Annotated in this window: 70 protein-coding genes; 36 read left to right on the forward strand and 34 right to left on the reverse strand. The window is 61.6% G+C overall.

Annotated elements, in window-relative coordinates:
• From J3361_RS20130 to J3361_RS20180, 11 genes are all read left to right on the forward strand, one after another.
• Positions 1-1,594, forward strand: a 1,594-nt coding sequence (locus J3361_RS20130; RefSeq protein ID WP_207966044.1) for an RHS repeat-associated core domain-containing protein, incomplete at its 5' end; no start/stop codon positions are given.
• Positions 1,595-1,598: 4 nt separating this feature from the next.
• Positions 1,599-1,997 (forward strand): hypothetical protein, encoded by a 399-nt coding sequence (locus tag J3361_RS20135; RefSeq protein WP_053188563.1) that lies wholly within the window; start codon positions 1,599-1,601, stop codon positions 1,995-1,997.
• A 577-nt stretch (positions 1,998-2,574) separates the two neighbouring features.
• Entirely contained in the window at positions 2,575-3,828 is a 1,254-nt protein-coding gene (locus J3361_RS20140; RefSeq protein ID WP_207966045.1) for a cystathionine gamma-synthase family protein, read from the forward strand.
• 134 nt (positions 3,829-3,962) lie between these two features.
• Positions 3,963-5,393: an amino acid permease gene (locus J3361_RS20145; protein WP_207966046.1), complete on the forward strand. Its 1,431-nt coding sequence runs from the start codon at positions 3,963-3,965 to the stop codon at positions 5,391-5,393.
• Between the two features lie 58 nt (positions 5,394-5,451).
• A complete protein-coding gene (locus J3361_RS20150; protein ID WP_207966047.1) occupies positions 5,452-6,336 on the forward strand; it encodes a LysR substrate-binding domain-containing protein in 885 nt (294 codons plus the stop codon).
• Positions 6,337-6,366: 30 nt separating this feature from the next.
• Positions 6,367-7,731, forward strand: a complete 1,365-nt coding sequence (gene thrC, locus J3361_RS20155; protein ID WP_207966048.1) for a threonine synthase — start codon at positions 6,367-6,369, stop codon at positions 7,729-7,731.
• An 11-nt stretch (positions 7,732-7,742) separates the two neighbouring features.
• On the forward strand, positions 7,743-8,180 hold the full coding sequence (locus tag J3361_RS20160) for an Lrp/AsnC family transcriptional regulator (RefSeq protein WP_053188548.1): 438 nt from the start codon (positions 7,743-7,745) through the stop codon (positions 8,178-8,180).
• A gap of 341 nt (positions 8,181-8,521) precedes the next feature.
• The gene (locus J3361_RS20165) at positions 8,522-9,580 is read left to right on the forward strand and encodes a homoserine dehydrogenase (protein WP_207966049.1); all 1,059 of its coding nucleotides are present in this window, start codon (positions 8,522-8,524) and stop codon (positions 9,578-9,580) included.
• The gene (locus J3361_RS20170; protein WP_207966050.1) at positions 9,577-10,989 is read left to right on the forward strand and encodes an aldehyde dehydrogenase family protein; all 1,413 of its coding nucleotides are present in this window, start codon (positions 9,577-9,579) and stop codon (positions 10,987-10,989) included. The genes J3361_RS20165 and J3361_RS20170 overlap by 4 nt, the downstream gene beginning before the upstream one ends.
• Positions 10,990-11,554: 565 nt before the next feature.
• Complete coding sequence (locus J3361_RS20175) at positions 11,555-12,829, forward strand: glycoside hydrolase family 68 protein (protein ID WP_207966051.1); 1,275 nt, start codon at positions 11,555-11,557, stop codon at positions 12,827-12,829.
• Between the two features lie 608 nt (positions 12,830-13,437).
• Entirely contained in the window at positions 13,438-13,797 is a 360-nt protein-coding gene (locus tag J3361_RS20180) for a DUF6124 family protein (protein ID WP_207966052.1), read from the forward strand.
• Positions 13,798-13,964: 167 nt separating this feature from the next.
• Here J3361_RS20180 and J3361_RS20185 read toward each other — a convergent pair whose 3' ends face one another.
• The 15 genes from J3361_RS20185 to J3361_RS20255 form a co-directional block, all read right to left on the reverse strand.
• Positions 13,965-14,876 (reverse strand): restriction endonuclease, encoded by a 912-nt coding sequence (locus J3361_RS20185; protein WP_207966053.1) that lies wholly within the window; start codon positions 14,874-14,876, stop codon positions 13,965-13,967.
• Positions 14,877-15,116: 240 nt separating this feature from the next.
• The gene (locus J3361_RS20190) at positions 15,117-15,818 is read right to left on the reverse strand and encodes a SprT family zinc-dependent metalloprotease (RefSeq protein WP_207966054.1); all 702 of its coding nucleotides are present in this window, start codon (positions 15,816-15,818) and stop codon (positions 15,117-15,119) included.
• Positions 15,815-19,141, reverse strand: a complete 3,327-nt coding sequence (locus J3361_RS20195; RefSeq protein WP_207966055.1) for a type I restriction endonuclease subunit R — start codon at positions 19,139-19,141, stop codon at positions 15,815-15,817. The genes J3361_RS20190 and J3361_RS20195 overlap by 4 nt, the downstream gene beginning before the upstream one ends.
• 256 nt (positions 19,142-19,397) lie before the next feature.
• Complete coding sequence (locus J3361_RS20200; RefSeq protein WP_207966056.1) at positions 19,398-21,059, reverse strand: ATP-binding protein; 1,662 nt, start codon at positions 21,057-21,059, stop codon at positions 19,398-19,400.
• 1 nt (position 21,060) lies between these two features.
• Positions 21,061-22,260, reverse strand: coding sequence for a restriction endonuclease subunit S (locus J3361_RS20205; protein ID WP_207966057.1), 1,200 nt, complete (start codon positions 22,258-22,260; stop codon positions 21,061-21,063).
• A complete protein-coding gene (locus J3361_RS20210) occupies positions 22,253-24,748 on the reverse strand; it encodes a class I SAM-dependent DNA methyltransferase (RefSeq protein WP_207966058.1) in 2,496 nt (831 codons plus the stop codon). The genes J3361_RS20205 and J3361_RS20210 overlap by 8 nt, the downstream gene beginning before the upstream one ends.
• Before the next feature lie 512 nt (positions 24,749-25,260).
• Positions 25,261-25,992 (reverse strand): helix-turn-helix transcriptional regulator, encoded by a 732-nt coding sequence (locus J3361_RS20215; RefSeq protein ID WP_207966059.1) that lies wholly within the window; start codon positions 25,990-25,992, stop codon positions 25,261-25,263.
• A gap of 197 nt (positions 25,993-26,189) precedes the next feature.
• Positions 26,190-26,717, reverse strand: coding sequence for an inorganic diphosphatase (gene ppa, locus J3361_RS20220; RefSeq protein ID WP_003205933.1), 528 nt, complete (start codon positions 26,715-26,717; stop codon positions 26,190-26,192).
• Positions 26,718-26,828: 111 nt separating this feature from the next.
• Positions 26,829-27,641, reverse strand: a complete 813-nt coding sequence (locus J3361_RS20225; RefSeq protein WP_207966060.1) for a M90 family metallopeptidase — start codon at positions 27,639-27,641, stop codon at positions 26,829-26,831.
• 6 nt (positions 27,642-27,647) lie between these two features.
• The gene (locus tag J3361_RS20230) at positions 27,648-28,304 is read right to left on the reverse strand and encodes a DedA family protein (RefSeq protein ID WP_207966061.1); all 657 of its coding nucleotides are present in this window, start codon (positions 28,302-28,304) and stop codon (positions 27,648-27,650) included.
• Positions 28,305-28,599: 295 nt separating this feature from the next.
• A complete protein-coding gene (locus tag J3361_RS20235) occupies positions 28,600-29,064 on the reverse strand; it encodes a GNAT family N-acetyltransferase (protein WP_186706590.1) in 465 nt (154 codons plus the stop codon).
• A gap of 107 nt (positions 29,065-29,171) precedes the next feature.
• Positions 29,172-29,996 (reverse strand): ethanolamine ammonia-lyase subunit EutC, encoded by an 825-nt coding sequence (gene eutC / locus J3361_RS20240; RefSeq protein WP_207966062.1) that lies wholly within the window; start codon positions 29,994-29,996, stop codon positions 29,172-29,174.
• 10 nt (positions 29,997-30,006) lie between these two features.
• Entirely contained in the window at positions 30,007-31,401 is a 1,395-nt protein-coding gene (locus J3361_RS20245) for an ethanolamine ammonia-lyase subunit EutB (RefSeq protein WP_207966063.1), read from the reverse strand.
• A 57-nt stretch (positions 31,402-31,458) separates the two neighbouring features.
• Entirely contained in the window at positions 31,459-32,907 is a 1,449-nt protein-coding gene (eat, locus tag J3361_RS20250; RefSeq protein ID WP_207966064.1) for an ethanolamine permease, read from the reverse strand.
• Positions 32,908-33,173: 266 nt separating this feature from the next.
• On the reverse strand, positions 33,174-34,694 hold the full coding sequence (locus J3361_RS20255; RefSeq protein WP_186706587.1) for an aldehyde dehydrogenase family protein: 1,521 nt from the start codon (positions 34,692-34,694) through the stop codon (positions 33,174-33,176).
• A 496-nt stretch (positions 34,695-35,190) separates the two neighbouring features.
• Between J3361_RS20255 and J3361_RS20260 the strand changes: the two genes are divergently transcribed.
• The 4 genes from J3361_RS20260 (at position 35,191) to J3361_RS20275 (ending at position 39,811) form a co-directional block, all read left to right on the forward strand.
• The gene (locus J3361_RS20260) at positions 35,191-37,095 is read left to right on the forward strand and encodes a sigma-54-dependent Fis family transcriptional regulator (protein WP_207966065.1); all 1,905 of its coding nucleotides are present in this window, start codon (positions 35,191-35,193) and stop codon (positions 37,093-37,095) included.
• Positions 37,096-37,540: 445 nt separating this feature from the next.
• Positions 37,541-38,890 (forward strand): UDP-N-acetylmuramate:L-alanyl-gamma-D-glutamyl-meso-diaminopimelate ligase, encoded by a 1,350-nt coding sequence (mpl, locus tag J3361_RS20265; protein WP_207966066.1) that lies wholly within the window; start codon positions 37,541-37,543, stop codon positions 38,888-38,890.
• A complete protein-coding gene (gene ubiX, locus J3361_RS20270) occupies positions 38,887-39,534 on the forward strand; it encodes a flavin prenyltransferase UbiX (protein WP_207966067.1) in 648 nt (215 codons plus the stop codon). The genes mpl and ubiX overlap by 4 nt, the downstream gene beginning before the upstream one ends.
• Complete coding sequence (locus J3361_RS20275; protein ID WP_207966068.1) at positions 39,527-39,811, forward strand: YceK/YidQ family lipoprotein; 285 nt, start codon at positions 39,527-39,529, stop codon at positions 39,809-39,811. The genes ubiX and J3361_RS20275 overlap by 8 nt, the downstream gene beginning before the upstream one ends.
• Before the next feature lie 284 nt (positions 39,812-40,095).
• Here J3361_RS20275 and J3361_RS20280 read toward each other — a convergent pair whose 3' ends face one another.
• The 3 genes from J3361_RS20280 to J3361_RS20290 all read right to left on the reverse strand — a co-directional run bounded on the left by J3361_RS20280 (position 40,096) and on the right by J3361_RS20290 (position 43,041).
• Positions 40,096-40,737: an oxidoreductase gene (locus J3361_RS20280; RefSeq protein WP_207966069.1), complete on the reverse strand. Its 642-nt coding sequence runs from the start codon at positions 40,735-40,737 to the stop codon at positions 40,096-40,098.
• A gap of 27 nt (positions 40,738-40,764) precedes the next feature.
• Positions 40,765-42,483: a C13 family peptidase gene (locus J3361_RS20285; protein WP_207966070.1), complete on the reverse strand. Its 1,719-nt coding sequence runs from the start codon at positions 42,481-42,483 to the stop codon at positions 40,765-40,767.
• 102 nt (positions 42,484-42,585) lie between these two features.
• Positions 42,586-43,041: a MaoC family dehydratase gene (locus tag J3361_RS20290; protein ID WP_207966071.1), complete on the reverse strand. Its 456-nt coding sequence runs from the start codon at positions 43,039-43,041 to the stop codon at positions 42,586-42,588.
• Positions 43,042-43,405: 364 nt separating this feature from the next.
• Here J3361_RS20290 and J3361_RS20295 point away from each other — a divergent pair, with 364 nt between their 5' ends.
• From J3361_RS20295 to J3361_RS20305, 3 genes are read left to right on the forward strand one after another with little or no spacing between them, the layout of a single operon-like run.
• Positions 43,406-43,771: a CidA/LrgA family protein gene (locus J3361_RS20295; protein ID WP_207966072.1), complete on the forward strand. Its 366-nt coding sequence runs from the start codon at positions 43,406-43,408 to the stop codon at positions 43,769-43,771.
• The gene (locus J3361_RS20300) at positions 43,768-44,484 is read left to right on the forward strand and encodes an LrgB family protein (protein WP_207966073.1); all 717 of its coding nucleotides are present in this window, start codon (positions 43,768-43,770) and stop codon (positions 44,482-44,484) included. The genes J3361_RS20295 and J3361_RS20300 overlap by 4 nt, the downstream gene beginning before the upstream one ends.
• Before the next feature lie 10 nt (positions 44,485-44,494).
• Positions 44,495-45,085 (forward strand): LON peptidase substrate-binding domain-containing protein, encoded by a 591-nt coding sequence (locus J3361_RS20305; protein WP_186706578.1) that lies wholly within the window; start codon positions 44,495-44,497, stop codon positions 45,083-45,085.
• A 152-nt stretch (positions 45,086-45,237) separates the two neighbouring features.
• Here the strand turns inward: J3361_RS20305 and J3361_RS20310 are convergent, their stop codons facing one another.
• Positions 45,238-46,554, reverse strand: a complete 1,317-nt coding sequence (locus tag J3361_RS20310; protein WP_207966074.1) for a bifunctional DedA family/phosphatase PAP2 family protein — start codon at positions 46,552-46,554, stop codon at positions 45,238-45,240.
• Between the two features lie 333 nt (positions 46,555-46,887).
• Positions 46,888-47,565: a DNA-3-methyladenine glycosylase gene (locus J3361_RS20315; RefSeq protein WP_207966075.1), complete on the reverse strand. Its 678-nt coding sequence runs from the start codon at positions 47,563-47,565 to the stop codon at positions 46,888-46,890.
• A 405-nt stretch (positions 47,566-47,970) separates the two neighbouring features.
• Here J3361_RS20315 and J3361_RS20320 point away from each other — a divergent pair, with 405 nt between their 5' ends.
• From J3361_RS20320 to J3361_RS20380, 13 genes are all read left to right on the forward strand, one after another.
• A complete protein-coding gene (locus J3361_RS20320) occupies positions 47,971-49,242 on the forward strand; it encodes a glutamate-5-semialdehyde dehydrogenase (protein WP_207966076.1) in 1,272 nt (423 codons plus the stop codon).
• Between the two features lie 40 nt (positions 49,243-49,282).
• A complete protein-coding gene (gene nadD / locus J3361_RS20325; protein ID WP_207966092.1) occupies positions 49,283-49,927 on the forward strand; it encodes a nicotinate-nucleotide adenylyltransferase in 645 nt (214 codons plus the stop codon).
• A 71-nt stretch (positions 49,928-49,998) separates the two neighbouring features.
• Positions 49,999-50,493, forward strand: coding sequence for a ribosome silencing factor (gene rsfS, locus J3361_RS20330; protein ID WP_053125667.1), 495 nt, complete (start codon positions 49,999-50,001; stop codon positions 50,491-50,493).
• Between the two features lie 9 nt (positions 50,494-50,502).
• Positions 50,503-50,970, forward strand: a complete 468-nt coding sequence (gene rlmH / locus J3361_RS20335) for a 23S rRNA (pseudouridine(1915)-N(3))-methyltransferase RlmH (RefSeq protein ID WP_047229490.1) — start codon at positions 50,503-50,505, stop codon at positions 50,968-50,970.
• 10 nt (positions 50,971-50,980) lie between these two features.
• Positions 50,981-52,876, forward strand: a complete 1,896-nt coding sequence (gene mrdA, locus J3361_RS20340; RefSeq protein ID WP_207966077.1) for a penicillin-binding protein 2 — start codon at positions 50,981-50,983, stop codon at positions 52,874-52,876.
• A 31-nt stretch (positions 52,877-52,907) separates the two neighbouring features.
• Entirely contained in the window at positions 52,908-54,011 is a 1,104-nt protein-coding gene (gene rodA, locus J3361_RS20345) for a rod shape-determining protein RodA (RefSeq protein WP_053125746.1), read from the forward strand.
• Positions 54,012-54,028: 17 nt separating this feature from the next.
• Positions 54,029-55,039, forward strand: coding sequence for a lytic murein transglycosylase B (gene mltB / locus J3361_RS20350; RefSeq protein WP_207966078.1), 1,011 nt, complete (start codon positions 54,029-54,031; stop codon positions 55,037-55,039).
• Positions 55,039-56,049: a septal ring lytic transglycosylase RlpA family protein gene (locus J3361_RS20355; protein WP_207966079.1), complete on the forward strand. Its 1,011-nt coding sequence runs from the start codon at positions 55,039-55,041 to the stop codon at positions 56,047-56,049. Before mltB ends, J3361_RS20355 begins: the two co-directional genes overlap by 1 nt.
• Positions 56,050-56,219: 170 nt before the next feature.
• Positions 56,220-57,377 carry a D-alanyl-D-alanine carboxypeptidase family protein gene (locus tag J3361_RS20360; protein ID WP_122565046.1) on the forward strand — a complete coding sequence of 386 codons (1,158 nt, stop codon included), beginning with the start codon at positions 56,220-56,222 and terminating at the stop codon, positions 57,375-57,377.
• 81 nt (positions 57,378-57,458) lie between these two features.
• Positions 57,459-57,734 (forward strand): DUF493 domain-containing protein, encoded by a 276-nt coding sequence (locus J3361_RS20365; RefSeq protein WP_053125656.1) that lies wholly within the window; start codon positions 57,459-57,461, stop codon positions 57,732-57,734.
• On the forward strand, positions 57,734-58,381 hold the full coding sequence (gene lipB / locus J3361_RS20370) for a lipoyl(octanoyl) transferase LipB (RefSeq protein ID WP_186730295.1): 648 nt from the start codon (positions 57,734-57,736) through the stop codon (positions 58,379-58,381). Before J3361_RS20365 ends, lipB begins: the two co-directional genes overlap by 1 nt.
• Positions 58,382-58,406: 25 nt before the next feature.
• The gene (lipA, locus tag J3361_RS20375) at positions 58,407-59,405 is read left to right on the forward strand and encodes a lipoyl synthase (protein ID WP_170847669.1); all 999 of its coding nucleotides are present in this window, start codon (positions 58,407-58,409) and stop codon (positions 59,403-59,405) included.
• A gap of 1,026 nt (positions 59,406-60,431) precedes the next feature.
• Positions 60,432-61,376 carry an LD-carboxypeptidase gene (locus J3361_RS20380; protein ID WP_207966080.1) on the forward strand — a complete coding sequence of 315 codons (945 nt, stop codon included), beginning with the start codon at positions 60,432-60,434 and terminating at the stop codon, positions 61,374-61,376.
• Positions 61,377-61,505: 129 nt separating this feature from the next.
• On the opposite strand, the gene J3361_RS20385 is transcribed toward J3361_RS20380, so the two are convergent.
• From J3361_RS20385 to leuS, 5 genes are all read right to left on the reverse strand, one after another.
• Positions 61,506-62,828, reverse strand: coding sequence for a lytic murein transglycosylase (locus J3361_RS20385; RefSeq protein WP_207966081.1), 1,323 nt, complete (start codon positions 62,826-62,828; stop codon positions 61,506-61,508).
• Positions 62,829-62,900: 72 nt separating this feature from the next.
• Positions 62,901-63,065 (reverse strand): alternative ribosome rescue factor ArfA, encoded by a 165-nt coding sequence (arfA, locus tag J3361_RS20390; RefSeq protein ID WP_030140368.1) that lies wholly within the window; start codon positions 63,063-63,065, stop codon positions 62,901-62,903.
• A 229-nt stretch (positions 63,066-63,294) separates the two neighbouring features.
• Positions 63,295-64,332, reverse strand: coding sequence for a DNA polymerase III subunit delta (holA, locus tag J3361_RS20395; RefSeq protein ID WP_003205880.1), 1,038 nt, complete (start codon positions 64,330-64,332; stop codon positions 63,295-63,297).
• A gap of 39 nt (positions 64,333-64,371) precedes the next feature.
• Positions 64,372-64,977, reverse strand: coding sequence for an LPS assembly lipoprotein LptE (gene lptE / locus J3361_RS20400; RefSeq protein ID WP_207966082.1), 606 nt, complete (start codon positions 64,975-64,977; stop codon positions 64,372-64,374).
• Between the two features lie 90 nt (positions 64,978-65,067).
• Complete coding sequence (leuS, locus tag J3361_RS20405) at positions 65,068-67,674, reverse strand: leucine--tRNA ligase (RefSeq protein ID WP_207966083.1); 2,607 nt, start codon at positions 67,672-67,674, stop codon at positions 65,068-65,070.
• 293 nt (positions 67,675-67,967) lie between these two features.
• Between leuS and J3361_RS20410 the strand changes: the two genes are divergently transcribed.
• Together J3361_RS20410 and J3361_RS20415 are read left to right on the forward strand one after the other, a co-directional pair.
• Positions 67,968-68,288 carry a hypothetical protein gene (locus J3361_RS20410; protein ID WP_181289424.1) on the forward strand — a complete coding sequence of 107 codons (321 nt, stop codon included), beginning with the start codon at positions 67,968-67,970 and terminating at the stop codon, positions 68,286-68,288.
• A gap of 102 nt (positions 68,289-68,390) precedes the next feature.
• A complete protein-coding gene (locus J3361_RS20415; RefSeq protein ID WP_207966084.1) occupies positions 68,391-69,152 on the forward strand; it encodes a YdcF family protein in 762 nt (253 codons plus the stop codon).
• A 150-nt stretch (positions 69,153-69,302) separates the two neighbouring features.
• Here the strand turns inward: J3361_RS20415 and lnt are convergent, their stop codons facing one another.
• From lnt to miaB, 5 genes are all read right to left on the reverse strand, one after another.
• Positions 69,303-70,826 (reverse strand): apolipoprotein N-acyltransferase, encoded by a 1,524-nt coding sequence (gene lnt, locus J3361_RS20420; RefSeq protein ID WP_207966085.1) that lies wholly within the window; start codon positions 70,824-70,826, stop codon positions 69,303-69,305.
• 27 nt (positions 70,827-70,853) lie between these two features.
• The gene (locus tag J3361_RS20425; RefSeq protein ID WP_003205870.1) at positions 70,854-71,693 is read right to left on the reverse strand and encodes an HlyC/CorC family transporter; all 840 of its coding nucleotides are present in this window, start codon (positions 71,691-71,693) and stop codon (positions 70,854-70,856) included.
• 40 nt (positions 71,694-71,733) lie between these two features.
• Positions 71,734-72,192 (reverse strand): rRNA maturation RNase YbeY, encoded by a 459-nt coding sequence (ybeY, locus tag J3361_RS20430; RefSeq protein ID WP_207966086.1) that lies wholly within the window; start codon positions 72,190-72,192, stop codon positions 71,734-71,736.
• Positions 72,185-73,195: a PhoH family protein gene (locus tag J3361_RS20435; RefSeq protein ID WP_186706558.1), complete on the reverse strand. Its 1,011-nt coding sequence runs from the start codon at positions 73,193-73,195 to the stop codon at positions 72,185-72,187. The genes ybeY and J3361_RS20435 overlap by 8 nt, the downstream gene beginning before the upstream one ends.
• Positions 73,196-73,412: 217 nt before the next feature.
• A complete protein-coding gene (gene miaB, locus J3361_RS20440) occupies positions 73,413-74,741 on the reverse strand; it encodes a tRNA (N6-isopentenyl adenosine(37)-C2)-methylthiotransferase MiaB (RefSeq protein WP_178084284.1) in 1,329 nt (442 codons plus the stop codon).
• 133 nt (positions 74,742-74,874) lie between these two features.
• Between miaB and J3361_RS20445 the strand changes: the two genes are divergently transcribed.
• Positions 74,875-75,204 carry a DUF1820 family protein gene (locus J3361_RS20445; RefSeq protein ID WP_003185742.1) on the forward strand — a complete coding sequence of 110 codons (330 nt, stop codon included), beginning with the start codon at positions 74,875-74,877 and terminating at the stop codon, positions 75,202-75,204.
• A 188-nt stretch (positions 75,205-75,392) separates the two neighbouring features.
• Here the strand turns inward: J3361_RS20445 and J3361_RS20450 are convergent, their stop codons facing one another.
• The 4 genes from J3361_RS20450 to J3361_RS20465 all read right to left on the reverse strand — a co-directional run bounded on the left by J3361_RS20450 (position 75,393) and on the right by J3361_RS20465 (position 78,918).
• Positions 75,393-75,947 carry a tetratricopeptide repeat protein gene (locus J3361_RS20450; RefSeq protein WP_207966087.1) on the reverse strand — a complete coding sequence of 185 codons (555 nt, stop codon included), beginning with the start codon at positions 75,945-75,947 and terminating at the stop codon, positions 75,393-75,395.
• Positions 75,948-76,164: 217 nt separating this feature from the next.
• Positions 76,165-77,448 (reverse strand): glutamate-1-semialdehyde 2,1-aminomutase, encoded by a 1,284-nt coding sequence (hemL, locus tag J3361_RS20455; RefSeq protein ID WP_207966088.1) that lies wholly within the window; start codon positions 77,446-77,448, stop codon positions 76,165-76,167.
• Between the two features lie 28 nt (positions 77,449-77,476).
• On the reverse strand, positions 77,477-78,103 hold the full coding sequence (gene thiE / locus J3361_RS20460; RefSeq protein WP_207966089.1) for a thiamine phosphate synthase: 627 nt from the start codon (positions 78,101-78,103) through the stop codon (positions 77,477-77,479).
• 17 nt (positions 78,104-78,120) lie between these two features.
• Positions 78,121-78,918: a hydroxymethylpyrimidine/phosphomethylpyrimidine kinase gene (locus J3361_RS20465; RefSeq protein WP_024616125.1), complete on the reverse strand. Its 798-nt coding sequence runs from the start codon at positions 78,916-78,918 to the stop codon at positions 78,121-78,123.
• A gap of 420 nt (positions 78,919-79,338) precedes the next feature.
• Between J3361_RS20465 and J3361_RS20470 the strand changes: the two genes are divergently transcribed.
• On the forward strand, positions 79,339-81,723 hold the full coding sequence (locus tag J3361_RS20470; protein WP_207966090.1) for a hybrid sensor histidine kinase/response regulator: 2,385 nt from the start codon (positions 79,339-79,341) through the stop codon (positions 81,721-81,723).
• Between the two features lie 70 nt (positions 81,724-81,793).
• The gene (locus J3361_RS20475; protein ID WP_207966091.1) at positions 81,794-83,443 is read left to right on the forward strand and encodes an acyl-CoA dehydrogenase family protein; all 1,650 of its coding nucleotides are present in this window, start codon (positions 81,794-81,796) and stop codon (positions 83,441-83,443) included.
• Positions 83,444-84,145 lie beyond the last annotated feature (702 nt).

The following is an 84,145-nucleotide window of genomic DNA, read 5'->3' on the forward strand; positions in this document are numbered from 1 at the left end:
CTGCGGACGCCTCAACCACCTGCGCCTGCCGGACGACAGCCAGCTCAACTACCACCACGCCCCGGGCGGCGCACTGACCGCCATCGACCTCAACGGCACGCGCCTGACCGAACACCGCTTTGACGGCAGCCGCGAACGACAGCGCCAGCAAGGCCAGTTGCTCAGTGACTACACCTACGACAAACAGGGCCGCCTCAAGGCCCAGACCGTGTGGCAGAACCCACAGCAGCAACTGCTCTGGCGCGATTATGCCTACAGCCCCAAGGGCAACCTGCAAACCCTTTCCGACCACCGAAGCCGCCGCAGCTACCAGTACGATTCTCTAGATCGCCTGACTCGCATCGACTTTTCCCACAGCGAACCGCCGGAACACTTCAGCCACGACCCGGCCGGCAACCTGCTGATGCAGGACCGTCCCGGCCCGACCACCCTCAAGGGCAACCGCCTGCTGAAGGAGGGCGACCGCCACTACGACTACGACGCCTTCGGCAACCTGATCCGCGAACGCCGCGGCCAAGCCCTGGTCAGCGCCTACCGCTACGACAGCCAACACCGCCTGGTCGGCGTCACCACGGCGGACGGGCGCGAAACGTCCTACCGCTACGACGCCTTCGGCCGACGCATCAGCAAGACCGTGGACGGCCTGACCACGGAATTTTTCTGGCAGGGCGACCAGGTCGTCGCCGAAAACAGCCCGCGCCATCACCGCAGTTACATTTACGAACCGGACACCTTCCGTCCACTGGCGATGCTCAACGGTGAAGGCCTCGACGCGCGCCCGTTCTACTACCACCTCGACCACCTGGGCACGCCCCAGGAACTGACCAACCCCGCCGGCCAGATCGTCTGGTCGGCGCGCTACAACGGCTACGGCAAACTCACTGAACTCCAGCGCGGCGACGGCGAACAACTGGAACAGCCGCTGCGCTTTCAGGGCCAATACTTCGACCCCGAAAGTGGCCTGCACTACAACCGGCACCGCTACTACAATCCCGAGACTGGCCGCTATTTGACGCCTGACCCGAGCAAGTTGGCGGGTGGGCTCAATGGGTATCGGTACACCCTGAACCCGACGGGGTGGGTGGATCCGTTGGGGTTGGTGGATTGTCCGGGGAAGGGTGGGTGTAGGCCGGGGGTTGGGGAGCAGGATTCGGCGGGTAAGGCTGGGGTGGATGAGGGGGAGCCGAAGCTCCCTCAAACCAAGCCAAAAGATATCTATACCTATCGAGGTGACTCACGAGAGCCTTGGGAAATATTTGAGGCAGGATTCGAACCGTTAGGGTTTAGTACCGATCTATTTTTGCATGCTAAAGATAATCGAAGTCCACCTAGTATTTATGTAAGTACAACTACTTCAAAGGCAGAGGCAATAAAATTCGCGACTGGTTTTGGACTTGAGTCAGGATATGTGTACGTGTTGAAAAATGTGCCGGGTATTGATGTGAATAAAAAACTGGGTTTGATGTCACCGCATAAAAAGGAAGTGGAAATAGCTGTGCCTGGAGGGGTTGATAGGAAAGATATAGTAGGGGCAACGCCAGTGAATGAAGATGGATCCTATGTAGGATACTCAATCCCCAATTTTGACAGGTGATGATATGACTTCTAAAGAGGTGGTAATTGAAATTGATGGCGTCCTTAAGAAAGCGATTTTTAAGTGTGATCGAAAAATTATGGCGATGACCGTAACGATGCCAGATGGAATAGAAAGAAGTTACACTGCGGCGGATTTGTATTTGTGCTTAGGGATGGTTAGGAAAGATTTTCCGGATGTGAGTTTTTTATGTAAGGGAGCCAAAATCAATGTGCATCCCTCGCGAATGTCTTCGCAAATGGCTGGTGGTGTAGTTGCTTATGAAGTCCGTTGGGGAGAGACAGCGGATGAAAGTGACACAGTCAATATTTTTGATTATGAAGATAAGGATTTAACCAACGATATTACAGAGCAGGTTGAATACCATCGGCGGTGGTTGCAATCGTTTAATGCTGGTCCTTGATCGTTCCCACGCTCCCGCGTGGGAATGCATCACGTGACGCTCTGCGTCACATCCAGAAGCGGAACGCAGAGCGTCCCTGGCGACATTCCCACGCAGGAGCGTGGGAATGATCGATAATACTGGCCCTGTGGCGAGGGAGCTTGCTCCCGCTGGCCTGCGCAGCAGCCCCAAAGCCATTCAACGCGGTGACCGGGTAGGTTTACGACTGCTGCGCAGCCGAGCGGGAGCAAGCTCCCTCGCCACGATGATTCGTACAGCCTTTAAGTCCGCGGTCGCCTGTAGGATTGTCGTTCACGCATTCCCGAGGTCTCCACAATTTCCAGTGTGGGAGCGAGCCTGCTCGCGATAGCGCTGTGTCAGTCGCCATCAATGTGGCTGACCTGACCCCATCGCGAGCAGGCTCGCTCCCACAGGTTTCATCAGTGACCTTACGTGTCGCGACTTCGCCTCCAGCCATTAAAAAAACCACCCCTTTGGCACCGATAACATCGTTTCTCGCCCGCCCGGCTTTTCCCTATATTGGCCCTCAGATTCGGTGGATGGCTCAACGTCCACCCCCTCAGTGTGAGTAGCCTCGATGAACAATAAACCTGACAGCACAGGGCTTGATAATGCCGGCGCCGGCACCCGGGCGGTTTGGGGTGGGGAGCAAGTCAGGCACCCCTACAACGCCACGCAAACCCCCATCGTGGCCAGTGCCGCGTACGGTTACGACGACATCGACGTCTGGTACGACGTCGCCCTGGGCAAGGCCCCCGGTTTTATCTACAGCCGCATGAGCAACCCGACCGTCGAGACCCTCGAAGCCAAGATTCGCGAGCTGGAAATGGCCGAGTCCGCCGTGGCCTTCAGCAGCGGCATGGCGGCGATCAGCAGCGTGCTCTACACCTTCCTGGCCCATGGCGATCGCGTGGTGTCGACCAAGGACAGTTACGGCGGCACCAACAAGATTTTCGAAGAGTTCCTGCCGCGCACCGGCGTGGCGGTGACCCTGTGCGAGACCTTCGACCACGACGACCTGGAGCGTGAAATCGCCAAGGGTTGCCAGGTGTTGTACCTGGAAACCCCCACCAACCCGACCCTGAAAATCCTCGACATCCCGCGCCTGGTGGCGGCGGCCAAGCGTGTCGGCGCCGTGGTCGTAGCGGACAACACCTTCGCCACGCCGCTGAACCAAAGTCCACTGGCCCTGGGCGTGGACGTGGTGATTCACAGCGCGACCAAATTCCTCAGCGGCCATGGCGACGTGCTCGGTGGCCTGGTGTGTGGCAGCGAAGCCTTGATGGCCAAGGTGCGGCATTACCGTGAAATCAACGGCGCGAGCCTCGACCCGTTCTCGGCCTACCTGATCATCCGTGGCATGAAGACCCTGGCATTGCGCATGCGCCAGCAACAACACAGCGCTCGGGCCCTGGCCGAATTCCTCTGCACCGAACCGTTGGTGGAGACGGTGAATTATCCCGGCCTGCCCAGCCACCCGAACCACGCCATCGCTTGTGCGCAAATGTCCGGCTTCGGCGCCATCGTCAGTTTTGTCCTGGTCGGTGGCATGGACACGGTCAAGCTGCTCCTGCCGCGCCTGCGCTTCGCCCACTGCGCCGGCAACCTGGGCGCGGTGGAAACCATCTACGGACCGGCCCGCACCACCAGCCATGTCGAGAATACCCTGGAAGAACGCTTGGCCCTGGGCATCTCCGAAGGCTTGGTGCGGGTTTCGGTGGGCATCGAAGACACCGACGATCTGCTGGACGATCTGAAACAGGCCTTTGCGTTCGTCAAAAAGACCCTCGATCCGCAACTCAATGAAGTCCACACCGAGACGGCAAGCTGAAGTTTGAAAGTTGATACCCCGCGACAAGGCTGTCAGCGGGGCGTTCATGAATAGGAATAATAATAAAAGCTCAGCGGCGCTTGTCTGACTCGCGTAGACGTCGATGCGCGCCCTGACATTTCATGAGAACAACCATGTCCATAACAGAACAACAAACCAGTACACGGACCGGCTTCAAGCAGGAAATGCAGACGCGCCATATCGTCATGCTGGCCTTGGGCGGCGTGATCGGCACCGGGCTGTTCCTGACCTCCGGCTATACCGTCAACCAGGCCGGCCCCATGGGGGCGGTGATCGCCTACATCATCGGCGCGCTCATGGTTTATATGGTGATGATGTGCCTCGGTGAGCTGGCGGTACAGATGCCGGAAACCGGTTCCTTCAGCACCTACGCCACGCGCTTCCTCGGCCCCGGCACCGGTTACACCGTGGCCTGGTTGTATTGGCTGACGTGGACGGTGGCCATCGGTTCCGAGTTCACCGCCGCCGGCATCCTCATGACCCGATGGTTTCCCGACACCCCGGTGTGGATCTGGAGCGCGCTGTTCGCGGGCGTGGTGTTCCTCACCAACGTGGTGTCGGTGCGTTTGTTCGCCGAGACCGAGTTTTGGTTGTCGTTGATCAAAGTCCTGACCGTGGTGGTGTTCCTGCTGATCGGTGGTGGTGCGATTCTCGGCCTGTTGAACATCGACCAGGCCCACAGCATCGGCTTGAGTAACTTCACTCGCGAAGGACTTTTTCCTACGGGCTTTATGCCGATTGCGATGACGCTGCTGGCGGTGTCCTTCGCGTTTTCCGGCACTGAACTGATCGGCATCGCCGCCGGCGAAACCAAGGACCCGCAACGCAACGTGCCCCGCGCCATCCGCACCACTGTGCTGCGTCTGGCGGTGTTTTTCGTCGGGACCATTTTTGTCCTCGCGACCTTGCTGCCCCGCGAGCAGGCCGGTCTGGTGGAAAGCCCCTTCGTCACGGTGTTCACCTACATCGGCATTCCGTACTCCGCCGACATCATGAACTTCGTGATCATCACCGCGCTGTTGTCGGCGGCCAACTCCGGCTTGTACGCCGCCTCGCGCATGCTTTGGACCCTCAGCGACCAAGGCCACCTGCCCAAGCAGTTCTCGGCCCTGACCCGCATGGGCACGCCGCTCAACGCGATCATCGTCAGCATGGCCGGCGGCGCGGCGTCGTTGCTCAGCAGCGTGTTTGCCGCCGACACCATCTACCTGGCGCTGGTGTCGATTTCCGGCCTGGCCGTGGTGGTGGTGTGGATGAGCATTGCCGCGAGCCAGATCGCTTTCCGCCGTCACTACGTGGCCAACGGCGGCGACATCCGCGACCTCAAGTTCCGCGTCCGCGGTTATCCGTGGGTGCCGCTGGGGGCGCTGGTGTGCTGCAGCCTGGCGTGTATCGGCATCGCGTTCGACCCTGAGCAGCGAGTGGCGCTGTACTTCGGTCTGCCGTTCATCGCCTGGTGTTACTTCGTGTATTACATTACCCGCAAAAGCCGCGAGCGACGCTTGTCGGTTGCCCTCGTGGCACAACCGTCCGACGCGTTCTAAACCGCGTCGACGGGGCGGGCAAACGGGCTCGGTGCGTGGGGGTCAGCGAGGTAAGAGCATGAAGCAAAAAACGTTGCCCCCGTTGAACTGGTTGCGGGCATTCGAAGTGTCGGCCCGTTGCCTGAACTTCACCCACGCCGCCGACGAATTGTTTTTGACCCAGGGCGCGGTCAGCCAGCAGATCCGCCAGTTGGAAAGTCACCTGGGGGTGGCGCTGTTCAAGCGCTTGCCCCGTGGCCTCGGTCTGACGGAAGAGGGCCAGGCCTACCTGCCAGTGGTGCAGGACGCAATCACGCGACTGGCGGTGGGCACCAACGAAATCTTTGGCCAGCACAAACGCCGGCCGATCAAAGTGCGCGGCAGCCTGGCGTTTTTCGTGCACTGGCTGGCGCCGAAGCTGGTGGACTTTCGCCAGGCGCACCCGCACGTCGATATCCGCTACATCAGCAACATCTGGGTCAAGGAACTCGATGGTGAAGACGACATGGAAATCCGCTGGGGCCACGGCCAATGGCCCGGCCTGGTGTCGCAGCGGCTGACCTGGGACACCTTGTTCCCGGTGTGCTCGCCAGCCTTGATGGCGACGCTGAAGGCGCCGGCGGACGTGGCCAGGCATCCGTTGCTGCACGTGCTGGGTTACGAAGAAGGCTGGGGTTACTGGCTGAAAATGGTCGGTGCCGACTCGGTGGATTCCTCGACCGGCATGCAGTTCGACACGCTGGTCTGCACCTTGCGCATGGCTGAGCTGGGGCAGGGCATCGCCCTGGCGCGGTCGTCGATGGTCAGTGACATGCTCGGCGACGGACGCCTGGTCGAACCCTTCGCCCAGCGCATCGAAGCCAGCGAATCGTTCTACCTGGTGCGCAGTTCCGGGGCCGAACAACACCCGGACGCGGCGCGGTTTTCCACCTGGCTGGTGGAGCAGGCGCACCGTTTCAAATGAACTGTTTTATGTGAGTCTGCGGAGTTGACCATGCGCTATGTGAGTACCCGAAATTCCGCCGTGCAGGTCGATTTCGAAAAAGTCGTGCTGTCGGCCATCGCCGAAGATGGCGGGCTGTTTGTCCCTGTCGAACTGCCGCTCTTCGAACCCCAGGACATCGCCAACTGGTCCACATTGCCCTACGACGAACTGGCCTACCGAGTGATGCGCCCGTTTGTGGGCGAGGCGATCCCCGAGGCCGACTTCAAGCGTATTCTCAAGGAAGCTGGCAGCCAGTTCAGCCATCGCTCCCTGGCGCCGCTGCATCAAGTGGATCGCAACGAATGGGTCCTGGAATTGTTCCATGGCCCGACCCGTTCCTCGAAGGATTTTGCCGCGCAGTTGCAGGCGCGGCTGGTGCAGTACTTCCTGCGTAAACGCGGGCGTCGCGCTGTGGTGATAGGTGTCACCAACGGCGACACCGGCCTGGCCGCCATCGAGGCGTTCAAGCATTGCGACGAAACCGACGTGGTGGTGATCTATCCCGAGGCCGGCGTACCGCAAGACCAACTTCAAGACCTGCAAGCGACGGCGCACCCGCGGGTGCATCAAGTCGCCGTGGTGGGCAGTTTCGATGAATGCCAGACCCTCGTCACCCAACTGTTCCGCCAGCATGCGGCGATCAGTTTCAACTCCAGCAACTGGGTCAGCGTCATGGCGCAGTTGGTGTTTTATTTTCACGCGGTGTTGCAACTGGGCGGCGGTCAGCGGCCCATCGGTTTCAGCGTGCCGGCGGCGAGTTTTGCCGAAGTCTATGCCGGCTACATCGCCCAGAAGATGGGCTTGCCGATCACGCAGATGATCGTCGCCACCAACCAGAATGACGCGCTGCATCAGTTCTTTTTGAAGAACCACTACTCGCGGTTGCGTGCCAGCAAGACCCTGTCGCCGGCCATGGACTTGTCGATCTTTTCCAACCTGGAACGGTTTCTATGGGAGCTCTATGGGCATGATGATCAAGCCGTGAGCGCGCTGATGCACACCTTCGAAACCGACGGCGAAATGAGCATTGGCAACGAGTTCTGGTTACAGGCGCGGATGATCATCGACTCGTACGCGGTGAGTGATGAGCAGACGCTGAACGAGATTACGTCGCTGTACCGCGACACCGGTTATGTCATCGACCCACACACCGCCACCGGCGTGCTCGCGGCGCGCCTGTACCGACGCAGCCTGGTGGCGCCGATGGTGACCCTGGGCGAGATCTCACCGATTAAATCGGCGGTGTTGCTCGGTGAGTTGGGGATCCCCGTGGCGGCGCAACAACGTCCGATGGCCGAGCAGGGCCCGGCGCAGATCCATCGCATCCAGCCGGACGACCTCGCTGTCCTCCATCAACTGCTCGGCACCCTATAACCGGAGGCCCCATGAAGCGAATCCTCGATCCCCTCGACGAACGCATCATCGCCGAACTGCGCCTCAACGCCCGCGCCGCCCACGCCGAGCTGGCGGCCAAGGTCAACCTTTCGCGTAACGCCGTACGCCAACGCATCGAACGGCTCGAACGCGACGGCGTGATCCAGGGCTACACGGTGCGTACGGGGGAGGGCGCGCAAGCGTCGTCGAACATCAACGCGGTGATCTTCGTCTACCGCTACGACCGCATGCGCGGGGCCGAGGTGTTGCAAGCGTTGCAGGCGATGCCGGAAGTGCTCCAGTGCGATGTGATGAGTGGCGAGTTTGATTTGATGCTGAGGGTCGGCGCGGCGAACCCGGAGCGGGTGCATAAGGTGTGGAAAGAGATCTCGGCGCTGCCGGGAGTGGAGAACACTGTGACGTCGTTTGTGTTGTCGTCGGTGGTCTGAAGCCTCACCACTGGACCCTAGGCGCAGAACTACCTGTGGCGAGGGGATTTATCCCCGCTGGGCTGCGCAGCAGACCCCACCAGGTTGACCTCAATCAACCTGACCCACCGCGCTGGATGATCTGGGGCCGCTTCGCCGCCCAGCGGGGATAAATCCCCTCGCCACAAATGGACCTCACCAATCTGAGATACAAGTCGGTTTTTTCCCTACCCACCACTTCGCCCATCCCCTGGTCAAAACGCCCAGAAAATAGAGCAAATTGGCATATTTCACTGCCCGCGCCACCTCCCTAACCTAGATCCCAACAACTCCAATCACCCGGATCAAGGGACACAACAAAAATGACTGAATACAAACTGGCTCTGGTCGGCTTCGGCGGTGTGAACCGGGCATTGGCTCAACTGATTGCCGAGCGCAACCAGCAGTGGAAAACCGAACTCGGCTTCACCCTGAAAATCGTCGGCGTGACCGACCTGTTCCTCGGTTCGGTGATGGACCGCCACGGCCTCGACGCCGCATTGCTGGCCAAACTGCCCACCACCAAAGGCGCCATGGCCCAACTGCCCGGCGGCACCGTCGATGCCCTCAATGAAGCGGTGATCAAAGACTGCGGCGCCGACATCATCGCCGAAGCCACCTTCACCAATCCGGTGGACGGCGAGCCTGCCACCTCGTTCTGCCGCTGGGCCCTGGAGCGCGGCAAGCACGTGGTCACCACCAACAAAGGCCCCATCGCCCTGCACGGCGCCGAACTCAAAGCCCTGGCCCAGCGCAACAACGTCGCCTTCGAATACGAAGGCTCGGTCATGAGCGGCACCCCGGTCATTCGCCTGGCCAAACAAGCCCTGGCCGGCAGCGCCATCACAGGCTTCGAAGGCATCCTCAACGGCACCTCCAACTTCGTCCTCACCGCCATGGAAGGCGGCCTAGGGTTCGCCGAAGCCGTCAGCCAGGCCCAAGCCCTGGGCTACGCCGAAGCCGACCCAACCGCCGACGTCGAAGGCCACGACGTCCGTCTCAAAGTCGTCATCCTCGCCAACGAACTGCTCGACGCCAAACTTACCGTCAACGACGTCACCTGCAACGGCATCGCCTCCCTCAGCCTCGACGACATCGAAAAAGCCCGCCGCGACAACGCACGCTGGAAACTCATCGGCGCCGCCACCCGCAATGCCGACGGCTCCATCAGCGCCAGCGTCGAACCGCGCCTGCTCAGCAACAACCACCCGCTGGCGAGCATCAGCGGCGCCACCAACGCTGTGTCGTTCACCAGCGAACTGCTCGGCGCCGTCACCGTCTCCGGTCCGGGCGCAGGCCGCATCGAAACCGCCTTCGCGCTGCTGTCGGACATCATCCACATCCACCAATCGGCAACCCGCAAACAGGAGCACACCCTGTGAACGTATCGCGCCTGGCCCTGGCGGTCGTCGAACCGCACATCGAAGTCCTCAACCCATTTGACGGCAGCATCGTCGGTACCGTCGCCGACCTCAAAGCCTCAGAAGTCCCGCAACTTCTGGAGACCGCACGCAGCGGCGCAAAAACCTGCGCCGCACTCCCACGTCATCGCCGCGCCAGCATCCTCGAACACGCCGCCCTGAACATCGAACGCGACGCCAAAGCCTTCGCCCGACTCATCGTCGACGAAGCCGGCAAGACCCTCAAACAGGCGGAAAAAGAAGTCAAACGCTGCGTCAACACCCTCAAACTCTCCGCCGAAGAAGCCAAGCGCAACGCCGGCGAAATCGTCCCGTTCGACGCCTACGAAGGCGCCGAATCGCGCCAGGGCTGGTTCACCCGCGAACCCCTGGGCCTGATCGTCGCCATCACCCCCTACAACGACCCGCTCAACCTGGTCGCCCACAAACTCGGCCCGGCCATCGCTGGCGGCAACGCGGTCATCCTCAAGCCGTCCGAACTGGCGCCGTTGTCAGCCCTCAAGTTGGTCTCCTACCTGGTCGCCGCCGGCCTGCCTGAAACCGTGGTCACTGTCGCCACCGGTGGCGCGGAGCTGGGTAAAGCCCTGGTGGCCGCCCGCGACGTGCGGATGATCTCCTTCACCGGCGGCTTCGTCACCGGCGAACAAATCGCCCGCACCGCCGGCCTGAAAAAACTCGCCATGGACCTCGGCGGCAACGCCCCCGTCATCGTCATGGGCGACTGCAACCTCGACGCCGCCGTCGACAGCTGCGTCTCCGGCGCCTTCTGGGCCGCCGGGCAAAACTGCATCGGCACCCAACGCCTGCTCATCCACGCACCGATCTACGCAGCCTTCCGCGAACGCTTCGTCAACCAGGCCCAAGCCCTCGTCGTCGGCAACCCACTGCTCGCCAACACCGACATCGGCCCGATGATCACCCAACACGCCGCGCAAAACGCTGAGCAAGTGGTGAACGAAGCGCTGCAACAAGGTGCCACGTTGCTTTGCGGGCATCGGCGTCAGGGCAACTGCTACGCCGCCACCGTCCTGGAAAACGTCGATCATTCCAGCCGGATCTGGCGCAACGAAGCCTTCGCGCCTGTGGTGGTGTTGCAGCCGTTCGACACGTTTGATGAAGCCATCGCGTTGGCTAACGAACCTGAATACGCGCTTCACGCCGGGATCTTCACAAATGATTTATCCACGGCTATGAGCGCTGCACGACGGATCGAAGCAGGGGGCGTGATGATCAATGATTCGTCGGATTTCCGGTTCGATGCGATGCCGTTTGGCGGATCGAAGTACGGGAGCTTGGGCAGGGAAGGGGTGCGGTTTGCATACGAGGAAATGACCCAGCCGAAGGTGGTTTGTTTGAATACGTTGGGGTGAGGGGCGAGTCAGTCCCAAGAAGTCGCTTTATCTGTCATGTCGCTAAAACGCCATTTTGACGACACGTTTTGTTCTCATGTCGCCGGTAGCGACATGAGAATGGAACGTGTCGCAAAAATCAAAAAACAGCGACACGTTGTGTCGGCCCTCTGTGGAAGCAGGCCTGTTCACGAAAAGGCCAGCAAACCCAACCCCGCAACCAAGTCAAACCCTTGTGGGAGCAAGGCTTGCCCGCGATAGCGCAACACCAGCCACATCAAAACAACTGACCCACCGCCATAACAGCCATACCACGCCCAACTGTGGGAGCGAGCCTGCTCGCGATAGCGCCAAGCGCTCAGAACACCAAGCGTGCCGGCAACATCGGCGATCTCCCAAAAAACTAACTTCTTCAATCGCTCAAAGCTGAAACGTATCAGCTACGAGAAAAAACCAAAGTATGCGCAAATGCATTTTTATGCTTGACTGCATAGGCAAGCCTCGATAAGGTGATTTCACTGTATGCACATACAGTATTTTTAAATCACCACTTATTTAAATCCATTCATGGACGAGGCTCTAACTCATGAAAACCACCACTGAAAAATTCGGTGCAACCCCCCATCAACCCAGCCTCTGGACCCGCGCCGACGCGCTGAAAGTCCGGGCCGATGACCCCACCACCACCCAGCCGCTGGTCAGCGCGGATTTCCCGGTCCTGAACAACGACGTGTTCATCTGGGACACCATGCCCCTGCGCGACCTGGACGGTAACGTGACGTCCGTCGATGGCTGGTCGGTGATCTTCACCCTGACCGCCGACCGTCATCCAAACGACCCGCAGTACCTCGACGAGGACGGCAACTACGACATCCTCCGCGATTGGAACGACCGCCACGGTCGGGCAAAGATGTACTACTGGTTTTCTCGTACCGGCAAGAACTGGGAATTCGGTGGCCGCGTGATGGCCGAAGGCGTTTCGCCCACCGCCCGCGAATGGGCCGGCACGCCGATCCTGTTGAACGACCGAGGTGAAGTGGACCTGTATTACACCGCTGTCACCCCAGGCGCGACCATCGTCAAGGTGCGTGGCCGGGTAGTGACCACTGAACACGGTGTCAGCATGGTCGGCTTCGAGAAGGTCAAGCCGCTGTTCGAGGCCGACGGCAACCTGTACCAGACCGAAGCACAAAACGCCTTCTGGGGCTTCCGCGACCCATGGCCTTTCCGCGACCCGAAAGATGGCAAGCTCTACATGCTGTTCGAGGGCAACGTCGCCGGTGAGCGCGGCTCCCACAAAGTAGGAGAAGCAGAAATCGGCGACGTGCCGCCGGGTTATGAAGACGTCGGCAACTCGCGCTTCCAGACCGCCTGTGTCGGCATCGCCGTGGCCCGCGACGCGGACGGTGACGACTGGGAAATGTTGCCGCCACTGCTGACCGCCGTCGGGGTAAACGACCAGACCGAGCGCCCGCACTTCGTGTTCCAGGATGGCAAGTACTACCTGTTCACGATTAGCCATACCTTCACTTATGCCGACGGTGTAACCGGGCCGGACGGGGTGTACGGTTTTGTCGCGGACTCGCTGTTCGGCCCTTACGTGCCGCTGAACGGTTCCGGCCTGGTGCTGGGCAACCCGTCCTCGCAGCCATTCCAGACCTACTCGCACTATGTCATGCCAAACGGCCTGGTGACCTCCTTCATCGACAGCGTACCGACCGACGAAACCGGCACGCAGATTCGTGTCGGCGGCACCGAGGCACCCACGGTGGGCATGAAGATAAAAGGGCAGCAGACGTTCGTGGTGGCCGAGTACGACTACGGTTACATCCCGCCGATGCTTGACGTCACGCTCAAGTAACAGCGACACCGGGGTTTCAGGCAGCGGGTTTGCGGTCGATGGCAAAACCGTCGTGGATAGGATCGAGATATCCCGCCTGATTCACTGCGACGTTGCTCGCAAGCCCCATTGAACAACGTGTCGTAACCCTCTTCGCGACTGGCTGCAAGGATGCAGCCAGTCGCGCATGCATTCCCCCTGCGACATATGCACACATGCTGCTCCTCTGTGGGAGCGAGCCTGCTCGCGATAGCGGTGTGTCAGTCAACATTTCGGCCAGTTGTTTATCGTGATCCCACGAGACCAGCCACGACCGACATCACCTTGCGCCATTGCCTACAACTACGCCAGAATCCGCCGGCTTGTGCGTTTTGGGGGCCGTCGGTAGTTTGAACCTGTCACTGAGCATCAGTGATCGGGTTTCGCAGCCCGGACTCTATAGGCGCACAACGTCACCTTCGAAAGCAGATTACCCATGTCTGTGATTTCGTCAGAGGTGGCTGTGCGTGGGAGACCCCATGGGTCTGCCGGTCCCTAGAGTCCCGGTCTGCGAACCCGCGTACAGCTGCCACCCCAACTTCGTTTCGCAGCGAATGGTGGTAGCTCCAACAGACTCTAGGAGCTTTACCATGGCTAAAATTACACCGAACCCGCCAGCTACAGATGAGCATGTATCTCGCGCTCAGTCTGCTCGTAACAAGAAGCTCGATGAAGCTGCTGAACGGGCTTTGGATTTTTATCTGAAGCCTACGCCGAAGAAAGAAATATCTGACAATCCCAACAGTATCTTTCGTATCGCGCCTGATGTTGATTCGGAATGTCTGCTTGCCAGTCTCAGTGAAAACCTGGCTGCGGCCAATGCCATGATCAATGATCTGGCGTTTGACCTTGAGGGTTCGCGACGGCGTGTTGCGATGGGGATTTTGCAGGTGATTGAGGTGAGTGAGCTGCTGGCGAATCGGGCTCTGGATATTGTTGAGGTGAGGTAACAAGGGGCCGCGCTTACCCCGGGTATGAAGAAAGGTCTTGCTAGGCAAGACCTTTTTGTATCCCGCGAGTCCCGAAGCGACGAGCGCCAAAATTGTCCAACAACCTGTTGGATAATTGTCCACGTCAGCAGACATCAGTGGGTGCGGTGAGTGGCAAGCCCGCTGGGTCAATCTTCCACGAAGTAATCGCTATCCAAGTGCTTCACTTCGTAAACCTGTTTGACGTTGCAGCCGAGATTGTTTTCGACCATCAGCCGTGCCAGCTCCAACCCCTCGATCAAGACCACTTTGATATCCAGGCTCATGGCGGCCTCACGGGCTCCGTTGGAAAAGTCCGAAGTAGTAATGAACACACCCTTACGGGCGCGTTGGCGGGTGAGGGCGCCGATGAACTTGTCGATTTCCGGGCGGTGTACGGTGTTGGTCCAACGCTTGGCTTGCAGGTAGATGACGTCCAGGCCGAGCTTGTCTTCTTTGATGATTCCGTCGATGCCGTCGTCGTTGGTTTGTTGCGTCGCTCGACCTGCTTCCTTACGTGAACCGCCGTAGCCCATGGCGATCATCAGATCGACTACCAGTTGCTCGAAAAAAGTTGGTGAAGCTGCACGCACTAGGGCCAGCAGTTCATCCGCCAATGATTGCGTCAGCGCCTGGTGTGCTGCGGCCAGTTGCTCGTCGGGAGTAGCTTGTTCGACCGGTTCGTTCTGCAAGGCTAACGCTGGGTCATCGGCGGGACTGGTCGTATGGAACGCGGCGAATTCAGGGTATTGCTTGAGCCACCTAACGGTAATACGTGCCGGCCCGCTGTTCAGCGCCTCTCGACCGCGTTCGGTGATTTGCACCAATCCCTTTGCCGGAATGCTCAGCAGCCCCGCCTTATTCAGATAGGTGCGCGCCCAACCGACTCGATTGTTAATGACCGTTTGTTTGCCGGAAGGGAGGCGTTCACTGCGCTCCTCCTCGGTGAGCTGAAACTCGGTGGCAATACGCTCGCGAAGTTCGCTTAGGGCTAGCGGAGTGTTGTCGGCGACGGTGGCCAGGATCGGTCGCATGACGCTCTGAAAGTCCGGAATGGGCATAAGTAACTTCCTGTTCAGTTGGCGGGGCGTATTAAAGCAGGTGCGGATCCTGGTTGTCGTGCGCCTCGACCTTCACCTAAATAGTGACTGATGTGGTTGGGCCGGGGACTTACTGATATCGAGCGTCTGCAGCATCAGTGGATACCTGCCTGATCTGCGCAAGGTATGTTCCCCTGCCGCTTTGTGGTGGCGCGATCGACCTTAAGCCTGAGTTCGAAAGGTCACGAGCAAGAGAATACTTCAGACTCCTTCAACTTCGATCCCATGTTCTGCCAGCCATGTCTTGCGCTGTGCGTAGTCAGGCATGACGCGCTCCAGGCGGAGCCAAAACTCTGGGGTGTGATGTGGCTCTTGCAGATGCACCATCTCATGCACCACCACATATTCCGCAATGGGCTTGGGCAGCAGGATTGTTTTCCAATGGAAATAGAGCTGAGCGCCTTTGCCGCAGGAGCCCCAGCGATAGCCCAGATCCTGCACACGCACACCGCTGGGGACCAGGTCCATTCGGGCTTGGTGGTTCTTGACGCGTAAGGCCAGCCAACTGCGGGCATGTTCGCTGTACCAACGGATGAAATGTTCGCGGGCTCGTGGTAGTTCGCTACGCAGCAGGCGGAAGCGACCGGCAGAAAGTTTCAACGGCACATCCTGCTCATCAACCAGTTTGAGGCGATAACTTCGCCCCAAATACAGAAACCCCTCTCCGTCGACGTATTCCTTGGTGGGGATTGAGCGCTGCAGGCGTTCCTTTTCGGCAAGACGCGAGTAAATCCAGAAGCTTTTTTCCGCTACGAATTGCCGCAGCGCTTGCTCCTCAACCTCTGGCGGGGCAGACAGGATAAGTGCGCCGTCACGCTCGACAGTGATCTGTAGCGTCTTGCGCCGCGCGCTGCGGCGTAGCGTCAGTTGCAGATCGTTTACGGTGAGGGTTTGATTGCTCACAGCTGCATCAACCGTTCATGGCTGGCTCTCGCTTGATCCATAAGGCGGTCAGACAGCACCCCCGCAGTATCGCTATCCACCAAGGGCGGACGCAGTCGCATCAGATAATCGAATAGCTGCCCGGCCAGCTCCTCCTGTGCCGCTCGCTTGCGCGGGCTCCAGATATCGCGGTGGCTTTGGAGTTCGCCCACCAACAGGTCGACCAGTTCCACTGTCACATCTTTCAAACGCAGCAGCTCGGCGGGCTGCGGATTGGCGTCGGCACACACCACATCCAGCAGGGTGCGCAGGAAGGGGGCATAGTGTTCGGGCAAATCCAGGGGGTTGTAGTCATCGCTCATTTGACCGCTGCGCAGCTCGTTGATGATCTTCTGCATCTGCTCAACCAACTGATCCCACTGCTCGCCCAGCGACTTGAGCAGCTCGTTCAGGCGTTCGGACAGCTTGCGATAAAGCACTGGATCTTCATCAGTATGCTTGCGCACATGCGAGCGAATGGCGTGCTCCATCTCTGAGGCCTTGGCACGGTCGTTGACGCTACGCGACAACTGCTTCTCGAAGTCTGCATCGGTGAGTTGGATTGGCGGAATCTTCGGGTCGATGCCCAGCGAAATAACATGATCGTCGATCAGCTTGCGCACCTTGGCGCCGACATCCTTGCCCAGTTGCGGCAGGTCCTTGTAACGCCTGCGCGCACGTGCATGGATATAGGCCAGGCGCTTGGCATCCTTGACGAAGGGCAGGGCCTCGGGGCGTGGCAGTACGGTGTCCAATGAGTTGAGGAACGCTTTGAGTTTTACCGCAAATTCGGCGCGCACCTTTTCCGACTCCAGTGCGGCAATGCAGGCTTCGGCATCTTCCAGCGACTCGACGCCCTGGCGACGCAGCACATCCACCACGCGAAGATGACGATCGCGCAGTACCGGCACCTCGTCCTTGATGCTGCTCAGCGCACCTTCGATATCCTCGTCGGCATAGGCTGCCAGCGCTTCGCGCAGGTGGTTGGCGACCCCGTAGTAGTCGACCACGATGCCGCAGCGCTTGCCGAAACCAGTACGGTTGACACGGGCAATGGCTTGCAGCAGCTCGGCCTCTTTGATTGGCCGGTCAAGGTACATGACCCCTTCGATGGGGGCATCAAAGCCGGTGAGCAACATAGACTTAACGATCAGGAAAGCCAGCGGGTCGGCCTTGCCCGGCTGCTCATGATTCAGGGGCTTCTTGAAGCGCTGGATCAGCAGCTCGTGCTTGCTGCCATCCGTCCAGGTTTTCCACTCGGCCGGATCGTTATTTGAGCCAGAAATAATCGGCGCGAACTCCAGGCAGCGTAGCCTGTCGCGATAGCGCCACGCCTGCACGCGCGCCTGCAGCTTGGGTGGACGCTGGCACAGTGCTTCATCGTCGAGGTCCTTGTCGGCTGCTGGCAACGCTTCGGCCTCGGCCAGCAACTCATCGCGGGCGGCCTGCAGCGCGTGGAAATAGCGGATTGCCGCAATCCGGCTGTAGGCTACAACCTGTGCCTTGTAGCCATTGGGTAGGATATTGGTGACGTAATGTCTGAGGATGTCGCGCGCCTTATCAGCGATCAGCGCGGGGGCATCAAAAATATGGCCCTTGGTGGCGTACTTTCTCTTGATCAGTTCCAGCTCGTCCTGGCTGTGCTCGCGGAATAAATCCTCGAACAGCTCATCCAGGCTCGCCCCATCTTTCAATGCACCCTGGGCAGTGCGTCCTTCGTAAAGCACCGGCACTGTAGCGCCATCTGCCTCGGCTTCCTTGATGGTGTATTTGTCGATGAACGCGCCGAAAATTTCGTGGGTGCGTTTCTTATCGCCCATGATGATCGGTGTACCGGTAAAGCCGATGCGCACGCAGTTGGGCAGGCCCGCCAGCAGGTTCGCCTGCAGATCGCCGGCCTGGGTGCGGTGCGCCTCATCGATCAATACCAGAATGCTTTCGTCGTGGTTGAGCACCTCGAATGGTTTGCTGACCAGATAAGGCGCGCGCTTTTCGGCGGCTTTGAGGGATGTCGCAGCTTGCGCAGGGATCGGCGCCTCCCCATCTTCCTCCTGCTCGGGATTGCGATACTTTTGGATGGTGGCGAATACCAGACCGGGGCCCTGGCGACGTGCCAAGGCTTTAACACCCTCGATATTGGAGGCCACCTCCGGCAGTTCACCGCTCAGGGTGGCGGTGGCGGCGAGCTGGCTTTGAAGGTCTTTACGGTCAGTGACCACGATGACTTTGAAGCGGCGCAGCTGTGTGTCCGTGCGCATCTTGCGCACCAGAAATACCATGGTCAGGCTCTTGCCCGAACCCTGGGTGTGCCAAACGATGCCGCCGCGCTGGTCGCTCTCGCCATGCTCGACGCGTGTCTGGCCGTGTTTCATGCGGATCACCGTGCGGTTCACCGCGCGGTACTGCTGGTAGCGGCAGACCGTCTTGATGGTCTGCCCGCCAACCTGCATAAACAGCATGAAATGCCGGATCAGATCGAGCAGATGGGCCGGCGTCAGCATTCCTGCCACCAGGCGCTCCTGCTCGGACAGTTTGGCTTTGCCTAGCTGCTCGGCTACTGACTGCTCGCTGCCGCTACCTTCCGGGCCAACCACGGTTTTCCATTGGGAGAAATGCCCGAAGCCGGCCCCAATGCAGCCCACCCGTGCTTCGTCGTAGCTACTGGCGACCAACAGCTGCACGCTAGCGAACAGTGTTTCGTTGCCCTCGTTGTCCTCGACTTCGAAGGCTGCCTTGCGCTGGTTGCTGTAGCGGCGCAATTGATCGACAGCTTCGGCCAGCGGTTCTGGGATGGAGGGGCTCTTGCACTCCACCACTACCAGCGGGATGCCGTTCACCAGCAACACCAGATCCGGGACGATAAATTTCTTGCCGCTGCTGTACCCCGGTGGGCAATCCACTCGGAACTGGTTGATCACGCTGAAGTGGTTATTGGCCGGGGTGGCCCAGTCGATGTACTGGATGGTCTGGCCACGCCCGCCTTCCCAGCCCTGGAGGCCGTCGACAGTAATGCCTTTGAGCAGCAGCTCAGTGACTGTCTGGTTGGCTTCCATCAGCTTGCCGGCGCCCACGCGGGTAATGGCCGCCAGTGCTTCGGCAATGCGCTGCTCATCCAGCCAGGGCTGACCGTCGCGCAGGTTGATGGCACGCAAGCACTCGGCCAGTGCGGCCCGCTGAATCACTTCACTGAAACTGCTGCGGCCAGTGATGGCCGGGTCGTCGAGGCTGCCCTCGGTATGCTTCCAGTTCAGCCCCTGTAACTGAGTCACAAAGGGTTTTTCGACGTCATCCAATTCCCAGCCCACGGTTACTCCTTTAATCCAGTTCAGGCGTGTATGGGGTCATACAGGCTCATAGTGGCTCATTCCGGCTCATTCCCACTCATTCCCGCACATTCCCGCACATTCCCGCACATTCCCACGCATTCCCACGCATTCCCACGCATTCCCGCACATTCCCACGCATTCCCGCACATTCCCGCACATTCCCGCACATTCCCGCACATTCCCACGCATTCCCGCACATTCCCACGCATTCCCGCACATTCCCACACATTCCGGCTCACTCCAATGTGCCAAGGGTGTAGGTTGCCCCTCGATTCTTGCCGCTCTGTGCAATGGCGCCTTTATCTTTCAGCTTTTTCAGCAGCTTGGCCGCCTGGTCAGTTGATATGCGACATAGCCCCATGACCTCGGCACGTTTGATTTGCCCATGCTGCTGCACATAGTTCAGCACCATCTGCTCATGCTGAATCGGAGCGAAGCCTGCCTGGCGGGTATAGCCGGCCTTGTCGCCCACAGCCTGATACAGGCTGGCCGACAGGGTATAGCTGCGCCCTCGGGTAGAACCGTGGGCCTCGACCAATCCGGCTTCGGTCAGGGCTTCCAGGGTGCGTTTGGCACTGGCGGTGTCGCGCTGGATCTGTACAGCCAGTTCGTCGGCCTTGACGCGCTTGGTTTCACGCAGGGCGGCCAGGGCGATCAGGCTGTCGATGGGCAGCTCGGCGTGGGTGGCGCGCTCGTGTTCGACTACCAGCCGACGAAAGTCCAGGTCGGCCTCGGCTGTGGGCAGGCGCAGCACAACGCTCTGGGCGGTGGTGTAGCCGTAATCCGGGGCCGGGCGGCCGAACTTGAGCATGCCGCGGAAAATCTTGTCCACGCCTCGGCCGGAGCGTTCGACCACACCGATGCGCTTCATGGCGTCGGCCAGGGCCGGGTTGCGCGGGCGCGGTTCGGTCACCAACAGGTTGGCCAGGGTGACGCCATCGACCAGGCCACCGGGGTTGCTGACCACCAGGGCGTCGTCCTCCAGGCGCACATGCACCGCGCCTCTGCCGTGGTAGTCGCGATGCACCAAGGCATTGGCTACGGCTTCACGGAAGGCACCGAGGTCGACCTTTGGCACTGGCACGCGGAACAGGCCAACCTGCAGTTCTTCCTCTGGGTTGTAGGGGCGGAAGTTGGTTTCCAGCCAGTCCAGTGCCTTGAGCAATGGGAAGCGGCGAAACTCGTTGAAGCGCACTGCCTGCTGGGCCAGCACCTGGAAAGCGAACTCGTGGGTGGGTACTAGTTGGCGAAGGGAGGTTTCCCTACCGATCAGTAGCAGGCCGGTGAGGGTTGGCACGCGCGTACCGTCTGGCTGGCGCGCAGTGAGCAGTAGTGCGCCGTCCAGAGCTTCATCGTCCAGTTCCAACAGCACGCGGTCGCCGCCGTATTGCTGTACTGCCTGGCGCAGACGTTCGCGTTCCAGCGGGTCGAGGTCGGAAAGGGTGGCGCCTGACACCGGCTGGGCAGAGACATCGAGCAGGCCGAAGTTGCTTGCGCGGCTGTTGCGTTCATGGGGCAGCATGGCTACGCATTCGGGAGTGCCGTCGTGCTTCAAGCGGCGGCGCAGGTAGACGCCGCTGGTGGTGGCCACCTCGCCCTGGGCCTTGGGCACATGGATGCGAGCCACGGTCACTCCATTCAGGTCGATCGCCTCGGCCTGTACGTTCAGCGACGGCGAGGTACGCGCTGCGACCATGCCGGCCAGGCCTTCCAGCAGGCGATGCTCGGCATGCAGGCCGGTGGGTGTGCCGTCGTCCTCGACACCCAGCCATAGCTCGCCGCCCTCGGCATTGGCCAGACAGACCAGCGCCTCGATCAGTTCGCGGTCGGGGAGCTTGCTGCGGTCGCTTTTGAACTCGACGGTGAGGGACTCGCGGGACGGTAGGCGCTGGGGCATATCAGACTTCCGTTGGTGCAGCATGCTGAAAAGACTCCAGCAGCAAGGTGACGTGCACGCGGCCGGTCAGCAGATCGTCCATCACGCCGGATTTTTGTCGATTTAATTTTGAAAGTAACGATTCTTCATTTTCTAGTCGCGCTGTCATGCCCGAGATCCGCGATACAATGGCATTCATCTCATTTTCCTCTGGCCAAGGAGTACTCATCCCTGCCAACTTTGAGATGTATAAATGCTTGATCGTAGAGCCACCAGAATCAGCCAGCATTCTCTCTTGACCGATAGGAGACTGGAGATAGGTTGCAAGATAGGACGAGTCAGCGCCGGTTTTGGGCGAAAGAACAGCGACAGATTGATTCACGCAGACGTCATCACGGTCGAGAACGGCAACACGGCCGAGAGTTCCGTCCTTGGTAACAAGCACATCGCCAACGTTCGGCCGGCTCTTTGCTGAGAGCAATCGAAATGCGCGTTCAGTGGTATGACGTGCTTGCTCGTACAAAATTCTGCTTTCCGATACGTCAGTGGCTGTCAGCATCCACGGGCCTTCATCGGTTGTCGGCATTGGGCTTGTAAAACCATAGGTAATCCTTGCCAAACGCTTAGCCAAATCTGTGCATTGCCACTCCCTCGGAATCCAACCCAAGGGTGACTCCTTGTAGAGTTGCGGCGCTTCGCTCTGTGGTGGTCGCAGTTGGCCGTTGGAGTCGATGCCTCGGGTCAATAAGTCGTGCAGCAGGCCCTGCTTGACGGCCTTGAGCTTGTCGATCAACGCCTCGGTTTCGCGTATGGCGGTGTCGAAGGTGTCCAGTATTTGGGCAATCTTACGCCGCTCTCCGAATTCTGGTCGGTAAACCTCCAGCTCATAAACATCCCTCCGGTTCAATCCTGGGATACCGGTAGATGTATCCAGTAGATGAAGGGGCAACCAAGACAATACCCAATACACCCAACGACGCTCTTCTGGCGGACAATTCACCCAATACGTCGTATCAATGGGCCAGAAATTTTCATCAGACCAAGTGACCTTGCCAACGCTGCCCTTACGACCGACAACAATCCCCGGCCCAGCGATCAGTGCCGATCGATGGCGACCAACCTCACCATTTGAGCCAAATACGGGAAAGCCGTGTCCAGTGCGGCGTTCGGCAGGTAGCGGTTCACCATATTCAAGAGAGAGGAGCGCGTCGAGCTTAGACATACTCCAACCCCTTCAGGAACCCATGTAACGCCTTTGCCGCAGCATCGCGCTTCTGCTCGATTTCGTTCAGCGTTACCCGGTACTTGTCCCACCAGTTCTCGAAGGCGGCGACTAACTGCTTGCGCTGGGCGGCGATATAGCGTTCGACGATGGCCTGCATATCGTTGTGCAGGATGGTCAGCAGCAGTTCAGCGGCTTGCTGCTCGTTCAGCCCGTCGACGGCCTGATTCAGGTGGCTGGCGAAGTTTTCTTGCCGATTCTTGAGCTGTTTCTTTACCTTGGTCAACTCGGCTTTCCAGGCTTTGAGCTGGGCTTCGTCGACGGTGTTTTCTTCGTCATCGGTATCCGTTGCGTTGTCGGCCTCGTCAGCCTCTTCCCCCTTGGTTGGGGATGCGGCCTTGAGCTGACTATCCAGTTCGGTCTTTTTTGCTTCCAGCTCGGCCAAATCGGCAACGAAATCGCCGAGCAGGAATTTCACCAGCTTGTGCTCCAGCGGGCTTTGCTTGCTGGTCTTGTCTTCCAGAGCGGTGACTATGCCGGTGCGCCAGGCATCAATCACGCCCCGGCTGCCGCGGGCCATCAGGCCGAGAAAGTCATATTTGCTCTGGTACCAGAAGCCTGCGACGATGCCCCGAATCTGGAAGGGGTCGAGCAGGCCAATGCTTTCCAGCGTCTGGCTAAAACTGGCTAGCAGTTCGCCGCGCAACTCGACCAGGGCAGCGCTGTTATCCAGCTTCCCAGTCAGGGCGGTGATACGCGGGCTGTGTTTGTACCACCAGCTCTCGAAGGCATCACGGAGGGCAGCCTCCTTAGCCAGCAGGCCGGCGTTACCTTCGACGGCCGGCTTGAGGTCGGCGCGACGGTTCAGCTCGCCGCTAAAGTCTAAATACAGCGCATCGCGTGCCACGAACAGGTCTTGCGGGTCGAGACCCTGGGCGGCAAATAGCGGAGCTTTCGCTTCGACTTCGGCCTTGGGCACGCCACCCAGCAGGTGGGCACGCACATCATGCGGCTCGGGCAGCGGTGTGTTATTCACATAGCGGCGGATATTAAGGTTGTAGTCGTTGTCGCGCAGTGTGGTGATATCCACCACGTCGCTAAAACCATCGACCCGGCGAAATTCGTTGAAGGCGGTAGTGATTTTCTCGATATGTTCGGGCAGCAGGTAATTCTGCGCGCGGCCTTCGAAGTATTCGCGGTCGGCGTTGATGAACAGCACCTTGCCTTGGCGCGCTGCAGGTTTACTGCTGATGCGGTTGGCGCCTTCCTGCTTTTGTTGGCGCAGGATGAGGATACAGGCGGGGATGCCGGTGCCATAGAACAGGTTGGCCGGCAGGCCGATTACGGCCTCCAGCAGATCGTTCTCGATAATGCCAGTGCGAATGCTGCGTTCCTCACCGCTCCGGAACAGCACGCCATGGGGCAGTACGGTGGCAACCATGCCCTCGTCGCGGGTCACGGAGAGCATGTGCTGGAGGAACATCAGGTCGGCTTTTTTCGAGCCCAACGGCACTTCGCCGAAGCGGAAACGCTGCTCGCGGAATGTCGGGTTCCAGGCCAGGCTGCCATCCGGACTTTTCTCGGAGTGGCCCCAGTTGATGGAGAACGGCGGGTTGGTGAGGATGCGGTCGAAGCGGCGCAGTTCGCCGCCCTCGATATGCCGAGGGTCGGCCAGGGTGTCTTCGTTCTCCAGCCAGGCGTTGCTGATGCCGTGCAGCAGCATGTTCATCTGCGCGATGGACCAAACGGTGCCGTTGAATTCCTGGCCGAACAGGTTTGCCTTGCGGCCGTCCTCGCCGTGCTCGTCGATATACTCCTTGGCAGCAATCAACATACCGCCCGAACCGCAGCAGGGGTCATAGATATCGTGGGCTAGGGTCGGCTTGAGCAGTTGCACCATCAGTCTCACCACCGGGCGAGGCGTATAGAACTCGCCGCCTTTCTTGCCGGCCGAATCGGCGAACTCTGCTATCAGGTATTCGTAGGCAGCACCCAGCAGGTCGGGAAATTCGAAGTCACTGTTGCGAAGGCGCACGTCACCGAAGTGGGTGATGAGTTGGCGCAGCTTCTGATCGGGAAGCTTGCTCTGGCCGACCTTGCGGGTGAAGTCGATGTGCTCCAGCACCCCTTCCAAGGAGACGTTATTTTCCTCAATGCCACCCAGCGCCTTGTTGAGCAGGTTGCCGACATTGATGTGCGCTTCGTTGAGCAAATACTTGAAGCGCGAATGGCTGGGCACCCAAAAACTACCATCGCGCTTGTACCATCGCGGGTTTTCCGCCGTGACAAAGGCTTCGGCCTTGCTCTTGCCAGCGTTTATCTCATCGACAACGACCTGCTCATAGCGCTCCTCGAATACGTCGGAGCAGCGCTTGAGGAACAGCATGCCAAAAATGTATTCCTTGAATTCCGAGGCATCCATCTTGCCGCGCAGAATATCGGCAGCTTTGAACAGATGGCGTTCCAGTTGTTGCAGCGTGAGGGGCATTGCGGAATCTCTTGTGGGCGCTCAGGGAGCGAATGCCGATCCTGATGGTATTAAATGCCGGGGATTGTATCCCAATCCAAGCCTGGCACTGAGCAGTCTCGGTTGTACGGGGTCAGGTTGTGTGGCGCAAGACAGGATGCCCGGATGCTTACGCTTAAATGCCGTCGCTGCGAAGGTAGGTACAGATTTCAGACATTAAAAAAGCCGGCTTATGGCCGGCTTCTCGTTGACTGATTCAGCTCGTTTTTGACAAACCTTACCAGCCTTCAAAACGTACATCCGGCTCTTGCGGCCGGCTGTGGGACTTGGTCAGAAAGTGATCTGCCTTGTCGGTGCGAGGCGTGGGCTCGCAAATGTGGGGCGGAGGATACGCGGGTTTGCTTTGGAATCCCAGTGGTAAGTGGTGTGGAATCATTGGGTTAGGGTGATTCAGGGGGAAAGCAGGGGGCTGCTGCGCAGCCCAGCGGGAGCAAGCTCCCTCGCCACGAAAAGCGATCCCTGCCGTTGGGGAGTCAATCGAACACCGGCGGTCTCTGTTTGTTGAGGGTTGACCACCAGAACACCCAGCCGATCACGTGGATGTGTTGCGCGTCGATCTGTTCGGCACTGAAGACCTCGTCAGGATACGCAGCACTGTTATGACTACGCAGGCGCAGTCGATTACCGGGGATTCGGTGCAGGTATTTGATGCGGAGCATGCCGTCATGTTCGAGGGCATAAATTTGGCCGTCGACAATTTGCGTCAGGCCGCGGTCGATGGCGAGGGTGGAGCCGTCTTCGATGCGTTCGGCCATGCTGTCGCCGACCATGGTGATGCAAATGGCGTCGCTGGGGTCTATTTCCAGGGATTCGAGGTGGCTGCGGGGTAGGCGGATGGATTGGTCAGGGATTTCGACGATGTGGGTTTTGGTTTCGCCGGGGGCGATGGGGACCTCCTTGTAGAAAGGCAGTTCGATGTCCGTGGGTTCGGCCACGCTGTAGACGCCGTCGTTTTCGGCCGCTTCATAGGTGGTGCCGGGGCCGAGGCCCAATGGGGTTTGCGGGCCTTCGCCGTGGGCGAGCCATTGCGGGCTGACGGTCAGCAGGCTGGCGATGGAATGGATGCGCCCGGGCGGGATGCCACGGTTGAACCAGTTGTTCACGTGTTGGGATTTCACGCCATATAACTTCGCAAAGTCGGCGGAACGGATGTTCGCTTCTTTTAGAAGGGCTCGGAAGCGGTCGCCACTGGACTGTATTTTCATAAACGGGAAGTTTAGGGGCGACGATGTTTTCGGCAATAAACAGCTTGTTCAAATATATAAGATGATCTTTCCGTTTGCAGGAATTGAAAGGCGCGGGCTAAACGGGTTTAAACGATGTTAATACGTGTATGTATTAAGTCCCATTAAGGCATAAAAAAACCCCGGCGCAAACCGGGGTTTTTTATTCAAATACAGTTTCAGCCTTTGTAGGCGGCAACCGACTTGGTGATCGCTTCGCGGGCGGCGTCTGCGCCGGCCCAGCCTTCGATTTTGACCCACTTGCCTTTTTCGAGATCTTTGTAGTTCGCGAAGAAGTGTTCGATCTGTTGGATCAGCAGCGGTGGCAGGTCGGTGTATTCCTTCACGTCGACGTACAGTTGCGACAGTTTGTCGTGTGGCACTGCGATGACTTTGGCATCGCCGCCGCCGTCGTCGGTCATGTTCAGGATGCCGACTGGACGGGCACGGATGACCGAGCCTGGGGCCACTGGGTATGGGGTCACGACCAGCACGTCGAGGGGGTCGCCGTCGTCGGCCAGGGTGTTGGGGATGTAACCGTAGTTGGCCGGGTAGAACATCGGGGTAGCCATGAAACGGTCAACGAACAGGCAGTCGCTGTCTTTGTCGATTTCGTATTTGATCGGGGCGTGGTTGGCCGGGATTTCGATTGCGACGTAGATGTCGTTCGGCAGGTCTTTGCCAGCCGGAATCTTGCTGTAGCTCATTGGGCGGTGCCCCCGTTAGTTGACCAAATGACTGGTCGGATTGACCAAAAAGTGGCGGCGATTATAGGCATATTCGGCCGCTGTTGCCACGTTACCAGGGTCTTAGAGACCTTAGTATGACGCCTGATAGACCGGATCTTCGGCCTGAAGTTGCCGCAGCCGGGCCAACGGATCCTGGCGATAGAACGCTTTGAGCTGTTCATACACCCGTGGATAGGCCTGGTGCAGCAGGTCCGGGGCGCTGAAGAAGTATTCGCTGGTGACGGCGAAGAACTCGGCCGGGTTTTCCGCGGCGTAGGGATCGATGGCGGTTTGTGCGTCGGGGTTGTGGTCGAGTTGGCGGTCGAGGTCGTCGAAGGCTTGCTGCATGGCGTCGGCCCAATCGCTGACGCGCATGTCGGCGTGCAGCGGTGGCAGGCCGTTGGCATCGCCGTTGAGCATGTCGAGTTTGTGCGCCAGTTCGTGGATCACCAGGTTGTAGCCGTCCCAGCCGCCGCTGGCCATCACGCCATCCCAGGCCAGGATGATCGGGCCTTGGGGCCAGGCTTCGCCGCTGTGTTCGCCGTCCCATTCGTGCTCGATGCCGCTGGCGTCGCGGTAGCGCTGGGGGCTGAGGAAGTCGTCGGGGTAGAGGACGATTTCGTGGAAGCCCTGGTACCAGTTCAGCTCGCCGAGGTGCATCAGTGGCAATTGGGCTTGGGCGGCGAGGAGCAGGCGTTGTTCCTGGTGCAGTTCGACGCCGGGCAGGGCGGTGAGGTGTTTGTCGTGGAGGAACAGCACGCAGGCTTCCCGCAGCCATTGGTCCTCGGCGGCGCTGATGCCGTCGAGGAAGCTCAATTGTTGGCGCACCCGCTGCCAGGTGTCCTCGGCCACGGGGTGTTTGGCGAGGGTGCGTCGGCGGCGCCAGTTGCTCAGGGACCACATGGGCGATCAGCGCGGTTGGGCTTTCGAGGCGCGCTGGTTCAGTTTGCTGCGCACCAGGCTGATGATCATCGGCAGCAGCGACAGCAGGATGATGCCCACCACCAGCAGCGACAGGTTCTGCTTGATGAACGGCACGTTGCCGAAGAAGTAGCCGAGGGTCACCAGGCCGCCGACCCACAGGATGGTGCCGAGCACGCTGAAGCCGAAAAAGCGTGGGTAAGGCATTTTGCCGACGCCGGCGACGAAGGGCGCGAAGGTGCGGATGATCGGCAGGAAGCGCGCCAGGGTCACGGTTTTGCCGCCGTGTTTGTCGTAGAAGTCGTGGGTTTGCTGCAGGTAGTCGCGGCGGAAGATTTTCGAGTTGGGGTTGCTGAAGAGTTTTTCGCCGGCGGTGCGGCCGATGAGGTAGTTGGTGCTGTCGCCGAGGATGGCCGCGAGCATCAGCAGGCCGCCCAGCAAGACGGGGTCCATGGCGCCACCGGCGGCGACGGCGCCAGCGATGAACAGCAGGGAGTCGCCGGGCAGGAAGGGCATGACCACCAGGCCGGTTTCACAGAAGATCACCAGGAACAGGATGGCGTAGACCCACGTCCCGTAGTTGGTCACCAGCATGTCGAGGTAGACGTCGAGATGCAGGATGAGGTCGAGGGGGTTGAAATCCATGTATGGCACCTGTGGTGGCGGCCCGACTCGGCAGGCGGGTGGGTCTGGCTTTGAATATGGGCTACAGGGTGTGTAGCTTTTTCTTACAAGCCGGGAAGAGCGGCATTATACGGTGGGGCGGGGGGAGTGCGGGGGGAGTTTGTAGCTGGGGATTTCTGAAGGGTGAAACACCCGTGGGAGCAAAGCTTGCTCGCGATGGCGGCTATTCGGTCACCATTGATGGGCCTGACAGACCGCTATCGCGAGCAAGCTTTGCTCCCACATTAGCTCCTACAGAGTGATCAGTCCGCGGTCATCAGGTCAAATCTTCGCTGATCGGCAACACGTAGTTCTTGAACTCGGTGTCTTCCTTGAACCCAATCGATTCGTAGGTCTTCTGCGCGACTTCATTGTTGCTGCTGGTAGAGACGCGCATGCGGACGGCGTTGGTTTCCTTGGCCATTTTTTTTGCGGTGCGGATCAGGTTGTCGGCCACCAGCTGGCGGCGGGCGTCTTCGGCGACGTAGATGTCGTTGAGGATCCACACGCGCTTGAGCGACAGCGATGAGTAGCTCGGGTAGAGCTGGCAGAACCCCAGCAGCCGGTTGTCATCGTCATCGGGCAGGGCCAGGTAGATCACCGACTCTTTGCGGCGCAGGCGCTTTTCGAGGAAGGCTCGGGACGAATCCGGGTAGGGCAGTGAGCCGTAGAATTCTCGGTATTTGACGAACAATGGGGTCAGCAGGTCCAGGTGTTCCAGGGTTGCTTGGATAATCCGCATGGTAGGTCTCGTCTGCAAAGGTCGACAGATATTCAGACAACACTGTCGCGCTGCCGTGCTTTTGATGCTGCCTGAAAGCGGATCAAAAACGCAATCGGATAAACGGATCAGTCGCGGGGCGGCGCCAGTAGGAAATTACCTTTCATATCGGCAGCGTTTTCCGACTCTAGAGTGTTTAGCTGGGCTTCGTCCTTCAGATTGACCCCCGAGAGCTGTCGGCGGCAGGCCTCGCGCATCAGGTAGATCAGGCGATGGGCCGCCATGCCGTAGCTCAAGCCTTCGAGGCGAACGTTGGAGATGCAGTTGCGATAGGCATCGTTCAGGCCGACCTTGGGGGCGTAGGTGAAATACAGCCCCAGGCTGTCGGGAGAACTGAGGCCGGGGCGTTCGCCGATCAGGATCACCGACATCTTGGCACCGAGCCGTTCGGCGACTTCATCGGCCACGGCGACGCGGCCTTGTTCCACCAAAACGATGGGCGACACCGACCAGCCTTCAGCAGTGATCTGTTCTTCCAGCCGCGCTAGGAACGGCAAGGTATGCCGATGCACGGCCAGCGCCGACAGGCCGTCAGCCACGACGATGGCCAGGTCCACGCCGCCAGGGTGGGCCGCCGCGTACGCGTCCAGGATGTGCGCGGATGCCTCATCGAGCCGTCTGCCCAGGTCCGGGCGCTGTAGATAACTGTTGCGGTCGCTGGCCGCGCTGTGGAGCAGCAGGCTTTCACGGCCGCGTTCATCCAGTTGTGCGCGAATGCCCTGGTGGTCGAACGCCAGATGCACCGCATCGCGGGCCTGGGCGTGGGCGAATTGGAAGTCCAGTTGCGCCGAGGTCGGCAGACTGGTGCCGGTGCGGCCCAGGGCGATGCGCGCCGGGGTGAGGGTGCGCAGGTTCAGCCAAGGGTTTTGTGGATCGACAGGTGATTTATCCATGGCAGGTCTCTTATCCCAAGTGCGCTAAGGCATGACGGAACGCCGGTGGCAGGTTGTCGCCGAACCGCACCCGGCCATCGGCCTGGGTGAAGATGCCCATGTTCGCCAGCCACGTTTCGAATTCCGGCGCCGGCTTGAGGCCCAGGGTCTGGCGGGCGTAGAGGGCGTCGTGGAACGAGGTGGTCTGGTAGTTGAGCATGATGTCGTCGGAGCCGGGGATGCCCATGATGAAGTTGATCCCGGCCACGCCCAGCAGAGTCAGCAGGGTGTCCATGTCGTCCTGGTCGGCTTCGGCGTGGTTGGTGTAGCAGATGTCGCAGCCCATCGGCACGCCGAGCAACTTGCCGCAGAAGTGGTCTTCGAGGCCGGCGCGGATGATCTGTTTGCCGTTGTAGAGGTATTCCGGGCCGATGAAGCCTACAACCGTGTTCACCAAAAACGGGTTGAAATGTCGCGCCACGGCGTAGGCCCGGGTCTCGCAGGTCTGTTGATCGACGCCGTGGTGGGCGTTGGCTGACAGCGCGCTGCCCTGGCCGGTTTCGAAATACATCAGGTTGTTGCCTAAGGTGCCGCGATTCAGGCTGAGCCCGGCGTCGTAGCCTTCCTTCAAGATGTTCAGGTTGATGCCGAAACTGGCGTTGGCCGCTTCGGTGCCGGCGATGGACTGGAACACCAGGTCCAGGGGCACGCCCCGGTTTGCCGCTTCGATGGAGGTGGTGACGTGGGTCAGCACGCAGCCCTGGGTAGGGATGTCGTAGCGCTGGATGATGGCGTCGAGCATTTCCAGCATGGCGCAGATCGAGGCGGTGCTGTCGGTGGCCGGGTTGATGCCGATCATGGCGTCGCCGTTGCCGAAGAGCAGGCCGTCGAGGATGCTCGCGGCGATGCCGGCGGGTTCGTCGGTGGGGTGGTTGGGTTGCAGGCGCGTGGACAGGCGTCCGCGCAGGCCGAGGGTGCCGCGGAACTTGGTGACGACGCGGATTTTCTGCGCCACCAGCACCAGATCCTGCACGCGCATGATCTTCGACACGGCGGCGACCATTTCCGGCGTCAGGCCGGGGGCCAAGGCGCGCAGGCTCTGTTCATCGGCGGCTTCGCTGAGCAGCCAGTCGCGAAAACCGCCGACGGTGAGGTGGCTGACGGCGGCAAAGGCTTGTTTGTCGTGGGTGTCGACGATCAATCGGGTGACTTCGTCGACCTCGTAAGGAATCAGCATTTCTTGCAGGAAATGGCTGAGGGGCAGGTCGGCCAAGGCCATTTGCGCGGCTACGCGCTCGCCATCGTTGAGGGCGGCGATCTCGGCGAGGAAGTCCCCGGAACGGGCTGGGCTGGCCTTGGCCATCAGGTCTTTGAGGCTGTCGAAGCGGTAGGTCTGGGCGCCGACCGTGTGTGCAAAGCTGGCCATACAGGTTCTCCGTGACGGCGCCGCTGGGCGGCGCCGTGGTTTTCGGCACGTTACGGCTTAGTGCAAGGCTTCTTCGGCTTTTTGAATGGCCGCGAATTCCTCTTCGGGCGTGCCTGCGACCAAGTGATGCCGACTGTAGAAAGCAAAGTAAGCAATTAACACTCCATAGATGATCGCGGCGCCGATCACTACCCGAGGATCGACCAGGAAACCCGCCACCACGGCGATGCACGCCAACACCAGGGCCACGCCCGAGGTGAAGATGCCGCCCGGCGTGCGGTATGGCCGGTCCATTTTGGGGCGACGGATGCGCAGGGTGATGTGCGCGGCCATCATCAGCACGTAGGAAATGGTCGCGCCGAACACGGCTACCAGAATCAGCAAGTCGCCCTGGCCGGTCAAGGACAGGCCGAAACCGATGATGCCGGGGATCACCAAGGCCAGGACCGGTGCCTTGCTTTTATTGGTTTCCGAGAGTTTGCGTGGCAGGTAGCCGGCGCGGGACAAGGCAAAGATCTGCCGCGAGTAGGCGTAGATGATCGAGAAGAAACTCGCGATCAAACCGGCCAGGCCGACGAGGTTGACGAAGCTGCCCATCCAGGTCGAGCCACCGTAGGCCTTGGCCAAGGCTTCCACCAGCGGGTTGCCCGAGGTCATCAGCGCGTTGGAGCCGGCGCCGCCCGGGCCGATCACCAGGATCAGCAGGGCGAAGGCCACCAGCACCAACATGGCGCCGATCAGGCCGCGTGGCAGGTCGCGCTTGGGGTTCTTGGTTTCTTCAGCGGCCAGGGGCACGCCTTCCACGGCGAGGAAAAACCAGATGGCATAAGGGATCGCCGCCCAGACGCCGACGTAGCCGAAGGGCAGGAACGGACTGGCGCCCACGGCTTCCTTGACCGGAATGTCCAGCAGGTTGGCGACGTTGAAGTGCGGCACCATCGCCACCAGGAAAACCCCCAGCGCCAGGGCGGCGACGGCGGTGATGATGAACATCAGCTTGAGCGCTTCGCCAACGCCAAATATGTGGATGGCGATGAAGATGATGTAGAACGCCAGGTAGATCATCCACCCGCCAATGCCGAACAGCGACTGGCAATAGGCGCCGATGAACACGGCAATCGCCGCCGGGGCGATGGCGTACTCGATCAAAATCGCCGTGCCCGTGAGAAACCCGCCCCAGGGCCCGAAGGCGCTGCGGGCAAAACCGTAGCCGCCGCCGGCGGTGGGGATCATCGAGGACAGCTCGGCGAGGGAAAAGCACATGCACAGGTACATCGCGGCCATCAGCAGCGTGGCGAGGAACATCCCGCCCCAGCCGCCCTGGGCCAGGCCGAAGTTCCAGCCGGCGTAGTCGCCGGAAATGACATAGGCCACGCCCAGGCCCACCAGCAGGACCCAGCCCGCCGCGCCTTTTTTCAGTTCGCGTTGTTGGAAATATTCGGAGCCGACTTTTTCGAAGTCGACCGAGGACGTTGCCGATTGCGGGTTTGCATGATCGCTTGGCATAAGGGTTTACCTGTTTTTATTGTTGTTTTATCCAACCTGATCGCCGGAGTGGCGCATGACCCCTGTGGGAGCGGGCTTGCTCGCGAAAGCAGTGTGTCAGTCACTTAGATGTTGAAGGTACGGCCGCCTTCGCGAGCAAGCCCGCTCCCACAATGGATCTGTTTCAACCCTGGAAACGAGTTATCCACAGATCCCTGTGGGAGCGAGCCTGCTCGCGAAGGCGATCTAAAGGGCCAGGCAGAATGACCTGCCTGGCCCCAAGGGGCTTAGAAGAACCCCAACGGATTGATGTCGTAGCTCACCAGCAGGTTTTTGGTCTGCTGGTAATGGTCGAGCATCATCTTGTGCGTCTCACGACCCACGCCGGACTTCTTGTAGCCACCGAACGCGGCATGCGCCGGGTACAGGTGGTAGCAGTTGGTCCACACGCGACCAGCCTTGATCGCCCGGCCCATGCGGTAGGCGCGGTTGATGTCGCGGGTCCAGAGGCCGGCGCCGAGGCCGAACTCGGTGTCGTTGGCGATCGCCAGGGCTTCGGCTTCGTCCTTGAAAGTGGTGATGCTCACCACTGGGCCGAAGATTTCTTCCTGGAACACGCGCATCTTGTTGGTGCCCTTGAGCAGGGTCGGTTGGATGTAATACCCGGTCGCCAGGTTGCCCTCGAGTTTTTCCACCTTGCCGCCGGTCAACAGCTCGGCGCCTTCGCCCTTGGCGATTTCCAGGTACGAAAGAATCTTGTCGAATTGCTGCTCGGACGCCTGGGCGCCGACCATGGTGTCGGTGTCCAGCGGGTCGCCGCGTTTGATCTGCAGGACTTTCTTCATCACCACTTGCATGAATTCGTCGTAGATCGACTCCTGCACCAGGGCCCGGGATGGGCAGGTGCAGACTTCGCCCTGGTTGAAGAACGCCAGCACCAGGCCTTCGGCGGCCTTTTCAATGAAGCTCGGCTCGGCTTGCATGATGTCTTCGAAGAAGATGTTCGGCGATTTGCCGCCCAGTTCCACGGTGGACGGGATGATGTTCTCAGCGGCGCATTTCATGATGTGCGAGCCCACCGGAGTGGAACCGGTGAAGGCGATCTTGGCGATGCGCTTGCTGGTGGCGAGGGCTTCGCCGGCTTCTTTGCCGAAACCTTGCACCACGTTCAGCACGCCGGGTGGCAGCAGGTCGCCGATCAGCTCCATGAGCACGCAGATGCCCAGTGGGGTTTGCTCGGCGGGCTTGAGCACCACGCAGTTACCGGCGGCCAGGGCCGGGGCGAGTTTCCAGGCGGCCATCAGCAGCGGGAAGTTCCACGGGATGATCTGCCCGACCACGCCCAGCGGTTCGTGGATGTGGTAGGCCACGGTGTTGCCGTCGATCTCGGCGGCGCTGCCTTCCTGGGCCCGCAGGCAACCGGCGAAGTAGCGGAAGTGATCGGCGGCCAGGGGGATGTCGGCGTTGAGGGTTTCGCGCACGGCCTTGCCGTTGTCCCAGGATTCGGTGATCGCCAGCACTTCAAGGTTGGCTTCGATGCGGTCGGCGATTTTCAGCAGGATCAGCGACCGGGCCTGGACCGAGGTGGCGCCCCAGGCATCCGCGGCGGCGTGGGCGGCGTCCAGGGCTTTGTCGATGTCTTCGGCCGTGGAGCGCGGGAATTCGGCGATGGGCTGGCCATTGACCGGGGATGTGTTGGTGAAGTACTGACCTTTGACAGGCGCGACGAACTCGCCGCCGATGTAGTTACCGTATTTAGCCTTGAACGAAACGATAGCGCCTTCAGTACCGGGGTGAGCGTAACGCATGATGAGTTCTCCTTGGCTTTTGTGCTTATTAGGGAGCCGCGCAAATTCGCGCTGGTACTTAAGCCTAGAGCAAAGGTTGGGCCATTGCCTTGCAGGGCCCGGAAATCAAGACTTTAGGAGGAGTTGGCCGGACAAACGGAGGGGCTGTGTGACGCTTGCGATACAGCGGGTGTGACAGTTTGTGCCAGATGCGAGACAGTCTGTGACCGGCAGGTCGCGCCAGCATTGCAAAGGCGGTTGGGCTGGAGGATGCTGGGCCTCACGAAGTTGGCCTGCCCAGCACATTGTGGCGAGGGGATTTATCCCCGCTGGGCTGCGCAGCAGCCCCCAAAGCAGCCAGCTCGATCAATCTGATCCACCGCATGCTCAGGTTTCAGGGCTGCTGCGCAGCCCAGCGGGGATAAATCCCCTCGCCACAGGTTAAGTGTCGAACACGGGTTAAATGTTAAACAGTTGCTCCAGTGAGGCAGGTCCTTCAGGGGAGAATAATAAGAACATGCACAGCAACCACTTGAGTCGCCATGCCCAGCAAGTCCTGACGGTCACCCAGGGCAAGGCCCATTTGCAGGGCCCTGGCAGCGATCCGTCGATTGCCCGTTCCTGGCTGCGCTGCCTCGAGGACTATCACCTCGATCCGGCCCAGAACCTGGCGCCGACGGTGCTCGAGCATGGCCGGGTGCTGGAGAGCCGTGAGCGCTTGCAGCAGGTGCTGCACATCGCCGGCAATGAAATGACCAGCCTGCACCAGCAACTCTCCGGCGCTGGCCACGCGGTGCTGCTCACCGATGCCCGGGGTGTGATCCTCAACTGCGTCACCGCCCCCAGCGAACGGAAGATTTTCGAACGGGCCGGCCTCTGGCTCGGCGCCGACTGGAGCGAAGCCTGCGAAGGCACCAACGGCATCGGCACCTGCCTGGTGGAACGCCAGGCCCTGACCATTCATCAGGAAGAACACTTTCGTGGCCGCCACACCGGCCTGACCTGCTCGGCCAGCCCGGTGTTCGATCCCCAGGGCGAGTTGCTGGCGGTGCTCGACGTCTCTTCGGCCCGGCCGGACGTGTCGCGCCAGAGCCAGTTCCACACCATGGCCCTGGTCAATCTCTCGGCGAAGATGATCGAGAGCTGCTATTTCCTGCGTTGCTTCGAGAATCAATGGCTGCTGCGCTTCCACTTGCAGGCCGAGTCGGTGGGGTTGTTCAGCGAAGGCTTGATGGCCTTCGACGGCGAAGGGCGGATCTGCGCGGTCAACCAGAGCGCGCTCAATCTCTTGGGACATATTCGCGGTGGCTTGCTCGGTCAGCGGGTCGAGGACTTTTTCGACTGTTCACTGGACGAGTTGCTGGGGCGGGCCAGCGCCCAAGCCAGCGCCAGTTGGCCGTTGCGCACCCGTGACGGCCGGCATTTGTTCGCCGTGTTGCGTGGCCAGCCCCGCAGCGTGCCGGTGCCGGTCGCGCCGTTGCTCAAGGCCATCGAGCCCGCCCGCCTGCCGGGTATCTGCCTGGGGGACGCGGCGTTGCAGGAGCATTTTCGCAAGGCGCTGCGGGTCTACGAGCGCGATGTGCCGCTGCTGATCCAGGGTGAAACCGGCTCCGGCAAGGAGGCCTTCGCCAAGGCTGTGCACCACGCCAGCCAGCGCGCCGGGAAAAACTTCGTCGCCCTCAACTGCGCGGCCATCCCGGAAAGCCTGATCGAGAGCGAGCTGTTCGGTTATCGCGGCGGCAGTTTCACTGGCGCACGCAAGGAAGGCATGCGCGGCAAGTTGCAACAGGCCGACGGCGGCACGCTGTTCCTCGATGAAATCGGCGACATGCCCTTGGCCTTGCAGACGCGCTTGCTGCGGGTGTTGGAAGACCGCCAGGTGGTGCCCATCGGCGGCGAGCCCGAGCCGGTGAACGTGCGCATCATCAGCGCCACCCACCGGCAGTTGCTCGACCGGGTGCGGGACGGCAGTTTCCGCGAGGATTTGTATTACCGCCTCAACGGCCTGGAAATCCCGCTGCCGGCGTTGCGCGAGCGCAGTGACAAGTCGCAGTTGCTGGATTTCCTGTTGGCTGAAGAGAGCGGCGCCGAGCCGGTGTTCATCGACGAACCGGCGCGCCAGGCATTGCTGGGGTTCGACTGGCCGGGCAACGTGCGGCAACTGCGCAATGTGCTGCGTACGCTGGCTGCGTTGTGTGACGGCGGGCGGATTGGGTTGGAAGACTTGCCGGCGATGATCCGCCAGCGTCCGGTTGCGCCGGTTGAAACGCTGGCGGAACGGCCACTGGAAGACGCCGAGCGCCTGGCGCTGCTCGATGCCCTGGAGCGCCAGCGCTGGCACATGACCCACACCGCTGAGCAATTGGGCATCAGCCGCAACACCCTTTACCGCAAGCTGCGTAAACACGCGATTGCCCGCTGAACCACTGATAATTAATCTGCTGACTGCTGACTGCTGACTGCTGACTGCTGACTGCTGACTGCTGACTGCTGACTGCTGACTGCTGACTGCTGACTACTTGGCAACTGACTGCTTTTGTGGCGAGGGAGCTTGCTCCCGCTGGGCTGCGCAGCAGCCCCAAGCTTTTTTTTCACCCTGAAACCGAAGGCGACTGCTGCGCAGTCGAGCGGGAGCAAGCTCCCTCGCCACAAAAGCAGCCGGTAGCAAGCCGGGGTTGTGCGGTCAACTGTGGGAGCGGGCTTGCTCGCGAAAGCGGCGGCATCTTCAACATCTATGCAACTGACCCACCGCTATCGCGGGCAAGCCTTGCTCCCACAGGAGGCCGTCTGTGCACCGGGGGGCTCAAACACAAGGTGCGATTTTCCCCTCCCTACGCTAACCTGCGGCCATGTTTACGAGGTCGACTATGCACATCCATATTCTCGGTATTTGTGGCACTTTCATGGGTTCGATGGCGGTCCTGGCCAAGGAGTTGGGCCATCACGTGACCGGTTCCGACGCTAACGTCTACCCGCCGATGAGCACGCAGCTGGAGGCCCAGGGCATCGAGCTGACCCAAGGTTATGACCCGGCGCAACTGGAGCCGGCGCCAGACCTGGTGGTCATCGGCAACGCCATGTCCCGTGGCAACCCGGCGGTGGAGTACGTGCTCAACAAAGGCCTGCCGTACGTGTCCGGGCCGCAGTGGCTGGCCGATCACGTGTTGCAGGGCCGTTGGGTCCTGGCCGTGGCCGGCACCCATGGCAAGACCACCACCAGCAGCATGCTCGCCTGGGTGTTGGAACACGCGGGCATGAGCCCGGGCTTCCTGATCGGTGGCGTGCCGCAGAATTTCTCGGTGTCGGCGCGCCTGGGTGGCACGCCATTCTTCGTGATCGAAGCCGATGAGTACGACAGCGCGTTTTTCGATAAGCGTTCGAAGTTCGTCCACTACCGTCCACGCACGGCGATCCTCAACAACCTTGAGTTCGATCATGCCGACATCTTCCCCGATCTGCCGGCCATCGAGCGGCAGTTCCATCACTTGGTGCGCATCATCCCCAGCGAAGGCCTGGTGATCCACCCGACCACCGAGCCGGCGTTGCAGCGCGTCATCGAAATGGGCTGCTGGACCCCGGTGCAAACCACCGGCGCGGGCGGGCAGTGGCAGGTGAAATTGCTCAAGGATGACGGTTCGCAGTTCGAAGTCATGTTCGAGGGCCAATCCCAAGGCGTGGTCGAGTGGGACATGACCGGCCAGCACAACGTCGCCAACGCCCTGGCGACCCTGGCGGCGGCCCGGCATGTCGGCGTGGTACCGTCCATGGGCATTGCCGCGTTGAGCGCGTTTAAAAGCGTGAAGCGGCGGATGGAGAAAGTCGCCGAGGTCAACGGCATCACCATTTATGACGACTTCGCTCACCACCCGACGGCCATCGCCACCACCCTCGACGGTTTGCGCAAGCGCATCGGTGACGCGCCGTTGATCGCCATCATCGAGCCGCGTTCCAATTCCATGAAGCTCGGCGCCCACCGCGACGGCCTGCCGGAAAGCGTGGTCGATGCCGACCAGGTGATCTGGTACGCACCGGCCAACCTCGGCTGGGACCTTGGCGCCACCGCCGCGCTGTGCACGGTGCCGTCGATTGTCAGCGATTCCCTGGAAGGCATCATCGAGCGCGTGAAGAGCCAGGCCCAGCCCGGCACCCACGTGGTGATCATGAGCAACGGCGGCTTCGGTGGCCTGCACGGCAAACTCGCCGAGGCGCTGAAATGAACACTCGTTTGGAGGGCTATGGCCCCGAACGCATCACGTTGGCGATGACCGGTGCGTCCGGCGCCCAGTACGGCTTGCGCCTGCTCGATTGCCTGGTGCGCGAGGACCGTGAGGTGCACTTCCTCATCTCCAAGGCCGCGCAACTGGTGATGGCCACCGAGACCGACGTGACCCTGCCGGCCAAGACCCAGATGATGCAGGCCTTCCTCACCGAATACACCGGTGCGGCGGCGGGGCAGATTCGTGTGTATGGCAAGGAAGACTGGATGTCGCCGGTGGCATCGGGTTCCGGCGCGCCAGCAGCGATGGTGGTGGTGCCGTGTTCCACCGGGACGCTGTCGGCGATTGCCACCGGGGCCTGCAACAACCTCATCGAACGGGCGGCGGACGTCACGCTCAAGGAGCGCCGTCAGTTGATCCTGGTGCCGCGGGAAGCGCCGTATTCGAGCATTCACCTGGAGCACATGCTCAAGCTGTCGAACATGGGCGTGACCATCCTGCCGGCCTCGCCGGGTTTTTATCACCAGCCGCAGACCATCGACGATCTGATCGATTTCGTGGTCGCGCGAATCCTCAACCTGCTGAACATTCCCCAGGACATGTTGCCGCGCTGGGGCGAGCATCATTTGAGCTGTGATGAATAAGCTGCTGATCGTGCTGCTGGCGCTGCAACTGACCGGCTGCGCCACCGCCCGCACCCTCGACGCCGCCAAACCGGGTGCGCCAGTGGTGTACGCCGGGACGCGCCTGGATCTGTACGCCCTCAACGGTGGTTGCTGCGCCAAGGATCGCTTTGGGGCCGAGGCGCCGAGCTATCCAGGGCTCGATCTGCCGGGGAGTGCGCTGTTGGATACCTTGTTGTTGCCGTTGTCGTTGTTCACGGCATTAGGCGTAGGGTTCCGGGCGACAGGCGGGTTGTAGCAAACACCACAGTGCTTGATCTGCCTGGAACCTGTGGCGAGGGAGCTTGCTCCCGCTGGGCTGCGAAGCGGCCCCAAGCTTTTTCCCCCTGAAATCCAAGGCGACTGCTGCGCAGTCGAGCGGGAGCAAGCTCCCTCGCCACAATGAGTGCTTGGCTTTGGATTTGGTAGCGAGCCCTTCGCGAGCAGGCTCGCTCCCACATTCGACCTCATTCTTCCTGACGGAACTCGGTCAACTGTGGGAGCGAGCCTGCTCGCGAAAGCGTCCGACTAGGCGCCACATGACTATTTGCCAAGCCTGCGCAACTCATCCGACTCCACCACCCGCACCCCATCCTGTTCTTCCAGCGCCAGACGCCACATGGCCCGGGCCAGTTGGCAGGCTTCGATGCCGTGGTACTTGCCTGGAATCAGCTTCGACAACGGCCCGGCCAGTTGTTCGGCCAGGCGCGGTTCGACGCGGTCGCCCAGCAGCAGGGAAGGGCGGCAAATGGTCAGTTGCGGCCAGTCCTGGGCCTTGAGGGCCGCCTCCATTTCGCCTTTGACGCGGTTGTAGAAGATCGATGACTGGGCGTCGGCCCCCAGGGCGCTGATCACCACCAGGTGCCGTGCACCCAGTTCCCGGGCGCGCTTGGCAAACGCCACGACCAAGTCCAGGTCCACCGCGCGGAAGGCTTGCTCGGAGCCGGCTTTCTTGAGGGTGGTGCCGAGGCAGCAAAAGGCGATGTCGACCTGGCCGCTGAGTTGGGGCAGTACTTGGGCCGGTTCCCCAACCGGGTTTTCCAAGTGTGGATGCTCGGCCAGTGGCCGGCGTGACGGCGCCAATACGCGGGTGATGGTCGGCTCGTTGAGCAGCCGGTCCAGTAGATGTTCCCCGGTCAATCCGGTCGCACCGGCGAGCAAAACATGCTGAGGCGTCAAGTACATAGTGTTTCCCCCTTGATACGGTTCAGCTTAGTTGCTCTTTGTGGCCTCGTCGTTCAATGCCGCACTTTGCAATGCTTTACGTGCCTGCTGTTTGCGCAGCAATTGCCAGTGGGACAGGACCGTCCTCGGCGCCCAGATCTGCGGTTCCGAGGCTTCGAAATTGTCTGCCTGCTCGCGCTCGGCAACGATGCCCTTGGCCCGTTTGAAGGCCTGCTCCAGGTCGTCGGTCTGGTTCAGTGCCTGGGCGAACAGCGCATCGCCGAAATAGGTGAAGTTGGCTTCCTCGGAGCAGCCGAAGGACACCCGGTCGGCCCGGGAGGCGGTCATGATCAGCGTGCGTTCGTCCTTGAGCGCCGGGATGAAACCGCCGGAATAACAGGCCGAGATCACCACGATCTTGTCGCGATTCTTCAGCGGTGCGAGGACCACCGCCAGTTCATCGGCGGGCAGGTCGGCCAGTTCCATGCGCGGCTGGTCGAGCACCAGTTCATGCTCGCTGGTGCCGTGGCTGGTCAGGTAGATGAAAATCAGGTCTTCCGGGCCGCTGCGTTCGGCCAGGGTAGCGGCGGCGCGGCGCAGGCTTTCACGGCTGGCCATGGGCCGGTCGCCGAGGTGGTCGCGGTGGTTCACCAGGCGGATCTGCCCGAACGCGCCGAAGCGGCTGGTGAGCATGTTGGCGACGTAGTCGGATTCGCGCAGGAACACGCTTTGCTTGCCGTCGCCGCCCAGGGTCAGGCTGTACAGCTCCACCGCCGGGGTCGAGGCCGGGATGTTGGCCAGGGCGTCCTCGAGCAGGCGGCCCTGGGCCAGCAGGCCGAGTTCGAGGACATCCGGTAGCAGCCTGCCGTCAGCGTCGCGCACCCGCTGGCCGTTGGCCCAGGTGCCGCTTTGCACCGTGCCATCGGTGAGCACCAGGGTGCCGCGCCCGTGATAGCTGTCGGCCTCGAACTGGCCAATGTAGAAGCTGCCGTCGGGCAGGTTCAGGCGGCCCTCGCCGGTAAAGCGCCAATCATTGAATTGGCCGAGGTAGTGGCTGCCGTCGGCGCCGATCAGTTCGCCCTTGCCGGTCAGTGCGCCGTCCTTGAACTGGCCGATCCAGACATCGCCGTCGGCATTTTCATAGCGACCGCGACCGTTGAGCTGGTTGTTCCTGAATCCGCCGATGTAGACATCGCCCTCGGCGCTGTTGAAGGTGCCCTTGCCCTGCAATTGCCCGTCGACAAAGTGCCCGGTGAACTGGTTGCCGCTGGCGTCGAAGCGCTGGCCTTCACCGTTGGGCTTGCCGTTGACGAAGGGGCCCTGGTACTGGCTGCCGTCGTCGAGCTCCAGGCGACCGAGACCGGAATAACGGTCGGCCTTGAACTCGCCCCGGTAGGTCATGCCGTTTTCCTTGAGCGTCCCTTCACCGTCCCGACGCCCCAGCTTGAAGCCGCCGGTGTAGCTGCTGGTGGGTGTGGTCAGGCTGCCCTGGCCGTGGAACAGGCCTTGGTGGAACTGGCCGCGATAGACCTCGCCGTTGCTGCCATGCCATTCCCCGGTGCCGTGCCATTGGCCTTTGTCGAACTGCCCGGCGTACCAGCTGCCGTTGGGGTAGTCGATGCGCCCCTGGCCTTGCAGCAGCCCGTCCACCAGGTCGCCGCGATAGCGGCCGCCGTCGGGCAGGCGCGCGTCGGGAGGCAGCGGTGATTCGCCGGCGCCACAGGCGGTGAGCAACAGGGTCAGGGTCAGTGGGACGAGTAAGCGCATAACGGGATCCAGGTCATCAGGCCACGAGTATGCCGCAGCTTTGGCTCCTGGATATAGAGAAGCGATGCGAAACTGCCTGGACGGTTTCGCATGTGCGCAGGTTTACACGAAGCAGAGCGACAGCGGTTCGGCGATGTAGGCCGGTTTTTCCGAGCCTTCGATTTCCAGGGTGGCGGTGGCCTTGAGCAGCCATTGGCCGGGTTTTTTCTCGGTGACTTCCACCAGGTCGACCTTGAGTCGGACCTTGGAATCGACCTTCACCGGTTGGATGAAACGCACGCTGTCCAGCCCGTAGTTGACGACCATCTTCACGCCCTCGGGCAGGATCAGGATGTCTTCCATCAACTTGGGGATCAGCGACAGCGACAGGAAACCGTGGGCGATGGTGCTGCCGAACGGGGTCTGCGCGGCCTTGACCGGATCGACGTGGATGAACTGAAAGTCGCCAGTGGCTTCGGCGAACAGGTTGATGCGGTCCTGATCGATGGTAAGCCAATCGGAACGTCCAAGTTCCTTGCCGACATAATCTTTGAGCGCTGCAACGGGGACGTAGGGCATTGAGACTCTCCTTGGGTTCATCGTTTTACTTTTTCTGGAACGGGGATTTTGCGTCCCCGGAGAACCACTGTAGATCAACATGGCGGGGCGGGAAGGTCATCGACCATGCTTTTTACGAATGCCGAACCATAGCGTGGGCATGCTTATAATGCCGGCGCATTCTTTGCAATTCGGTTCATTCAACGTGCGTGTTCGATTGTGGCGAGGGAGCTTGCTCCCGCTTGACCGGGCTGGCGCTCCAGTGCGAAGCGCTCATAAAATGGGGCCGCTGCGCAGCCCAGCGGGAGCAAGCTCCCTCGCCACAGAGTCATGTCGTGAACCGAATTGGCGCGTTCATTGGGGCTGTTGCGGGGGGATAGAGCGGATGTTGCTACGGGGGCTGACCTGGTTGGTGCTGTTTCAATTGCTGGGCACTGCGATCAATCATTTGTTCCTGCCGGTGCTGCCGGGGCCGATCATTGGTCTGCTGTTGCTGCTGGGGTATCTGGTGGTGCGCGGCGAAGTCAGTGAGCCGTTGAACCTGGCCGCGGGCAGTCTGTTGCGTTACCTGCCGTTGCTGCTGGTGCCGCCTGCGGTCGGGGTAATGGTTTATGCCGGGGCGATTGCCGCCGATTTCTGGGCCATCGTTGGCGCGTTGACCTTGTCGCTGGTGCTGTCCGTGGCGCTGACGGGCGTGCTGATGCAGCGCCTGGCTCGCCGTCACGTCGCCGCCCCGGAGGACGGCCAATGATGCTCGACTGGCAAGGCGCCTGGACCTCGGTCATCCACCATCCGCTGTTCGGCATCGGCATTACCCTGGGCGCCTATCAACTGGTGCTGGCGGCGTACGAAAAGACCCGCTGGGTATTCCTGCAACCGGTGCTGATGTCGATGGTGCTGTTGATCGGCGTGCTGGTGGGCTGCGGCATCGGCTATGCCGAGTACCGCAAGAGCACCGAGATCCTCAGCATCCTGCTGGGCCCGGCCACGGTCGCCCTGGCGGTGCCGCTGTATTTGAACCTGCGACGGATCCGGCAGCTGTTCTGGCCGATTTTTACTACGCTGGTGATAGCCGGGGTGTTTGCCACGGGCTCTGCGGTGGTGTTGGGCTGGGCCTTTGGCGCCGAGCACATGATCCTGATGACCATGGCGCCCAAGTCCGTGACTTCGCCGATCGCCATGCTCGTAGCCGAGCAGATCGGCGGCGTGGCGGCCATGGCGGCGGTGTTCGTGTTGATCACCGGGGTGCTTGGGGCGATTCTCGGCCCGAGCATTCTGACCCGGTTGGGTGTCCATACCCCTGAGGCCCGAGGCATGGCCCTGGGCTTGGCGGCCCATGCGGTGGGCACGTCGGTGGCATTGCAGGAAAGCGAGGAGTCGGGTGCCTTTGCGGCGCTGGCAATGAGTCTGATGGGCGTGGCCACGGCGGTGTTGCTGCCGTTGGTGGTGTCGATGACGGTTTAAGGAATTGGTTATGAGCTTGCCGCTTTTCCCGTTGAACACCGTGTTGTTCCCCGGTTGCATCCTCGACTTGCAGATTTTCGAGGCGCGTTACCTCGACATGATCGGGCGCTGCATGAAAAAGGGCGAAGGCTTTGGTGTGGTGTGCATCCTCGATGGCGAGGAGGTCGGCGTCGCGCCTGAAGGCTACGCGCGGGTCGGTTGTGAGGCGCTGATTACCGATTTTTCCCAGCAGGACAATGGCCTGCTGGGGATTCGCGTGCAGGGCGGACGGCGTTTTCTGGTGCACAGCAGCAGCGTCCAGGCCGATCAACTCACGGTGGCCGAAGTCGAGTGGCTGGAAGACGAGCCGGAACAACCGCTGCAAGACGAAGATGCCGACCTGGTGGCGCTGCTCAAGGCCCTGGCCGAGCACCCGATGGTCGAGGCCCTGAACATGGGCACCGAAGCGACCGGCCAGCAATCGCTGGCCAATCAACTGGCCTACCTGTTGCCGTTCAATGAGCTGGACAAGATCGACCTGCTGCAGCTCGATGATCCCCAACAGCGGTTGGATGCGATCCAGGCGTTGCTCGATGAGTTGCAGGGTGAACTCTTCGCCTGATCCCTCATATCCACTGAACAACACCGTCCCCCTGTGGGAGCGAGCCTGCTCGCGAAAGCGGTGGGTCAGCTTGCATCAAGGGTGACTGTGCCGCCGTCATCGCGAGCAGGCTCGCTCCCACAGGGGATCTTCAGTGCCCACAAATAGTGTGTTCAATAGGCATACCGCAACATCGCATGGGGCAAGTGCCGCAGGGCGAAGAAGCTGAACACCGCCACCAGCGCCGGCAGGACCAGCCACCAGACTTTCGGTGGCATCGCCGGCAGTGGGGTCTGGCGCTGGCTCAGCCACAGGGCGGCCGCACAGATGCTGGCGGCGAGCATCGCCCCGGCGACGATGTCGCTCGGCCAATGCGCGCCCAGGTAGACCCGCGACAGGGCGATGGCCAGGGCCGGCAAACAGCCCAGCAATAGCCAGGTCAGGCGCAGGCGTGGCGGTTGGCCGCGGCCGGCCAGGACGGCGAGGGACAGGAACAACGCGAATGCCCCGGAGGAATGGCCGCTGGGCATGCTGTAGCTGGTCAACGGGTCGGTGAGGATTTCCGGGCGCACCCGGGCAAAGAAGTGTTTGCAGCCGGTATTGGCCAGGGCGGTGAACAGCATCGTGCCGCCGGCAAAGATCGCCTGGCGCCATTGCCGTGCCAACAGCAGCAACCCGGTCAGCAGGCTGCAGACAATCAGCATGTAGCGGAATTCGCCGATCAGCGTGAAGGTCACGGCGATTTCATCCAACGTCGCGCTGCGGTGCTCCTGGACCAGGGCCATCAAGCCCTGGTCGAACGCCGTCAGGTAGCGAAAGCCGATAAACAGGCCGATCAGGATCACCAGGCCGATGCCGGCGATCAGCGCCGTGGCATGGCGATGGCGACGCAGGGTGCTGTTGACGCTCAGCCCGATCATCACCGCGATGCTGCCGATGACCACACCGGCCTGCGGCCAAAAACCGTCGGGCAGCGGCAGGCGAAACGCCGCCCCGGTGGCCCAGCCCGGCAGCAGGTACGCCACCGTCCAGCCTGCCGCGGCCAACACGCTGACGGCGGCGAAGCGCGGGAACGGCATGTCGCACATGCCGGCGACCATCGGCAGCATGGGCCGCAGCGGGCCGATAAAGCGGCCCACCAGCAGGCTGGCGATGCCGTAGCGCTGGAAATAGCTTTCCGCCGCGCTCATCCATTCCGGGTGATGCCGCAGCCCCGGCAGGCGCCGGATGTTCTGGTGGAAATGCCGACCGAGGAAATACGACACCAGGTCCCCCAGCAACCCGCCGAGCAAACCCAGCAGCAACGTCTCGCCCAAGGACAGCGCGCCGCTGCCGGCCAGCACGGCAATCGCAAACAACAGCACCGTGCCCGGCACGATCAACCCGGCGATGGCCAGGCATTCCACGCAGGCGACGATAAATACCGCCACCGCCAGCCATTGCGGGTTGACGGTCAGCCAGCCGGTGATGCTATCGAGCCATGGGCCCATAAGAACAACTCCATTGAATAGTGATGGGCATGCATTTTTTACTGTGTGAACGAAAACTCAAGATCACTGAAGCTTCAAACTGTGGGAGCGGGCTTGCTCGCGAATGCGGTGTGTCAGATAGGTCAATATCAATTGACACACCGCATTCGCGAGCAAGCCCGCTCCCACATGGGAATTTCGGGTGTAGCAAATTTCGTATCCACTGAAGATCAACTGTGGGAGCGAGCCTGCTCGCGATAGCGGTGTGTCAGTCGCCATTTAATTCACAGGCCTGGCGCCATCGCGAGCAGGCTCGCTCCCACAAGGGGCCCCAGGGTCATGCAGTGTTTGTGTTCATGAAAGCAAGAAATAATCCCGCCCTTCGACCTGTCCGCGCCGCAGCGGGTTGCGGGTGCACCATGGGGCGTAGGCAGCGTCGACGAAGCGGTAGGGCAAATGCTCGTCCCTGCCCAGGGGAATGCCCAGGCGGGTGGTCTGGATCGCATTGACCGTTGGCACGCCGACGTCTTCCACCAACAAGCGCTCGGGGTCGAAGCGCTTGGCGTCCCAGTCCGGCACTTTCAGCCCCAAAGCTTTGCACAACAGGGTCTGGCCGGCACAGAGTTTTTGCGGGGTGCGTGGCCGGCCTTGGGCGTCGGGGTTGTTCAACAGCATCTGTGCCAGGCTCGCCGGCCCCGAAACGGCATCGACCCACGGGTAGGCCGACTTGATCAACACCGCGTTGCCCGGGCCCTGGGCGCTGAAGTTCAGCGAATCGCCGCCCCGGGCGTAGTACATATAGATGTGCCCGCCATCCAGAAACAAAGCCTTACGTTTTTCCGTGTAGCCCAGGGAGGCGTGGCTGCCTTTTTCGGCGAAGTAATACGCCTCGGTCTCGATGATCCGCGCGCTGAGCCACAGGTCGCCGACCTTGTGGCGGATGACTTTGCCCAGCAGGTCCTTGGCGAGGACCTGGGCGTCGCGATCGAAAAAGGCGTGGGGCAGGGCGTTGGGCGATAGCAAATCGGTCATGGCGATAGACGAAGTGAAGGCCAAAGGAAGGGCGATGATAGCAATGGAAAGCTTAATCACCGCTGAACACTCGTTTCAACCGTAATGCCGTTCACTTAGGAAAAATGATGACCCTGTGGCGAGGGAGCTTGCTCCCGCTCGGCTGCGAAGCAGTCGTAAACCGGCGGGTGCGGTGTGTCTGATACGCCGCAATTGGCAGGTTTTGGGGCCGCTTCGCGGCCCAGCGGGAGCAAGCGCCCTCGCCACGGGTTTGTCGATTGCCTTAAGTGAACAGCATTGCGTTTCAACGGGCTGTTTACGGCTGTTTTGCTTCTCCGCCGGTCACCACTGCGAGTCCATGCTGTTAGTCGAGGGTTACGACAGCTATAATCTGCCGCTTTCCCCATCGCCAAGACCACACAGACCATGACTGAGTCCGTTCTTGACTACATGACCCGCCTGGGTCGCGCCGCTCGTGAAGCGTCGCGCATCATCGGCCGGGCCAGCACCGCGCAGAAAAATCGCGCGTTGCAGGCCGCCGCCAATGCGCTGGACGCTGCGCGCGCCGAGTTGTCCGCTGCCAACGAGCTGGACCTGGCCGCTGGCCGGGCCAACGGTCTGGAGCCGGCCATGCTCGAGCGTCTGGCGCTGACCCCGGCCCGCATCGACGGCATGATCGTCGGTCTGCGCCAGGTCGCGGCCCTGCCGGACCCGGTCGGGGCGATCCGCGACATGAGCTACCGCCCGTCGGGCATCCAGGTCGGCAAGATGCGCGTGCCCCTGGGCGTGGTCGGGATTATCTACGAGTCGCGGCCGAACGTAACCATCGACGCCGCGAGCCTGTGCCTGAAGTCGGGTAACGCGACCATCCTGCGGGGCGGCTCCGAGGCCATCCATTCCAACCGTGCCATTGCCGCCTGCATCCAGCGCGGCCTGGCCGAGGCCGATCTGCCGGCGGCCGTGGTGCAAGTGGTGGAAACCACCGACCGCGCCGCGGTTGGCGCGCTGATCACCATGCCCGAGTTCGTCGACGTCATCGTGCCCCGTGGCGGCAAGGGCCTGATCGAACGGGTCAGCCGTGACGCCCGCGTGCCGGTGATCAAGCACCTGGACGGCATCTGCCACGTCTACGTCAGCGCCCACGCCGAATTGCCGAAGGCCCAGCGCATTGCCTTCAACGCCAAGACCTACCGCTACGGTATCTGCGGCGCGATGGAAACCCTGCTGGTGGACCAGGCCGTTGCCGAGGACTTCCTGCCGTCGATGGCCACCCAGTTCCGCGAAAAAGGCGTCGAACTGCGCGGTTGCGAGCGCACCCGGGGAATCATCGAGGCCGTTGCGGCCACGGCAGAAGACTGGGACACCGAATACCTGGCGCCGATCCTGTCGATCCGCGTGGTCGACGGGCTGGATCAGGCCATCGAGCACATCAATCGCCACGGCTCGCACCACACCGACTCCATAGTCAGTGAAAACCTGGGTGAAACCCGGCGCTTCGTGGCCGAAGTGGATTCGGCGTCGGTGATGATCAACACCCCGACCTGCTTCGCCGATGGCTTTGAATACGGTTTGGGTGCCGAGATCGGCATTTCTACTGATAAGCTGCACGCCCGCGGCCCGGTGGGCCTCGAAGGCTTGACCTGCGAGAAGTACATCGTGGTCGGTGACGGCCAGTTGCGCGGACAGGAGCCGGTCTGACTTGGGCGACCTCGACCCGTCAGCCGCAGTGACGATAACCCTGCCCCGGCGCATCGGTATCCTGGGCGGCACATTCGACCCGGTGCACATCGGCCATTTGCGCGGTGCGCTGGAAGTCGCCGATGCCCTGGCCCTCGATGAGCTACGCCTGACGCCCAGCGCCCGGCCGCCTCACCGGGATACGCCGCAGGTGTCGGCCCGGGACCGCCTGGCGATGGTCGAGTGCGCGGTGGCCGGTGTGGCGCCGCTGGTGGTGGACGCCCGCGAATTGCAGCGGGACAAACCGTCCTACACCATTGATACCCTGGAGCTGATGCGTGCCGAACTGGCCGTTGATGCCCAGGTTTTCCTGCTTCTGGGCTGGGACGCATTTTGCGGCCTGCCCACTTGGCATCGCTGGGAAGAGTTGCTCCAGCATTGCCACATCCTGGTGCTGCAACGCCCGGATGCCGACAGCGAGCCGCCGGATGCCTTGCGCAACCTGCTGGCGGCCCGCTCGGTGAGCGACCCGCTGGCCCTGAAAGGGCCGAGCGGACAGATTGCATTCGTCTGGCAGACGCCGCTCGCGGTATCCGCCACCCAGATCCGTCAACTGCTGGCCAGCGGTAAGTCGGTACGTTTCCTGGTGCCCGACGCGGTCCTGGCCTACATCGATGCGCACGGGCTGTACCGTGCGTCGAACTGAAAAAGGCGCGCTTCAAGGCACGTGAATGCGTGTAGCGAAGCGCCCGAACATACGAGCAAAACGAGTTTTATATGACTGACAAAGACGTAAACAAAGTAAAGCGCAAGGGCACGTTCAAGAGCGCCCCGCTGCCTGTAGAGGCCCACACCGGCGTGGCGCTGGTTGGCGAAGAACTGGTCAAGGTGGCCGTCGCGGCCCTGGAAGACGTCAAGGCCCAGGACATCCAGGTGATCGACGTTCGTGACAAGCAGAGCATCACGGACTACATGATCATCGCCACCGGTACCTCCAACCGCCAGATCGGCGCGATGCTGGACAAGGTCCGCGAAGCGGTCAAGGCCCAAGGCGTCAAGCCATTGGGCGAAGAAGGCAAGGGCGACAGCGACTGGGTCCTGTTGGACATGGACGATGTCATCGTGCACATGATGACCGCCTCGGCGCGCCAGTTCTACGACCTGGAACGCCTGTGGGCCGGTGCCGAGCAGAGCCGTTCGGCCAGCGCCGCGCACCACAGCCCGGAAAACCCCCATGAGCACTTCACCAAGCTCAACAAAGACCAGCAATAAGGGACCGCTGTGCGACTGCGCCTGATCGCCGTCGGTTCTCGCATGCCCAAGTGGGTGGAAGAAGGCTGGCATGAATATGCCAAGCGTCTTCCGTCCGAGCTGGCCCTGGAACTGGTGGAAATTCCGCTCAACACCCGTGGCAAGAACGCCGACGTGGCGCGCTTCATCCGCCAGGAAGGCGAAGCCATGCTGGCCAAGGTCGGGCCGAACGAGCGCATCGTCACCCTCGAAGTCCACGGCAAGCCCTGGAGCACCGAGCAACTGGCGGTGGAGCTCGATCGCTGGCGATTGGATGCGCGCACGGTCAACTTCATGGTCGGTGGCCCGGAAGGGCTGGCGCCGGAAGTCTGCGCCCGGGCCGACCAGCGCTGGTCATTGTCGCCGTTGACGTTGCCGCACCCGCTGGTGCGGATCCTGATCGGCGAACAGCTGTATCGTGCCTGGACAGTCCTGTCCGGGCACCCTTACCACAAGTAATCCTGCCCCCATGCCCCAGCCGATCCGCATCAAGGACCACGAAAAAGACGCCCGCCTGGTGCGCGGTCGCGTCGTGTTCGGCGCCATTGCGGTGGTGACGCTGATCGGCGTGCTGATCGCGCGGTTGTATTTCCTCCAGGTGATCCAGTACGAGTATCACTCGACCTTGTCGGAGAGCAACCGCGTACACGTACAGCCGATTCCGCCGACCCGCGGGCTGATTTTCGACCGCAATGGCGTGGTGGTGGCGGATAACCGGCCCAGCTTCAGCCTGAGCATGACCCGCGAGCGTTCCGGCGATTGGCAAAAAGTCCTCGACGTGATCGTCGAAGTGCTGCAGTTGACGCCCGAGGACCGGGCGATCTTCGAGAAGCGCATGCGCCAGGGCCGGCGTCCCTTCGAGCCGGTGCCGATCATGTTCGAGCTGACCGAAGAGCAGATCGCCCTGATCGCGGTGAACCAGTTCCGCCTGCCGGGCGTCGAGGTGGTGGCGCAACTGGTGCGGCATTACCCCCAGGGGCCGCACTTTGCCCACTCGGTCGGCTACATGGGGCGGATCAACGAGAAAGAGCTCAAGACCCTCGATCCGGTCAACTACAGCGGCACCCACCATATCGGCAAGACCGGCATCGAGCGTTTCTACGAGGCCGAGCTGCACGGGCAGGTGGGTTACGAGGAAGTCGAGACCAATGCCCGCGGCCGCGTATTGCGGGTGCTCAAGCGCACCGACCCGATTCCCGGCAAGGACATCGTCCTGAGCCTGGACATCAAGTTGCAGGAAGCCGCCGAAGCCGCGCTGGGTGGCCGGCGCGGCGCGGTGGTGGCGCTGGACCCGAACACTGGCGAAGTGCTGGCGATGGTCAGCCAGCCAAGTTTCGACCCGAACCTGTTCGTCACCGGCATCAGCTTCAAGGCCTACGCCGAGCTGCGCGATTCCATCGACCGGCCGTTGTTCAACCGTGTGTTGCGCGGCCTTTACCCGCCGGGCTCGACCATCAAGCCAGCCGTGGCGATTGCCGGGTTGGATGCTGGCGTGGTCACCGCGTCGAGCCGGGTCTACGACCCGGGGTATTACCAACTGCCGAACTACGACCACAAGTACCGTAACTGGAACCGCACCGGTGACGGCTACGTGGACTTGGAAACGGCGATCATGCGCTCCAACGACACCTACTTCTACGACCTGGCCCACAAGCTGGGGATCGATCGGTTGTCGTCCTACATGAACAAGTTCGGCCTCGGTCAGAAAGTCTCCCTCGACATGTTCGAGGAGTCGCCGGGCCTGATGCCGTCCCGGGAATGGAAACGGGCGACCCGTCGCCAAGCCTGGTTCCCGGGCGAAACCCTGATCCTGGGGATCGGCCAGGGCTACATGCAGGCAACGCCCTTGCAACTGGCCCAGGCCACCGCGCTGGTGGCGAGCAAGGGCAAGTGGTATCGCCCGCACCTGGCCAAGACCATCGAAGGCCAGAAACCAGTGGACCCGGACCCGATGCCGGACATCATCCTGCGCAATCCGGCGGACTGGCAGAGGGTCAACAACGGTATGCAGGCGGTGATGCACGGCGCCCGAGGCACCGCGCGCAAGGCGGCCCTCGGCGCGCAATACCGCATTGCCGGCAAGAGCGGTACGGCCCAGGTCGTCGCCATCAAGCAGGGCGAGAAGTACGACCGCTCCAAGGTCCAGGAACGCCACCGCGACCACGCCTTGTTCGTCGGTTTTGCGCCGGCCGAGAACCCGAAGATCGTCGTGTCGGTGATGGTCGAGAACGGTGAATCCGGTTCCGGCGTCGCCGCGCCGGTGGTGCGCCAGATCATGGACGCCTGGTTGCTGGATGAGCACGGCCAGCTCAAACCTGAATACGCAAGCCCCATCAGCGCGGAGGCTACGGCCCGTGAAGAATAATTTCGACCGGATCCTGTCCAGCGAAGACGTGATGCGCCGCCGTGCCACCTTGTTGCAGCGCATGCACATCGACGGCCCGCTGCTGATCCTGCTGCTGACCCTGGCCGCCGGCAGCCTGTTCGTGCTGTATTCGGCCAGCGGCAAGAGCTGGGACTTGCTGGCCAAACAGGCGACCTCGTTCGGCATCGGCCTGGTGTCGATGATCGTCATCGCCCAGCTCGAGCCGCGGTTCATGGCGCGCTGGGTGCCGGTGGCCTACATCGTCGGCGTCGGTTTGCTGGTGGTGGTGGACATCATGGGCCACAACGCCATGGGGGCCACCCGCTGGATCAACATTCCCGGGGTGATCCGCTTCCAGCCTTCGGAATTCCTCAAGATCATCATGCCGGCGACCATTGCCTGGTACCTGTCCAAGCGCTCGTTGCCGCCGCAGCTCAAGCATGTGTGCATCAGCCTGTTGCTGATCGGCATCCCGTTCATCCTGATCGTGCGCCAGCCGGACCTCGGCACCTCGCTGCTGATCCTGGCCGGCGGCGCCTTCGTGCTGTTCATGGGCGGGTTGCGCTGGCGCTGGATCCTCAGCGTGATCGCCGCCGCCGTGCCAGTGTCGGTGGCCATGTGGTATTTCGTGATGCACGACTACCAGAAGCAGCGCGTCTTGACCTTCCTCGACCCGGAAAGCGATCCGCTGGGCACCGGTTGGAACATCATCCAGTCCAAGGCCGCCATCGGTTCCGGCGGGGTGTTTGGCAAGGGTTGGCTGATGGGCACCCAGTCGCACCTGGACTTTTTGCCGGAAAGCCACACCGACTTCATCATCGCCGTGATGGGCGAGGAATTCGGCCTGGTGGGCATCTGCGTGCTGCTGCTGATCTACTTGTTGCTGATCGGCCGGGGACTGGTGATCACCGCCCAGGCCCAGACGTTGTTCGGCAAGTTGCTCGCAGGCAGCCTGACCATGACGTTTTTTGTTTATGTTTTCGTCAACATCGGTATGGTCAGTGGCCTGTTGCCGGTCGTGGGGGTGCCGTTGCCTTTCATTAGCTACGGAGGAACTTCGCTGGTGACACTACTGTCAGCGTTTGGGGTTTTGATGTCGATTCATACGCATCGCAAGTGGATCGCGCAGGTTTGAATAAGGTGAAGAGTTCAATGCAAGCAATGCGTGGCTGGTCGACGCGATGTGCGCCGTGGATCGGCCTGGTCGGCCTCCTGGGCAGTGCGCCGCAGGCCTTGGCCGGTGAATACGAAGGCTCGCCACAGGTGGCCGAATTCGTCGGCGAGATGACCCGCGACTACGGTTTCGCTGGTGAACAACTGGTGGGGGTGTTTCGCGAGGCCGAGCGCAAGCAGTCGATCCTCGACGCGATCTCCCGGCCCGCCGAGCGGGTCAAGCAGTGGAGCGAGTACCGGCCGATGTTCATCACCGAGGCGCGTATCGCCCGGGGCGTGGACTTCTGGCGCCAGCACGAGGCGGCCCTGACCCGTGCCGAGCAGGAATACGGCGTGCCGGCCCAGGTCATTGTGTCGATCATTGGCGTCGAGACCTTCTTTGGCCGCAACACCGGGAATTTTCGGGTGATCGACGCGCTGTCGACCCTGGGCTTCGATTACCCGCCGCGTGCCGAGTTCTTCCGCAAGGAGCTGCGCGAGTTCCTGCTGCTGGCCCGTGAAGAGCAGGTCGATCCGCTGACCCTCAAGGGCTCCTACGCCGGGGCCATGGGCCTGCCGCAATTCATGCCTAGCAGTTTCCGCGCCTATGCGGTGGACTTCGACGGCGACGGCCACATCAATATCTGGACCAACCCGACCGATGCCATTGGCAGTGTCGCCAGCTATTTCAAGCGGCACGGCTGGGAACCCGGCCAGCCGGTGGTCAGCCGGGCCGATGTGCGCGGCGAGCAAGTGGACGAGGGCCTGACCGAGGGCATCGAACCGACGAAAACCGTCGGGGAGTTGCGGGCGTTGGGCTGGTCGAGTCATGATGCGCTGCGTGACGATATGCCGGTCACCGCGATGCGCCTGGAAGGCGAACAAGGCCCCGAATACTGGATGGGCCTGAAGAATTTCTACGCGATTACGCGTTATAACCGCAGCGTGATGTACGCCATGGCCGTATATCAACTGTCTGAAGAGCTAGTCAAAGCACGGGGCGTCAAATAATGCGGGCATTGCCTACCTATCTACCCCTGAAGCTCGTGGCGTTGGCCGCGCTGTCGCTGTTGGTCGTCAGTTGTTCGACCAGCCGCGCGCCGGCCCAGAAAAACTCCACCGCCGTGCGCGCGACGCCGGGCCTGGACATCAACCGGGCCCACAAGGACGGCGCGCCGTGGTGGGACGTGGACGTCTCGCGCATTCCGGACGCCACGCCGACCCTGCACACCGGCCCGTACAAGGCCAACCCGTACACGGTGCTGGGCAAGACCTATTTCCCGATGGCCGAGTCCAAGCGCTACGTGGCCTCGGGCACGGCGTCCTGGTACGGCACCAAGTTCCACGGCCAGAACACCGCCAATGGCGAGGTGTATGACCTGTATGGCATGAGCGCGGCCCACAAGACCTTGCCGCTGCCCAGCTATGTGCGGGTGACCAACCTGGACAACAACAAGACCGTGATCCTGCGAGTCAATGACCGTGGGCCGTTCTATTCCGACCGCATCATCGACCTGTCGTATGCAGCGGCAAAAAAACTCGGTTACGCTGAAACCGGCACTGCCCGGGTTAAAGTCGAAGGCATCGACCCGCAGGAATGGTGGGCCCAACGTGGCCGTCCGGCGCCTTTGATGCTCAATGAGCCGAAAGTGGCGCAAAATGCCGCGCCCACCGTGACGGCGTCCACCGGCACGGTCGAGCAGTGGACGCCACCGCCGCAGCAACACGCCGCGGCTGTGCTGCCGGTGCAGATCGAGGCAAAAAAAAACGCTTCTGCAACAGCGTCTGGCCAGTTTCTGCAAGTGGGCGCGTTCGCCAACCCGGACGCTGCCGAGCTGCTGAGGTCGAAGCTCAGCTCGATGGTGAGCGCTCCGGTGTTCATCAGCTCGATCGTGCGCAACCAGCAGACACTGCATCGGGTGCGCCTGGGGCCGATCGGTTCTCCGGGTGAAGTCCAGAAGGTGCAGAACAGTGTGCGCCTGGCCAATCTCGGCTCGCCGAGCCTGGTCACGGCGGAGTGATTTGATTGAGGGCCCGCTTGCGGTTTGGGCGGGTCAGGTTGTTGGCTCCATGAATAACAAAAGCCCGGCAAGGGTTGTGAGTGAGCAACTTAAATACGCGGCAGCTCGTTAGAAAGCTGCCTGTTTAGTTTTTGCCTTCGGGCAGTCCCATTAGCGATTTCGAGAGACGGATGAACATCACCACCTTTGCCAAACGCCTTTGCCTGCTAGTCCCGCTGCTTCTCTCACCGGCCGCGTTCGCGGTCGAGATGATGCCGGCACCCCCTCAATTGGCTGCTAAATCCTTTGTGCTGATGGATGCCAGCAGCGGCGAGGTGCTGGTAGAGAACAACGGTGACCAGCGTCTGCCACCGGCCAGCTTGACCAAGCTGATGACCGCCTACATCGCGACCCTGGAAATCCGTCGTGGCCAGATCGGTGAAAACGATCCGGTGACCGTCAGCGAAAACGCCTGGCGCACCGGCGGTTCGCGGATGTTCATCAAGGTCGGTTCGCAAGTGACCGTCAGCGACCTGCTGCACGGCATCATCATCCAGTCCGGCAACGACGCCAGCGTCGCCCTGGCCGAGCACATCGCCGGCAGCGAAGATGCGTTCGCCGACATGATGAACAAAACCGTGGCCGATCTGGGGATGACCAACAGCCACTTCATGAACCCCACCGGCCTGCCGAACCCTGAGCATTATTCGTCGGCTCACGACATGGCGATCCTGGCCCGGGCAATCATCCATGAAGACCCGGCGCACTACGCCATCTACTCCCAGAAGGAATTCTTCTGGAACGGCATCAAGCAGCCTAACCGCAACCTGCTGCTGTGGCGCGACAAGACTGTCGATGGCTTGAAGACCGGTCACACCGAAGAGGCTGGCTACTGCATGGTGTCTTCGGCCGTGCGTGACGGCATGCGCCTGATCGCGGTCGTCTTCGGCACCAACAGCGAAGTGGCCCGTGCCGCCGAGACCCAGAAACTGCTGACCTACGGCTTCCGTTTCTTCGAAACCCAGACCTTCTACCAGAAGGGCACCGAACTGGCCCAGGCCCAGGTCTGGAAGGGCTCGACCAACCAGGTCAAGGCCGGCCTGGCCCAAGACCTGACCATGACCCTGCCTAAAGGCCAGCTCAAGAAGCTCGCTGCCAGCATGACCATGAACCCGCAACTGACCGCTCCTATCGCCAAGGGCGACGTGATCGGTAAAGTCGAAGTCAAACTGGACGACAAAGTGGTGCACAGCGCTGACCTGATCGCTCTGGACGCGGTCGAGGAAGGTGGTATCTTCCGCCGCATCTGGGATAGCATCCGTCTATTCTTCTACGGCTTGTTCAACTGATTGAAGTGTTGACCTGCATGGCCTCGTTCCCCTCCGGAGCGGGGCCATGTGCGTTACCACGGCTTACGAGGCCGTTACGCCATGACAGATTCTGAAGTAAAGGCGCCAAAAATCGAATTTCCCTGCGCGGATTACCCGATCAAGGTAATCGGCGACACCGGTGTGGGTTTCAAGGACAAGATCATCGCGATCCTTGAAAAACATGCCACCGTTGACCACAAGACCCTGGCCGAGCGCCAGAGTACCAACGGCAAGTACACGACGATCCAGTTGCACATCATTGCCACCGGTCAGGAACAGCTCTACGACATCAACAGCGAGCTGCGCGCCACCGGTTTCGTGCACATGGTGTTGTGATGCCGGGCACGCTGGGCTTTCGCGAGTTGGGCACGATGGCTTACGAGCCGGTCTGGCATGCCATGCAACGCTTCACGAACGAACGCGGCACCAGCGCCGACGATGAGGTCTGGCTGGTGGAACATCCGCCGGTGTTCACCCAGGGCCAGGCCGGCAAGGCCGAGCACCTGTTGCTGCCGGGGGATATCCCGGTGGTGAAGGTCGACCGGGGCGGGCAGGTGACCTACCATGGTCCTGGCCAACTGGTCGCGTACCTGTTGCTGGATGTGCGCAAGCTGGGGTTTGGCGTGCGCGAGCTGGTCACCCGCATGGAGACGTGCCTGATCGAGCTGCTGGCCAGCTACGGAGTGACGGCGGCGGCCAAGCCGGATGCGCCGGGTGTCTACGTCGATGGGGCGAAGATCGCGTCCCTGGGTTTGCGGATCCGCCACGGCTGTTCGTTTCATGGCCTGGCGTTGAACGTGGACATGGACCTGGCGCCATTCCGACGGATTAATCCCTGCGGCTACGCGGGACTGGCGATGACCCAGTTGAGCGAGCACGCAGGATCGATTGAATTTGCCGAGGTAAGTGCCCGGCTGCGCGCGCAGCTCGTCAAACACCTCGACTATGCTGAGCAGACGACCCTCACGGGCGGAATCGACTGATATGACTACTGATGCAGTGCAAACCATGATCCCGACGCTGGACGTCACCGAGCGTCCGGCCCCGCGTGCCAAGGTAGAGGCCGGCGTCAAGCTGCGCGGCGCCGAGAAGGTTGCACGCATCCCGGTCAAGATCATCCCTACCACCGAATTGCCGAAGAAACCCGACTGGATCCGCGTGCGCATCCCGGTTTCCCCGGAAGTCGACCGGATCAAGGCCCTGCTGCGCAAGCACAAGCTGCACAGCGTCTGCGAAGAAGCCTCCTGCCCGAACCTGGGCGAGTGCTTCTCAGGCGGCACCGCCACGTTCATGATCATGGGCGACATCTGCACCCGTCGCTGCCCGTTCTGCGACGTCGGCCACGGCCGTCCGAAGCCCTTGGACACCAACGAGCCGGAAAGCCTGGCCATCGCCATCGCCGACCTGAAGCTCAAGTACGTGGTCATCACCTCGGTGGACCGCGACGATCTGCGTGACGGCGGTGCCCAGCACTTTGCCGACTGCATCCGCGAGATCCGCAAGCTGTCGCCGAACGTGCAGCTGGAAACCCTGGTGCCCGATTACCGTGGTCGCATGGACATCGCCCTGGAAATCACCGCCGCCGAGCCGCCGGATGTGTTCAACCACAACCTGGAAACCGTGCCACGCCTGTACAAGGCTGCGCGTCCGGGTTCGGATTACCAGTGGTCGCTGACCTTGCTGCAGCGCTTCAAGCAGATGATGCCGCACATTCCGACCAAGTCTGGCTTGATGCTGGGCTTGGGTGAGACGGATGAGGAGGTTATCGAGGTCATGAAGCGCATGCGTGAGCATGACATTGACATGCTGACCCTGGGGCAGTATCTGCAGCCGTCCCGTAGTCACTTGCCGGTGCAGCGGTTTGTGCACCCGGATACCTTTGCCTGGTTTGCTGAGGAAGGGTACAAGATGGGGTTCAAGAACGTGGCTTCGGGGCCGTTGGTGCGGTCTTCGTATCATGCGGATGAGCAGGCTAAGTTGGTCAAGGCTGAGCTTTTGGGGGCCTGATTTTTTTGGGGTGGTGTGTATATCCGTTTCTTCGGTAACGGCTACTTATGGTTCCGCCCTTACGGCGGGTCACTTTTGAAAAGCGCAAAAGTAACCAAAACGCTCTTGCCCCACCACTCGGTGCCTCGCCTAGGCTCGGCATGCCCTCACTCCGGCATTGCTCCGTGGGCCCGCCGCGAAGGGCCATCCATGGCCCAGCGCGGCTATCCCGGCATCCATGCCGGGATACCCACTCCACAATGCCTGCGTTCGGCCATCGTGGTTTAACGGGGCGCCCCAGATCAAGATCAAGATCAAAAGCCAAAGCCAAAGCGAGGCGGCCTGATAGCCGACCTGGCTCTGGCAGTCGTACTTCGATCCAATTGTGGGAGCGAGCCTGCTCGCGAAGGCGGTGGGTCAGTTTGCTGCGATGTTGGATGTGCCGGCCTCTTCGCGAGCAGGCTCGCTCCCACAGGTTTTTGCGGTGTATATGGGGTTTGTGTCTGCTGCAGCTCCAATGTGGGAGCAAGCGGTGTATATGAGTTTTGTGTCCGCTGAAGATCTAATGTGGGAGCGAGCTTGCTCGCGATAGCAGTGGTGCAGCCACACAAATGCCAGCCCCGACCGCTTTTGCTTTGCTTTGCTTTGCTTTGCTTTTGATCTTGATCTTGATCTTGATCTTGATCTTGATCTTGATCTTGATCTTGATCTTGATCTTGATCTTGATCTTGATCTTGATCTTGATCTTGATCTGAGACGCCCCGTTAAACCACGCTGGCCGAACGCAGGTATTGCGCAGTGGGCACCTCGGCATGGATGCCGAGGTAGCCGCGCTGGGCCATGGATGGCCCTTCGCGGCGGCCCACGGAGCAATGCCGGAGTGAGGGCACACCGAGCCTAGGCGAGGTGCCGAGTGGTGGGGCAAAGCGTTTTTGGTTACTTTTGGCGCTCTTCCAAAAGTGACCCGCTGTAAGAGCGGAACCCTAAGTGGCCGTTACCGCAGAAACGGATATACACGCAAAAGTACGCCTACAAACCGGGAAACCCATGGAAGCCACCCAGACTCTAACCCCACACCACCCCGTCCCAGCCCTCCCTAAAGAAGGCCTGATCGCCGTAATCGCCCCAGCCGGCCCCGCCCCCCTGGACACCGAAAAAGCCACCCAATGGATGCGCGCAAGGGGCCACGAACTGCGCATCTTCCCAGGCGTCTACGAAAAAGACGGCTACCTCGCCGGTAGCGACGACACACGCCTCAACGACCTGCACGCCGCCTTCGCCGACCCAGAAATCAAAGCCATCATCTGCCTGCGCGGCGGCTACGGCACCCCCCGGCTGCTGGATCGCATCGACTTCGACCTCATACGCCGCAACCCCAAGCCATTCATCGGCTACAGCGACATCACCGCCCTCCACCTGGCCATCAGCCGTTACGCCGGCTTCGTGACCTTTCACGGCCCGATGCTCAACGCCGATCTGCTGGGCGACAAGGAACCCCCAACCGTCACCTCGTTCTTCAGCCTGCTACGTGGGCAGGTGAAAGCCGGCAGCCTGCTGAGCCACCCCGCCGCCTACCCATTGACCACCGTCGAGCCAGGCATCGCCCACGGACGTCTGCTGGGCGGCAACCTCTCGATGATCGCCGCGACCATGGGCACGCCTTATCAAATCGACGCCGAAGGTGTGATCCTGTTCATCGAAGATGTCAACGAACCGCTGTATCGCATCGATCGTCTGCTGACTCAATTGCGACTGGCGGGCACCCTGGCGAAGTTGCGCGGGGTCCTGGTAGGGGATATAGCGGGGGTAGACCTTGAAGCGTTGAACCGGTTGCTCAAGCAGACCTTCGCGCCATTGCGCATCCCGGTGTTGTCCGGCTGGCGCAGCGGGCATTGCGATCCGAACCTGACCTTGCCCATGGGCGCGTTGGTGACGCTGGATGCGGGGGAGAAGCGGTTGGTGTTGGAGCAGGATGTGGTGGTCAGCCGCTAAAATAGTTGTCGCTTGGAAGTCAGCCATCGCGAGCAGGCTCGCTCCCACAGTCGACCGTGTTTCCCTGACGGAACGCGGCCACTGTGGGAGCGAGCCTGCTCGCGAAAGCGGTAGTAGCCATACCGCAATTCAGCGGTTGCGCAACGCCTCAAGCAGTTGCTGCGTCGGATACCCATCCGCCGGCCAGCCGAACGACTGCTGGGCGCTGCGGATGGCTTTGCGGGTGTTGGCGCCGATGATGCCGTCGGGGTTGCCCGCGTCGTAGTTGTGCTTGCCCAGCAGGGTTTGCAGTTCCACGCGTTCGCTGCGGCTCAGGGGCAGGTCTTCCTTTGGCCATTGGCCGTAGACCAACCCTGCACCGGTGAAGCGCTTCGACAACAACCCGACCGCCAAGGCATAGGACGATGAGTTGTTGTATTTGAGGATGGCGCGGAAGTTATCGAAGATCAGGAACGCCGGGCCGCGATGGCCCGCCGGCAGGAGCAGGGACGCCGAGAGCTGCTTGTCCTCTGGGGCGATAGGCAGGCCGCCAGATTCCGAGACGCCTAGGCGCATCCATTCAGAGACGGGCTTGCGGATCGTGCCATCAGCCAGCGTATAGTCGAAGCCCTCGTTGAGCGAGACCTCGAACCCCCACGGCTGGCCGCGCTGCCAGCCGGAGCTTTGCAGGTAGTGCGCGGTCGATGCCAGGGCGTCGGTAGAGCTACCCCAGATGTCGCGGCGTCCGTCACCATCGAAGTCCACCGCATGGGTGTTGTACGTGGTGGGAATGAACTGGGTCTGGCCCATGGCGCCGGCCCAGGAGCCGAGCATTTTTTCCGGAGTGATATCGCCCTGTTGCAGGATTTGCAGTGCGGCGATCAATTGCGCATGGGCAAAGCCCGGGCGCCGTCCTTCGTAGGCCAGGGTCGCCAGGGAGTTGATCACCGACTTGCTGCCCTGGAATTGGCCGAAGTTGCTCTCCATGCCCCATACCGCCACCAGCGCCTCGCGATCGACGCCATAACGCTGCTCGATGCTTTGCAGGATCTGGGCGTTCTGTTGGATCAGGCTCTTGCCCTTGTTGACCCGCAGCGGCGACAGCGCACCGTCGAGGTATTCCCACACGGGGCGGGTGAATTCCGGTTGGCTGCGGTCGGCCTTGATCACGCTCATGTCCGGGCTGACGCCGACAAACGCACGGTCGAACAAATCGGCACGGATCCCGGCGGCCAGTGCTTCCTTGCGAAACCCGGCCTGCCATTCAGCGAAAGTCTGGGTGGGCGCAATGGCCAGGTCGTCGCCGGTGGGTACCACGGGCGGCACAATGGCCGGCGCGGTCACGACGGGAGCTGTCTGGAGCGGTTGGGCGTCGGCGGCAGTAGGTTTTTCGGCGCAGGCGACAAGCAGGACAACGCTTGCGGCAACAATCATTTGGCGCAGTGGCCAACGATGGGAAAGACAGAAGGGCATGCACGGGTCCAGAAATACAAATCAGGTGCTGACCTTATCATGCGAAAGGGGCGTAGGGCTTGTCCGAGTGTTTCAAGCGGCCAGAAAGCAAGAAGCCTCCCAGTTGTCAGACTGGAAGGCTTCGCGGCGGTAGCTGCCCTTGCCCTTGGCAGGTCGTTCCTGGCGGCTGCGGAACAGGGGCTGGGCGACGATGGACTTGGCTTTGTTGGGGCCATGCCTGGATGGCTTTTTGCTCATGGTGGGATCTCTCGTGGGGTGGTTTTGCGGGGCAAATCATGGGACAGAGTTGGGTGGTTGTCCAGTCTTGTGGCGAGGGGATTTATCCCCGCTGGGCTGCGCAGCAGCCCCAAGAGAGCTGGATGCGATTCGCCTGACACACCTAGGTGGCTGGTTTTAGGGCTGCTGCGCAGCCCAGCGGGGATAAATCCCCTCGCCACAGGTATTGCGGTGCGCTTTCAAGGGAGGTTTATTCAGCGGGTAGGGTCAACCGCTGCCCGGCCATCAACAGCGACAACCGACTGAGGCTCATCCACGGCGAACCGGCGGCCTGGCCCTTGATTTGAGCATCGATGCGCTGGGCCTCGAGCAGCAATTGCGCCCAGCGCGAGGCGGAATAGCGTTGCAGGGCCTTGCTCATCAGTGGCTTGCGCTTGTCCCAGACGGGGGGGCGGGCCTGGCTGAAGGCTTTGTCCAGCGGTACGCCCTGGCTGTATTGCAGGGACAGGTTGGCCAGCAGGCGCAATTCCCGAGCCAGGGCCCAGAGGATCACCGGCGGTTCGACGCCTTCGCCCCGCAGGCCTTCGAGCATACGCAAGGCATGGGCGGCTTCACCATTGAGGATCGCGTCGGTCAGCCCGAAGACATCGAAGCGCGCGCTGTCGGCCACGGCGGCCTGCACCGTTTCCACGGTGATCTGCCCGCCCTCGGCCATCAGTTTGAGCTTTTCGATTTCCTGGGCGGCGGCCAGCAGGTTGCCTTCGACCCGGGCGGCAATCAGCTCCACGGCGTCCTGGCTGGCCGAGAGACCCGCCTGGGACAGGCGCTGACGGATCCAACTGGGCAACTGGCTGACGTCCACCGGCCAGATCTGCACGAACTGGGTCTGCGGACCTTCCACCAGGGCCTTGCCCCATTTGGTCTTCTGCGCGCTGCCGTCGAGTTTCGGCAAGCTGATGAGCAGCACCGTGTCCTCGGCCGGGCGTGAGCAATACTCGATCAGCGCGGCGGCGCCCTTGTCACCGGGCTTGCCAGACGGTAAGCGCAGTTCCAGCAGGCGTTTTTCGGCGAACAGGGACATGCTCGCCCCAGCCTGCAGCAAGGTACCCCAGTCGAAACTGGCGTCGGCGGCGAAGACCTGGCGTTCATCGAAGCCTTGCTGGCGTGCAGCAGAGCGGATGGCGTCGGCGGCTTCCTGGCACAGCAGCGGGTCATCGCCACTGATGATGTAGACCGGCGCGAGGGCGCCTTGCAGGTGTTTGCCGAGTTGGGCGGGAGCGAGCTTCATAAGAGAAGGCGAGTGGGGCACCGGAGCGCCCCACAAGGCTTATTCAGCCGGGATCTGCATCGGCGACTGTTGCGGGGTTTCCGCCTCAGCCTTGCGTGCCGCTTCCAGCGCTTCGGCTTCGGCCTTGGCCTTGGCGTCGGCGGTCTGTTGCAGCTCGTCCAGTTGGGCCGGGCTCAGCTGTTGCAGACGCAGCATCATGCGTTGCACGAGGTCACGACGCATTTCGTCGCGCACTTCGCTCGACTCCTGGTCGGAACCGGTAATGTTGTTGCCGTCGTGCAGGTAGACCTTCTGCATCTGCAGTTTGTCGTCCAACAGCAGCAGGCCGTTCTGGCCGCGGATCTCATAGCTCAGCACGTTGTTCAGTTCGTACTCGGCCGAACTGCCGGCACCGGCATAGCTCAGGCTGCGCTGGCTTTGCTGTTCACGGGTCAGCACCAGCTTGTACGGCGCCCCGGCGTAGACTTTCACACCGCTGTTTTCCAGGCTGTCGCGCAGCATCTTGACGGTGTCGCCATAGGCGTCCCGTGCGCTGAGGTCCAGTTCCTTGATCGCCAGCTCGGTGGTGCCGGTGCCGCGCAGTTGGAAGCCGCAGGCGCTCAACAGGACCGCCAGGCCCACTACCAGCAGATTACGTTTGATCATCTTGTTGCTCCCCTTGAACCCTATGGGGGTCGACCAGGCGACCCCGCAGGTTGTATTCGGCGCCAGGCTCGAGCCTGGCGCCCGATCCAATTAGCTTGCGACGATGTTGACCAGCTTGCCGGGCACGACGATCACTTTGCGGATCGTCAGGCCATCGACGAAGCGCAGCACGTTTTCGTTGGCCCGCGCCGCAGCTTCGACTTCTTCGCGCGTGGCGGCGGCCGGCATTTCGATCTGGCCGCGCAGCTTGCCGTTGACCTGGATGACCAGGGTCAGGCTGTCCTGCACCAGCGCGGTTTCGTCCACCAGTGGCCAGCGGGCGTCGATCACCGGGTCGGCGTGACCCAGTTGATTCCACAGCTCGTGGCTGATGTGCGGCGTGATCGGCGCCAGCAGCAGCGTCACGGCTTCCAGGCCTTCGTGAATCAGTGCGCGATCCTGCTCGGTGCCTTGGGCGGCTTTCTCCAGCACGTTCATCAGCGTCATCACCTGGGCGATGGCGGTGTTGAATTTGTGGTTCTGGCCGACGTCATGGCTGGCCTGCTTGATGGCCAGGTGGATCGAGCGGCGAACGGCTTTCTGCTCGTCGTTCAGGCCGGCGACGTCCAGTTTGCCCGGCAGGCCCTGGGTGACATGGGCTTGGGCCAGACGCCAGACGCGCTTGAGGAAGCGGTGCGAGCCTTCGACGCCCGAATCGGACCACTCTGCGCTCATGTCAGGCGGCGAGGCGAACATCATGAACAGGCGGCAGGTGTCCGCGCCGAACTGGTCGATCATCGACTGTGGGTCCACGCCGTTGTTCTTCGACTTGGCCATTTTCTCGGTACCGCCGATTTCCACCGGCAGGCCGTCGGCGATCAGCTTGGCGCTGATGACCTTGGCCTTGCTGTCGCGTTCGAGCTCGACGTCGCTCGGGTTGAACCAGGTGTAGGCACCGTTGGCTTCGCGACGATAGTAAGTCTCGGCGATCACCATGCCTTGGGTCAGCAGGTTCTTGAACGGCTCGTTGGAGCTCACCAGGCCTTCGTCACGCATCAGCTTGTGGAAAAAGCGCGCATAGAGCAGGTGGAGAATGGCGTGTTCGATGCCGCCGATGTACTGGTCCACCGGCAACCAATGGTCAGCCGCGGATTTTTCCACCAGGCCACCTTCATAGTGCGGCGAGGCGTAGCGGGCGTAGTACCAGGAGGACTCGACGAAGGTGTCCATGGTGTCGGTTTCACGCTTGGCCGGTGCGCCGCATTTCGGGCAACTGCACTCATAGAACTCGGGCATGCGTGCCAGGGGCGAACCGGCGCCGTCGGGTACGACGTCTTCCGGCAGGACCACGGGCAGTTGATCTTCCGGCACCGGTACGTCACCGCAGGTGTCGCAATGCACGATCGGGATCGGGCAACCCCAGTAGCGCTGGCGGCTGATGCCCCAGTCGCGCAGGCGGAACTGGGTGCGCGAGGCGCCGAGGTTCTTCTTGATCAGGGCCACTTCGATGGCATCGAACGCGCCGGCGAAATCCAGGCCGTTGAACTCACCGGAGTTGATCAGCTCGCCGTGTTCGCCGTAGGCGTCCTGCCAAGGTGCCGGGGTCTGGTCGCCGGCGCTGGTGCGCACGACCGGTTTGACCGGCAGGTTGTACTTGTGGGCGAATTCGAAATCACGCTCGTCGTGGGCCGGCACGGCCATGACCGCGCCGTCGCCGTAGTGCATCAGCACGTAGTTGGCGACCCACACCGGCAGTTTTTCGCCGGTGAGCGGGTGCTCGACGAACAGCGACGTCGGCAGGCCTTTCTTCTCCTGGGTGGCGACGTCGGCTTCGGCGACGCTGCCGCCCTTGCATTCGGCGATGAACGCCTGCAGCTCAGGGTTGTTGCGGGCGGCCAGGGTCGCCAGCGGATGCTCGGCGGCCACGGCCACATAGGTGGCGCCCATCAGCGTGTCGGGGCGGGTGGTGAAGACTTTCAGGGTGCCGGCTTCACCGATGGAGGCGACGTCGTACGGGAACTGCACTTCCATGCCCCGGGACTTGCCGATCCAGTTGCGCTGCATGGTCTTGACCTGCTCGGGCCAGCCGGTCAGTTCGTCGAGACTCTCCAGGAGTTCATCCGCGTAGGCGGTGATCTTGAAGTAGTACATCGGGATCTCGCGCTTTTCGATCAGCGCGCCGGAGCGCCAGCCTCGGCCGTCGATCACTTGCTCGTTGGCCAGTACGGTCTGGTCCACAGGGTCCCAGTTCACGGTGCCGTTCTTGCGGTAGATCACGCCTTTTTCGAACAGGCGGGTGAACAGCCATTGTTCCCAGCGGTAGTAGTCGGGCTTGCAGGTGGTCACTTCGCGGGACCAGTCCACCGCCAGGCCCAGGCTGCGCAGCTGGGTCTTCATGTAGGCGATGTTTTCGTAGGTCCACTTGGCGGGGGCCACGTTGTTCTTCATCGCGGCGTTTTCCGCCGGCATGCCGAAGGCGTCCCAACCCATGGGTTGCAGGACGTTCTTGCCTTGCATGCGCTGATAGCGGGAGATCACGTCGCCGATGGTGTAATTGCGCACGTGCCCCATGTGTAGCTTGCCGCTGGGGTAAGGGAACATCGACAGGCAGTAGAACGTCTCCTTGCCTGGCTGTTCACTGACTTCAAAGGACTTTTGCTCGTCCCAGAACGACTGGGCGGCGGCTTCGATTTCACGGGGCTGGTAGTGTTCGTGCATGGCTACTTTTGTACTGAATGGGGTGGCCCAATCCTCTTCGTGGCCATGCTGGACGCAGACGACGCCAAATGCGGCGTTTTCGATGCCCAGCCAAGCTGGAAGTGGAGTTACAGGAAGCGCCGTAGCATACATGACCGCACTCTACCGAGGGAAACCTTAGATTGCGTGTCGGCGATCGGCGACCACTGGCAAGGACCCGTGTTCAGGGCCGTTGGTCGCGGCGCCCTGCCGGTTTGCCCAGCGAAGCTAAGCTTCTCAATGGGGAGTGAGTCTTATCTTCAATGAGGTGAGGGATGGTTGAATCACAACGAAAAGTCGCTACACCTGAGTTGTATGAAAAACTGATCGATCGTCTCGGGGTGGCCCTGGACGCTGCAAGAACCGCCGGTCGCTTGCGTGATGAACGCCCGGCAGAGCTGGAGCTGCGAGGCCTGAGCCCCGCAGAGTTCGAACTGGTCAAGGCCTACCTTGAGCAGGTCGGGCACCAGGCCCCTGCAATTGGGGCCCAGGCAAACAAGCGTCTCGATGCGCCCCGTTCGGCCAAAGTTGTGTGGCTCAAGGACCGGACGCCTGACAAGGATGCTGTAAAGGTCCGGTCACTGCAGTTCAAGTAACGCCGGATCACGCGTGTCGCTTTTTTTGATTCAAGGTTTTTTCGAATCTGTTGTCGCTTTGCGTCAACCCACCTAGGCTTCGGGCATCTATGGAGATGCCCGATGCCGTTTCGCTATTTCATCAAACAACTTTTATTGCCCCCCGGCATTCTTTTACTGCTGTTGGCGCTCGCCTGGTGGTGGCGCCATTCACGACCGCGCCTGGCCCGCCTGTGTTTCGTCGTGGGATTGGGCGGCTTCTGGCTGATGAGCCTGCCGGTGGTGGTGCAGTGGAGCGCCAAGGCCCTGGAGCGTGATCCACCGCTGCTGCGCAGTGAATGGGCGACCCTGGCCCAGCGTGCCGACGCCATCGTGGTGCTGGGTTCCGGTCGCGAGCGCGGTGACCCGGCCTGGGGGGCCGACCAGCCCACCGGTGTGGGGCTCGAGCGCCAGCGTTATGCGGCGCGGCTGGCCAAGGCTTCGGGCTTGCCCGTGCTGACAACCGGCGGCTTGCACTACGGCACCCCGCCCAGTGAAGCGAAGCTGATGGCCGACTCGATGCTCGATGATTTCGGCGTGACCGTGCGCTGGCAGGAAGAACGCAGCCGTACGACCTGGGAAAACGCCCAAATGAGCGCCGAGATCCTGCTGCCCGCCGGCATCAAGCGAGTCGTGGTGGTCACCCAGGCCTGGCATATGCCGCGGGCGGTCTGGAGTTTCGAACGCTCGGGTTTTGAAGTGGTGCCGGCGCCTGTCGGGTTCCTCGGTCAGGACAACGCCCGGCCACTGGGTGGCTGGATGCCGGAGTTCAAGGCGATCTGGCAGTCCGGGCAGTTGATGAACGAGGCGGTGGGGTTGGTGGGGTATTGGTTGTTCTATCGCTGAAACACCCCGTGGAGCGAGGTGATCGCTGTTGTGGCGAGGGAGCTTGCTCCCGCTGGGTCGCGAAGCGGCCCCAAAAAAAGGGCCTGCTGCGCAGACCAGCGGGAGCAAGCTCCCTCGCCACAGGGTTTTTCATTCACATGGGGGAACGAGTTAAACCGTCCTGGCCATCCGTCCCGCCATCAACGCCCAGCCCAGCAACAGCACGCACAAAACGATCAGCGGCCACGACCGCCATTGCAGGTACGGGGTCAGGTCGTGCATCGGCACCACTTCGCCATACAGGATGCCGCGCTCGAATTGCGGGATCTGTGCGGTGATCTGGCCGAAGGGGTTGATCAGGCCGGTCACGCCGTTGTTGGTGGCGCGGATCATCCAGCGGCCGGCTTCCAGGGCACGCATCTGGGCCATTTGCAGATGTTGCAGCGGGCCGATCGAGGTGCCGAACCAGGTGTCGTTGCTGATGGTGAGCAACAAGTCGCTGCGCGCTGACAGGCTGGCGGCAAACTCCGGGTAGACCACTTCATAGCAGATGAACGGCGCGATCTGGTAACCCTTGGCTTGCAGCAACGGCTGGTCGGCCGGGCCCCGGGCGAAGTCCGACATCGGCAGGTCGAAGAAGGCGATCAGGCCGCGCAGGATGTCCTGCAGGGGCACGTATTCGCCGAACGGCACGAGCTTTTGCTTCAAATAAGTCCCGTCACCTTCGCCGGTCACGGTGATGCCGTTGTAGTAACGCTTTTCGTGGCGCACCAGTTGCCGGATCGGCACGCCGGTAATCAACGCCGACTGCCGTTCGGCGGCGAAGTTGCCCATCATGTCCAGGTAGCCCTGGGCGGACTCCTTGAGCACCGGCACCGCGGTTTCCGGCCAGATCAGCAGGTCGACGCGTTTGGAGGCGAAGCTCATGTCGCGGTACAGCGCCAACTGGGCGTTGAGCTGTTCGGGGTCCCACTTCATGCTTTGTTCGATGTTGCCCTGGATCGCCGCGACACTCAGCGGGTCGCCCGAGGGGCTGGTCCAGGCGTGGCCCTTGAGCGCCATGCCGGCCACCCATGGGCCGATCAACAGCAACACGCCCGCGGCAATAAAGCCTTTGCGGGCGCCGCGGATCAACCGGGGTGCGTTGTACAGCAGCGCGGCGGTCAGGGCCAGGGTGAAGGAGATCAGCCACATCCCGCCCAATGGCGCGAGGCCGGCCAGGGGGCCGTCGAGCTGGCTGTAGCCGGAGTACAGCCATGGGAAACCAGTGAGGAACCAGCCGCGAAACGCTTCCTGGCCCAACCACAGTGCGGCGAATGCCAGGGCATCGGCCAGTGGTGCTTCGTTGCGGCGCAACCAGCGCGCCCACAGCCAGGCGGGCAGGGCGAAGAACCAGGCGATGGCGGCGATGAACAGCAGCATCAGCAACCCGGCGAGCAGCACCGAGGCGCCGCCGAAGTTATGGATGCTGACGTAGATCCAACTGGTGCCGGCGCCAAACAGACCGAAACCGAAACACCAGCCTCGGCCCAGGGCCTGGCGCGGCGAGAGTTCGCGCAACCCGGCATAGAACAAACCGACCGCCAGCAATGCCAGCGGCCAGATATCGAACGGCGCCAGGGCCAGGGTGGTGATCGCACCGGCCGCCACGGCCAGCAGGTTACCGGGCCAGCCGGGGCGGGTTATCCAGCGCATGTGTGTCCTTAGCGGGTCTCGCAGGGGTTATCGGCCAATGGGTGACAGGCGCAGCAAGTGAATCCGACGGCTGTCGGCATTCAGGATGCGGAAGCGCCAGGAGCCGATTTCCGTGGTTTCGTTGCGCTTGGGCAGGTGCCCGAAAGCGCTCATCACCAGGCCGCCGACGGTGTCGAACTCATCGTCGGAGAATTGGCTGTCGAAAAATTCGTTGAAGTTCTCGATCGGCGTCAGGGCCTTGATCAGGAAGTCGCCGCTGGGCAATGGCTTGATGTAGCTGTCTTCCTCGACGTCGTGCTCGTCCTCGATGTCGCCGACGATCTGCTCGAGCACGTCTTCGATGGTGACCAGGCCAGCCACGCCGCCGTACTCGTCGATGACTATGGCCATGTGGTTGTGGTTGGCGCGGAATTCACGCAGCAGCACGTTCAGGCGCTTGGACTCGGGCACGAAGGTGGCCGGGCGCAACAGGTCCTTGATGTTGAAGCTGTCGCCGTTCTCCTGGAGGATCAGCGGCAGCAGGTCCTTGGCCAGCAGCACGCCCATGACATCGTCATGGCTCTCGCCGACGACCGGGTAGCGCGAGTGAGCGGAGTCGACCACGGCGGGCAGGAATTCACGCGGGGTCTGGGTCGCCTTGATGCTGACCATCTGCGAGCGCGGGACCATGATGTCCCGGACTTGCAGGTCAGCGACCTGGATGGCGCCTTCGACGATGGCCAGCGCTTCGCTGTCCAGCAGTTTGTTCTGGTGTGCATCGCGCAGCAGCTCCAGCAGCTCCTGGCGGTTTTTCGGCTCATGGGCAAAAGCCTGGGTGAGCTTGCCCAGCCATGACTTTTGCCCGTTGCTCGATCGATCTTCGCTCATAGCGATTACTCTGAACCCTTTGTCGTTACAGGTTGATGTATCAGTGTTCGTCGCCGGCGTAGGGGTCGGGATGACCCAGCTCTGCAAGCAACGTTCGTTCCAGTGCTTCCATTTCTTCGGCTTCGTCATCTTCTATATGGTCGTAACCCAGTAGATGCAAGCAGCCGTGAATCACCAGATGGGCCCAGTGGGCCTCAGATGTCTTGTCTTGTTCCGCCGCTTCACGCTCCACCACCGGGACGCAGATCACCAGGTCGCCCAGCAACGGGATGTCGAGCAGTTCGTCGGGAACATCGGCGGGGAACGACAGCACGTTGGTGGCGTAGTCTTTCTGCCGCCAGGTGTGGTTCAGTTCGCGGCCTTCGGGTTCGTCCACCAGGCGGATCGTCAGTTCGGAGTCGGCGCTGCGCTGGCGCAGCGCCAGTTCGCACCATTGGCGGAACTGGGCTTCGCTGGGGGCGGCGAGTTTACTGGCCACTTGCAGGTCGAGTTCAAGCATTGCGGCCATTGCCTTTGCTCTCGGCCAGCTCTTCCTCGGCGCGATGTTCGAACCGCTCGTAGGCTTCGACGATGCGCTGCACCAACGGGTGGCGCACAACGTCCTTGGGCATGAAATGCGTAAAACTGATGCCTGGCACGTCCTTGAGGACCTGGATCACATGGTTCAGCCCGGACTTGGTGCCACGGGGCAGGTCGACCTGGGTGATGTCCCCGGTGATGACGGCGGTGGAGCCGAAGCCGATCCGGGTCAGGAACATTTTCATCTGCTCGACCGTGGTGTTCTGGCTTTCGTCAAGGATGATGAAGCTGTTGTTCAGGGTCCGACCGCGCATGTAGGCCAGCGGTGCGACTTCGATGACCTGGCGCTCGATCAGCTTGGCGACGTATTCGAAGCCGAGCATTTCGTACAGCGCGTCATAGAGTGGGCGCAGGTACGGGTCGATCTTCTGGGCCAGGTCGCCAGGAAGGAAGCCGAGTTTTTCGCCGGCTTCGACCGCCGGTCGCACCAGCAGGATGCGTCGCACCTGTTCACGTTCCAGCGCATCGACGGCGCAGGCCACGGCCAGGTAGGTCTTGCCGGTACCGGCCGGGCCGATGCCGAAGTTGATGTCGTTGCCGAGAATTTCCTTCACGTAGCGCTGCTGATTCAAGCCGCGAGGGCGAATCATGCCTTTTTTCGTGCGCAGGGCCACGGCAGGTTCCGACGGGGCGGGGTTGTCGAGTTCTTCGACAGCCGATTCCTGGAGGAACAGGTGGACCGTATCCGGCGACAGCTCGCTCCCCTTGGTTTCCCGGTAGAGACGGCGCAGCAGGTTTTCCGCGGAGGTGGTGTGCTTGGGTTCGCCGATCAGTTCGAACTGGTTTCCGCGGTTGCGGATCTCGATGGCCAGGCGCTGTTCGATCAAGCGCAGGTGCTCGTCGAATTGCCCGCACAGATTGGCGAAGCGGCGAGCCTCAAAGGGCTCGAGAATAAAGCGATGTGGTTCGATGGGTGCGTTCAAGGTCGTTTTTAGCCGCCCAGGGGCAATTAAGGTGAAATCAAGGATAACGCCAGTAGGCTGGGTGCGAAAGCTCTTAAACAGGCGAATCTGATCTCAAGGCTTGGCACAGTCCATTGTGGGAGCGAGCCTGCTCGCGATGAGGGCGTCACATTCAATATTGATATTGACTGTCACACTGCTATCGCGAGCAGGCTCGCTCCCACAGGGGAATAAGTGCTCACTGAATGAGCGAACCCCGCAGCGAGTGCGGTTGCGCGGCGTCGATGTGCACGTCGGCGAACTGGCCGATCAGCGCTGGGGTGTCGCAGCGGAAGTTGACGATGCGGTTGTTTTCGGTACGCCCTTGCAGCTCGCCGGGGTCTTTTTTCGAATAATCGGTCACCAGAATCCGCTGGACGGAGCCGACCATTTGTCGGCTGATCTCGAAGCCCTGCTGGTTCAAGCGGTGCTGCAAGGCGTTGAGTCGTTCCTTTTTGACTTCTTCCGGGGTTTCGTCCGCCAAGTCGGCCGCCGGGGTGCCGGGGCGTTGGCTATAGACGAAGGAATAGGAGAAGTCGAAGCCCACGTCTTCGATCAACTTCATGGTTTGCTGGAAGTCTTTCTCGGTTTCGCCGGGGAAGCCGACGATAAAGTCCGAACTGATACAGATCCCCGGCACTGCCGCGCGCAACTTGCGCAGTTTGGATTTGTACTCCAGCGCCGTGTGGTTGCGCTTCATGGCCGCGAGGATCCGGTCGGAACCCGATTGCACCGGCAGGTGCAGGTGCTTGACCAGTTCGGGAACCTCGGCGTGGGCCTGGATCAGGCTGTCGGAGAACTCCAGCGGGTGAGACGTGGTGTAGCGGATGCGGTCGATGCCATCCACTGCCGCCACGACGCGGATCAGTTCGGCGAGGTCCGCCAGGCGCCCGTCATGGGTCAGGCCGCGATAGCCGTTGACGTTCTGCCCCAGCAGGGTCACTTCGCGTACGCCGTGTTCCGCCAGGTGGATGATCTCGGCGATCACGTCGTCGAACGGCCGGCTGACTTCTTCGCCTCGGGTGTAGGGCACCACGCAGAACGTGCAGTACTTGCTGCAACCTTCCATCACCGACACGTAGGCACTGGGGCCGTCGATGCGCGGTTCGGGCAGGTGGTCGAATTTTTCGATTTCCGGGAACGAGACGTCCACTTGCGGCAGCTTGGTGCTGCGGGCGGCGTCGATCATCTCCGGCAGACGGTGCAAGGTCTGCGGGCCGAAGACCACGTCCACGTACGGAGCGCGATCACGAATGGCCGCGCCTTCCTGGCTGGCCACGCAACCGCCCACGGCGATGACCATTTCCGGGTTGGCCAGCTTCAGTTCACGCCAGCGGCCGAGCTGGGAATACACCCGGTCCTGGGCGCGCTCACGGATCGAGCAGGTGTTGAGCAGGATCACATCCGCGTCTTCGGCGCGGGCGGTGACTTCCAGGGCCTGGTGTTCACCCAGCAGATCGACCATGCGCGAGCTGTCGTACTCGTTCATCTGGCAACCGTGGGTTTCGATGTAAAGCTTCTTGGCCATGGACGGGGTCATCACGTGATTCAAAGAACCGCGCATTATAGGCAACAAGTCCCCCAGTTCCTACCGCTGCGCGAGCAGCGGCTATGCTATAGTTCGCGCCCTCATTTTTACCCGCCGATGTGTTTCGCCAGCCATGACCAAACGTGAAGCTCCAATCTACAAGGTGATTTTCCTCAACCAGGGCCAGGTGTTCGAAATGTACGCCAAGCAGATCTATCAAAGTGATCTGTGGGGCTTCCTGGAAGTGGAAGAATTCGTCTTTGGCGAGCGCACGCAGGTGGTCGTCGACCCGAGCGAAGAAAAGCTCAAGGCACAGTTCGAAGGCGTGGTGCGCAGTTTCGTGCCGATGCATTCGATCGTGCGTATCGACGAAGTCGAACGCCTGGGCACCCCGAAAATCAGCGAAGCCCGCGGCGCGGTCGGCAATGTGATGCCGTTTCCGATGCCGATGCCTGAGAAGTAGTTGTCAGTCAGTTAAGAGAAAAGGAGCCGAGCGCGGCCTTTGTGGCGAGGGGATTTATCCCCGCTGGGGCGCGAAGCGGCCCTAAAACCTGACACCTCGGTATTAGAGATTGATTGAGTTGACTGCTTTGGGGCCGCTTCGCAGCCCAGCGGGGATAAATCCCCTCGCCACAAGGGTCTGCGGTGGATTCAAGGCAATGGTGAGAAGGGCGTACGCCCATCGGCGTTCTGCAATTCCATCAGGTATTTGCGAAAGATCTGGCCCAGCACCTGGGTCGCCACTTCCAATTCATCGCGAGGCATCTGCTCGGCGACTTCGTCGGCGGTGTCCAGTGCCTCTTCGGCGCCGTTGACCGCGGCCATCTTCAACACGATGTAGGCCTGGACGTTGTTGGCCGGCACGCCTTCGCCATGGAAGAACATGCCGCCGAGCTTGAATTGCGCCTGGGCATGGCCTTGCAGCGAGGCTTTCTCGAAGTAGTTTAGGGCTTGCTTGAGGTCGCGCGGTGCCGCCTTGCCTTCGTAATAGAACTCGCCCAACTCGTATTGCGCTTGTGCATCACCGGCCTCCGCCGCTTTTTGACAGGCGTCGAGTGCCGGTGCGAGATCTTGTGGCTGGGTGTTGAGCGTGCAACGGCCCAGCGCCGGGATCAACAACGAGTTGCCGCCTGCCTGTGCATTCGCCAGCAGCGGCTGAAGGAGCAACAGGCAGCCCAAGGCAAGGGTGCGGCCGGTGCGGTTCATGGGAATCGACTTACCTCTGAGGGGCGCGCGGACCCTCCGGGGGATCCAATAAGCGCGCATTATGAAATAAGCGGGGCCATCCTTACAAAGTCTTTACTCGTTTTTCTGCTGCGAGGGAATGCTAATAGCAGCTTCGGGCATAAATACGTAGGAAAAGGGCGGGAGGTTGTCAGCAATCACTGACGCCGGCGTCAGCCAGCGTCAGTTATCCACAGGCTTACTTCAGCGCCGCGAAGGCCCGTTCGGCCGCGTCGAGGGTAATCTTCAGCTCGGTCTCGCCATGGGCAATGGAGGTGAAGCCGGCTTCGAACGCGCTCGGGGCCAGGTACACGCCGCCATCGAGCATCAGGTGGAAGAAGCGTTTGAACCGATCGGCATCGCTGGCCATGACGTCTTCGAAGGTGACGATGTCATCGGCGCCGCTGAAATACAGGCCGAACATGCCGCCAGCCTGGGTGGTCACGAAAGGGATGCCGGCCGCGTCGGCGCGGATCTGCAAGCCGTCGAGCAGGCGGGTGGTGTAGTCGGTCAGCTCGGCGTGGAAGCCCGGGCGGCTGATCAGGCGCAGGGTGGTCAGGCCGGCGGCCATGGCCAACGGGTTGCCCGACAGCGTGCCAGCCTGGTAGACCGGGCCCAGCGGCGCGATGCATTCCATGATCGTGCGCTTGCCGCCGAAGCAGCCCACCGGCATGCCGCCGCCGATGATCTTGCCAAAGGTGCTCAGGTCCGGGGTAACGCCGTAATGGGCCTGGGCGCCGCCGAGGGCCACGCGAAAGCCAGTCATCACTTCGTCGAAGATCAACACCACGCCATGCTGGTCGCACAGGCTGCGCAGGCCTTCGAGGAAACCCGGCGCTGGCGGCACGCAGTTCATGTTGCCGGCCACCGGCTCGACGATGATGCACGCCACTTCCTGGCCGACTTCGCCGAGCATCTTTTCGACTTCTTCGAGGTCGTTGAACGGCAGGGTCAGGGTGTGCTTGGCGAAGGCCGCCGGTACGCCGGCCGAACTCGGCACGCCTTGGGTCAGTGCGCCGGAGCCGGCCTTGACCAGCAGGCTGTCGGAGTGGCCGTGGTAGCAGCCTTCGAACTTGATGATGCTGTCGCGACCGGTGTAGCCCCGCGCCAGACGGATGGCACTCATGGTCGCCTCGGTGCCGGAGCTGACCATGCGCACCATTTCCATCGACGGCACGATCGAGCAGACCAGGTCGGCCATCTCGGTTTCCATCGCGGTCGGGGCGCCGTAGGACAGGCCGTGGACCAATTGCTTGCGCACCGCATCCAGCACGTCCGGATGGCTGTGGCCGAGGATCATCGGGCCCCAGGAGCCGACGTAGTCGACATAGCGCTTGTCGTCTTCGTCAGTGACGTACGCGCCTTCGGCGTGCTTGAAGAACAGCGGGGTGCCGCCGACGCTCTTGAACGCACGAACAGGCGAGTTCACGCCGCCGGGGATGTGTTTCTGGGCGTTGGCAAACAGGGTTTCGGAACGGGACATGGTTGGGCTCTCGAAAACGAAAAATGGACTATTTGATCTGCAGCAGCGCGTTGAAGGCGCGGGCACGGCGCGTCACTTCAGTGGTGCTGTCGGCGCCGAACAGGCCGTGGACCACCGCCAGCAGGTCGACCCCGTGGGCCACCAGCGGGGCGGCGTTCTCCAGGGTGATGCCGCCAATGGCGCAGACCGGGATATGCAGTTTGATGTGCGCCTGTTCGAGCAGTTCAAGGTTTGCGCTGGGGGCGCCGGGCTTGGTGTTGGAACTGAAGAAGCGCCCGAACGCGACATAGGTGGCGCCTTCGCTGGCGGCCTGTTCGGCCAGTGCCAGGCTGGCGTGGCAGGTGGCGCCGACGATTGCCTTGTGCCCGAGCAATGCCCGTACCGGCGCCAACGGGCCGTCGGTCTGGCCCAGGTGCACGCCGACGCCCAGGCGTGCGGCCAGCTCGGCGTCGTCGTTGATGATCAACTGGGTCTTGTAGCGCTCGCACAGGTTGCGCAGGGCTTCGGCTTCCCGCAGGCGGCGGGCCTCGTCGCTGCTTTTGTCGCGGTATTGCAGCAGGGTCACGCCACCTTCCAGCGCCGCTTCGACATAAGCGAGGAACTTGCCGGCCAGCAATTGGCTATCGGTGATGGCGTAAAGGCCACGTAATTTCATTCCACAGGCCTCCGGTGCTACGAGCAGAAATCCAGCGGCAGGCGACGCGGGACGAACTGGCCTTTGCCCAGTTGTTCGGCATCGCGCAAGGTGCGCCAGGTGTAGTCCAGCGCTGTCTTGACGGCGCTGGCGAGCTGTTCGCCCTGGGCCAGCCGACCGGCGAGGGCGCTGGCCAGGGTGCAGCCGGAACCGTGGTAGCTGCCAGGCAAGCGCTGGCAGGTAAAGGTTTCGCGGCGGCCATCGCGGCTGTACAGGCGATTATGGACTTCATGTTCGTCGCCATGACCACCGGTGATCAACAGGTGTTTGACGAAGGGCAGCAGTTTTTCCGCGCACTCGTCGGCGCTGCCTTCGGGCAGTTCGGCGAGGATGCGTGCTTCAGGCAGGTTGGGGGTGGCGATGATCGCCAGGGGTAACAGGCGTTCGCGCATGGCGTAGCCGACCTCATCCTTGCCCAGGCGCCCACCACCGCCGGCGCGCAGCACCGGGTCGCAGACCATCGGCAGATGCGGGTGCGCCTGGAGCAGTTCGACCACCGTGTCGACCATTTCCAGTGAGCCGAGCATTCCCAGCTTGACTGCTGCCACTTGGGCATCGTTGAGCACGGCATTGGCTTGCGCCAGCACCCACTCACGGTCGAGCACACGGAAATCGCTGACGTTGACGGTGTCTTGCACGGTCAATGCGGTAACGGCCGGGGCGGCGTGACAACCCTGGGCGAGCAGGGCTTCGATATCTGCCTGCAAGCCGGCGCCACCACTGGGATCATGGCCGGAGAGACAGAGGACAACGGGGCGAGAGCTGTAGATATTCATGGTGCGCGAGCTTACCACCAAACCCGTCTGGTCGGCGTGTACCTGTGATGATGGAGGTCATCTGTGGCGAGGGGATTCATCCCCGCTGGGGTGCGAAGCGCCCCCATTCAAACTGGCTGGTATAGCGCGGCGACAATTATTGGGGCTGCTGTGCAGCCCAACGGGGATAAATCCCCTCGCCACAATAGAACTCCGCGCCGACGAAATTGCGACCTGACCAATGCAACAGCTCTAGCTCAATGCTTTGCTCTGAAACGCCCGTTCTAGAGCCCTCTGTCGGAAAAATTTCAATGGTGCAAATTGGCCATCAGCGGCTATGCTAGGGATGGATCCAACACATAACAGGTAATGCCGGTTTTACGTCTACTCAGGGAATGGGGGGCTTCCTGACTCAACCGGACAGGCCACGCTGGGGCTTAAATGCGCTATTTGCTGATGTTGCTGCTGTGCTTGCCCTCGCTGGCAAGTGCCCTCGAATTCGATGAATTCACCCAAAGCCTGCCCTTGGGCCATGCCCTGCAAGTGTTCGAAGACGCGGCCGGCACGGCCACTATTGACGAGGTCCTGGCCCAATCCGCGGCGGGTGTTTTCAAACCCCACGATAAAACCACGCTGAACGCCGGTTACTCACGGTCAGCCTTCTGGCTGAAAATCGACCTGCACTATCGCCCCGCCAATCCGGACGCCCAGCGCACCTGGCTGCTGGAGCTGGCGTACCCGCCGCTGGACCACCTCGATCTGTACCTGCCCGACGCGGCGGGAGCCTATCGCCTGGTTCGCCAGACCGGTGACGCGTTGCCATTCGCCAATCGCGAAATCCGCCAGAACAATTACTTGTTCAGCCTGGCGTTCAAGCCCGAGCAGCGGCAGACCGTCTACCTGCGCCTGCAAAGCCAGGGTTCGATCCAGGCGCCGTTGACGCTGTGGTCGAGCACCGCGTACCTCGAGCAACAGCCGGTGCGCCTGTATGTGCTGGGCATCATCTATGGCGTGCTGCTGGGGATGCTGGTGTACAACCTGTTCATCTACCTGAGCGTGCGCGATACCAGCTACCTCTATTACATCTTCTATATCGCCTCGTTCGGCCTGTACCAGTTGTCGGTCAACGGCGCCGCCGTCGAGTACTTCTGGCCGGACAACCCCTGGTGGGCCAACGCCGCGACACCGTTCTTCATCGGTTGCGCGGGGCTGTTCGGCAGCCAGTTCGCCCGCAGCTTCCTGCAAACCGCCCAGCATGGCCGCTGGATGGATCGCTTGCTGCTCGCATTGATCGCCTACAGCGCCGTGGTGGTCGGCCTGTCGCTGATGACCAGCTATGCCCTGGCGCTGCGCCTGGCCACGGCGTTGGCGCTGGTGTTCACGGTGGCGATCTTCGCCGCCGGGCTGTTCGCCTGGTGGCGTGGCCTGCGGGTGGCGCGTTATTTCATCATTGCCTGGTCGGCGTTTCTGCTGGGAGGCATCATCAATACCTTGATGGTGCTGGGCTACCTGCCGAACGTCTTCCTGACCATGTACGCCAGCCAGATCGGCTCGGCCATCGAAGTGGCGCTGTTGTCCCTGGCCCTGGCCGATCGCATCAATGCCATGCGCGAACAGCAGGCCCAGACCCTGTTGGACGCCGGGCAGAAGCTCGAAGTGCTCAACCAGCAACTGGCCCACGGCAATAAGCTCAAGGATGAATTCCTCGCCACCTTGACCCACGAACTGCGCACGCCGATGAATGGCGTGATCGGCTCCCTGGAGTTGATGGAAACCGTCGAGATGGACGAGGAACTGACCCAATACCAACAGACCGCCGCCGGTTCGGCGCGGGACATGATGCGCATGGTCAACGGCATGCTCACCCTCACCGAGTTGCAGGCCGGCAAGCTCAAGGTCTATCCGGCGCCGTTCAGCCTGCGCGGGGTGGTCGATGCGCTGCAGTTGCAGTTCGGCGCCAATGCCGCGGCCAAGGGCCTGGATTTCAAGGTCGACGTAGCCCCAGGCCTGGCGGACCGCTTGCTCGGCGACAGCGGCAAACTGGCCCAAAGCCTGGAATGCCTGTTGGACAACGCCATCAAGTTCACCCGGGTGGGCGGCCTGGCCCTACGCGTCAGCGGCCGGCCGACGGAGTTCGGTCGGGTGGTGTTGTCCTTTGCCGTCATCGACACCGGAATCGGATTTACCGACCTGGGGGAGGCGACTTTGTATCAGCGCTTCTTCCAGCTCGACGGCTCGATGACCCGGGAATACGGCGGTCTCGGCGTGGGCCTGGCGATCTGTCGGCAATTGGTGGAACTGCTGGGTGGACACCTGACCCACTCGTCCGAGCCTGGTCGTGGCAGCCGTTTCCAATTGGACGTGGAGGTTGACGTCGCCTTGCCGGCGGCCGTCCCGACGCCGTTTTCCTTCGGGGGCCGCCAGGGCTCGCGCCAGCCCCAGGATTGCACGGTGCTGCTGGCGGATGACAACAACATCGATCAGTTGGTCATGCGCGGCATGTTGCTCAAGTTGGGTTATCGCGTGCGCACCGCCGACAGCGGCTGCGCCGCGCTGGAACTGCTGCACGACGAGCGCTTCGATGCGGTACTGCTCGATTGCCAATCGCCACCGTTGGACGGTGTGTCGGTCTGCTGCCAGATCCGCGCGTTATCCGGCTGTGAGGAGCTGCCGTTGCTGGTGGTCAGCCCGAACCTGGGCCAGGCGTGCTGCCCGTCGGGCGCGTTGATCGATTACCTGAGCAAACCGGTGAAATTCGAGGCATTGCAGGCGACGCTCCAGCGTCGGGTGCTTTGTCCGGAGCAGGGTGAAAGCGCCGATATTTAGGCGTATATGACACTTTGTTCGGCCTGGAGGCGGTGCTTAACTGAATCCCTGCCGATCGAGGAGCCCTGTCATGAACCTGCATCAGTTCGCTGAAACCCACGACGTCACCAATCAGCCGCCGTCCCTGGATGGCGCCAACCTGTACCGCATCGACCTGCCGCTGCAGCAGTGGTCGCAGCGCTTTGGGGCCGGTTGGGCGCAGGCGCGGATCGATGCGTATGGGGCGCTGGCCGGCGGGCCGTTGATGGAAGCGGGCTTCCTGGCCAACCAGAACAAACCGGTGTTCTCCAGCCATGACCGTTACGGCCATCGCATCGACCTGGTGGAGTTCCATCCGGCTTATCACCAGTTGATGCGCACCGCCGTCGAGCATGGCCTGCCCAGTTTGCCCTGGGCCCAGCCGCAGCCCGGCGCGCATGTCGCCCGTGCCTCGATGACCTATCTACACAGCCAGGCCGAAGCTGGCACCGGTTGCCCGCTGACCATGACGTTTGCCAGCGTGCCGGCGCTGCGCTTGCAGCCGGACCTGGCCGAGCGCTGGGTGCCGAAGGTGCTGGCCACCGAATACGACCCGCGCAACGTCGGCATGGCCCACAAGGCCGGGGTGACCCTGGGCATGGCGATGACTGAAAAACAGGGCGGCACCGATGTGCGGGCCAACACCACCAAGGCCTATCCGGTGGGCGCCAGCGGCCCGGGCCAGGCCTATGAACTGGTGGGCCACAAATGGTTCTGTTCGGCGCCGATGTGCGACGCCTTCCTCACGCTGGCCCAGACCGACAAGGGCCTGACCTGTTTCCTGCTGCCGCGCCATCGTCCCGATGACACGCGCAATCAGTTCTACATCCAGCGCTTGAAGAACAAGCTGGGCAATTGCTCCAACGCTTCCAGCGAAGTCGAGTTCCGTGGCGCACTGGCCTGGATGGTCGGGGAAGAAGGGCGGGGCGTACCGACGATCATCGAGATGGTCGCCATGACCCGCTTCGATTGCATGGTCGGCTCCAGCGCCCTGATGCGCCAGGCACTGACCCAGGCCAGCCATCACTGCGCGCACCGCAAGGTCGGTGGCAAGCTGTTGAGTGAACAGCCGCTGATGCAAAACGTCCTGGCTGACCTGGCGCTGGAAAGCGAGTCCGCATTGGCCTTGAGCCTGCGCATGGGCCGGGCGCTGGACCACTTGAATGACGAGCACGAGGCCAAGTTCGCCCGGCTGGTGACGGCGGTGGGCAAGTACTGGATCTGCAAGCGCGCCCCCGCGATGATCAACGAAGCCGCCGAATGCATGGGCGGCGCCGGCTACGTTGAAGACAGCATCCTGCCGCGCCTGTACCGCGAAGCACCGGTCAACTCGACGTGGGAAGGCTCCGGCAACGTGCAATGCCTCGACGTGTTGCGCGCCTTGTCCAAGGAGCCCGGTGTGCTGGAGGTTCTGTTCAGCGAATTGGGCGACGGCCATGGCGACAAGCGCCTGGCCGGCCAAATCCACCAACTGCACGCCGCGTTCAAGGACACCGACGACATCCAGTACCGCGCCCGGCAATTGACCGAAGACATCGCGGTGGGCCTGCAAGCCAAGCTGTTGCTCGAAGCGGGCAATAGCGAAGTCAGCGATGCGTTCATCGCCAGCCGCCTGGGTTCGACCGGCCGGGTTTACGGTGCCTTGCCTCGGGGCTTGAATGTCGAGGCCATCGTCGCCCGCTCGACCCCGCACGGCTTTTAAGAAGGCTCAGGTCGGCACAGGCCCCTGTGGGAGCGGGCTTGCTCGCGAAAGCGTCGGCCCATCCAGCATCTGTATTGACTGATACACGGCTTTCGCGAGCAAGCCCGCTCCCACAGGGGATCTGAGCTGTACGCAACATCGCAGTACACCACCGAACCTTGTGGGAGCGAGCCTGCTCGCGAAAACGTCGGCACAGCTAACATCTGTGGTGTCTGACACACCGCTATCGCGAGCAGGCTCGCTCCCACAGTGGAACTGAGCTGTACGCAACATCGGAGTACGCCACCGAACCTTGTGGGAGTGAGCCTGCTCGCGAAAGCGTCGGCCCATCCAGCATCTGTATTGACTGATACACGGCTTTCGCGAGCAGGCTCGCTCCCACAGTGGATCTGAGCTGTACGCAACATCGCAGTACACCACCGAACCTTGTGGGAGCGAGCCTGCTCGCGAAAGCGTCGGCCCATCCAGCATCTGTATTGACTGATACACGGCTTTCGCGAGCAAGCCCGCTCCCACAGTGGATCTGAGCTGTATGCAACATCGCAGTGCACCACCGAACCTTGTGGGAGCGAGCCTGCTCGCGAAAGCGTCGGCCCATCCAGCATCTGTAGTGGCTGATACACCGCTATCGCGAGCAGGCTCGCTCCCACAGTGGATCTGAGCTGTACGCAACATCGGAGTACACCACCGAACCTTGTGGGA

The sequence above is a fragment of the Pseudomonas sp. OA65 genome, assembly GCF_017498305.1.
GTDB classification, from domain to species: Bacteria; Pseudomonadota; Gammaproteobacteria; order Pseudomonadales; family Pseudomonadaceae; genus Aquipseudomonas; species Aquipseudomonas zanjanensis.

Bases quoted from the DNA above. Each gene is read 5' to 3' on its own strand.
- J3361_RS20275 (WP_207966068.1), top strand. From the start codon at position 39,527: ATGAATAAGCTGCTGATCGTGCTGCTGGCGCTGCAACTGACCGGCTGC.
- arfA (WP_030140368.1), bottom strand. From the start codon at position 63,065: ATGAGCAAAAAGCCATCCAGGCATGGCCCCAACAAAGCCAAGTCCATC.
- J3361_RS20200 (WP_207966056.1), bottom strand. From the start codon at position 21,059: ATGCCCCAGCGCCTACCGTCCCGCGAGTCCCTCACCGTCGAGTTCAAA.
- J3361_RS20175 (WP_207966051.1), top strand. From the start codon at position 11,555: ATGAAAACCACCACTGAAAAATTCGGTGCAACCCCCCATCAACCCAGC.
- J3361_RS20475 (WP_207966091.1), top strand. From the start codon at position 81,794: ATGAACCTGCATCAGTTCGCTGAAACCCACGACGTCACCAATCAGCCG.
- leuS (WP_207966083.1), bottom strand. From the start codon at position 67,674: ATGCACGAACACTACCAGCCCCGTGAAATCGAAGCCGCCGCCCAGTCG.
- J3361_RS20230 (WP_207966061.1), bottom strand. From the start codon at position 28,304: ATGGATTTCAACCCCCTCGACCTCATCCTGCATCTCGACGTCTACCTC.
- J3361_RS20320 (WP_207966076.1), top strand. From the start codon at position 47,971: ATGACTGAGTCCGTTCTTGACTACATGACCCGCCTGGGTCGCGCCGCT.
- J3361_RS20225 (WP_207966060.1), bottom strand. From the start codon at position 27,641: ATGTGGTCCCTGAGCAACTGGCGCCGCCGACGCACCCTCGCCAAACAC.
- J3361_RS20290 (WP_207966071.1), bottom strand. From the start codon at position 43,041: ATGCCCTACGTCCCCGTTGCAGCGCTCAAAGATTATGTCGGCAAGGAA.
- lipA (WP_170847669.1), top strand. From the start codon at position 58,407: ATGATCCCGACGCTGGACGTCACCGAGCGTCCGGCCCCGCGTGCCAAG.
- mrdA (WP_207966077.1), top strand. From the start codon at position 50,981: ATGCCCCAGCCGATCCGCATCAAGGACCACGAAAAAGACGCCCGCCTG.
- hemL (WP_207966088.1), bottom strand. From the start codon at position 77,448: ATGTCCCGTTCCGAAACCCTGTTTGCCAACGCCCAGAAACACATCCCC.
- J3361_RS20135 (WP_053188563.1), top strand. From the start codon at position 1,599: ATGACTTCTAAAGAGGTGGTAATTGAAATTGATGGCGTCCTTAAGAAA.
- J3361_RS20150 (WP_207966047.1), top strand. From the start codon at position 5,452: ATGAAGCAAAAAACGTTGCCCCCGTTGAACTGGTTGCGGGCATTCGAA.
- ybeY (WP_207966086.1), bottom strand. From the start codon at position 72,192: ATGCTTGAACTCGACCTGCAAGTGGCCAGTAAACTCGCCGCCCCCAGC.
- J3361_RS20365 (WP_053125656.1), top strand. From the start codon at position 57,459: ATGACAGATTCTGAAGTAAAGGCGCCAAAAATCGAATTTCCCTGCGCG.
- holA (WP_003205880.1), bottom strand. From the start codon at position 64,332: ATGAAGCTCGCTCCCGCCCAACTCGGCAAACACCTGCAAGGCGCCCTC.
- J3361_RS20465 (WP_024616125.1), bottom strand. From the start codon at position 78,918: ATGAATATCTACAGCTCTCGCCCCGTTGTCCTCTGTCTCTCCGGCCAT.
- ppa (WP_003205933.1), bottom strand. From the start codon at position 26,717: ATGAGCTACAGCAAGATTCCGGCTGGCAAAGACCTGCCGAACGACATC.
- thrC (WP_207966048.1), top strand. From the start codon at position 6,367: ATGCGCTATGTGAGTACCCGAAATTCCGCCGTGCAGGTCGATTTCGAA.
- J3361_RS20415 (WP_207966084.1), top strand. From the start codon at position 68,391: ATGCCGTTTCGCTATTTCATCAAACAACTTTTATTGCCCCCCGGCATT.
- J3361_RS20445 (WP_003185742.1), top strand. From the start codon at position 74,875: ATGACCAAACGTGAAGCTCCAATCTACAAGGTGATTTTCCTCAACCAG.
- thiE (WP_207966089.1), bottom strand. From the start codon at position 78,103: ATGAAATTACGTGGCCTTTACGCCATCACCGATAGCCAATTGCTGGCC.
- J3361_RS20215 (WP_207966059.1), bottom strand. From the start codon at position 25,992: ATGAAAATACAGTCCAGTGGCGACCGCTTCCGAGCCCTTCTAAAAGAA.
- J3361_RS20470 (WP_207966090.1), top strand. From the start codon at position 79,339: ATGCGCTATTTGCTGATGTTGCTGCTGTGCTTGCCCTCGCTGGCAAGT.
- mpl (WP_207966066.1), top strand. From the start codon at position 37,541: ATGCACATCCATATTCTCGGTATTTGTGGCACTTTCATGGGTTCGATG.
- rodA (WP_053125746.1), top strand. From the start codon at position 52,908: ATGCGCCGCCGTGCCACCTTGTTGCAGCGCATGCACATCGACGGCCCG.
- J3361_RS20185 (WP_207966053.1), bottom strand. From the start codon at position 14,876: ATGCCCATTCCGGACTTTCAGAGCGTCATGCGACCGATCCTGGCCACC.
- J3361_RS20300 (WP_207966073.1), top strand. From the start codon at position 43,768: ATGATGCTCGACTGGCAAGGCGCCTGGACCTCGGTCATCCACCATCCG.
- J3361_RS20165 (WP_207966049.1), top strand. From the start codon at position 8,522: ATGACTGAATACAAACTGGCTCTGGTCGGCTTCGGCGGTGTGAACCGG.
- mltB (WP_207966078.1), top strand. From the start codon at position 54,029: ATGCAAGCAATGCGTGGCTGGTCGACGCGATGTGCGCCGTGGATCGGC.
- J3361_RS20450 (WP_207966087.1), bottom strand. From the start codon at position 75,947: ATGAACCGCACCGGCCGCACCCTTGCCTTGGGCTGCCTGTTGCTCCTT.
- J3361_RS20360 (WP_122565046.1), top strand. From the start codon at position 56,220: ATGAACATCACCACCTTTGCCAAACGCCTTTGCCTGCTAGTCCCGCTG.
- J3361_RS20380 (WP_207966080.1), top strand. From the start codon at position 60,432: ATGGAAGCCACCCAGACTCTAACCCCACACCACCCCGTCCCAGCCCTC.
- J3361_RS20385 (WP_207966081.1), bottom strand. From the start codon at position 62,828: ATGCCCTTCTGTCTTTCCCATCGTTGGCCACTGCGCCAAATGATTGTT.
- J3361_RS20255 (WP_186706587.1), bottom strand. From the start codon at position 34,694: ATGCGTTACGCTCACCCCGGTACTGAAGGCGCTATCGTTTCGTTCAAG.
- J3361_RS20145 (WP_207966046.1), top strand. From the start codon at position 3,963: ATGTCCATAACAGAACAACAAACCAGTACACGGACCGGCTTCAAGCAG.
- J3361_RS20180 (WP_207966052.1), top strand. From the start codon at position 13,438: ATGGCTAAAATTACACCGAACCCGCCAGCTACAGATGAGCATGTATCT.
- J3361_RS20160 (WP_053188548.1), top strand. From the start codon at position 7,743: ATGAAGCGAATCCTCGATCCCCTCGACGAACGCATCATCGCCGAACTG.
- J3361_RS20245 (WP_207966063.1), bottom strand. From the start codon at position 31,401: ATGGCCAGCTTTGCACACACGGTCGGCGCCCAGACCTACCGCTTCGAC.
- J3361_RS20210 (WP_207966058.1), bottom strand. From the start codon at position 24,748: ATGCCCCTCACGCTGCAACAACTGGAACGCCATCTGTTCAAAGCTGCC.
- J3361_RS20315 (WP_207966075.1), bottom strand. From the start codon at position 47,565: ATGACCGATTTGCTATCGCCCAACGCCCTGCCCCACGCCTTTTTCGAT.
- eat (WP_207966064.1), bottom strand. From the start codon at position 32,907: ATGCCAAGCGATCATGCAAACCCGCAATCGGCAACGTCCTCGGTCGAC.
- J3361_RS20140 (WP_207966045.1), top strand. From the start codon at position 2,575: ATGAACAATAAACCTGACAGCACAGGGCTTGATAATGCCGGCGCCGGC.
- J3361_RS20355 (WP_207966079.1), top strand. From the start codon at position 55,039: ATGCGGGCATTGCCTACCTATCTACCCCTGAAGCTCGTGGCGTTGGCC.
- J3361_RS20295 (WP_207966072.1), top strand. From the start codon at position 43,406: ATGTTGCTACGGGGGCTGACCTGGTTGGTGCTGTTTCAATTGCTGGGC.
- J3361_RS20235 (WP_186706590.1), bottom strand. From the start codon at position 29,064: ATGCGGATTATCCAAGCAACCCTGGAACACCTGGACCTGCTGACCCCA.
- J3361_RS20310 (WP_207966074.1), bottom strand. From the start codon at position 46,554: ATGGGCCCATGGCTCGATAGCATCACCGGCTGGCTGACCGTCAACCCG.
- J3361_RS20260 (WP_207966065.1), top strand. From the start codon at position 35,191: ATGCACAGCAACCACTTGAGTCGCCATGCCCAGCAAGTCCTGACGGTC.
- J3361_RS20205 (WP_207966057.1), bottom strand. From the start codon at position 22,260: ATGTCTAAGCTCGACGCGCTCCTCTCTCTTGAATATGGTGAACCGCTA.
- rsfS (WP_053125667.1), top strand. From the start codon at position 49,999: ATGACTGACAAAGACGTAAACAAAGTAAAGCGCAAGGGCACGTTCAAG.
- lptE (WP_207966082.1), bottom strand. From the start codon at position 64,977: ATGATCAAACGTAATCTGCTGGTAGTGGGCCTGGCGGTCCTGTTGAGC.
- lnt (WP_207966085.1), bottom strand. From the start codon at position 70,826: ATGCGCTGGATAACCCGCCCCGGCTGGCCCGGTAACCTGCTGGCCGTG.
- miaB (WP_178084284.1), bottom strand. From the start codon at position 74,741: ATGGCCAAGAAGCTTTACATCGAAACCCACGGTTGCCAGATGAACGAG.
- J3361_RS20280 (WP_207966069.1), bottom strand. From the start codon at position 40,737: ATGTACTTGACGCCTCAGCATGTTTTGCTCGCCGGTGCGACCGGATTG.
- J3361_RS20285 (WP_207966070.1), bottom strand. From the start codon at position 42,483: ATGCGCTTACTCGTCCCACTGACCCTGACCCTGTTGCTCACCGCCTGT.
- J3361_RS20410 (WP_181289424.1), top strand. From the start codon at position 67,968: ATGGTTGAATCACAACGAAAAGTCGCTACACCTGAGTTGTATGAAAAA.
- lipB (WP_186730295.1), top strand. From the start codon at position 57,734: ATGCCGGGCACGCTGGGCTTTCGCGAGTTGGGCACGATGGCTTACGAG.
- ubiX (WP_207966067.1), top strand. From the start codon at position 38,887: ATGAACACTCGTTTGGAGGGCTATGGCCCCGAACGCATCACGTTGGCG.
- J3361_RS20425 (WP_003205870.1), bottom strand. From the start codon at position 71,693: ATGAGCGAAGATCGATCGAGCAACGGGCAAAAGTCATGGCTGGGCAAG.
- eutC (WP_207966062.1), bottom strand. From the start codon at position 29,996: ATGGATAAATCACCTGTCGATCCACAAAACCCTTGGCTGAACCTGCGC.
- J3361_RS20305 (WP_186706578.1), top strand. From the start codon at position 44,495: ATGAGCTTGCCGCTTTTCCCGTTGAACACCGTGTTGTTCCCCGGTTGC.